General features: G+C 36.3%; 117 protein-coding genes, 1 pseudogene and 1 other annotated feature (2 of these 119 running past the window's edge). Of the genes and pseudogenes, 97 read left to right on the plus strand and 21 right to left on the minus strand.

Features of this window, described 5'->3' with window-relative positions; translation table 11 throughout:
- The 3 genes from ACK1U5_RS19725 to ACK1U5_RS19735 all read left to right on the plus strand — a co-directional run.
- Nucleotides 1–703, plus strand: partial view of an N-acetyldiaminopimelate deacetylase gene (locus ACK1U5_RS19725; RefSeq protein ID WP_000218664.1) — the 3' portion only. It extends 428 nt beyond the left edge of the window; 703 of the gene's 1,131 nt are visible here — the last part of the coding sequence; the start codon falls outside the window, past its left edge; it ends in the stop codon at nt 701–703.
- 246 nt (nt 704–949) lie between these two features.
- Nucleotides 950–1,816: a cytochrome c oxidase assembly protein gene (locus ACK1U5_RS19730; protein WP_001167321.1), complete on the plus strand. Its 867-nt coding sequence runs from the start codon at nt 950–952 to the stop codon at nt 1,814–1,816.
- Between the two features lie 82 nt (nt 1,817–1,898).
- Nucleotides 1,899–2,564 carry a potassium channel family protein gene (locus ACK1U5_RS19735; protein WP_000504032.1) on the plus strand — a complete coding sequence of 222 codons (666 nt, stop codon included), beginning with the start codon at nt 1,899–1,901 and terminating at the stop codon, nt 2,562–2,564.
- A 43-nt stretch (nt 2,565–2,607) separates the two neighbouring features.
- Here ACK1U5_RS19735 and rnjA read toward each other — a convergent pair whose 3' ends face one another.
- Nucleotides 2,608–4,275: a ribonuclease J1 gene (gene rnjA, locus ACK1U5_RS19740; protein WP_000670377.1), complete on the minus strand. Its 1,668-nt coding sequence runs from the start codon at nt 4,273–4,275 to the stop codon at nt 2,608–2,610.
- Nucleotides 4,276–4,279: 4 nt separating this feature from the next.
- Nucleotides 4,280–4,492 (minus strand): DNA-dependent RNA polymerase subunit epsilon, encoded by a 213-nt coding sequence (locus ACK1U5_RS19745; protein ID WP_000576435.1) that lies wholly within the window; start codon nt 4,490–4,492, stop codon nt 4,280–4,282.
- A 547-nt stretch (nt 4,493–5,039) separates the two neighbouring features.
- Between ACK1U5_RS19745 and ACK1U5_RS19750 the strand changes: the two genes are divergently transcribed.
- The gene (locus ACK1U5_RS19750) at nt 5,040–5,813 is read left to right on the plus strand and encodes a Cof-type HAD-IIB family hydrolase (RefSeq protein ID WP_000998279.1); all 774 of its coding nucleotides are present in this window, start codon (nt 5,040–5,042) and stop codon (nt 5,811–5,813) included.
- A gap of 60 nt (nt 5,814–5,873) precedes the next feature.
- Here ACK1U5_RS19750 and def (ACK1U5_RS19755) read toward each other — a convergent pair whose 3' ends face one another.
- Nucleotides 5,874–6,428, minus strand: a complete 555-nt coding sequence (gene def / locus ACK1U5_RS19755) for a peptide deformylase (RefSeq protein ID WP_000957048.1) — start codon at nt 6,426–6,428, stop codon at nt 5,874–5,876.
- Nucleotides 6,429–6,596: 168 nt separating this feature from the next.
- Complete coding sequence (locus ACK1U5_RS19760; protein WP_000274562.1) at nt 6,597–6,743, minus strand: YjcZ family sporulation protein; 147 nt, start codon at nt 6,741–6,743, stop codon at nt 6,597–6,599.
- 514 nt (nt 6,744–7,257) lie between these two features.
- Here ACK1U5_RS19760 and pdhA point away from each other — a divergent pair.
- The 5 genes from pdhA (at nt 7,258) to ACK1U5_RS19785 (ending at nt 12,615) form a co-directional block, all read left to right on the plus strand.
- Nucleotides 7,258–8,373: a pyruvate dehydrogenase E1 component subunit alpha gene (gene pdhA, locus ACK1U5_RS19765; protein WP_000536895.1), complete on the plus strand. Its 1,116-nt coding sequence runs from the start codon at nt 7,258–7,260 to the stop codon at nt 8,371–8,373.
- Nucleotides 8,374–8,376: 3 nt separating this feature from the next.
- Entirely contained in the window at nt 8,377–9,354 is a 978-nt protein-coding gene (gene pdhB / locus ACK1U5_RS19770; RefSeq protein ID WP_000068168.1) for a pyruvate dehydrogenase complex E1 component subunit beta, read from the plus strand.
- A gap of 93 nt (nt 9,355–9,447) precedes the next feature.
- Nucleotides 9,448–10,737: a pyruvate dehydrogenase complex dihydrolipoyllysine-residue acetyltransferase gene (gene pdhC, locus ACK1U5_RS19775; protein WP_000863419.1), complete on the plus strand. Its 1,290-nt coding sequence runs from the start codon at nt 9,448–9,450 to the stop codon at nt 10,735–10,737.
- Between the two features lie 5 nt (nt 10,738–10,742).
- Entirely contained in the window at nt 10,743–12,155 is a 1,413-nt protein-coding gene (gene lpdA / locus ACK1U5_RS19780) for a dihydrolipoyl dehydrogenase (RefSeq protein ID WP_000260104.1), read from the plus strand.
- A gap of 232 nt (nt 12,156–12,387) precedes the next feature.
- The gene (locus ACK1U5_RS19785; RefSeq protein WP_000697469.1) at nt 12,388–12,615 is read left to right on the plus strand and encodes a hypothetical protein; all 228 of its coding nucleotides are present in this window, start codon (nt 12,388–12,390) and stop codon (nt 12,613–12,615) included.
- Nucleotide 12,616: 1 nt separating this feature from the next.
- On the opposite strand, the gene ACK1U5_RS19790 is transcribed toward ACK1U5_RS19785, so the two are convergent.
- Nucleotides 12,617–13,009 carry a DUF1885 family protein gene (locus tag ACK1U5_RS19790; protein ID WP_001163302.1) on the minus strand — a complete coding sequence of 131 codons (393 nt, stop codon included), beginning with the start codon at nt 13,007–13,009 and terminating at the stop codon, nt 12,617–12,619.
- A gap of 130 nt (nt 13,010–13,139) precedes the next feature.
- On the opposite strand from ACK1U5_RS19790, the gene ACK1U5_RS19795 reads away from it, so the two are divergent.
- From ACK1U5_RS19795 to ACK1U5_RS19810, 4 genes are all read left to right on the plus strand, one after another.
- Entirely contained in the window at nt 13,140–13,436 is a 297-nt protein-coding gene (locus ACK1U5_RS19795; protein ID WP_000462038.1) for a DUF3055 domain-containing protein, read from the plus strand.
- Between the two features lie 195 nt (nt 13,437–13,631).
- On the plus strand, nt 13,632–13,760 hold the full coding sequence (locus ACK1U5_RS19800) for a GapA-binding peptide SR1P (RefSeq protein WP_000536778.1): 129 nt from the start codon (nt 13,632–13,634) through the stop codon (nt 13,758–13,760).
- Between the two features lie 59 nt (nt 13,761–13,819).
- Nucleotides 13,820–13,948, plus strand: coding sequence for a GapA-binding peptide SR1P (locus ACK1U5_RS19805; protein ID WP_000536803.1), 129 nt, complete (start codon nt 13,820–13,822; stop codon nt 13,946–13,948).
- A gap of 44 nt (nt 13,949–13,992) precedes the next feature.
- Nucleotides 13,993–14,121, plus strand: coding sequence for a GapA-binding peptide SR1P (locus ACK1U5_RS19810; protein ID WP_000536796.1), 129 nt, complete (start codon nt 13,993–13,995; stop codon nt 14,119–14,121).
- 36 nt (nt 14,122–14,157) lie between these two features.
- Here the strand turns inward: ACK1U5_RS19810 and ACK1U5_RS19815 are convergent, their stop codons facing one another.
- A complete protein-coding gene (locus ACK1U5_RS19815; protein ID WP_000635342.1) occupies nt 14,158–14,988 on the minus strand; it encodes a protein-glutamine gamma-glutamyltransferase in 831 nt (276 codons plus the stop codon).
- A gap of 76 nt (nt 14,989–15,064) precedes the next feature.
- Nucleotides 15,065–16,537, minus strand: a complete 1,473-nt coding sequence (gene speA, locus ACK1U5_RS19820) for an arginine decarboxylase (RefSeq protein WP_000084897.1) — start codon at nt 16,535–16,537, stop codon at nt 15,065–15,067.
- 365 nt (nt 16,538–16,902) lie between these two features.
- Here speA and ACK1U5_RS19825 point away from each other — a divergent pair, with 365 nt between their 5' ends.
- Complete coding sequence (locus ACK1U5_RS19825) at nt 16,903–17,172, plus strand: UPF0223 family protein (RefSeq protein WP_000456549.1); 270 nt, start codon at nt 16,903–16,905, stop codon at nt 17,170–17,172.
- A gap of 81 nt (nt 17,173–17,253) precedes the next feature.
- Here ACK1U5_RS19825 and ACK1U5_RS19830 read toward each other — a convergent pair whose 3' ends face one another.
- The gene (locus tag ACK1U5_RS19830; protein WP_000155317.1) at nt 17,254–17,880 is read right to left on the minus strand and encodes a YktB family protein; all 627 of its coding nucleotides are present in this window, start codon (nt 17,878–17,880) and stop codon (nt 17,254–17,256) included.
- Nucleotides 17,881–18,086: 206 nt separating this feature from the next.
- Here ACK1U5_RS19830 and ACK1U5_RS19835 point away from each other — a divergent pair, with 206 nt between their 5' ends.
- Both ACK1U5_RS19835 and ACK1U5_RS19840 read left to right on the plus strand, forming a co-directional pair.
- Nucleotides 18,087–18,275, plus strand: coding sequence for a hypothetical protein (locus ACK1U5_RS19835; protein WP_001250164.1), 189 nt, complete (start codon nt 18,087–18,089; stop codon nt 18,273–18,275).
- A gap of 88 nt (nt 18,276–18,363) precedes the next feature.
- Nucleotides 18,364–19,149, plus strand: coding sequence for an inositol monophosphatase family protein (locus ACK1U5_RS19840; RefSeq protein WP_001158703.1), 786 nt, complete (start codon nt 18,364–18,366; stop codon nt 19,147–19,149).
- Between the two features lie 50 nt (nt 19,150–19,199).
- On the opposite strand, the gene ACK1U5_RS19845 is transcribed toward ACK1U5_RS19840, so the two are convergent.
- Nucleotides 19,200–19,379, minus strand: coding sequence for a DUF5325 family protein (locus ACK1U5_RS19845; RefSeq protein ID WP_000400127.1), 180 nt, complete (start codon nt 19,377–19,379; stop codon nt 19,200–19,202).
- 140 nt (nt 19,380–19,519) lie between these two features.
- On the opposite strand from ACK1U5_RS19845, the gene typA reads away from it, so the two are divergent.
- The 3 genes from typA (at nt 19,520) to ACK1U5_RS19860 (ending at nt 22,115) form a co-directional block, all read left to right on the plus strand.
- Nucleotides 19,520–21,364: a translational GTPase TypA gene (gene typA / locus ACK1U5_RS19850; protein WP_000914762.1), complete on the plus strand. Its 1,845-nt coding sequence runs from the start codon at nt 19,520–19,522 to the stop codon at nt 21,362–21,364.
- A gap of 157 nt (nt 21,365–21,521) precedes the next feature.
- Nucleotides 21,522–21,824, plus strand: a complete 303-nt coding sequence (locus ACK1U5_RS19855) for a YlaH-like family protein (protein WP_069604770.1) — start codon at nt 21,522–21,524, stop codon at nt 21,822–21,824.
- Nucleotides 21,825–21,839: 15 nt separating this feature from the next.
- A complete protein-coding gene (locus ACK1U5_RS19860; protein ID WP_001258147.1) occupies nt 21,840–22,115 on the plus strand; it encodes a hypothetical protein in 276 nt (91 codons plus the stop codon).
- A gap of 35 nt (nt 22,116–22,150) precedes the next feature.
- Here ACK1U5_RS19860 and ACK1U5_RS19865 read toward each other — a convergent pair whose 3' ends face one another.
- Nucleotides 22,151–22,351, minus strand: coding sequence for a YlaI family protein (locus ACK1U5_RS19865; protein ID WP_002082250.1), 201 nt, complete (start codon nt 22,349–22,351; stop codon nt 22,151–22,153).
- Between the two features lie 145 nt (nt 22,352–22,496).
- Between ACK1U5_RS19865 and ACK1U5_RS19870 the strand changes: the two genes are divergently transcribed.
- Both ACK1U5_RS19870 and ACK1U5_RS19875 read left to right on the plus strand, forming a co-directional pair.
- Complete coding sequence (locus ACK1U5_RS19870) at nt 22,497–22,952, plus strand: pyridoxamine 5'-phosphate oxidase family protein (RefSeq protein WP_000024597.1); 456 nt, start codon at nt 22,497–22,499, stop codon at nt 22,950–22,952.
- A gap of 246 nt (nt 22,953–23,198) precedes the next feature.
- A complete protein-coding gene (locus ACK1U5_RS19875; protein WP_000358083.1) occupies nt 23,199–24,527 on the plus strand; it encodes a PhoH family protein in 1,329 nt (442 codons plus the stop codon).
- 31 nt (nt 24,528–24,558) lie between these two features.
- On the opposite strand, the gene ACK1U5_RS19880 is transcribed toward ACK1U5_RS19875, so the two are convergent.
- Complete coding sequence (locus ACK1U5_RS19880) at nt 24,559–25,056, minus strand: hypothetical protein (protein ID WP_001289809.1); 498 nt, start codon at nt 25,054–25,056, stop codon at nt 24,559–24,561.
- Between the two features lie 155 nt (nt 25,057–25,211).
- On the opposite strand from ACK1U5_RS19880, the gene ACK1U5_RS19885 reads away from it, so the two are divergent.
- The 3 genes from ACK1U5_RS19885 to pyc all read left to right on the plus strand — a co-directional run bounded on the left by ACK1U5_RS19885 (nt 25,212) and on the right by pyc (nt 30,582).
- The gene (locus tag ACK1U5_RS19885; RefSeq protein WP_000135694.1) at nt 25,212–25,499 is read left to right on the plus strand and encodes a YlaN family protein; all 288 of its coding nucleotides are present in this window, start codon (nt 25,212–25,214) and stop codon (nt 25,497–25,499) included.
- Nucleotides 25,500–25,624: 125 nt separating this feature from the next.
- Nucleotides 25,625–26,803 (plus strand): FtsW/RodA/SpoVE family cell cycle protein, encoded by a 1,179-nt coding sequence (locus ACK1U5_RS19890; RefSeq protein ID WP_000758413.1) that lies wholly within the window; start codon nt 25,625–25,627, stop codon nt 26,801–26,803.
- Nucleotides 26,804–27,135: 332 nt separating this feature from the next.
- Nucleotides 27,136–30,582, plus strand: a complete 3,447-nt coding sequence (pyc, locus tag ACK1U5_RS19895) for a pyruvate carboxylase (protein ID WP_000164093.1) — start codon at nt 27,136–27,138, stop codon at nt 30,580–30,582.
- An 83-nt stretch (nt 30,583–30,665) separates the two neighbouring features.
- On the opposite strand, the gene ctaA is transcribed toward pyc, so the two are convergent.
- Nucleotides 30,666–31,601 (minus strand): heme A synthase, encoded by a 936-nt coding sequence (ctaA, locus tag ACK1U5_RS19900; protein WP_001188744.1) that lies wholly within the window; start codon nt 31,599–31,601, stop codon nt 30,666–30,668.
- A gap of 497 nt (nt 31,602–32,098) precedes the next feature.
- On the opposite strand from ctaA, the gene ctaB reads away from it, so the two are divergent.
- From ctaB to ACK1U5_RS19935, 7 genes are all read left to right on the plus strand, one after another.
- Nucleotides 32,099–33,022: a protoheme IX farnesyltransferase gene (ctaB, locus tag ACK1U5_RS19905; RefSeq protein ID WP_001015056.1), complete on the plus strand. Its 924-nt coding sequence runs from the start codon at nt 32,099–32,101 to the stop codon at nt 33,020–33,022.
- Nucleotides 33,023–33,115: 93 nt separating this feature from the next.
- Nucleotides 33,116–34,165: a cytochrome c oxidase subunit II gene (coxB, locus tag ACK1U5_RS19910; RefSeq protein WP_448814835.1), complete on the plus strand. Its 1,050-nt coding sequence runs from the start codon at nt 33,116–33,118 to the stop codon at nt 34,163–34,165.
- A 60-nt stretch (nt 34,166–34,225) separates the two neighbouring features.
- Entirely contained in the window at nt 34,226–36,061 is a 1,836-nt protein-coding gene (ctaD, locus tag ACK1U5_RS19915) for a cytochrome c oxidase subunit I (RefSeq protein ID WP_153578907.1), read from the plus strand.
- Nucleotides 36,061–36,684 carry a cytochrome c oxidase subunit III gene (gene ctaE, locus ACK1U5_RS19920; RefSeq protein ID WP_000557861.1) on the plus strand — a complete coding sequence of 208 codons (624 nt, stop codon included), beginning with the start codon at nt 36,061–36,063 and terminating at the stop codon, nt 36,682–36,684. The genes ctaD and ctaE overlap by 1 nt, the downstream gene beginning before the upstream one ends.
- Nucleotides 36,685–36,687: 3 nt before the next feature.
- Complete coding sequence (gene ctaF / locus ACK1U5_RS19925) at nt 36,688–37,020, plus strand: cytochrome c oxidase subunit IVB (protein WP_000985706.1); 333 nt, start codon at nt 36,688–36,690, stop codon at nt 37,018–37,020.
- 80 nt (nt 37,021–37,100) lie between these two features.
- A complete protein-coding gene (gene ctaG, locus ACK1U5_RS19930) occupies nt 37,101–38,006 on the plus strand; it encodes a cytochrome c oxidase assembly factor CtaG (protein ID WP_069604771.1) in 906 nt (301 codons plus the stop codon).
- 227 nt (nt 38,007–38,233) lie between these two features.
- Nucleotides 38,234–39,232, plus strand: a complete 999-nt coding sequence (locus tag ACK1U5_RS19935) for a formamidase (protein WP_000535813.1) — start codon at nt 38,234–38,236, stop codon at nt 39,230–39,232.
- A gap of 46 nt (nt 39,233–39,278) precedes the next feature.
- Here ACK1U5_RS19935 and ACK1U5_RS19940 read toward each other — a convergent pair whose 3' ends face one another.
- A complete protein-coding gene (locus ACK1U5_RS19940; protein WP_001160947.1) occupies nt 39,279–39,644 on the minus strand; it encodes a YugN family protein in 366 nt (121 codons plus the stop codon).
- A gap of 204 nt (nt 39,645–39,848) precedes the next feature.
- Here ACK1U5_RS19940 and ACK1U5_RS19945 point away from each other — a divergent pair, with 204 nt between their 5' ends.
- From ACK1U5_RS19945 to ACK1U5_RS19970, 6 genes are all read left to right on the plus strand, one after another.
- Entirely contained in the window at nt 39,849–40,883 is a 1,035-nt protein-coding gene (locus tag ACK1U5_RS19945) for a CAP domain-containing protein (RefSeq protein ID WP_000735378.1), read from the plus strand.
- Between the two features lie 186 nt (nt 40,884–41,069).
- Nucleotides 41,070–41,507, plus strand: coding sequence for a YlbD family protein (locus tag ACK1U5_RS19950; protein ID WP_001143346.1), 438 nt, complete (start codon nt 41,070–41,072; stop codon nt 41,505–41,507).
- Nucleotides 41,508–41,518: 11 nt separating this feature from the next.
- Nucleotides 41,519–41,764 (plus strand): YlbE-like family protein, encoded by a 246-nt coding sequence (locus ACK1U5_RS19955; protein WP_001200990.1) that lies wholly within the window; start codon nt 41,519–41,521, stop codon nt 41,762–41,764.
- A gap of 76 nt (nt 41,765–41,840) precedes the next feature.
- A complete protein-coding gene (locus ACK1U5_RS19960) occupies nt 41,841–42,413 on the plus strand; it encodes a histidine phosphatase family protein (RefSeq protein WP_000134947.1) in 573 nt (190 codons plus the stop codon).
- 114 nt (nt 42,414–42,527) lie between these two features.
- Nucleotides 42,528–42,980 carry a YlbF family regulator gene (locus tag ACK1U5_RS19965; RefSeq protein ID WP_000634366.1) on the plus strand — a complete coding sequence of 151 codons (453 nt, stop codon included), beginning with the start codon at nt 42,528–42,530 and terminating at the stop codon, nt 42,978–42,980.
- Nucleotides 42,981–43,106: 126 nt separating this feature from the next.
- Nucleotides 43,107–43,373 (plus strand): YlbG family protein, encoded by a 267-nt coding sequence (locus ACK1U5_RS19970; protein ID WP_002082261.1) that lies wholly within the window; start codon nt 43,107–43,109, stop codon nt 43,371–43,373.
- A 54-nt stretch (nt 43,374–43,427) separates the two neighbouring features.
- On the opposite strand, the gene ACK1U5_RS19975 is transcribed toward ACK1U5_RS19970, so the two are convergent.
- Complete coding sequence (locus ACK1U5_RS19975; RefSeq protein ID WP_000616017.1) at nt 43,428–43,817, minus strand: DUF7147 family protein; 390 nt, start codon at nt 43,815–43,817, stop codon at nt 43,428–43,430.
- A 498-nt stretch (nt 43,818–44,315) separates the two neighbouring features.
- Here ACK1U5_RS19975 and rsmD point away from each other — a divergent pair, with 498 nt between their 5' ends.
- Both rsmD and coaD read left to right on the plus strand, forming a co-directional pair.
- Nucleotides 44,316–44,882 carry a 16S rRNA (guanine(966)-N(2))-methyltransferase RsmD gene (gene rsmD / locus ACK1U5_RS19980; RefSeq protein ID WP_001266979.1) on the plus strand — a complete coding sequence of 189 codons (567 nt, stop codon included), beginning with the start codon at nt 44,316–44,318 and terminating at the stop codon, nt 44,880–44,882.
- On the plus strand, nt 44,879–45,370 hold the full coding sequence (gene coaD, locus ACK1U5_RS19985; RefSeq protein ID WP_000200601.1) for a pantetheine-phosphate adenylyltransferase: 492 nt from the start codon (nt 44,879–44,881) through the stop codon (nt 45,368–45,370). Before rsmD ends, coaD begins: the two co-directional genes overlap by 4 nt.
- Here the strand turns inward: coaD and ylbJ are convergent.
- Nucleotides 45,362–46,591, minus strand: coding sequence for a sporulation integral membrane protein YlbJ (ylbJ, locus tag ACK1U5_RS19990; RefSeq protein ID WP_000273083.1), 1,230 nt, complete (start codon nt 46,589–46,591; stop codon nt 45,362–45,364). The two genes, coaD and ylbJ, sit on opposite strands and share 9 nt — an antisense overlap.
- Nucleotides 46,592–46,704: 113 nt before the next feature.
- Between ylbJ and ACK1U5_RS19995 the strand changes: the two genes are divergently transcribed.
- Complete coding sequence (locus tag ACK1U5_RS19995) at nt 46,705–47,496, plus strand: patatin-like phospholipase family protein (RefSeq protein WP_000662590.1); 792 nt, start codon at nt 46,705–46,707, stop codon at nt 47,494–47,496.
- Nucleotides 47,489–48,526, plus strand: a complete 1,038-nt coding sequence (locus tag ACK1U5_RS20000; RefSeq protein WP_000476280.1) for a SepM family pheromone-processing serine protease — start codon at nt 47,489–47,491, stop codon at nt 48,524–48,526. Before ACK1U5_RS19995 ends, ACK1U5_RS20000 begins: the two co-directional genes overlap by 8 nt.
- Before the next feature lie 10 nt (nt 48,527–48,536).
- Here ACK1U5_RS20000 and ACK1U5_RS20005 read toward each other — a convergent pair whose 3' ends face one another.
- On the minus strand, nt 48,537–49,718 hold the full coding sequence (locus ACK1U5_RS20005; RefSeq protein WP_002103536.1) for a nucleotidyltransferase: 1,182 nt from the start codon (nt 49,716–49,718) through the stop codon (nt 48,537–48,539).
- 213 nt (nt 49,719–49,931) lie between these two features.
- Between ACK1U5_RS20005 and ACK1U5_RS20010 the strand changes: the two genes are divergently transcribed.
- The 3 genes from ACK1U5_RS20010 to ACK1U5_RS20020 all read left to right on the plus strand — a co-directional run bounded on the left by ACK1U5_RS20010 (nt 49,932) and on the right by ACK1U5_RS20020 (nt 51,303).
- Complete coding sequence (locus tag ACK1U5_RS20010) at nt 49,932–50,432, plus strand: YceD family protein (RefSeq protein WP_000872149.1); 501 nt, start codon at nt 49,932–49,934, stop codon at nt 50,430–50,432.
- A 61-nt stretch (nt 50,433–50,493) separates the two neighbouring features.
- On the plus strand, nt 50,494–50,667 hold the full coding sequence (rpmF, locus tag ACK1U5_RS20015) for a 50S ribosomal protein L32 (RefSeq protein ID WP_001984764.1): 174 nt from the start codon (nt 50,494–50,496) through the stop codon (nt 50,665–50,667).
- A 129-nt stretch (nt 50,668–50,796) separates the two neighbouring features.
- The gene (locus ACK1U5_RS20020) at nt 50,797–51,303 is read left to right on the plus strand and encodes an RsfA family transcriptional regulator (RefSeq protein WP_000246468.1); all 507 of its coding nucleotides are present in this window, start codon (nt 50,797–50,799) and stop codon (nt 51,301–51,303) included.
- 33 nt (nt 51,304–51,336) lie between these two features.
- Here ACK1U5_RS20020 and ACK1U5_RS20025 read toward each other — a convergent pair whose 3' ends face one another.
- Nucleotides 51,337–51,810 (minus strand): N-acetyltransferase, encoded by a 474-nt coding sequence (locus ACK1U5_RS20025; RefSeq protein ID WP_000506692.1) that lies wholly within the window; start codon nt 51,808–51,810, stop codon nt 51,337–51,339.
- Between the two features lie 293 nt (nt 51,811–52,103).
- Here ACK1U5_RS20025 and panE point away from each other — a divergent pair, with 293 nt between their 5' ends.
- From panE to pyrE, 39 genes are all read left to right on the plus strand, one after another.
- Nucleotides 52,104–52,988, plus strand: coding sequence for a 2-dehydropantoate 2-reductase (gene panE / locus ACK1U5_RS20030; RefSeq protein WP_002101275.1), 885 nt, complete (start codon nt 52,104–52,106; stop codon nt 52,986–52,988).
- A 79-nt stretch (nt 52,989–53,067) separates the two neighbouring features.
- Complete coding sequence (gene bshC / locus ACK1U5_RS20035; RefSeq protein WP_000403027.1) at nt 53,068–54,684, plus strand: bacillithiol biosynthesis cysteine-adding enzyme BshC; 1,617 nt, start codon at nt 53,068–53,070, stop codon at nt 54,682–54,684.
- A 368-nt stretch (nt 54,685–55,052) separates the two neighbouring features.
- Nucleotides 55,053–55,985: a 16S rRNA (cytosine(1402)-N(4))-methyltransferase RsmH gene (gene rsmH, locus ACK1U5_RS20040; RefSeq protein ID WP_000472508.1), complete on the plus strand. Its 933-nt coding sequence runs from the start codon at nt 55,053–55,055 to the stop codon at nt 55,983–55,985.
- A gap of 15 nt (nt 55,986–56,000) precedes the next feature.
- Nucleotides 56,001–56,363 (plus strand): cell division protein FtsL, encoded by a 363-nt coding sequence (gene ftsL, locus ACK1U5_RS20045; protein ID WP_000182804.1) that lies wholly within the window; start codon nt 56,001–56,003, stop codon nt 56,361–56,363.
- Between the two features lie 21 nt (nt 56,364–56,384).
- Nucleotides 56,385–58,532 carry a penicillin-binding protein gene (locus ACK1U5_RS20050; RefSeq protein WP_000739961.1) on the plus strand — a complete coding sequence of 716 codons (2,148 nt, stop codon included), beginning with the start codon at nt 56,385–56,387 and terminating at the stop codon, nt 58,530–58,532.
- A gap of 81 nt (nt 58,533–58,613) precedes the next feature.
- Entirely contained in the window at nt 58,614–60,530 is a 1,917-nt protein-coding gene (locus ACK1U5_RS20055; RefSeq protein WP_001266237.1) for a stage V sporulation protein D, read from the plus strand.
- Between the two features lie 184 nt (nt 60,531–60,714).
- Nucleotides 60,715–62,190 (plus strand): UDP-N-acetylmuramoyl-L-alanyl-D-glutamate--2,6-diaminopimelate ligase, encoded by a 1,476-nt coding sequence (murE, locus tag ACK1U5_RS20060; protein WP_000766316.1) that lies wholly within the window; start codon nt 60,715–60,717, stop codon nt 62,188–62,190.
- Between the two features lie 22 nt (nt 62,191–62,212).
- Nucleotides 62,213–63,187: a phospho-N-acetylmuramoyl-pentapeptide-transferase gene (mraY, locus tag ACK1U5_RS20065; protein ID WP_000893060.1), complete on the plus strand. Its 975-nt coding sequence runs from the start codon at nt 62,213–62,215 to the stop codon at nt 63,185–63,187.
- Entirely contained in the window at nt 63,188–64,540 is a 1,353-nt protein-coding gene (murD, locus tag ACK1U5_RS20070; RefSeq protein ID WP_069605181.1) for a UDP-N-acetylmuramoyl-L-alanine--D-glutamate ligase, read from the plus strand.
- Nucleotides 64,541–64,630: 90 nt separating this feature from the next.
- On the plus strand, nt 64,631–65,722 hold the full coding sequence (spoVE, locus tag ACK1U5_RS20075) for a stage V sporulation protein E (RefSeq protein ID WP_000753520.1): 1,092 nt from the start codon (nt 64,631–64,633) through the stop codon (nt 65,720–65,722).
- Nucleotides 65,723–65,825: 103 nt separating this feature from the next.
- Nucleotides 65,826–66,920: an undecaprenyldiphospho-muramoylpentapeptide beta-N-acetylglucosaminyltransferase gene (gene murG / locus ACK1U5_RS20080; RefSeq protein ID WP_069605182.1), complete on the plus strand. Its 1,095-nt coding sequence runs from the start codon at nt 65,826–65,828 to the stop codon at nt 66,918–66,920.
- A gap of 212 nt (nt 66,921–67,132) precedes the next feature.
- Entirely contained in the window at nt 67,133–68,038 is a 906-nt protein-coding gene (murB, locus tag ACK1U5_RS20085) for a UDP-N-acetylmuramate dehydrogenase (RefSeq protein WP_000437021.1), read from the plus strand.
- Between the two features lie 98 nt (nt 68,039–68,136).
- Nucleotides 68,137–68,907, plus strand: a complete 771-nt coding sequence (gene divIB / locus ACK1U5_RS20090) for a cell division protein DivIB (protein WP_001065789.1) — start codon at nt 68,137–68,139, stop codon at nt 68,905–68,907.
- A 399-nt stretch (nt 68,908–69,306) separates the two neighbouring features.
- A complete protein-coding gene (ftsA, locus tag ACK1U5_RS20095; RefSeq protein WP_113710617.1) occupies nt 69,307–70,614 on the plus strand; it encodes a cell division protein FtsA in 1,308 nt (435 codons plus the stop codon).
- 39 nt (nt 70,615–70,653) lie between these two features.
- Entirely contained in the window at nt 70,654–71,808 is a 1,155-nt protein-coding gene (gene ftsZ / locus ACK1U5_RS20100) for a cell division protein FtsZ (protein WP_000888984.1), read from the plus strand.
- Between the two features lie 253 nt (nt 71,809–72,061).
- Nucleotides 72,062–72,979, plus strand: a complete 918-nt coding sequence (gene spoIIGA, locus ACK1U5_RS20105) for a sigma-E processing peptidase SpoIIGA (protein WP_000261970.1) — start codon at nt 72,062–72,064, stop codon at nt 72,977–72,979.
- Between the two features lie 19 nt (nt 72,980–72,998).
- Entirely contained in the window at nt 72,999–73,718 is a 720-nt protein-coding gene (gene sigE, locus ACK1U5_RS20110; RefSeq protein ID WP_000976948.1) for an RNA polymerase sporulation sigma factor SigE, read from the plus strand.
- Nucleotides 73,719–73,875: 157 nt separating this feature from the next.
- Entirely contained in the window at nt 73,876–74,655 is a 780-nt protein-coding gene (gene sigG, locus ACK1U5_RS20115) for an RNA polymerase sporulation sigma factor SigG (RefSeq protein WP_000197755.1), read from the plus strand.
- Nucleotides 74,656–74,818: 163 nt separating this feature from the next.
- Nucleotides 74,819–75,100, plus strand: a complete 282-nt coding sequence (locus ACK1U5_RS20120; RefSeq protein ID WP_000236745.1) for a YlmC/YmxH family sporulation protein — start codon at nt 74,819–74,821, stop codon at nt 75,098–75,100.
- A gap of 120 nt (nt 75,101–75,220) precedes the next feature.
- Nucleotides 75,221–76,039 (plus strand): peptidoglycan editing factor PgeF, encoded by an 819-nt coding sequence (gene pgeF / locus ACK1U5_RS20125; protein WP_001209006.1) that lies wholly within the window; start codon nt 75,221–75,223, stop codon nt 76,037–76,039.
- A complete protein-coding gene (locus tag ACK1U5_RS20130; RefSeq protein ID WP_069605180.1) occupies nt 76,036–76,710 on the plus strand; it encodes a YggS family pyridoxal phosphate-dependent enzyme in 675 nt (224 codons plus the stop codon). Before pgeF ends, ACK1U5_RS20130 begins: the two co-directional genes overlap by 4 nt.
- 19 nt (nt 76,711–76,729) lie before the next feature.
- A complete protein-coding gene (locus ACK1U5_RS20135; RefSeq protein WP_000119129.1) occupies nt 76,730–77,200 on the plus strand; it encodes a cell division protein SepF in 471 nt (156 codons plus the stop codon).
- A 6-nt stretch (nt 77,201–77,206) separates the two neighbouring features.
- The gene (locus ACK1U5_RS20140; protein WP_000214233.1) at nt 77,207–77,470 is read left to right on the plus strand and encodes a YggT family protein; all 264 of its coding nucleotides are present in this window, start codon (nt 77,207–77,209) and stop codon (nt 77,468–77,470) included.
- A 15-nt stretch (nt 77,471–77,485) separates the two neighbouring features.
- Nucleotides 77,486–78,253, plus strand: a complete 768-nt coding sequence (locus tag ACK1U5_RS20145; RefSeq protein ID WP_002098127.1) for a YlmH family RNA-binding protein — start codon at nt 77,486–77,488, stop codon at nt 78,251–78,253.
- Nucleotides 78,254–78,342: 89 nt separating this feature from the next.
- On the plus strand, nt 78,343–78,849 hold the full coding sequence (gene divIVA / locus ACK1U5_RS20150) for a septum site-determining protein DivIVA (protein ID WP_001131611.1): 507 nt from the start codon (nt 78,343–78,345) through the stop codon (nt 78,847–78,849).
- A 51-nt stretch (nt 78,850–78,900) separates the two neighbouring features.
- Nucleotides 78,901–79,124, plus strand: a binding site (T-box leader).
- Between the two features lie 71 nt (nt 79,125–79,195).
- Nucleotides 79,196–81,961, plus strand: coding sequence for an isoleucine--tRNA ligase (gene ileS2, locus ACK1U5_RS20155; RefSeq protein ID WP_000455952.1), 2,766 nt, complete (start codon nt 79,196–79,198; stop codon nt 81,959–81,961).
- A 155-nt stretch (nt 81,962–82,116) separates the two neighbouring features.
- Nucleotides 82,117–82,446, plus strand: coding sequence for a molecular chaperone DnaK (locus ACK1U5_RS20160; RefSeq protein ID WP_001002956.1), 330 nt, complete (start codon nt 82,117–82,119; stop codon nt 82,444–82,446).
- Between the two features lie 124 nt (nt 82,447–82,570).
- Complete coding sequence (gene lspA, locus ACK1U5_RS20165; protein ID WP_000642184.1) at nt 82,571–83,029, plus strand: lipoprotein signal peptidase LspA; 459 nt, start codon at nt 82,571–82,573, stop codon at nt 83,027–83,029.
- A 4-nt stretch (nt 83,030–83,033) separates the two neighbouring features.
- Nucleotides 83,034–83,942: an RluA family pseudouridine synthase gene (locus ACK1U5_RS20170; RefSeq protein WP_069605179.1), complete on the plus strand. Its 909-nt coding sequence runs from the start codon at nt 83,034–83,036 to the stop codon at nt 83,940–83,942.
- A gap of 203 nt (nt 83,943–84,145) precedes the next feature.
- A complete protein-coding gene (gene pyrR / locus ACK1U5_RS20175) occupies nt 84,146–84,688 on the plus strand; it encodes a bifunctional pyrimidine operon transcriptional regulator/uracil phosphoribosyltransferase (RefSeq protein ID WP_001156491.1) in 543 nt (180 codons plus the stop codon).
- Between the two features lie 146 nt (nt 84,689–84,834).
- Complete coding sequence (gene uraA / locus ACK1U5_RS20180) at nt 84,835–86,118, plus strand: uracil permease (RefSeq protein WP_000435928.1); 1,284 nt, start codon at nt 84,835–84,837, stop codon at nt 86,116–86,118.
- A gap of 148 nt (nt 86,119–86,266) precedes the next feature.
- A complete protein-coding gene (pyrB, locus tag ACK1U5_RS20185) occupies nt 86,267–87,181 on the plus strand; it encodes an aspartate carbamoyltransferase (RefSeq protein ID WP_000018849.1) in 915 nt (304 codons plus the stop codon).
- A complete protein-coding gene (pyrC, locus tag ACK1U5_RS20190; protein ID WP_001108366.1) occupies nt 87,165–88,451 on the plus strand; it encodes a dihydroorotase in 1,287 nt (428 codons plus the stop codon). The genes pyrB and pyrC overlap by 17 nt, the downstream gene beginning before the upstream one ends.
- The gene (locus tag ACK1U5_RS20195) at nt 88,448–89,545 is read left to right on the plus strand and encodes a carbamoyl phosphate synthase small subunit (RefSeq protein ID WP_000828680.1); all 1,098 of its coding nucleotides are present in this window, start codon (nt 88,448–88,450) and stop codon (nt 89,543–89,545) included. The genes pyrC and ACK1U5_RS20195 overlap by 4 nt, the downstream gene beginning before the upstream one ends.
- The gene (carB, locus tag ACK1U5_RS20200) at nt 89,530–92,748 is read left to right on the plus strand and encodes a carbamoyl-phosphate synthase large subunit (RefSeq protein ID WP_001126100.1); all 3,219 of its coding nucleotides are present in this window, start codon (nt 89,530–89,532) and stop codon (nt 92,746–92,748) included. Before ACK1U5_RS20195 ends, carB begins: the two co-directional genes overlap by 16 nt.
- On the plus strand, nt 92,745–93,524 hold the full coding sequence (gene pyrK / locus ACK1U5_RS20205; protein ID WP_000983359.1) for a dihydroorotate oxidase B electron transfer subunit: 780 nt from the start codon (nt 92,745–92,747) through the stop codon (nt 93,522–93,524). The genes carB and pyrK overlap by 4 nt, the downstream gene beginning before the upstream one ends.
- Nucleotides 93,521–94,450: a dihydroorotate oxidase B catalytic subunit gene (gene pyrD, locus ACK1U5_RS20210; protein ID WP_001081049.1), complete on the plus strand. Its 930-nt coding sequence runs from the start codon at nt 93,521–93,523 to the stop codon at nt 94,448–94,450. The genes pyrK and pyrD overlap by 4 nt, the downstream gene beginning before the upstream one ends.
- Nucleotides 94,435–95,151, plus strand: coding sequence for an orotidine-5'-phosphate decarboxylase (gene pyrF / locus ACK1U5_RS20215; RefSeq protein WP_069605178.1), 717 nt, complete (start codon nt 94,435–94,437; stop codon nt 95,149–95,151). The genes pyrD and pyrF overlap by 16 nt, the downstream gene beginning before the upstream one ends.
- Nucleotides 95,148–95,780, plus strand: a complete 633-nt coding sequence (gene pyrE, locus ACK1U5_RS20220) for an orotate phosphoribosyltransferase (protein WP_000711449.1) — start codon at nt 95,148–95,150, stop codon at nt 95,778–95,780. The genes pyrF and pyrE overlap by 4 nt, the downstream gene beginning before the upstream one ends.
- Before the next feature lie 109 nt (nt 95,781–95,889).
- On the opposite strand, the gene ACK1U5_RS20225 is transcribed toward pyrE, so the two are convergent.
- On the minus strand, nt 95,890–96,144 hold the full coding sequence (locus ACK1U5_RS20225; RefSeq protein ID WP_048567498.1) for a YbeF family protein: 255 nt from the start codon (nt 96,142–96,144) through the stop codon (nt 95,890–95,892).
- Nucleotides 96,145–96,311: 167 nt separating this feature from the next.
- Nucleotides 96,312–97,697: a hypothetical protein gene (locus ACK1U5_RS20230; protein WP_069605177.1), complete on the minus strand. Its 1,386-nt coding sequence runs from the start codon at nt 97,695–97,697 to the stop codon at nt 96,312–96,314.
- A 165-nt stretch (nt 97,698–97,862) separates the two neighbouring features.
- On the opposite strand from ACK1U5_RS20230, the gene ACK1U5_RS20235 reads away from it, so the two are divergent.
- Nucleotides 97,863–98,228: a YoqO family protein gene (locus ACK1U5_RS20235; protein WP_069605176.1), complete on the plus strand. Its 366-nt coding sequence runs from the start codon at nt 97,863–97,865 to the stop codon at nt 98,226–98,228.
- A 14-nt stretch (nt 98,229–98,242) separates the two neighbouring features.
- Nucleotides 98,243–98,610 (plus strand): annotated as a pseudogene (locus ACK1U5_RS20240) (YoqO family protein).
- Between the two features lie 42 nt (nt 98,611–98,652).
- Here the strand turns inward: ACK1U5_RS20240 and ACK1U5_RS20245 are convergent.
- Nucleotides 98,653–99,723 (minus strand): M24 family metallopeptidase, encoded by a 1,071-nt coding sequence (locus ACK1U5_RS20245; protein WP_001026208.1) that lies wholly within the window; start codon nt 99,721–99,723, stop codon nt 98,653–98,655.
- Nucleotides 99,724–100,027: 304 nt separating this feature from the next.
- Here ACK1U5_RS20245 and ACK1U5_RS20250 point away from each other — a divergent pair, with 304 nt between their 5' ends.
- A complete protein-coding gene (locus ACK1U5_RS20250; protein WP_069605175.1) occupies nt 100,028–101,209 on the plus strand; it encodes a lysozyme inhibitor LprI family protein in 1,182 nt (393 codons plus the stop codon).
- A 50-nt stretch (nt 101,210–101,259) separates the two neighbouring features.
- Here the strand turns inward: ACK1U5_RS20250 and ACK1U5_RS20255 are convergent, their stop codons facing one another.
- A complete protein-coding gene (locus tag ACK1U5_RS20255) occupies nt 101,260–102,969 on the minus strand; it encodes an Rqc2 family fibronectin-binding protein (RefSeq protein WP_000863279.1) in 1,710 nt (569 codons plus the stop codon).
- Between the two features lie 105 nt (nt 102,970–103,074).
- Between ACK1U5_RS20255 and ACK1U5_RS20260 the strand changes: the two genes are divergently transcribed.
- The 11 genes from ACK1U5_RS20260 to rlmN all read left to right on the plus strand — a co-directional run.
- The gene (locus ACK1U5_RS20260) at nt 103,075–105,798 is read left to right on the plus strand and encodes a calcium-translocating P-type ATPase, SERCA-type (RefSeq protein ID WP_001104775.1); all 2,724 of its coding nucleotides are present in this window, start codon (nt 103,075–103,077) and stop codon (nt 105,796–105,798) included.
- A gap of 99 nt (nt 105,799–105,897) precedes the next feature.
- Nucleotides 105,898–106,773 (plus strand): YicC/YloC family endoribonuclease, encoded by an 876-nt coding sequence (locus tag ACK1U5_RS20265; protein WP_000625869.1) that lies wholly within the window; start codon nt 105,898–105,900, stop codon nt 106,771–106,773.
- A 67-nt stretch (nt 106,774–106,840) separates the two neighbouring features.
- Nucleotides 106,841–107,104, plus strand: a complete 264-nt coding sequence (gene remA, locus ACK1U5_RS20270; RefSeq protein ID WP_001251456.1) for an extracellular matrix/biofilm regulator RemA — start codon at nt 106,841–106,843, stop codon at nt 107,102–107,104.
- A gap of 13 nt (nt 107,105–107,117) precedes the next feature.
- Nucleotides 107,118–107,735, plus strand: a complete 618-nt coding sequence (gmk, locus tag ACK1U5_RS20275) for a guanylate kinase (protein WP_001257741.1) — start codon at nt 107,118–107,120, stop codon at nt 107,733–107,735.
- A gap of 2 nt (nt 107,736–107,737) precedes the next feature.
- Nucleotides 107,738–107,950 (plus strand): DNA-directed RNA polymerase subunit omega, encoded by a 213-nt coding sequence (rpoZ, locus tag ACK1U5_RS20280; protein WP_000933960.1) that lies wholly within the window; start codon nt 107,738–107,740, stop codon nt 107,948–107,950.
- A 172-nt stretch (nt 107,951–108,122) separates the two neighbouring features.
- Nucleotides 108,123–109,328 carry a bifunctional phosphopantothenoylcysteine decarboxylase/phosphopantothenate--cysteine ligase CoaBC gene (gene coaBC / locus ACK1U5_RS20285; RefSeq protein ID WP_000911749.1) on the plus strand — a complete coding sequence of 402 codons (1,206 nt, stop codon included), beginning with the start codon at nt 108,123–108,125 and terminating at the stop codon, nt 109,326–109,328.
- Nucleotides 109,325–111,730: a primosomal protein N' gene (gene priA / locus ACK1U5_RS20290; RefSeq protein ID WP_069605174.1), complete on the plus strand. Its 2,406-nt coding sequence runs from the start codon at nt 109,325–109,327 to the stop codon at nt 111,728–111,730. The genes coaBC and priA overlap by 4 nt, the downstream gene beginning before the upstream one ends.
- A gap of 11 nt (nt 111,731–111,741) precedes the next feature.
- A complete protein-coding gene (gene def, locus ACK1U5_RS20295) occupies nt 111,742–112,212 on the plus strand; it encodes a peptide deformylase (RefSeq protein ID WP_000279455.1) in 471 nt (156 codons plus the stop codon).
- A 23-nt stretch (nt 112,213–112,235) separates the two neighbouring features.
- Nucleotides 112,236–113,180, plus strand: coding sequence for a methionyl-tRNA formyltransferase (fmt, locus tag ACK1U5_RS20300; RefSeq protein ID WP_069605173.1), 945 nt, complete (start codon nt 112,236–112,238; stop codon nt 113,178–113,180).
- Nucleotides 113,177–114,511, plus strand: coding sequence for a 16S rRNA (cytosine(967)-C(5))-methyltransferase RsmB (gene rsmB / locus ACK1U5_RS20305; RefSeq protein ID WP_069605172.1), 1,335 nt, complete (start codon nt 113,177–113,179; stop codon nt 114,509–114,511). Before fmt ends, rsmB begins: the two co-directional genes overlap by 4 nt.
- A gap of 4 nt (nt 114,512–114,515) precedes the next feature.
- A protein-coding gene (gene rlmN, locus ACK1U5_RS20310; RefSeq protein ID WP_000450541.1) for a 23S rRNA (adenine(2503)-C(2))-methyltransferase RlmN crosses the window boundary here: on the plus strand, nt 114,516–115,343 show its 5' portion. Its footprint extends 261 nt past the window's final position; the window shows 828 of its 1,089 coding nt (coding positions 1–828); the start codon lies at nt 114,516–114,518; the stop codon falls past the right edge of the window.

Here is a 115,343-nt window from a genome sequence, read left to right on the forward strand (position 1 = left end):
AGAATGGAAACCAAATATAATTCTTGGTCTTCATATTGCACCAGAATACGCTGTGGGGACAATTGCAACGAAAGAAGGACTGTTATTTGCCAATACTTCAGAATTATATATTGATTTAAAAGGGAAAGGTGGCCATGCTGCCTATCCGCATACTGCAAATGACATGATTGTTGCAGCGAGTCACCTTGTTACACAGCTTCAATCCGTTATTAGTCGCAATGTAAATCCTCTTGATAGTGCAGTAATTACAATCGGGAAAATTACAGGTGGTACGGTTCAAAATATTATTGCAGAAAAATCTCGTTTAGAAGGAACGATTCGAACATTATCAGTGGAATCAATGAAGCGTGTGAAAAGCAGAATTGAGTCAATTGTTGCAGGTATCGAAGCTTCTTTCCAGTGTGAGGCGATTATAGATTACGGAGCAATGTATCATCAAGTATATAACCATGAAGAGTTAACGAGAGAGTTTATGGAATTTGTACATAAACAAACTGATATGAATGTTATTACATGTACTGAGGCAATGACGGGTGAAGATTTTGGTTATATGCTTCGAGAAATCCCTGGATTTATGTTTTGGCTTGGAGTAAATTCAGAATATGGTTTACATCATGCAAAATTAAAACCAGACGAAGAAGTGATTGAAAAGGCAATCACATTTTTAAGCCAATATGTAAAGTGGAAAGGGAATAGAAAATAAAACTTCCGCTCTCTTGAAGGTTCCAAAAAACTTTTTGTTCTGAGGTGTAAGTAACGCTCGTATAGATTGATTTTAGACATTTACATACAAATGGAAGAATTAAAGTTAATTGTACTGTTTTAATAATGAGCAGGGGGTTTAGCCACTGCTCATTATTAATTATTTGACTAACTTATATATGTTTACTTTTAGTATGAAAAGTGTGTAAAATCAATGTGAAACATAGAAAAAAGGGTGGGGAATTACGTGCAAATTAGCAGTGCGATTTTATGTTTCGTCTTATATGCGTATGTTATTATTGCGGCGGTTTATTTTGGGATAAGTTTTTATGCCTATCGTCTAGTAGATAATAATGAATATGACGAAACATACAAATGGGTGAAGAGATATTTATCACCTGTACTAGAAATTATGAATGGGTTTGTGCTCTTTTTATTTATTGGATTAATTGCTTTCTCAACGAGTTTAGTAGGGAATAAAACTACGTTATTTGTATTGGGTATCATTATTTTTATGTTGTTAGGAATAAGGATTGGTAATACGGTCTTTTGGAATGAAAGAAAAGTAGATGGTTGGACGGGAATGTTAATTCCGTGCATGTTAGCTGCAATCGTGACAAATATAGAGCATGAATATTATCAATTACATTTTTGGCTTATTATCGTTTTAACAATTCTTTCTGTTTTGTATATAAGCACAGTAGTACTAACATATATTGCACATGAAAAAGGAGATGTTAAAGGCACTCGTTTCTTTAGAGGACGGGCATTATTTTGGAGTGTGCCGACGATGGCAGTTATCGCGCTTATTGCGATATTAGTAAATGGATATCAATTTTCTAATTGGCAACTATTTTTAGAAAATTGGTGGATCTTTATCTTTTCGTTTATTGCTTTTTTAGGTGCAACGCATTATTTATTCCATCAACATCATTACATATGGGCGTTGTTATTTGCATTCACACAGCTTCTATTTGCCTTTTTTGGTCAAGAAACATTATTATTCGTTTTTGAAACATTTAGTTCTTTTGGAAATATATTTGTATTTGCTATGCTACTTGTTGGTATCGCTTTTTACTTGCAACAATATTTTTATATACAAAAACAAAAATAAGAGCTAATCATAGTTTTTGTGACGCATATAAAGTGTGTTACACTGAAAATAAATAGTACTTGAAGTTATTGGAGGAATTCTTGTGGGTGAGAAAGAAAAAGAATTTGCTGTCATTGGACTTGGTCGCTTTGGTGGAAGTATTTGCCGAGAACTAGCTCAATTAGGCATGGAAGTAATGGCAATCGATTCAGATGAGGATAAAATTAATGAATTTGCAAATATAGCTTCGCATGCTGTAATTGCAGATTCAACAGATGAGATGGTATTAAAAAGCCTTGGTATTCGAAATTTTGATCACGTAGTCGTTGCTATTGGAGATAATTTAAATTCAAGTATTTTAACGACTTTGATTTTGAAAGAGTTGGGTGTAAAAAATATTACTGTAAAAGCTCAAAATGATTATCATGAAAAAGTGTTAAGTAAAATAGGTGCAGATCATATTGTGCATCCAGAACGTGATATGGGAAAAAGGATTGCTAATAATATTGCATCAAGCAATGTGCTAGACTACCTTGAGCTTTCAGATGAGCATAGTATTGTAGAGATTATTGCGAATAAAAAAATTGATGGGCACTCTTTAATTGAATTAGATATTCGTGCGAAGTTTGGATTGAATATTGTAGCAATTAAACGAGGTAAAGAAGTTATCGTATCCCCTCGAGCTACGGAGAATATTCAAGCAGGAGATATATTAATTGTCATTGGTCATGACGATGAAGTGGATCGATTTAAACACTTTTTAAGATAAGAGAAAAGAAAAGGACAATGCCTTCATGGCATTGTCCTTTTTCTTATATTTCCATAATGATTGGTAAAATCATTGGACGACGTTTCGTTTTCTCATATAGGAATGGGGCTAATGTGTCTGTAATTTCATTTTTAATTTCAGACCATTGTGTTGTTTTACGCTCCATTACTTTTTCTAAATGAGTTGTAATTAATGTTTGTGCATCATTGATTAAATCGCTGCTTTCACGCATGTAAACGAAACCGCGTGAGATGATATCAGGTCCTGCTGCAACTTTAAATTCTTTCATATCAATGCTTACAACTACAATTACAAGTCCTTCTTCAGAAAGGATACGACGATCGCGTAATACGATATTGCCAATATCTCCAATACCGTTTCCATCAATGTAGACCGAACCAGATGGGATTTTTCCAGCTACGCTAGCTTCATCCGAACGTAAAGCAAGAACATCGCCATTATCCATAATGAAGCAATTTTCTTCAGGGATGCCACAATCATTTGCTATGTTCATGTGCATACGCTGCATACGATATTCACCATGAATTGGCATGAAGTACTTCGGTTTAATTAGACGTAACATTAACTTTTGTTCTTCTTGTCCACCGTGTCCACTTGTATGGATATTTGAAAGTTTCCCGTGAATTACATCAGCGCCAGCGCGGTACAACATGTTAATTGTACGACTTACGCTAATTGTATTTCCTGGAATTGGTGAAGAAGAGAAAACAACTGTATCTCCAGGAATAATTTGAATTTGGCGGTGTGTACCATTTGCAATACGTGAAAGTGCTGCCATCGGTTCACCTTGACTACCTGTACATAAAATAACAACTTTATTAGCTGGTAAGCGGTTTAATTGAGATGCATCTATGAATGTATCTTTCGGGCAACGAATATAACCAAGGTTTTGTCCAATTTCAATCGCTGCTTCCATACTTCGACCAAACACAGCTACTTTACGGTTGTTTTCAACAGCAGCTTCAACAACTTGTTGTAAGCGGTGGATATTTGATGCAAAGGTTGCAAATATAATCCGTCCTTCTACTTTACGGAAAATGTCTTGAATGCTATCACCAACGCGACGCTCAGACATAGTAAAGTTTGGAACTTCACTGTTCGTACTATCAGATAATAGACATAGTACGCCATCTTTACCGATTTCAGCCATTTTTGTTAAATCAGCTGGTTCACCAACTGGTGTGAAGTCAAATTTGAAGTCACCAGTATGAACAACTTGACCTTGAGGTGTTTTCACAACAACGCCGTACGAATCTGGAATACTGTGAGTTGTACGGAAGAAGGATACAGACGTTTTTTTGAATTTAATAACGTCATCTTCTTGAATCTCGTAAAGTTTTGCTTTACGAAGTAAGCCGTGTTCTTCTAATTTATTTTTGATGAGTGCAATTGCTAATTTTCCGCCGTAAATTGGAATGTTCACTTGACGTAATAGGTAAGGGATTCCGCCGATATGATCTTCGTGACCATGTGTAATGAATAACCCTTTAATTTTATCTTCGTTTCGCACAAAATAAGTGTAGTCTGGTATTACATAATCGATTCCGAGAAGTTCGTCCTCTGGAAATTTAATTCCAGCATCAATTATAATAATTTCATCTTGAAATTGAACAGCGTATGTATTTTTACCGATTTCACCAAGCCCACCGAGAGCAAATACAGCAACTTGGTCGTTTTTTAGAAATTTCATATCGCTATACGATTTCCGCTAATGTTAAATCAGCGTTTTCTTTTTCATATTCAAGATGAGCGCCAGTAACAGACTGAACAAACTCGATATTATATGCGAACTTATTTAACTTTGTACGAACATCCTTTTCAGACGTAGCCTCTAAATATAAAACTTTTGTATTTTCACGTACTGGAACCTCAGTTAATTTTTCTTGATAAAATACTTTAAAAATCATTTGGAAAACCTCTCCTTGTCTATGTTTTGCATTATCTGTTACTTATTATAAAGCAAACAGTCACGATTTTCATGTTTTTTCGAATGAGAATGAAGAAAAAGCCCGAAATGGGCACAATTTAAGCGATTGTCTTTTTACGGACTAGACCGTTTAAATAACGCTTGAGCTTTTTCTTCAGCTTCTTCAGCATGATTACTCCTTCCTTTCCTTATTTTAAACATGCCTATTACTAGTGAAAACTCTATCTCTGATATAAGAGATAGGACAAAAGTGAATGGTGAATCTTGTCCTTTCCCATACAGTGAAAGTTATTCTATAGTAACGATCAGTAGCCGTTAGTTATAGGTATAGTATGAGGAAGAATGGAAAAGAAAATTCATCCGAACAAGTATCTACATGTTTTACTAATATATATATGCAAAGTTTACAAATAAGGTCAGAAAGGGAACGCTTTCTTCACAGATGTTTAATATGTTATACTTTTTTTTAGAATTTGAAAAGTGATATTCAAAATAGGAATATAGAGTCCCAGAAAGGATTTTGACAAATGAATGATAAAATTGTCTTTTTTGATATTGATGGAACATTATTAGATCATGATAAAAAAATTCCGCAATCTACACGAGATGCAGTAAAACAGTTACAAGAAAAAGGTGTACATGTAGCAATTGCGACAGGGCGCGCGCCATTTATGTTCGAAGATATTCGCAGGGAACTTAATATACATAATTATGTTAGTTTTAATGGACAATATGTTGTCTTTGAAGATGAGGTAATATTTAATAATCCGTTACATCCAGATGCTTTACATAGGTTTACTCAGTTTGCAAAACAAGAAGGATATCCACTTGTATATCTTGACCATCAAGATATGAGAGCATCAGTGGAATATCATGATTATGTGAAAGAAGGCTTTGGAAGCTTAAACTTTGAGCATCCAGCATATGAGCCTAATTTTTATGAGGAACGTAATATTTATCAAACACTACTTTTTTGTGAAGTAAATGAAGAGGAAAAGTTTATTAATCATTATCCAGATTTTCATTTTATTCGTTGGCATGCATATTCAATGGATATCATTCCGAATGGTGGTTCTAAGGCAAAAGGAATTGAGAAATACATTGAAAAGTTAGGTTTTAATCGTGATCAAGTGTATGCATTTGGAGATGGCTTAAATGATTTAGAAATGATCGAAGCCGTTGGCACAGGTATTGTGATGGGAAATGGCCATGAAGACTTGAAAAAACTTGCAAATCATGTGACAAAGGATGTTAATGAAGACGGTATATATCATGGACTAAAGTGGGCTGGATTGCTATAAGTGAATATGGAACCCATTTCATAATAAAAAGGCGGAAGATTAACTTCCGCCTTTTTATTATTATCGCTCTAGAGGTTTGGAATCATCAGGAGCGGCAAAAGGATTTTCTTTATTGATATGGTCATAGAACATAACGCCATTTAAATGATCAATCTCGTGTTGGAATACGATTGCTGGTAAACCTTTTAAACGTAATTTTACTTCTTCTCCGTTAATAGAAGTTGCTTTTACTGTAATTCTTGTATAACGAGGAACATAACCAGGTACTTCGCGGTCTACAGACAGACAGCCTTCACCACCCTGTAAATATGTACGTTCAACAGAATGGCTAATGATTTTTGGATTGAATAATGCATGGCTATATAATGTACCATCCGCATCGGTTACATGAACTGCAATCATTTTTTTTGAAACACCGATTTGCGGAGCCGCTAATCCGATTCCAGGGCGTAAACTATATTTTTCAGCCATTTCAGGATCTTGGCTATTTATTACGAATTCAATCATTTCTTTTAAGGTAGTTGTATCTTCTTCGCTTGCCGGTAATGACACCTCTTCTGCAACGTTGCGCAAAATAGGATCTCCTTCGCGAATAACATCTTTCATTGTAAGCATATGTAATCTCTCCTTTCCTCTTTAGTCTACCAAAGGAGATGGAAAAAGTCATCGGCAAGAAAGGGAAGGCATTTTGGAAATTGTTCTATTATAGAGTAGTTATGTATGTGATAAAAAGAAAAAGACGGCAAAGCCGTCTTTTTCTTTCCATAGTTGTTTCGTTTTACATTAGCGAATGCAAGCAGCACCAACGATAATTAAAAGAATAAACAACACAACGATTAAGGCGAAGCCGCGTCCAGACCCGCCACAAGAACCGCCATAACCGTAGGAAGGATATGAACAAGTTGGATAGCAATATGAGTATCCGTACATGAGATGACCTCCTTTATCATTTCCCGCTAATACTGCGGTTACTATAATGTATGGAAGAGAGGGTAGAAATGTATAGGTATTTACCTAAAAAAGGAAGAGTAGTTTGTATATTTTTGTTACGAAGAGAGAAAAACTAAAGAGAATTAAATCGTTTACATATTATTCTAAGAGAAAAAATAAGTGAAAAAGGGAATAATATAACAGTAGGTCAATGCTTACTAATACAGATGTAAAAAATAAAAACACGTTTGTGTAGTAGAAACCTGCATATTATTTATAAAAAAACGTATTCAAAGTAATTGACATCGTAATTAGAATAGTTGTAAACTAAAAAACGTGATCAAGATTGTATTAATATGTTTCTGAAAAAACATTAGTACAGATTGTTAGGTACACAAAATTATTCTCAACCGACATACAAACATGTTGGTTTACATCGTTGCGCTTTTTAAACTGGAAAATAGCCAGTGAAAGCGTTTCAGAATATGGTTCAAGAGAGGAAGAGGTGAACGGAATGGGTACTAAAACAAAAAAGACCCTATTTAATGTTGATGAGCAAATGAAAGCTATCGCAGCTCAATTTGAAACATTACAAATTTTAAATGAAAACGGTGAAGTTGTGAATGAAGCAGCTATGCCTGAATTATCTGATGATCAATTAAAAGAATTAATGCGTCGTATGGTGTATACTCGCGTATTAGATCAACGTTCTATTTCTTTAAACCGTCAAGGACGTTTAGGTTTCTACGCACCTACAGCTGGACAAGAAGCTTCTCAATTAGCAAGTCATTTCGCACTTGAAGCAGAAGACTTCATCTTACCAGGATACCGTGATGTACCACAATTAGTATGGCACGGATTACCATTATACCAAGCATTCTTATTCTCTCGTGGACACTTCATGGGTAACCAAATGCCTGAGAATGTAAATGCATTAGCTCCACAGATCATTATCGGTGCGCAAATCATCCAAACTGCTGGTGTTGCGTTAGGTATGAAACTACGTGGTAAAAAATCTGTTGCAATTACTTATACTGGTGACGGTGGTGCTTCACAAGGTGACTTCTACGAAGGTATGAACTTTGCAGGTGCATTCAAAGCTCCAGCAATCTTCGTTGTTCAAAACAACCGTTATGCAATCTCTACTCCAGTAGAAAAGCAATCTGCAGCTAAAACTGTAGCACAAAAAGCAGTAGCAGCAGGTATTTACGGAATTCAAGTAGACGGTATGGATCCATTAGCTGTATACGCAGCAACTGCTTTTGCTCGTGAGCGCGCAGTAAATGGCGAAGGCCCTACTTTAATCGAGACTTTAACATTCCGTTACGGTCCACATACAATGGCTGGTGATGACCCAACTCGTTACCGTACAAAAGATATCGAAAACGAATGGGAACAAAAAGACCCAATCGTACGCTTCCGTAAGTTCTTAGAAGCTAAAGGCCTATGGTCTCAAGAAGTTGAAGAGACAGTAATCGAAGAAGCAAAAGAAGATATCAAACAAGCAATTGCTAAGGCTGACCAAGCTCCAAAACAAAAAGTAACTGATTTAATGGAAATCATGTACGAAAAAATGCCTTACAACTTAGCTGAACAATATGAAATCTACAAAGAAAAGGAGTCGAAGTAAGCCATGGCTCAAATGACAATGATTCAAGCAATCACTGATGCTTTACGCGTTGAAATGAAAAATGACCCTAACGTACTTGTATTTGGTGAAGACGTTGGTGTAAACGGCGGTGTATTCCGTGCTACTGAAGGTTTACAAGCTGAATTTGGTGAAGATCGTGTAATGGATACTCCACTTGCAGAGTCTGGTATTGGTGGACTTGCAGTTGGTCTTGCACTTGAAGGATTCCGTCCAGTTCCAGAAATCCAATTCTTCGGTTTCGTTTATGAAGTAATGGATTCAATTTCTGGTCAATTAGCTCGTATGCGTTACCGTTCTGGTGGACGTTGGACTGCTCCAGTAACAGTTCGTTCTCCATTCGGTGGTGGTGTTCATACTCCTGAACTACATGCTGATAGCTTAGAAGGATTAGTGGCTCAACAACCTGGTCTAAAAGTTGTTATTCCATCTACTCCATACGATGCTAAAGGTCTTTTAATCTCTGCGATTCGTGACAACGATCCAGTTATCTACTTAGAGCATATGAAATTGTACCGTTCATTCCGTCAAGAGGTACCAGAAGGTGATTACACAATTGATTTAGGTAAAGCTGATATCAAACGTGAAGGTACAGATGTATCTGTTATCGCTTACGGTGCTATGGTTCACGCTGCATTAAAAGCTGCTGAAGAACTTGAAAAAGAAGGTATCTCTTTAGAGGTTGTTGACTTACGTACAGTTCAACCATTAGATATCGAAACAATCATCGCTTCTGTTGAAAAAACAGGTCGCGTAGTTGTAGTTCAAGAAGCTCAAAAACAAGCTGGTATTGCAGCTAACGTTGTAGCGGAAATTAACGACCGTGCAATCTTAAACTTAGAAGCTCCAGTTGTACGTGTTGCAGCTGCTGATACAGTATTCCCATTCTCTCAAGCAGAGAGCGTATGGTTACCAAACCACAAAGATATTGTTGAAGCTGTAAACAAAGTAATGAACTTCTAATTTTTAGCTTTTCATGTGCAAAAGAAATCAGCACATGCTGGTTTCTTTTGTACATATTCCATAATAATGAAATGAATCAGGGGGCTGAATTCCGTGGCATTTGAATTTAAACTACCAGATATCGGTGAAGGTATCCACGAAGGTGAAATCGTAAAATGGTTTATTAAACCAGGCGATGAAGTAAACGAAGACGATGTACTTCTTGAAGTACAAAATGATAAAGCAGTAGTAGAAATCCCTTCTCCTGTTAAAGGTAAAGTACTTGAAGTACTTGTAGAAGAAGGAACAGTTGCAATCGTAGGAGATACATTAATTAAATTTGATGCTCCTGGATACGAAAACCTTAAATTTAAAGGTGACGATCATGATGAAGCTCCAAAAGCTGAAGAAGCAGCAGTAGAAGCTCCAGCAGCGGAAGCTACTCCAGCAGCAACTGCAGAAGTAGTAAATGAGCGCGTAATTGCTATGCCATCTGTTCGTAAATACGCTCGTGAAAAAGGTGTAGACATTCATAAAGTAGCTGGTACTGGTAAGAATGGCCGTATCGTAAAAGCTGACATCGATGCATTTGCAAATGGTGGACAAACTGTAGCAGCAACTGAGGCTCCAGCAGCAGTAGAAGCTACTCCAGCAGCAGCGAAAGAAGAAGCACCAAAAGCACAACCAATCCCAGCTGGTGAATATCCAGAAACTCGTGAGAAAATGAGTGGTATCCGTAAAGCGATTGCGAAAGCAATGGTTAACTCTAAACACACAGCTCCTCACGTAACATTAATGGATGAAGTAGATGTAACAGAACTTGTTGCTCACCGTAAGAAGTTCAAAGCAGTAGCAGCTGACAAAGGTATTAAATTAACTTACCTTCCGTACGTTGTTAAAGCTTTAACATCTGCATTACGTGAATACCCAATGTTAAACACTTCTTTAGACGATGCATCTCAAGAAGTAGTTCATAAACATTACTTCAACATCGGTATCGCAGCTGATACAGACAAAGGTCTATTAGTACCAGTTGTTAAAGATACAGATCGTAAGTCTATCTTCACAATCTCTAACGAGATCAATGATCTTGCTGGTAAAGCACGTGAAGGTCGTCTAGCTCCAGCTGAAATGAAAGGTGCTTCTTGCACAATTACAAACATTGGTTCTGCAGGTGGACAATGGTTCACTCCAGTTATCAACCACCCAGAAGTAGCAATCCTTGGTATCGGCCGTATCGCTGAAAAACCAGTTGTGAAAAACGGTGAGATCGTTGCAGCTCCAGTATTAGCATTATCTCTAAGCTTTGACCATCGTTTAATTGACGGTGCAACTGCTCAAAAAGCGTTAAACCAAATTAAACGTCTATTGAATGACCCACAATTATTAGTAATGGAGGCGTAATAACAATGGTAGTAGGAGATTTCCCAATTGAATTAGATACAGTCGTTGTTGGTGCAGGTCCTGGTGGATACGTTGCGGCAATTCGTGCAGCACAATTAGGTCAAAAGGTAGCAATCATTGAAAAAGCTAACCTTGGTGGCGTATGCTTAAACGTTGGATGTATTCCTTCAAAAGCGTTAATCAATGCAGGTCATCGTTATGAGAATGCAATGCATTCTGATGACATGGGTATTACTGCAGAAAACGTAAAAGTTGACTTTACAAAAGTTCAAGAATGGAAAAACGGCGTAGTTAAGAAATTAACTGGCGGTGTTGAAGGCCTTCTTAAAGGTAACAAAGTTGAAATCATTCGCGGTGAAGCTTACTTCGTAGATGCTAATACATTACGCGTTATGACTGAAGATGCAGCTCAAACTTATACGTTTAAAAATGCTGTTCTTGCAACTGGTTCTACACCAATCGAAATTCCAGGATTCAAATACTCTAAACGTGTTATCAATTCTACAGGTGCTTTAAGCTTACCTGAAATTCCTAAAAAACTTGTTGTAATCGGCGGCGGTTACATCGGTATGGAATTAGGTACTGCATATGCTAACTTCGGTACAGAAGTTACTGTAGTAGAAGCTGGCGACGAAATCTTAGCTGGTTTCGAAAAAGCTATGAGCTCTGTTGTTAAACGTGCTCTACAGAAAAAAGGTAACGTAAATATCCATACAAAAGCTATGGCTAAAGGCGTTGAAGAAACAGAAACTGGCGTAAAAGTTAGCTTTGAAGTTAAAGGTGAAATCCAAACTGTAGAAGCAGACTACGTATTAGTAACTGTAGGTCGTCGTCCAAACACTCAAGAAATCGGTCTTGAGCAAGTTGGAGTTAAAATGACTGACCGCGGCATCATCGAAATCGATGAGCAATGTCGTACAAATGTACCAAACATCTATGCAATCGGTGATATCGTTCCTGGACCACCATTAGCTCACAAAGCTTCTTACGAAGGTAAAGTAGCTGTAGAAGCAATTAGTGGCCATGCATCAGCTATCGATTACATCGGAATTCCTGCAGTATGCTTCACTGATCCAGAACTAGCATCTGTTGGTTACACTAAAAAACAAGCTGAAGAAGCTGGAATGACTGTAACTGTATCTAAGTTCCCATTCGCTGCTAACGGTCGTGCATTATCATTAAACAGCACTGACGGTTTCCTACAACTTGTAACACGTAAAGAAGATGGTCTTCTTGTAGGTGCTCAAGTTGCAGGTGCAGGTGCTTCTGATATTATTTCTGAGATTGGTTTAGCTATCGAAGCTGGAATGACAGCTGAAGATATCGCTCAAACAATCCATGCTCACCCAACATTAGGTGAAATCACAATGGAGGCAGCTGAAGTTGCTCTTGGAATGCCAATTCACATTGTAAAATAATTTAAGTAATGTAAATAGCCCTTCTCTTACAATAAGAGAAGGGCTATTTTTATTTTCATCAAATGACTTGCAAGGTCTTTAAACGTACTTGTCGAATGAATATATAATACTTTAACAAATGATTCAGGCTTAACTTACTTCAAAGGTAATATATATCATCCTATAATATGTAATTGATTCAAACTTAACCCCATATATTAATAAAATAGAGCATGTCAAAGGAGAAGGTTCCATGAAAATATTACATGTTATATTTTATCATTTACTACTATGGAGTGGCTTTTCCACTGTATTAACATTATCGAATGGTGATAAGTTTCATTATAAAGTTATTCTTTTTTTCGTATTTCTATATTTAGCCTATGTAATAGCATATTTTGTATTGCACGTAAGAAAGCAAGCTTTATTTCTTACATGTTCGAATTGTATATTATTTTTAATCATATTATCTATTTTTTAAATTAGCGTTTATAAAAATACATTGTTCTTCCATTAAATAATTGTAACTCTCCTTCTAATTTCTTCGCTAAAAAACGGCAAAATTCATTTGCTTTCCCTTTGTCACCAAATGTTGCATTAGGTGGTAAAGAAACTTGGATGAAAGATTGTTCATTTTCTATACCAACACCAATATAAATTGAGTCATACCGGTCGTGAGTGGATTGAAGTTTTAATGTTGTTGTAGATGTATCTAAAATTTCATAAGGAAAAGCGGTATTTGTATACGTGTAATTAATTTGGGCACCAGTTTTAGAAGTAACTGTTTTATAATAATGAAAAAGTTGTTTTATATCATCTATTGAAACTGATTGTTGGTTGGATTTCGGTACAAGCGTAATAAAGGCGTGTTGCATATAAGTTCCCCCTAGCTTAGTAGAATACTATCATTCTACATCCTACTGAATTTTTTGACAATTAAAAGGAGTATTACATGTTTTGTTTAATATACTATTAATGAAACGTGATGTAGAAAGGTGGAAACTAATGTTTGAAAAATTGTATGATGAGCATGAAAGTGTGAAGGTACGATTTTTAGGGTTTATGACACATGATACACGTTATGATTTTGGTGTTATTTATACAAATATGTTTTTTGGAAAGCCGCTCATTGTTTGTATGCAAACAGGAAGGTCTACTTTACTCGGACGAGATGATGTAGAGAATGTTCAATATATACAGGAGATTTTTAAATTAGGATCAGAAGAGGAAGCAAAGGAGTTAGCTCAGTTTTTCAAATTTCTAGTTCCGTCAACTTCTTTACATGCGGAATATGAAGAATAATTAATGTGAAACAGTCGTACTTATAAATATGGCTGTTTTTTATTTTAATATCGCATACTAATTTAAATTAAAAATATTTAATGTGTTATACTAAAAACCTATTGACGTAAAAAGTATAACATATTAAAATAAAGACAGAAAGTTAAGCGGTTACAAAAAAGTTTTTGGGATTATAAACTTAGGGGGAAATGAAAAATGGGAACAATCGTATGTCAAGATTGTGAAGGTACAATTGCACACTTCGAAGATGAGAAAGTAACGGTACTTTACGGGAAATGTGGATCTTGCGGATGTGATCACACAGAGCATACAAAAGCCCAATAATTGATAGGAAATGGACAGCTAAAAGTTTTTAGGACCATAAACTTAGGGGGAAATGAAAAATGGGAACAATCGTATGCCAAGTATGTGAAGGAACAATCGGACATTTTGAAGATGAGAAAACGACGGTACTTTACGGAAAATGTGGAACAAATTGTGACTGTGCTAGAAAAGATAATGCGAAAGCTTAATGATAAATAAATAGATTACTATTAAAACTCAGGGGGAAATGAAAATGGGAACAATCGTATGCCAAGTATGTGAAGGAACAATTGGACATTTTGAAGATGAAAAATCAACAGTACTATACGGGAAATGTGGATCTCATTGCGAATGTGACCATAAAGAACATACAAAAGCTTAATAATAAGAAAAAGCGCCTACATGTGTAGGCGCTTTTTTAATAAATTGTAGTTGTATGACCAACTGTTGCAACGATTGCATCATCTCTAATTGGAATAAAGCTTATGGATGTCTGTGGTGTACTAGAAGAAGCATATTGGCTCATTATACGGCTATCGATACGGGTAATAGTATCAGTCAAGAAAGCTGAAATAAAAGCGTAAGGGACTCTTCGTTCATTTAATGAATAAATAATTTCTTCTTTTGTTTTTACACCCACGCCATGTCCGTAAAAAAAGAAATTTCCTAAATAGATTGTGTTTTCTCCTTGCCACTCAATCGTAGCTGGATTCACTTGTGGGTTTTTAAAGTAAACGAGGTCACCTGGAACAAGATCGCCACCGTTTTTTGTTATGAGCCTTAGATCTTGATCGTAGTCCCATGTATAAAGTAAAAGATTTGCAAATAGACGATTGAAAGTTTCTTCCTCATACAATGATAGTAAAGCTTTATAAAAAATAATGATCATAGCGGTTGCGCATTCAGTTCCATATAGTTTTCCATTTTTAAAAATATCTTGTATGGCAATAGAAGATGGTATGTTTGGAAGAAGCTCGAATCCTCCAAGGGATGTTCTTTTCCAATACTGGGGGTTGCAAAAGGATTGTTGAAATGTGCGAAACTGAAATCCACTTTGAAAAAGCTCTAGTGCAGAGATAATAATATTAACTCGTAAATTGAGATCAAAGCTGAGTTCATCAGCTGTTCGGAAGGAATAAACTTCTTGATTTCCTGCCATTATTGATAAAATTTGTTGTTTCTCTGCTGCAAATGGCTCATATTCATTTGTAATATAAGGATGTACAATAGAACGGCCTATTACAATCATAATAGTATCCCCACCTATACGTTACATTCTTAAGTATCGTATGAAGAAAAGGAAAAAAGGTGAAAAAAAAAGCCTATCAACTGATAGGCTTGTACTCTTTAATAACACGTAATGTTTGTAAGGTCATATCTTCAGGACCTTGTACAGGTAAACCTGCTTCTAAGTTTTTCCTAATATACTCTAAGTTTTCTTGTGTAATAATTTCCCCCGGAGTAAAGATTGGAATCCCTGGCGGATAAACCATAACAAAATCAGCTATAATACGACCCGCTGCATTTTCAAATGGAATGACTTCTGTTTCCGAATAAAAAGCATCTCGAGGAGAAAGTGCTAGCACTGGAATTTCTGGAATCTCTACTTGTATTTGAACACCTTTATCTGCCCTATTTCTAAATGTTGCTGCTAAATCGTGTAAAGCTGCAATAAGTGTATTTGTATCACTTTCTGTATCTCCCAAAGTGATAAGACATAGTATGTTGTATAGATCTGAGAGTTCTACTTCAATGTTATATTGCTCTCTAAGCCATACTTCAGCTTGGTGGCCGGTAATACCTAAATCTTTTACAGATACAATTATCTTTGTTGGATCATAGTTAAAGGTAGCATCTGTACCTAACATTTCTTTTCCAGGACAGTAAAGATGCTCAATAGAATTTATAGCATCACGAACATGTTCAGCTAATTGTATTGTTTGTTCTATGAGTGCTGTTCCTTCTGTAGCAAGACGCTTTCTCGCAACATCAAGGGATGCTAACAAGATGTAAGAAGTTGATGTAGTCGTAAGCATGCTAATAATAGATTGGACATGCTTTACATTCACTAAGCCTTCTTTCACATTAAGAATAGAACTTTGAGTTAAAGAGCCTCCTAATTTGTGAACACTTGTTGCTGCCATATCTGCACCAGCTTGCATCGCTGACATGGGTAATTCATCGTGAAAATGAATATGAACACCATGAGCCTCGTCGACTAGTACAGGGATGTCATAAGAATGTGCTAATTGTACAATCTGTTCTAAGTCTGCAGCAAACCCAAAGTACGTTGGGTTAATAACAAGTAAGCCCTTTGCATCTGAGTGCTCTTCAAGTGCTTTTTTGACAGATTGAATTGTGATTCCATGAGAAATACCGAGCTTCGGATCGATTTCAGGATGCATGAAAATCGGTTTTGCGCCTGAGAAAATAATAGCTGACATTACTGACTTATGCACGTTTCGTGGTACTAGGATTTTGTCACCAGGACCGCAAACGCTCATCACCATTGTCATAATAGCACCACTTGTACCTTGAATAGAAAAGAAAGTATGATCTGCACCGAATGCAGCGGCTGCTAAATCCTGTGCTTCTTTAATCATACCTTTTGGATGATGTAAATCATCGAGTGGCGCAATATTAATTAAATCAATTGCTAATGCATTATGCCCAATAAATTCGCGAAATGTAGGATCCATGCCCTGTCCTTTTTTATGACCAGGAATATGGAATTGAATTGGATTTCGCTTACTGTGCTCAACTAAAGCGGTAAACAATGGTGTTTCGTATTGGGACAATCTATACACCCCTTCTTCTTCATAATATTTAGTGTAATTTGTTTTATATAATCCTGCTCTAAAAAGTTTAGTCTTTTTAGAATAAGGCTTGTTTTTCTGCCATTCAAAAAATCGTTTTTGAGATGGTAGCTTCACTTTACTTTCTATAAAACAAAAGCATTATATCACCAATAATTATAGATGTATAGAAAAAAATGTTTTTAAGGTGAGTATGTTTAATAGTTAGCCTCAATTAATGAATAGAGGAAGACAATTCCATTAAAATGAATAAATAGTGTATAATGCAGAGTGGCTATAATGAAGAATAAAATATTCTCTTTAAGATAGCATAATGAAACAAGAAGAAATGATAAATGAGGTGCGAAATGGAATATCAATATCCGTTAGATTATGATTGGTCAAATGAGGAAATGGTTACAATTGTTAAGTTTTATGAAGCGATTGAGAAAGCTTATGAAAAAGGGATTATAAGAGAAGAATTAATGGGTTTATATCGTCGTTTTAAAGAGATTGTTCCATCGAAAGCAGAAGAAAAGAAAATTGATAAAGAATTTGAAGAAGTAAGTGGATACTCTATATATCGTGCTATTCAAAGGGCAAAAGAAGTCGAAGAACAAAAGCTTGTAAAAATGTAAAAAATATTTTGAAAAATAAAAACTGAAGTGATATAATGTGATAACAACTAAAAACGGACAATATAAATTGTCCGTTTTCTACTATCGATTACAAAGTGCATATAAAGGAAGGAGTGATTGCATCGTAGATTCAATCTTAGCAAGGAATTGTTCGTTGGTCATTGCTGAAAACTCCTCTGGTGATATATGAATACCAACTAATAATTCTGCTTTTTTTACAGTAGCTAATCGTTCAATCATCTTTTGTAAGTCTTCGGTTTCAAGTGTTTTATGTAATTTCACACTTGGTTTAGTATGGTCAATGGACCAAACGAAGTCATTTGGAATATTTGTTTTTAAATCATTTAAATGTTCTAAGAAGGCATGAGCCGTCTCAACTTTTTGTGGACACTCATAGATTAAACCAAAGTATATGAAGGCATGAGTACCCCATAAGCCGATTTGGAAATGCGGTAGCATTTTATATCCTCGTTTATTTGTTGAAAAAGCAACCCAAGTATCGTTTGGTGGATTGACTTTGCGGCGTGCGTGTTTTGCAACATGATAAAAAAAGTTCTCATCAGTTTGTTTGGATAAGTATTCTGCAAATTGTTCCCCTAAAGCTTCTAGCTTAGGATGAATGTTCGTTTTAATTGCACTCATTCGTTCTTCGAGACCATCAACTGTAAAGACATCAAAATCAGTTGACTTGAATGTTTGTATTGTCATGATTGTTCCTCCAACTCCTATTTTGCTTTTATTTTAGCATAGCTTGTACTATTCATAAAAAAAACAGCACAAAAAAATTTAAATAAAAAAATATAATTTTGTTGCATAGATGATTTATCCAACATAGTATAGTATAAAACAAAAAATCAGAAAATTGAATTAATTCTAGTCCGAGGGCAGACGAATATTGGGAGGAGGCAAATAATATGAGACAGGTGATTAATGCGTTAAAGAGAACAGATGCTGAAAAGAGAATACCGGTGCTACGTTTGGAGCTAGATTATGAATTAGCAACTTTATATGATGCGATGATGGAAGATGATAAACAGAAAAAAGAAGAGTGTGTACAAAAGTTAGAAGTGTTAAGACTTGAAATGATTCGTTTAGAAGCGTAATAATAGTATATGTATAAAAAATTAGTTGGTGCGAACCTTATAAAGGGTTCGTTTTTTCTGTGAACAGTATAGATCGGAGTGTTTAAACATGCAAGAAGTATGGAAAGACATTGATGCACACGCCAAACGGTGGATTCGGGATGCAGGAGAGCATTTAATGGCATCAATGAAAAAAGCACTTATTATAGAAACAAAATCAAATGCAGCTGACTTAGTTACAAATATGGACCGAGAGATAGAACAGTTTTTAATTGGGAAAATTAAAGAAACATTCCCGAATCATAATATTTTAGGAGAAGAGGGTTATGGAGACGAGATAACGTCTTCTGACGGGGTTGTTTGGTTAATTGATCCAATTGACGGCACGATGAACTTTGTTCATCAAAAAAGAAATTTTGCGATTTCAATTGGGATTTATGAGAACGGTATCGGAAAGATTGGACTTATATATGATCCAGTGCATGATGAACTATATCATGCAGTCAAGGGATCTGGAGCTTTTTGTAATGATATATCAATTCCTCCACTGAAAAAAGGAACTGTAGAGCAAGGTATTGTAGCTTTAAATGCGATATGGCTTACAGATAATCCATTGCTTAATATGGAAAGTATGATGGCACTTGTTAAGAAAGCAAGAGGCACAAGATCATATGGCTGTGCAGCGTTAGAGATGGTATACGTTGCAACAGGAAGAATAGATGCATATGTAACGCCGAGATTATCACCATGGGATTTTGGCGGAGGACAGATAATTGTAGAAGAAGTTGGAGGTAAGGTGACGACATTCTCTGGAGCGCCACTTTCTATCATAGAGAAGAGCAGTGTGTTAGTTGCAAAACCAGGAGTGTATGAAGAAGTGTTATCGTTTATATGAGAGCAACAAAAAAAGTAAGAGGCTGTGTATAAGCTTCTTACTTTTTAGCGTTATTGTGATTTGCGCATTTTTCTTTTTGTTACAAAACCGTATCCAACTGTAACAAATGTGCCGATAATGCAAATAATAATACCGATTGGACTATTTTCAGCAATCATAATGCCGATACCGATTAAGAAAATAACACCGATAATTGCAGTTAATAAAAAGCGATATTGAATGTGTTCCATTTCTTCACCCTCCAATCTCATTTTACTTTCACAAAAGTAAGAATACAACTATATTTTCATTCTTGCTTTTATTTTAATTGCTATTGTATCCCCTTCGCTCTTATAATAGAGAAGGATTAAAAAGACATTAGGAGTTGGACATGTTGAAAAAACGACAAGATTTACGTAATATAGCAATTATTGCCCACGTTGACCATGGTAAAACAACACTTGTTGACCAGTTATTACGTCAAGCGGGGACTTTCCGTGCGAACGAACACGTTGAAGAACGCGCAATGGATTCAAATGATCTAGAAAGAGAACGCGGTATTACAATTTTAGCGAAAAATACAGCGATTCACTATGAAGATAAAAGAATTAACATTTTAGATACACCTGGTCACGCTGACTTCGGTGGAGAAGTAGAACGTATCATGAAAATGGTTGATGGTGTTTTACTTGTTGTTGATGCATATGAAGGTTGTATGCCACAAACACGATTTGTTTTAAAGAAAGCTCTTGAGCAAAACTTAACTCCAATCGTAGTTGTAAACAAAATTGACCGTGACTTCGCTCGTCCAGATGAAGTAGTTGATGAAGTAATCGACTTATTCATTGAGCTTGGTGCAAACGAAGATCAATTAGAGTTCCCAGTTGTATTTGCATCAGCAATGAACGGAACAGCAAGCTTAGATTCAAACCCAGCAAATCAAGAAGAGAATATGAAATCATTATTCGATACAATTATCGAACATATTCCAGCACCAATTGATAACAGCGAAGAGCCACTTCAATTCCAAGTAGCACTTCTTGATTACAACGACTACGTTGGACGTATTGGAGTTGGTCGCGTATTCCGCGGTACAATGAAGGTTGGACAACAAGTTGCTTTAATGAAAGTAGACGGAAGCGTGAAGCAATTCCGCGTAACGAAATTATTCGGTTACATGGGATTAAAACGTCAAGAAATTGAAGAAGCAAAAGCAGGGGACTTAGTAGCCGTTTCTGGTATGGAAGACATTAACGTAGGTGAAACAGTATGTCCAGTTGAACATCAAGATGCATTACCATTATTACGTATTGATGAGCCAACACTACAAATGACGTTCCTTGTAAATAACAGCCCATTTGCAGGTCGTGAAGGTAAATACATTACATCTCGTAAAATTGAAGAGCGTCTTCGTTCACAATTAGAAACAGATGTAAGTTTACGTGTAGATAATACAGATTCTCCTGATGCGTGGATCGTATCTGGACGTGGGGAACTACATTTATCTATCTTAATTGAAAACATGCGTCGTGAAGGTTATGAATTACAAGTATCTAAGCCAGAAGTAATCATTAAAGAAGTTGATGGCGTAAGATGTGAGCCTGTAGAGCGTGTACAAATCGATGTACCTGAAGAATACACTGGTTCTATTATGGAATCTATGGGTGCACGTAAAGGTGAAATGTTAGATATGGTGAATAACGGAAACGGTCAAGTTCGCCTTACTTTCATGGTTCCAGCACGTGGTTTAATTGGTTACACAACAGAATTCTTAACATTAACTCGTGGTTACGGTATTTTAAACCATACATTCGATTGCTACCAACCAGTACACGCTGGACAAGTTGGTGGACGTCGTCAAGGTGTTCTCGTTTCACTTGAAACAGGAAAAGCATCACAATACGGTATTATGCAAGTTGAAGACCGTGGTGTAATCTTCGTTGAACCAGGTACAGAAGTATATGCTGGTATGATTGTAGGAGAACACACTCGTGAGAATGACTTAACAGTTAACGTTGTGAAAATGAAACAACAAACTAACATTCGTTCTGCGACGAAAGATCAAACTTCAACAATGAAGAAACCACGCCTAATGACTTTAGAAGAATCATTAGAGTACTTAAACGATGACGAGTTCTGTGAAGTAACTCCAGAATCAATTCGTCTACGTAAAAAGATTCTTGATAAGAGTGAGCGCGAAAGAGCTGCTAAGAAAAAGAAATCTGTCGAAGCGTAAAAATAAAAAAACAACGCCCTTTATAAAGGGCGTTGTTTTTTTATTTTGTTTATTTTTTAGAATATTTACTCATTTTTGTGGACAGTATTTTTTTTGCGAGTTACTCTTGTATTAAGTGTATAAAGAAAATTGCATTTTACTGCTAGGGGGGAAGAGTGTGTTAGAAAGGATGTCTTTTTTTGCAAAAATGTGTAAGGTAGATGAAAATCCAGAGTTAGGAATGTGGTTACTTTATGGGACGATTATTATATTAAGTGCTCTCGTTTATAATTTAGGGTTTGCTAGAAAGTTGTCTGTACTAAAAAATATTGTGATATACATATCATTAGCAATTGGATGCACAGTATTAACCTTTTTTGCTGTGTTTTTACCTGTTGGAGAAGGACTTGTTGTAGCGGCAATTGTACTTGGAATTTATAGAGTGCGTTTGCGTCAAGCGAAACAACAAAAAGCAGGATAAGGAAGGGGAGTTTTCATGCGTTCAGTACAAGATGCACTATATAATTGGTTAACAATTAAAACAGTTGCGGAAGCACGCCCAGATGATAGTGCTGCAAAAGAAACATATTTGTTATTTCAAAATATGATATATGAAGAACATAAATTAAGAAATGTGGAAGTCGAAAAGAACGAGGAAATGTATTTAATTACATATGAAATGAATGGAGAACGGAAATCTGCAAGGTTTCCGTTAGAAGCCATTGATTGTTTTTTGGATCAGATGAATCGTGAACCAGAAAAATATAAATAAGTCCTTATCTATATGAGTAAGGACTTATTTACATTTTACCAATCATCTTCGATTTTTTTATCACGATATAATCGGAAATTACCACTTGCATGACGTTCCATTGTACGCTCTGCAATTCGTTCCGAACATTCCATGCACATATATGTATGAATAGGGCGATTACGCAGTTTTTTTGCCATAGGATTTTCATCATCTAACATATCTTTTTTATCACAAATCATACATTTGACTCTCATTTCGTCACCTCAATACGAATTCTATCAGTATAAGTATATCATGGAAGTATAATGTTTTTGAATAATAGTGGGAAAAAATAATATTTTCGCAATTCAAAAAATAAGTTATGATAAGGATATACCAAGTATGTTTGGAGGTGAAAATATGGCGAATGTAGTAGAGCCTACCTTAACAGAGGATTTAGTACAAACGTTGCGTAAAGAGTGTATTGTTATGATAGCAACGACAGATTTCGAAAAGCAAGTTCCTAACGTAAGTGCTATTTCTTGGGTGTATGCAGTGAGTAAAACTAGTATTCGATTTGCAGTAGATCAACGTTCACGTATTGTGGAAAATATACGGCATAATACAGGTGTGGTATTGACTATAATGGCGAATGAATCCGTATTTTCTATAAGTGGTGCAGGTGAAATTTTGACAGATAGAATGGAAGGTATTTCTTTAAAATTAACTGTAATAGAAGTAAATGTGCAAGAAGTGCGTGATGTTATGTTTTATGGAGCGAAACTTGCAATTGAACCAACATATGAAAAAACATATGATCTTCGGGCAGCGAAAAAACTGGATAATGAAGTGTTAGTAGGGATAAGAGAATTATAAAGATGCTAAATAGGAAATTCGTTTATTCACTTTTGTAATCGGTTATTGTGATTTAACGTTAATAATTATAATAAAAAGTAATATATTGAATAGAAATGAATAAAGAATAAATAAAAGGTTTAATGACTATGATTTTCGATTCTACCTCGTTTACACGGTACATATAATTATAACAATGGTTCGTCCATATTGTATGGATGAAACCCTTGTTCTACAAATTTAAAAGTGGAGTCAGGGGGTAACAGGTTGGATAAAATTTATGTGTTAGATACGAATGTACTTTTGCAGGATCCTTTATCTATTTTTTCATTTGAAACCAATGAAGTAGTGATTCCAGCAGTTGTATTAGAAGAGGTTGATTCGAAAAAACGTTATATGGATGAAGTAGGACGAAACGCTCGTTATGTATCTAAGTTAATAGATAAATTTCGTGAAATAGGAAAGCTGCATGAAAGTATCCCGCTAGAAAACGGCGGAACATTTCGTATTGAATTGAACCATCGTTCATTCGTGCAACTACAAGATATTTTTGTAGAAAAAACAAATGATAATCGAATTTTAGCTGTAGCAAAAAATCTATCTTTAGAAGAACAGGAAAAAGAGGACGGGAAGTCTGTTATTTTAGTAAGTAAAGATGTACTCGTAAGGGTAAAAGCTGATGCAATTGGTTTGAAGGCTGAAGATTATTTAAGTGATCGCGTAATTGAAGTAGAAAATATATATTCTGGCTTTTTAGAAGGATATATATCAAAAGAACAATTGGATTATTTTTATGAGAAAGGTGAATTGCCTCTATCTGAAATTGCGAATCATCCTTTTTACCCAAATCAGTTTGTAGTGATGAAAGATGCATTAGGGGGCTCTAGTTCTGCTCTTGGCATTGTGGATCACTTAGGTAAGAAGGTAAAGAAACTTATTTTTCACAATGAACAAGTATGGGGGATACGACCACGAAACGTGCAGCAAATTATGGGATTAGAATTGTTGCTTCGTGAAGATATTCCGCTTGTAACGTTAACGGGGAAAGCCGGCACAGGAAAAACGTTACTTGCGTTAGCTTCGGGACTTATGCAAACAGAAGACTTAGGGTTATATAAAAAATTACTTGTGGCAAGACCAATTGTTCCAGTCGGAAAAGATATCGGTTATTTACCAGGAGAAAAAGAAGAAAAGTTAAGACCATGGATGCAGCCAATTTTTGATAACCTAGAGTATTTATTTAATACGAAAAAGCCAGGAGAGTTAGATGCTATTTTAGCTGGAATGGGTTCGATTGAAGTAGAAGCCCTTACTTATATACGCGGGAGAAGTATTCCAGATCAGTTCATTATCATTGACGAAGCACAAAATTTAACAAAGCATGAAGTGAAAACGATATTAACTAGGGTAGGGGAAAAGAGTAAGATTGTATTGATGGGAGATCCTCAGCAAATTGATCACCCATATTTAGATGAATATAATAATGGCTTAACATATGTTGTAGAGAAGTTTAAAGAACAGCGTATTAGTGGTCATGTGAAGTTTGTTAAAGGTGAGCGATCTAATTTAGCTCAACTAGCAGCAGATTTATTGTAAAAAGGAGTGAGCTTAAGCTCACTCCTTTTCTTTAAATAATTGTAAATTTACGGATGTTACGGATTGGATTTTGTTGATTAGATCCATCATTGAAATAGAGATGAACAGGTCCGTCTTCTTTTAATGGTTTTCCTTCTTTTGAAAAGCCTAGTATAGCATTTTTGACAGTTTCTAATGGAAGTGTCATTGTATGATCTACCGTTTCAATTTCAACTTGCGTAGCGTCCTCTAAAATTTCAGCGTTAGCAAGAAATGGATGAAATGGTATACCAAATGTTCCAGTAATCAGCTGTTCTTTTTTATATTTCTTCACACTTTGTTGTATTGGAGGAAAAGCGGCACCATCACGGATTTCGCGATCCCAATGTTCTGAAGTGTTTTTTAAATAAGTTTCTAGTTCAGACGTGTTTTCTCTAGTTTCATCAAAGTAAGTTGTCAAATCTACTTTTCGATCATCAAAGATCCAAACAGTTGGATCAATAGTGATTGGAAAACGTACTTTTCCGTTAATAAATAAAATTTCGCTCATTGTTGTTCCCCCATTTGTGTTATACTCCCACTTTTCAGTATAATAGTATTAGACACTGTTGTCACAAAAAATGTTTCTATTGCAATTTATTAAAACTATCGCTAATATTAATAGATAGGATAGAGGAGAGTAGGACGGAAACGGAGGGAATCAATTTGGCGTCTGAGACAGTAGCAAATCATCAGGAAAAGGCACTAGCCCTTCTACAAGCGGATGCAGAGAAGATTTTAAGACTTATTAAGGTGCAAATGGACCATCTTACAATGCCGCAATGTCCATTATATGAAGAAGTGTTAGACACACAAATGTTTGGACTATCCCGCGAGGTCGATTTTGCGGTTCGCCTTGGTCTTATTGCAGAAGAACAAGGGAAAGCAATGTTAGGTGAGCTCGAACGTGAGTTATCTGCACTTCATGAAGCATTTACAAACAAACAACAATAACGGGTTCAAATAAGGGGGCTCAAACTAAATTAGTTTGAGCTTTTTATTTGTATAATAAAGCAGGAAGAATCAATGTACATATGGAATACAACAATAATTAAATTGAAACAGAAAGAGGAAATGAAATGAAAAAAGTATGGAAATCAATGGATTATTCATTATTACTTCCTCTTGTTATCTTATGTGTGCTGGGAGTAATAATGGTATATAGTTCTAGTTCCATTGTTGCGATTTCGAGGCATAACTGGCCGGCAAATTACTTTTTTAAAAAACAATTAATAACTTTAGCTATTGGAACGGTATTGTTAGTAATTGTAGCTTCGTTACCTTATAAGTTTTGGAGAAAACGAATAATTTTATCGGCGATGGGGCTAGGGAGTATTGCTTTACTAGCAGCAGCCTTGATTTTTGGTAAGGAAATAAATGGTGCAAAAGGTTGGATATTAGGTATACAGCCCGCTGAATTTGTTAAATTATCGATTATTATTATATTAGCTCGCTTTTTTGCAAGGAGACAAGAAACAAATACACCTGTTTTTAAAGGGTCGGGACTTACACTTGGTTTTGTTGGAATGGCAATGTTTTTAATTTTAAAGCAAAATGATTTAGGTACCGATTTGTTAATTGCAGGAACAGTAGGGATTATGTTTCTTTGTTCAGGAGTAAGGATTAATTTATGGATTAAACGAATTGTTTTAACTTCTATAGTATGGATTCCAGCTCTATATTTTTTGGCTAATTATAAATTAAGTGGATATCAAAAGGCACGTTTTTCAGTTTTTCTTGATCCATTCAATGATCCTCAGAATGATGGATTCCAATTAGTAAATTCTTTTATTGGAATTGCTTCAGGAGGGCTAAATGGTCGAGGATTAGGAAATAGTGTGCAAAAATATGGTTATTTACCAGAACCTCAAACAGATTTTATTATGGCTATTATATCTGAAGAATTAGGTTTTATTGGTGTAGCTATTATTTTAATTTGCTTGCTACTTATTATTATTCGTTCATTCAGGATTGCTCAAAAATGTAACGATCCTTTTGGAAGTTTAATTGCAATCGGAATTGCAAGTTTAATAGGAGTACAAACTTTTGTTAATGTTGGTGGTATGTCTGGATTAATACCGCTTACTGGAGTGCCTTTACCGTTTATTAGTTATGGTGGAAGTTCTTTAATAGCTAATCTACTTGCAATGGGAATACTACTCAATATTGCTAGTCACGTGAAACGACAAGAGAAACAACAGAATGGTGTAATGAAAGAAAGAGAACAAAATGGGCCACATCTTGTAGTTGTAAAATAAAAACACATTGTGCTTTAGAGCATGATGTGTTTTTTATTTTTAAGTAGTCTTAAATATGATGTACTAATTTCTCTTTCAGTCAAAAGATATATCACATTAAGTTAAATGTGATATACAATTAAGTTGTTAGAAAAGGAAGAGGTATGCTATACTATTTTTGTGAAACAAATTGCACAGAAAACTTATCATTTGTTAGAAAATAAGGTATGATGGATAAAAATAAAGTGAAGCTTTCTAAGTATAATATAATGTGGAAAGTGAAGAACTTCACGCTTTTTAAGGTGTGTATATATTTTATCTCTAGAGTGGTAGGAAAGTAGAGGGGGAAAATCATGACAAAGCTGCAACGTATTCAAAAAGTATTGGTAGCTAACCGTGGAGAGATTGCAATTCGTGTGTTTCGAGCTTGTTCGGAACTTGGATTAAAAACAGTTGCAATCTATTCTAAAGAGGATAGTGGTTCTTATCATCGCTATAAAGCCGATGAGTCCTATTTAGTTGGGGAAGGAAAAAAACCAATTGATGCTTATCTAGATATTGAAGGCATTATTGAGATTGCAAAAAGTAATCATGTAGATGCAATCCACCCTGGATATGGTTTCTTGTCAGAAAATATTCAATTCGCTAAACGTTGTGAAGAAGAAGGAATTATCTTTATCGGTCCGAAAAGTAAGCATTTAGATATGTTTGGAGATAAAGTGAAAGCAAGAACACAAGCGCAGCTAGCACAAATTCCAGTTATACCTGGTAGTGATGGTCCAGTAAATTCATTAGAAGAAGTCAAAAAATTTGCTGAAAAGTATGATTACCCGATTATTATTAAAGCATCCCTTGGGGGTGGCGGTCGTGGTATGCGTATTGTGCGTACTAGTGAGGAATTAGGAGAATCATATAATCGAGCGAAATCAGAAGCGAAAGCAGCTTTTGGTAATGATGAAGTTTACGTCGAAAAATTCGTTGAAAAACCTAAACATATAGAAGTACAAATTTTAGCAGATGAAGAAGGCAATGTTGTTCATTTATACGAGCGTGACTGTTCTGTACAACGTCGTCATCAAAAAGTTGTAGAAATTGCACCGAGTGTATCACTTTCAGATGATCTGCGTCAGCGTATTTGTGATGCTGCTGTGAAGTTAACGAAAAATGTAAACTATTTAAATGCAGGAACAGTAGAATTCCTTGTAAAAGATGATGAGTTTTACTTTATTGAAGTAAATCCACGTGTTCAAGTAGAACATACGATTACAGAAATGATTACGGGAGTAGATATTGTTCAATCACAAATTTTAATAGCTGATGGACATTCATTACATAGCAAAATGGTAGGTGTTCCGAAGCAAGAGGAAGTAGTTGTACATGGATTTGCAATTCAATCTCGTGTAACAACTGAAGATCCGCTAAATAATTTTATGCCGGATACAGGAAAAATTATGGCGTATCGATCAGGCGGTGGTTTTGGTGTACGTCTTGATACAGGAAATAGCTTCCAAGGTGCAGTTATTACACCGTACTACGATTCTTTACTTGTAAAAGTTACAACTTGGGCACTTACTTTTGAGCAAGCTGCTGCAAAAATGGAACGTAACTTAAAAGAATTCCGTATTCGTGGTATTAAAACAAATATTCCATTCCTAGAGAATGTAGTAAAGCATAAAAACTTCTTATCAGGAGAATATGATACTTCATTTATCGATGCGTCACCTGAATTGTTCTTGTTCCCGAAACGTAAAGACCGTGGAACGAAAATGTTAAATTACATTGGTACAGTAACAGTAAATGGTTTCCCAGGAGTAGGGAAAAAAGAAAAACCAATATTCCCAGATGCTCGTATTCCATGTTTAAAACATTCAGAGCCAATCCAAAATGGAACGAAACAAATTTTGGACGAGCGTGGAGCGGACGGATTAGTAAAATGGGTACAGGATCAAAAACGTGTACTTTTAACGGATACAACATTCCGTGATGCACACCAGTCATTACTTGCAACTCGTATTCGTACAAAAGATTTACATCAAATTGCGGAGCCAACAGCGAGAATGTTACCGAACCTATTCTCAGCGGAAATGTGGGGCGGTGCAACGTTTGATGTTGCGTATCGTTTCTTAAAAGAAGATCCATGGGAACGATTACTAGATCTTCGTGAAAAAATGCCGAACGTGTTATTCCAAATGTTACTTCGTTCTTCAAACGCAGTTGGATACAAAAACTATCCAGATAATTTAATTCAAAAATTTGTGGAATGTTCTGCTCAAGCAGGCATTGATGTATTCCGTATTTTTGATAGTTTAAACTGGGTGGAAGGCATGAGAGTTGCAATTGACGCTGTACGAGACACTGGTAAAATTGCAGAAGCAACAATGTGCTACACAGGGGATATTCATGATCCACTGCGTAGTAAATATGATTTAAATTATTATAAAAATTTAGCAAAAGAGTTAGAAGCATCAGGAGCTCACATTTTAGGAATTAAAGATATGGCGGGCTTACTAAAACCAAATGCAGCATATGATTTAGTTTCTGCATTAAAAGAGACAGTGTCGATTCCAATTCATCTGCACACGCACGATACGAGTGGAAATGGTATATTAACGTATACGAAGGCAATTGAAGCAGGTGTTGATATCGTCGATGTAGCAGTGAGTTCTATGGCTGGTCAAACGTCACAACCAAGTGCGAACACGCTATACTATGCGTTAGGCGGAAATGAAAGACAACCAGATGTTAATATAGATTCTTTAGAAAAACTATCTCACTATTGGGAAGATGTACGCAAATACTATGCACCGTTTGAAAGTGGTATGAATGCGCCTCATACAGAGGTATATATGCATGAAATGCCGGGTGGGCAGTATAGTAATCTTCAGCAACAAGCGAAGGCGGTTGGTTTAGGAGATCGCTTCGATGAAGTGAAAGTAATGTACCGCCGTGTGAATGACATGTTTGGAGATATTGTAAAAGTAACACCATCATCAAAAGTTGTTGGTGATATGGCATTATTTATGGTTCAAAACCATCTGACAGAACAAGATGTTTTAGAGCGTGGACATGCGATGGACTTCCCAGGATCTGTTGTTGAAATGTTCTCTGGTGATTTAGGTCAACCGTACGGTGGTTTCCCGAAAGAATTACAAAAGATTATTTTAAAAGGGAAAGAGCCATTAACAGTAAGACCAGGTGAATTACTAGAGCCAGTAGATTTCGAAGCGTTAAAAGAAGAATTATTCCATAAACTTGGACGCGAAGTAACGATTTTTGATGTAGTGGCATATGCTTTATATCCAAAAGTATTTATGGATTATGAAAAAGTTGCTGAGCTTTATGGAAATGTATCTGTACTTGATACACCGACGTTCTTCTATGGTATGAGACTAGGTGAAGAAATTGATGTAGAAATTGAACAGGGTAAAACATTGATGGTTAAACTAGTATCAATTGGAGAACCTCAGCCGGATGGAAACCGCGTTCTTTACTTGGAATTTAACGGTCAACCACGTGAAATTATCGTGAAAGACGAGAGTGTAAAAGCAACAGTTGCACAACGTGTGAAAGGAAACCGTGAGAATCCAAATCATATTAGTGCAACGATGCCAGGAACGGTAATTAAAGTAGTTGTAAAAGAAGGCGACGAAGTGAAAAAAGGCGATTCTATGGCAATTACAGAAGCGATGAAAATGGAAACGACAGTTCAAGCGCCGTTCAATGGTAAAGTAAAGAAAGTATATGTTAACGATGGTGATGCGATTCAAACGGGTGATTTACTTATTGAATTAGATCACTAAAATAAGAAAAGAGCTGTGTAAATACAGCTCTTTTTTATTGCAAAAAATCCCTTGCCGAATTGGCAAGGGATTTTAGTTTTAAATTATTTTGTTTGTTTAGAAGTTGATTCGGCTTCTTTTGCATTCACTTTACTTCTTGTTCCTAACATAACTAAATAGCATAGTACGGCAAACAAGCAAGAAATGAATAGAGAATGTAACAATGCCATCGCTAAACTAGCGTTTGTAAATACAACTAAAACTCCTACTACAGCTTGAAGTGTAACAAGGATAAATGAAATGATCCATCCCCAATATACTACAGGTTGCTGCTTGTAATGGCGAATAGCGAGAATCATGGCGTATAGTATCCAAGCGAAAATTAACATCGCTGCAACCCTATGGCCCATTTGAACCCATTCATGTAGTTGAGTTGGCATAGGTCTGTTTTTGCTACATAAAGGAAAGTCTGGACAGGCTAAGCTAGCTCGTTCGTGACGTACTAAAGCACCTGTGTAGACGACGATATAACTGTAAATTGTTACACCATAAATATGAAATTTCATTTTTTTGTCCATAATAAGTGAACGTGCATCAAATTTTTGGTCAATTTCAAAGATAAGACACGTTAATAAAATGACAGAAGCAAATGAAATTAAGGAAATACCGAAATGGATAGCAAGTACAGCTGGCATTTGTCCCCAAACAACTGCTGCTGCTCCCATTAATGCTTGTGCAACTAAAAATACGAAGGATAAAATTGCTAACGTTTTTGTTTCACGCACATGTTTATAATATTTCCAGGACAAAATACAAAGTAGAGTGACAAGAATTCCAGCTGATCCTGATGTTAATCGGTGGCTAAGTTCAATAATAGTTTCCATTGATAAATTAGATGGAACAAATTCACCGTTACAAAGTGGCCATGATTTACCACAACCTTGACCAGAACCTGTTTTTGTAACTAAAGCGCCTCCTAATAAAACTATTAATAAATCAAGGCTTGTAATGACTGCTAACCATTTAATAAAGCGTTGCAATCTCTTTCACCATCTTTCTGCTATGAAGTTATTGCGAAATATTTTCATTCCATTATGTATAGAATAAAACGCGCTAGTTCCTATGATATATAAAAAATAATAAAATAGCAAAGAAATGGAGGGGGAAGGAAAGGGAGAGAAAATAGGTGTAAAAACAGGGTTCGCAAGGAAAATTTTGGGTGAAAAATAGGCTATTTTGAAAAGAAATGGGGAGAATACGTGTTAAATAGGACAAAATAGTTTATTATAGAAGGTAACATCATGTTATGATAAGGACAAGTCAGAATGAAGTTTTTTATATTCGACACAAAAAGTTCATGTTTTCTTCACAAAATGTTCGGGAAATATGATTTAATATATTGGAGTATGGGCGTAGATTAGTAGTAGAATGAGTTAACAATGTTTCTACTGTAATAATATTGCTATATAGAAGCGAATTATTTCATTTGAAATAGGCGCAAAAAGAAAGATGAAAGTTTTAAGAGGGGGTTAGAGTGATGAACCATGCAACAAGTGAGCTGCATGATGAGTCCGCTGTTACAAGTGTACCGGAAACAACTCGGTTACAAGATTTAAAAGCACTCGTTAAAATGGGGATTGTAAACTCAAATACACTTACTGTATTTACAGGATTTTGGTTGGCATTACACTTTAATGGATTAAGTGTAATGGATAATCTGGATAAGTTATTCTTTACAATCGTTGGTTCAGGATTAATTATGGCAGGGGTATGTTGTTTAAACAACTACATTGATCGAGACATCGATCCATTAATGGAAAGAACAAAGACCCGTCCAACGGTTACTGGAAAGTATAAACCAGGATTTGCACTTACATTTGGACTAGTCATATTACTTCTTGGTTTTGTATTTTTATTATTAACAACACCAATGGCAGTCTTAATGGGATTTATTGGTGCTTTCACATATGTTGTTCTATATAGTTTATGGACAAAGAGAAAGTATACACTAAATACTGTTGTAGGTAGTATATCTGGTGCAGTTCCTCCTTTAATTGGATGGGCAGCAATCGATCCATCTTTAGGCCATCCAATTGCTTGGATGTTATTTTTAATTATGTTTATTTGGCAAATCCCACATTTCCTTGCATTAGCAATGAAACGTGTTGATGAATATCGAAATGCAGGAATTCCAATGCTTCCTGTAGTTCATGGATTTGAAATTACGAAACGCCAAATTATGATTTGGACAGTATGTTTATTACCACTACCATTTTATATGAGTGGACTAGGGATAACATTTATGGTAATTGCAACACTGCTTAACATCGGATGGATCGTTTTAGGATTTTATGGCTTCCGTAAGAAAGATGACATCAAATGGTCCGTGCAAATGTTTGTTTATTCCCTAAATTATTTAACAATCTTATTTGTATCAATGATTGTAGTTACATTCTTCTAAGACAACGACATAATTGGATTTCTTTACGTTGAGATTTACTTTACTTAACTATAAAGTACAATCTAATTCACAAGGAAAGTGGGGGTTGTTTGTATGAAGAAACAGTGGCGACTGCTTTCGTTCGTTTCACTGCTGGCTTTACTGTTAGGGGGATGCGGTAAAGCCTTTCAATCTACTTTAATTCCGCAAGGAGAAGTAGCAAAAATGCAATATGATTTACTTCTACTGGCGAGTGCAATCATGGTAGGAGTAGTACTAGTAGTTACTATTATTTTCTTATATGTAATTGTGCGTTTCCGACAAAAGAAAGGTCAGGAAGATTATATTCCAGAGCAAGTTGAAGGGAATCACAAGCTAGAAATTATATGGACAGTTATTCCGATTATTCTTTTACTAATCTTAGCTGTTCCAACAGTTACATATACATTCAAACTTGCTGATGTAAGTGCGATGGAGAAAAAGAATATTGATAAAGATACTATCGTTGTTGATGTAACAGCGAATCTTTATTGGTGGGAATTTTCTTATAAATCAGAAAAGATAGTAACTTCGCAAGATTTGGTCATCCCCACAGGTAAAAAAGTGTATTTAAATTTGAAGGGTGCCGATATTAAACACTCATTTTGGGTTCCATCTTTAGCAGGGAAAATGGATACAAATACAGACAATGTGAACCAAATGTGGTTAAAGGCAGATAAATCGGGCACTTATAATGGTTTTTGTACAGAATTTTGCGGCCCATCACATTCTTTAATGCAATTTAAAGTGAAAGCTTTAGATGAAAGCGAGTACAAAAAATGGCTTGCTGATATGAAGAAGATTGATGGGAAGAAAGAAGTAGCTTCAACAAAGGCGCAAGAGGGCCAAGAAATATTTAATAAAAGCTGTATTGGTTGTCACGCAGTTGGATCTAATGATAGTAGACCACCTTCCGCTCGTATCGCACCAAACTTAGCAAACTTTGCGGATCGCGATATGGTTGCCGGTATTGCCGAAAACAATGAAGAAAACTTAAAAAAATGGCTGAAAGATCCTGAAAATATGAAGCCAGGAAACAAAATGACTGGCAAATATGGCAACTTAACGGATGATCAAATTGATGCATTAAATGCATACTTACAAACGTTAAAAGTTGAAAAGTAAAGAGGGACTATTCGCGAAGGGGAGGTTGAAAACGTGAGTTCTGTAGCAAAAAAACAGGGGATGGGTGCTGTCATATGGGATTATTTAACGACAGTAGACCATAAAAAGATTGCCATTCTCTATTTAATTGCAGGTGGATTGTTTTTTGTAATAGGCGGAATAGAAGCTCTATTTATTCGCCTTCAATTAGCGATTCCTAACAACGCTTTTCTTGTTGGGGATGCTTATAATCAAGTATTAACGATGCACGGTACAACAATGATTTTCCTCGCAGCTATGCCACTCGTGTTTGCATTTATGAACGCCGCTGTACCACTTCAAATTGGTGCACGTGATGTAGCGTTCCCGTTTTTGAATTCACTCGGATTTTGGTTATTTTTCTTTGGTGGAGTATTTTTAAATTTAAGTTGGTTTTTAGGTGGAGCACCTGATGCAGGATGGACATCTTATGCATCTTTAGCTTTAGCCTCTAAAGGTCATGGTGTTGATTTCTATGTACTCGGCTTGCAAATCTCAGGTATTGGTACACTAATTGGAGGAATTAACTTCCTTGTAACCATTATTAATATGCGCGCTCCAGGAATGACGTATATGCGTATGCCGATGTTTACATGGACAACATTTGTAACATCTTCGCTTATATTATTCGCTTTTCCGCCGTTAACTGTAGGATTAGGACTTTTAATGTTAGATCGTTTATTTGGAACAAGTTTCTTTAATCCGGCATTGGGCGGGAATACAATTATATGGGAGCATTTATTCTGGATTTTCGGTCATCCAGAAGTATACATTCTTATACTCCCAGCTTTCGGAATATTCTCAGAAATCTTCGCAACATTTTCGAAAAAACGATTGTTTGGTTATTCATCGATGGTGTTTGCGACTGTATTAATTGGATTTTTAGGATTTATGGTATGGGCGCACCATATGTTTACTGTTGGACTTGGTCCAGTTGCTAATGCTATTTTCTCAGTTGCAACAATGGCGATTGCAGTTCCGACTGGTATCAAAATATTCAACTGGCTCTTTACAATGTGGGGCGGAAGTATTCGTTTTACGACACCAATGATGTGGGCAGTAGCTTTCATTCCATCATTCGTAATGGGTGGAGTTACAGGGGTTATGCTAGCATCTGCACCAGCTGATTATCAATTTCATGATAACTATTTCGTAGTAGCACATTTTCATTATGTAATCGTTGGCGGTGTTGTATTTGGTTTACTTGCAGGAGCTCATTATTATTGGCCACTGATGTTTAATAAAGTATTAAATGAAACATTAGGAAAGATAACGTTTTGGCTATTCTTTATCGGCTTCCATTTAACTTTCTTTATTCAGCATTTCCTTGGCTTGATTGGTATGCCACGCCGTTACTACACATATCTTGAAGGGCAAGGGTTGGAAATGGGGAATATGATTAGTTCCATCGGAGCGGTGTTTATGGCTCTTGGAACGATTGTTCTTCTATTCAATGTAATTAAAACGACAGTATCAAAAGAAAAAGCTGGTCGTGATCCGTGGGATGCACGTACATTAGAATGGACAATGCCAGCACCGACACCAGAATATAACTTTAAACAATTACCATTTGTTCGCGGATTAGATCCGTTTTGGATTGAAAAACGTGAAGGTAATAAAGAAATGACAGCAGCGGAACCAGTTGGTGATATTCATATGCCAAATCCTTCGTTTTCACCATTTGTCATTTCTTTCGGATTGTTTATAGCGGCATTTGGTGCGATGTATATGCAGGGCGGAAAAGATAAGTTCTGGTTATTAGTAGCAATTATTGGTTTAATCATTACATTTGGCACAATGTTCCTACGTTCAGTAATTGATGATCATGGGTATCATATTCATAAAGAAGATTTAGAGGATAAGGGGGGCAAGGCATAATGCATGTAGATGAAAAATTAACGAATGAAACATTTCCAGCAGAGCCTGAAAAAGCAACCCTTGAAGGGAAAAATAAGTTTGTCGGTTTTTGGTTATTTCTTGGAGGCGAAACAGTGTTGTTCGCTTCCTTATTCGGCACATATTTAGCGTTAAAGAATTCTACAAATGGTGGACCAACATCTCAAGAGATGTTCCAAATGCCACTCGTTTTCATTATGACGATGCTTTTATTAACGAGTAGCTTAACGAGTGTATATGCGATGTATCACATGAAAAACTTTAACTTTAAGAAAATGCAGCTTTGGTTACTAGTAACAGTATTGCTAGGTTTAGGGTTTTTAGGATTTGAGATATATGAGTTTTATCATTATACACATGAATTTAAGCATACTATGAGAAGTAGTGCCTTTGGCTCTGCGTTTTATGCTCTTGTTGGTACACATGGACTCCACGTATTGTTTGGGTTATGTTGGATTTTAACATTAATCTTTAGAAATGCGAAGAGAGGTCTAAATTTATACAATGCACCGAAGTTTTATGTTGCATCGATTTATTGGCACTTTATTGACGTAGTTTGGGTGTTTATTTTCACTGTAGTATATTTAATGGGAATGGTGGGATAAACAATGGCGATAAAGCAAACGAATAATCCTAAAGTTGATCTTGTTTATCGGAAGAGAAAAAGTGCGGAGGAAATGAGGCATCAAGTTATTACGTTTGCATTAATGATTTTTTTAACATTAGTTGCATTTGTAGCAGTGGCGTATCCAAAAACTTTTAGTCCGATTTTCTCTGTACCGTTTATTTTACTATTAGCAGTGGTACAAGTAATTTTTCAATTGTATTATTTTATGCATATGAGTCATAAAGGACATGAAGCAGCAAGTTTCTTTCTTTACTCTGGTCTGCTAATAGGGTTAATTACAATTTTAGCTTTTATGACAATCGTGTGGATTTGAAAAGTGAAAAATAAGGGAGCTTGTGTTGTCACAGCTCCCTCTTCATATTATGAGATAACCTTACGAAGGCAGGTGTGAAAATGAGTAACTTGTGGATATTTGGTTTTCAGGCTTTATGGAGTCCAATCTTTTTATTATTTATGCTTTCGATTCTTATTGGGTACTTCTTAATTATTGGACCATATAGAATGCGATTTGAAAATGCGACGAAGGTAAGTAAGAAGCAAATTTTTTATTTTACGACTGGTATTGTTCTTTTGTATTTTGTAAAGGGAGGGCCTGTTGATTTAATTGGCCATATTATATTTAGTGCTCATATGTTTGAAATGGCAGTCATGTATATTGCAGTTCCACCGTTACTGTTGCTTGGTATACCAATTTGGTTATATCGTTACATTACTTCTTTTAAGTTCGTTCAAATTATATTAAAGGCATTTGCTAAACCACTTATTGCGTTGTTTGTATTTAACGGCCTGTTTTCTTTTTATCATTTACCAGTTGTTTTTGATACAGTAAAACAAAGTCAAATAGCTCATCCTATTTGTCTCGCTATATTGTTTTTTACAGCAATCATGATGTGGTGGCCGATGTTAAATCCATTACCAGAATATCAAACGTTAAGTGATATAAAGAAACTTGGTTATATGTTTGCTAACGGCATATTATTAACGCCTGCATGTGCGTTAATCATTTTTGCGACAGCCCCGTTATTTGCAACGTATACGGATCCGGCTGCTTGGATGAAAGCGATGGAACTATGTGTACCAGCGGGCACTTTATCAGATTTAAATATAACGGGACCAGAATTTTTGCACTGGATGCCAGTCGTACAAGATCAGCAAACTGGTGGTATCATAATGAAAATTGTCCAGGAAATAGTGTACGGTACAATTATAGGTTATGTATTCTTTAGATGGGCACGTAGAGAACGTGAAAAGGATAAGGAGCAGTTGCAACAATTGCCGCCGTATTTACAGATTAAGTAAAAAAGTGTATGGGATTCCATGCGCTTTTTCTTTTTTAGTTACCTTAAAAAGATTGAATTTTCTAACTTTTTATGTTAAGTTAGTGTAGGCGTGTACTAAAAGTGGAGATAAAATTTACTACTAGCTTTCATGCGTAATAATTCCATATGTAGTGCAAGTTTTTTAGAGAGTTACAAATATATATTGTTATCTTTAATAAACACGAACTATTTTAAGGGGGAGTTTAAATGGGTAGTAGTGGAAGTATGGTAAAGCCGATTAGTGGTTTTTTGACAGCACTAATTCAATATCCAGTACCAGTAGTAGAATCGCGTACAGACATTGATAAACAAATTCAACAAATCATAAAAACAATTCATTCGACCAAATCAGGTTACCCTGGTTTAGAATTGATAGTATTTCCTGAATATAGTACACAAGGGCTCAATACAAAAAAATGGACTACAGAAGAATTTTTATGCACAGTGCCTGGGCCAGAAACAGACTTATTTGCTGAGGCATGTAAAGAATCTAAAGTATATGGTGTTTTTTCAATAATGGAGAAAAATCCTGATGGTGGAGAGCCGTATAATACAGCAGTTATTATTGATCCACAAGGTGAAATGATTTTGAAGTATCGTAAGCTAAATCCTTGGGTGCCAGTCGAGCCTTGGAAAGCTGGAGATTTAGGCTTACCTGTTTGTGATGGACCTGGAGGAAGTAAATTAGCTGTTTGTATTTGTCATGATGGCATGTTCCCTGAAGTAGCTCGTGAAGCGGCCTATAAAGGTGCAAATGTCTTAATTCGTATTTCTGGATATAGTACACAAGTTAGTGAACAATGGATGCTAACGAATCGTTCAAATGCATGGCAAAATTTAATGTATACATTGTCGGTAAACTTAGCGGGTTATGATGGTGTATTTTATTACTTTGGTGAAGGACAAGTATGTAATTTTGATGGGACTACTTTAGTACAGGGTCATCGAAATCCTTGGGAGATTGTTACTGCTGAAGTATATCCAGAACTAGCAGATCAGGCTAGATTAGGATGGGGATTGGAAAATAATATATATAATCTAGGTTCAAGAGGATATGTAGCAACTCCTGGTGGGGTGAAAGAAAATCCATATACGTTTGTAAAAGATTTAGCTGAAGGTAAATATAAGGTCCCTTGGGAAGATGAGATTAAAGTAAAAGATGGATCTATTTATGGATATCCAGTAAAAAAAACGATTCATTCTTAGGGAAGGGAAATGAAACAAGCGCATCATATTGATGCGCTTGTTTTTGTTAATCAATAATTTGAAATTCTTTTAACTCTTTTTCGACATTTTGTAGGAGTTGTTCGCTTTTTTGAAGTACATTCGTTGGGAAAGTCTCATCATCACCATATTCAACGCCGTGAGGATAATAATGTTTTCCTAATAAGGGGGGGAGTAGTTTTACTTCAGCGTGTCTACTGCCAATGTCACCTTCAACAGCAACTCCTTGCACTCGTAAATAATAAACATCCTTTAATATTTCAAATTTATAATCGTATGTAACTCGTTCATAATCCCACTGTCCGGCAAGTACGAAGTGGTTGTTTTCCATGATTTCAGTTAAAAGAGTTAATTCAACGACGGCTCCATTAAATTTCGTATTTGTAAATTGCATATAATACCTCCTTTTTTAATGTTACACCATTATTTTTATAATAGTATGAATAATAAGAAAGTGCAATTCATATTGAGAGAAAAGGGATAATCCAGACTTTTTTCACAAAAATATGATATAGTGAAAAGAGTACGGTACACACAAAAAGAAAGAAAAGGATTTGTGTATATCTCAATTTTATGTTTTGTTCAGGAGGTATATCGTTTGAAGAAATTATTGCGTATCGTAATGATTACATTTTTAATTTTAGCTGTTGATTTATACGGGAAATTACTCGTTTCACAATATATATTAACCCCATCTCAATCAAAGCAAGAAAATAAAATTGTGAAAAAGAAAAAGCAAATTAAGGAAGACTCCTCAGACACTGTTTTAAATATGATTGGTGAAGACTCTGAAAACCTATTAGCGAAGTGGGGAGAACCCTCTCGAATAGAGCCATCTGCATACGGATATGAATGGTGGGTATACAACCAGGATTTAACTCAGTATGTTCAATTTGGAGTTTCTGAACGTAAAGTTGTAACGGCATACGCAGCTGGTGAACAAGTTAAGGTTCCACCTTATTATATAAATGAAAAATATGAAGAAGTATATAAAAAAAGTCCGCTTTCGCATGAAATTTCATTAAAAAGAGGGAAAAATAGTTATCAATTTGAGCTATCTGATACCGAAGTCATGGAACAACCGTTAATACCTGTAGAAGATGGATGGGCGCAATTGTATTTTGATCAATTTACACATGAGCTTGTTGGTGTTCGTTATATGGATGATGAAACTTTATTACGCCAAAGACCGTATCAGCTCGTTTATTCAGGTGAATTAATAGCAGAACAACCATTGACTCCAGAAAAAATAAAACAAGTAGAAAATGGGAATATGCAACAAATTTTTGATTTAACAAATATCATTCGAAGTCGTCATAAATTACCATTATTAACATGGGATCAGGAAACAGCAGATGTTGCTGTTGGTCACAGTAAAGATATGAAAGACAATAATTATTTTTCTCATGACTCACCTACATTAGGTACACTAGGAGATCGTTTGCAGCGCGGGAAAGTAGGATTTCAACTTGCTGGTGAGAACATAGCGGCGCAACATAGTGATGGAATTGCGGCAGTGCAAGGTTGGTTAAATAGTGAGGGGCATAGAAAGAATTTATTAAATGAACAATTTACAGGATTAGGTGTTGGTGTATACGATAAATTTTATACACAAAACTTTATTCGAAAATAAAGCGAAACTGTAAGCGGTGGGGTGTTACATCACCTAATTAGTTACTTCGTATTCACTGAATTGTAGGTGGGAATCTGACCGTATGCAAATAGCAGAAAAAAAGGTGCATGAATCGTCTAAAAATAGGCGAACCATGCGCCTTTTTTTTCTTACTATATAGTAGATATACATGGAGAGGTGAGGATTATGCCAACAACAAAAGGACCGTTACATCCATCGGTTCAACAGTTTAAAGAATTTGTAAACCATCACCCTAAAATGGTTCATGAGGTTAGAAGTGGTCATAAAACATGGCAACAATTTTATGAAGAATGGTACTTACTTGGTGAAGAAGATCCAATATGGGCAACTTATAGACCGGATGGAGCGCCTGCTTTTTCTTCGGTAAAAGAAAATAAAAAAGAAAAAGATAATCGAACTGAAGAGGAAAAAACTGCTGATGTGATGGGGCAAATGCTTTCTTTTTTTAAAAAGTTGGACGTGGAACAAATGCAGAACCATTTAGCCAATGTGACGAGTGCAATTGGGAGCGTGCAACAAGTTATTCAGCAATTTCAAGGTAACCGTACGCAGCAAGAGCAAAGTACTTCAGAAAATAACCCGTTTTTCTTTCAAAAGGATTAGGGGGAAAGATGATGAGAGCAGAAATTATGGAGTTTATAAAGGCTGATGAGGATTTATCTCGTTATATTAGAGAGCAACCGTACTGGTATAGAAAATTAACACGAAATCCTGAAGAAAAAGAGGCTTTTGAGTTAGCGGCGATGCAACATTTCAAAAAAACGATACCAGATAAAGTGGAAAAGTTTCAAAATCAATTGGCCGTTGCTTCGATCATGATTGATATGTTTCAGTATATGAAGCAACAAAACGCAACCTAATTGGAAGTGAAAAATATGTCCGTCATGCAGAACTTTTGTTACAATAGAAGTTGATTATTTAAAAAGGAGTTGCAGCATGACGGAAATTTGTTTAGTACGACATGGACAAACTGATTGGAATTTTCAAGAAATTATTCAGGGGCGAGAAGATATTCCGCTTAATGAAGTTGGTAAGAAGCAAGCGAGTCAAAGTGCAGCTGCTTTACAAGAAGAAACGTGGGATATCATTATAAGTAGCCCGTTAATTAGAGCGCAAGAAACGGCTAATGAAATCGCAACGGCAGTTGGATTACAATCGATTTTATTAGATGAGCGATTTGTTGAACGGAATTTTGGAGAAGCTTCAGGGAAGCCGGTTGCGGCTGTTAGAGAGTTGATTGCTGAGGGTAAAGTAGAAGGTATGGAGCGAGATGAAGAGATTGTAGCTCGTTGCTTTGCTGCTTTAGAAGATGTTGCGACAACTCATTTTGGCAAACGTATTATTATTGTTGCTCACTCACACGCGATAAAAGCGATTTTACATGCCATTGAACCAGATGAAATTACATTTAAGACACCATTAAAAAATGCGTGTATTAGTTATGTGAAACAAAATAGTGGAAAATGGGATGTTCTTAAATATAATATAGCGGAACATATTAATGTATAAGTGTGTACGGATATAGTGTAAAAATAGTTACGTTATATCTTTCTTTTGAGTAAGTCACTTCAATTAGTAGTTCTAATCTAAATGTGGTATGATGGATACTCGGAGGTGTCTCTCATGATTGTAGCGACGCTAGAAAGCGTATTAATATTAGATAAGGCAGAGCAGCTTGCAAAAGCGATTATCTGTTCAGATATAGCAGAAGATTATCGTAAGTATTATAGAGAATTACATGAAGATATGGAACTTCAGACGCTAATTCAGCAATTTACAGCGATGAAAGAACGGTATGAGGAAGTACAGCGTTTTGGAAAATACCATCCTGACTATACTACCGTGTCGATGAAAATGAGAGAATTAAAGCGTTCTGTGGACTTACATGATAAGGTTGCAGCTTTTAAAAGAGCAGAAACTGCTTTGCAGAAGTTATTAGACGAAGTTAGTGTAGCAATCGGTTCGGAAGTGTCTTCTTCCATTAAAGTGCCAACAGGAAATCCATTCTTTGATGCTGGTGGCTGTGGTGGAGGTTGTGGTACTGGCGGAGGTTGTGGTTGTAAAAAAACGGGGTGATGTACCCCGTTTTTTAGAAGTTGGAAGAAAACGTATACAGAGTTTGTCCTGTAATGTTATAAATTTCTGATTGGTTTTCATAGAATATAAAATATATGTTTTTAAAAGGAGAAGATGGAGAAGATTATGTTCGGGCAACGACAAAGTATGATTGTTTATTTACATTCATTGAAACATGCCAAGATTTTAAGGAAATATGGTAACATACATTACATATCAAAACGGTTAAAATATGCTGTAGTATATTGTGATATGGAACAAATTGAGCATATGATGCATAAGTTGAACAAACTTCCTTTTGTGAAAAAGATAGAACAGTCGTATCGCCCGTATTTAAAAACGGAATTTGAAAATTCCCGTCCTGATCGAGCAAAAGAATACGATTATAGCTAATAGAAAAAATCCCCTGCTAAATTTAGCGGGGGATTTTTCACTTGAAATAACGTGTTATTTCATCGGAGGAATGAAATTGTTCATTCGTAAAATACCAATTAAATGATTAAAAAATAGTTCTTTTTCTGGGAAAGTTGTAGATGGTTTTACAGTAAAGGTAGCCACTTTTTTCCCGAGTTGTTCTGCCGTTTCTTCAAATAAAATGACACGTTTACTTTTTTTATTTTCAAATACAGGAATGCCTTCACGACATATGTATAATGGTTGGAAATCACCAGTAGTAGTTGGTTTTAATATTACAACAAGCGAACACACTTTTTTATCGTTTTTTATCGTTTCAAATTGTAACATATGTGCTATACGTTCTTGATTTGTTTTGGCAATTTCAAGTAATTCATATAAATCAGAGTAGCCTTCTCCAAGTTCTATAAAGCGTTGAATCATATCTTTTCCTCCTCTTTCTTTTACTGTACCATTTCACTTTTTAAATGAAAAGCACACAAAGAAAAAAAACCCTGCATAGCAGGGCCCTTCTTATACTAGCATGTACTAGTAAGAAGGCAAAGGGAGAGGAGAAACCGGAGGAAGAACTTATGGGGAAACGTAAGTCTTCTCCGCGGTTGGCAACAACATCGAAGGTGATGTTGTTATAATTATTTATGTCCAATCTAAATGAAGATATACATAATGAAATTAAATTTTATGTTGGGCTTTTTATTTTTCTTTTTTTTATTTTGTGATAGGATAAAAAAGATAAAGTGGAACTAATATACATATTGGGTTCATATTAGTGAATGATGAGATGAATACATAAAAATAACGAGAGGTTATTTGAGGCCGAGTTTTTCTATAGTTAGGTGAATGTGGTTTGTTAACGGTTACCGAAGTGGGAATGGCTTTCTATAATCGCTCGATAGATTGAAATAAAGGTAGTGACAACAGATGAGAGTAGTTTCAGGAAAATGTAAAGGACACCCACTTAAAGCGGTTCCTGGTAATACAACACGTCCAACGACAGATAAAGTAAAAGAATCTATTTTTAATATGATAGGTCCTTATTTTGATGGTGGTATCGCCCTTGATTTATTTGGTGGTAGTGGTGGTCTTGGAATTGAGGCTTTGAGCAGAGGGATCGATAAAGCAATTTTTGTTGATCGGGATAGTAAAGCGATAAAAGTAATTCATCAAAATTTAGAAAGTTGTAGAGTACAGGAACAAGCTGAAGTATATCGAAATGATGCTGAACGTGCAGTAAAGGCGTTAATAAAACGTGAAATGTCATTCGATCTTATATTAATAGATCCTCCATATAAAGAGCAAAAAATTGTATCTTTAATTAGTGTAATGGATCAACATGGATTGCTACATAGTGATGGATTAATTATGGCAGAGCATGGTAATGATGTAGTTTTACCTAATTCAATAGGAAGGCTTGTAAAAGTACGAGCTGAGAATTATGGGATTACTGCAATATCGATTTATAAGTATGAAGGTGAGGGGACAGAATGACAAGTATAGCTATTTCTTCAGGAAGTTTTGATCCAATTACCCTTGGGCATCTGGATATTATTAAAAGGGGAGCAAAAGTATTTGATGAGGTGTACGTAGTCGTTTTAAACAATTCATCAAAAAAACCATTCTTTTCAGTTGAAGAGCGATTAGAACTAATTCGAGAAGCGACAAAGGATATCCCGAATGTAAAGGTAGATTCGCATAGTGGGCTATTAGTAGAGTATGCAAAAATGCGTAATGCAAATGCAATATTACGTGGTTTACGAGCAGTTTCTGATTTTGAATATGAGATGCAAATTACTTCTATGAATCGAAAATTAGATGAAAATATTGAAACATTTTTTATTATGACAAACAACCAATATTCATTTTTAAGCTCGAGTATTGTAAAAGAAGTTGCGAGGTATGGAGGAAGTGTAGTGGATCTTGTACCTCCTATTGTAGAGCGTGCTTTAAAAGAAAAGTTTCAAACCCCGTTAAAGTGAACGGGGTTTTTCTTTATACGTGCGCAAAAATAATAAAATAACATATAAGTATAGACAAAATAATGTAAAAATTGGTCCATAATGTATAAAAGATGTCCAAATTTCATGTAGTATAGAAGGATGCTCGGATAAAAATACAGGAATATCTTTTGGCATAGGTGAGAAAGAACTCACTTTCTCATAAAATGGTGTCCAAAATACAAATGTAAAAATAGGGGCAAGAATACTTTGAATAATTCGTGCGAAAAAATAGGGTTTAAATCGGATATCTGTTTCAGCTAATATGCTAGCAACTTGTGCCTGAATAGAAAGACCGCTAAATGCTAAAATGAAGCTTGTTACCATAGCTTGTTGTAAGAGCGGTGTTTCATTTATTTGACTAATCATTTGGCTTCCGAGTGTCATTTCGAAAATACCTGATAATATAGGTATACTAAAATCTGTACTTAGTTGGAAGAATGATAAAATATGTTGCATAATAAAAGAAAGAGCTGCTGTAATGTGGAATACAGTAATCATTTTATTTAACACAGAGAATAAAATAATAAATCCGCCAATCATAAGTAATGTTTGAATAGAAGAAACAATGGCATCCCCAAGTAATTTACCAATTGGTCTTTTTTCTTGTAAGCGTGTCTCGTGAAGAATTAAAAAAGGGTTTTGAAAGCGACGTTTTTTTGTAGTGTGTGTATTATTTTTGTAAGCGGTATTATCGCCGTAAAAACGCATAATTAATCCGACAGCAAAGTTACTGAAATAATGGGCAGCGGCTAATATAATTCCTAATTTCGGATTATTAAAAAAACCGATAGACACAGCACCGAAAATAAAAAGTGGATTAGAAGAATTTGTGAAAGAAACGAGGCGCTCTGCTTCAATCTGAGTTAAAAGATTGCTTTTTCGTAGTCTAGCGCTTAATTTGGCGCCTGCAGGGAAACCAGAAGCCATTCCCATCGCCCAAACAAATCCGCCTATCCCTGGAACGCGAAAAAGTGGGCGCATGAGTGGTTCTAATATAACGCCAATAAATTTTACAACACCGATACTAATTAGAAGTTCCGCAATGATGAAAAACGGTAGTAGTGAAGGGAATACAACTTCCCACCATATATTTAACCCGCGAATAGAAGCTTGCAAAGCGGCTTGGGGGTGGAGTACAAGAGAAAAGGTTAAAAATAGCGTTGATATGGTAAGGAAAGCGGTTTTCCATTTTTCATACATGTAAGTAAATCCCCCTTTGTCCCAAAAAACGTTCATTTCAGTATACGTGGATACGTAGTGAATTTAGACCATAAGTATGAAAAAGGAATGAAAAAAATTAAAGGGTGAGAAAAATGAAAGAACCAAAGATTGGTTTAGCACTTGGGTCTGGAGGAGCCAAAGGGTTTGCTCATATTGGTGTAATAAAGGTTTTAAGGGAAGCTGGTATCCCTATTCACATGATTGCAGGAAGTAGTATGGGGGCGCTAATAGGTACGTTTTATGCGGCAAGTAGTAACGTTGAAAGATTGTATAAATTGGCATCTGTTTTTAAGCGGAAGTATTATTTAGATTTCACGGTACCGAAAATGGGATTTATTGCTGGAAAACGTGTCAAAGATATGATTAAAATGTTTACATATAATAAAAATTTAGAAGAGTTAGATATCCCGACGGCTGTTGTGGCTACTGACATATTGAAGGGGGAAAAAGTGGTTTTTACAAGTGGGCCAGTTGCAGATGCGGTGAGGGCTAGCATATCTGTTCCTGGAGTGTTTGTACCAGAAAAAATAGATGGAAGATTATTAGTGGATGGTGGAGTCATTGATCGCATCCCAGTATCGGTTGTGAAAGAGTTAGGGGCCGATATTGTTATCGCTGTTGATGTATCTCCAATTAAGGTGAATGGCGATGTTACGTCCATTTATGACGTAATCATGCAAAGTATTGAAATTATGCAGCATGAGCTTGTAATGAATCGGCAAATTGCATCGGATTTAATGATGCGACCAGCTGTAGAGCAATTTAGTTCACGTGCTTTTACAAACATTGAAGACATTATTCGAGTTGGAGAAGTAGAAGCAGAAAAACATGTTTCAAATATTTATTTATTAATTGAGCAGTGGAAGGAGAAACATAATGTTTAAGCGTTTTCGGTTTATATATGCAATCTTAATAGGGGTTATATTGGCGATGTTACTTGTTTACGTACGTTTACCGTATTATATAACAAAACCAGGAATGGCTGCCAAATTAGAGCCTTATGTTCAAGTTGAGGGTGGAACGAAAGAATCTGGTGATTTTATGCTTGTTACGGTTTCAATGGGACCAGCAAATGTGGTGAATTTAATAGCGGCACAGTTTAATAAATATACACATATTTCGAAAGCGGAAGAAATATTGCAAAAAGGTGAGAGTGATGAAGAATATCAATTTCGCCAAAATTATGCGATGAAAGATTCGCAAAATGCAGCAATTTATAATGCATATAAACGTGCAAATCGCTCAGTATCTTTTGAAAATAAAGGTGTATTAGTTGCTGGTGTGGCAAAAGGAATGCCGTCAGAAGGAAAGCTTAAGCTTGGTGATGTTATTATAGCTGTTGACGGAAAAACATTTGAAAAGACGGAGCAATTTATTGAATATATGACAGGGAAAAAAGAAAACGATGCTGTAAGTATTGAGTACATGAGAAATGGAAAACAATTGAAAGAGAATTTAAATGTAAAGACGATTCCTAATGGGAATGGGCGTGTCGGCATAGGTGTTTCTATCGTTACGGAAAGAGAATTAGTGGTCGATCCGAAAGTGAAAATTAATTCTCATGAAATTGGTGGACCATCCGCAGGTTTAATGTTCACATTAGAAATATATAATCAACTTGTGGAAGAAGACTTAACGAAAGGACATGAAATAGCTGGAACAGGTACAATTAATGAAAAAGGAGAAGTGGGCCCAATTGGTGGTATAAATCAAAAAGTGGTGGCTGCTAGCGATGCCGGGGCTGAAGTGTTCTTTGCGCCAAATGAAAAAGGTGCGGAGAAATCGAACTATAAAGATGCACTTGAGACTGCAAAGGATATTAAAACAAAAATGAAAATTGTACCAGTAGATACGCTGGATGATGCGTTAACATATTTAGAAAAGATGGATAAGGAAAAAACCTCTCTGAAATAGAGAGGTTTTTTTATAGGAATTTTGTAGTTGTTTCATCATAGCGAACAGGATGGTGTGTTATATCCTGTTTTAATAGTTGTGTGCGTAACGGTTCGTGCATGATGGAGAAATATACAGAGTTTGCTTTTTTCTCTATATCTAAAGCGGCATGGTCGAATGTTTTTGTATGAGTAAGGATTGGAAGTTCGATTTTTTTCTTGTTTTTTGAAAGGTAAGTTTGTCCTTTTTGTGACATACCTAGCAGGCGAATATATGGTGCGTGTTGTTCTATATTTGCGCTACGTATTTCCTCTTTTGTTGTGTTTGTTAAAATGTGTGTACAAGCTCTTTGTAATCTAGTCCATGTATAACGTTTTGTTTTTAATGCTTCCATGAATGAATAGAAGGAGGAACTGTTTTGTATTTTTGATAAAATACGATGCTCTAAACCTTCTTCTATTTCATATATATGTCGTAAGTCCCCTGGAGACATCGTCATGAGTCTATATTTAAAAAATGAAAAGTATTGTTCCCAATTATGTAATATCCCGTAATTTTGTTTGTAATTTGCTAAAAGCGAAGTGGTTGCCTGTGGGAGAAAAGGTTCAATTGTTGTAAATGATCCTTCTTCGCTAAAGAGTTGTTTTCGGATGCTTGTCGCGCTTGCAATATGTTGGTCATTAAATGTTTCATCATGATAATGAGAGGCAAATCTTTTTATAGTTTGAGCTTGTATAGAGCTATTTTGTGACAGAATTGCTTTCATATATTGGAAGCCTAAAATATTATTTGGTTGTGACATATCTATGTTTTTTTCAGATGTTAAAATGTGTGAGAAAGCATCCGATGTTGCTTTTGCATAACTATTACCAGCGTCCATGAATTGTTTTACAAGGTAGTTAAAAGTCTCTTCTTCGTTTTTTTGTACGGAGATGGTATTATAAAAATTTTCGATTTGTCCATCCTCACTACCGAAACAAATTTCAGAAACACGTAGGGCATTTAAAATGGAAATAGCACCATTTGCGAAGGTTTCAGCCTTTTGTGTTGCAAAGATGTATGGAAGCTCTACAACAAGGTCTACGCCGTTTGCTAAGGCCATTTTAGTGCGATACCATTTGGAAATGAGTGCGGGCTCACCACGCTGTAAAAAAGGACCACTCATAACGGCAATTATTATATCAGATTGTGTTAACTTTTTTGTCTGTTGCACATGATAAAGATGACCGTTATGAAAAGGGTTATATTCAACAACAATACCACCAGCTTTTATGGTAATCTCTCCTTTCGATGTAGCATCTTTTTGAAAAACGTGATACTCTATATATTATTTACTATGATGACTTCATTATAGTGTAAAGAAAAAACATTGACAAATATAAAATGGCTAGCTATAATTTTGTTTGTTGCCTTGAGGTGATATGATATGAAATGGTCCATCCATCAATTGAATAAATTGAGAAATAAAGGATTGACATTGGATGAGATGGTAGATGTAAGTGAGCTAAAAGAGGTCGAGAAAGATATTCGTGAAATTAATCCTGTTCATGTAACGGGAAGAGTTGATTTTGGCTCCGGTAAGTTTACGTTTCATCTACATATAACTGGAAGCATGGTTTTACCATGTTCTCGCTCTTTAGTAGATGTGACATTACCATTTGACATTAAAACAACTGAGGTGTTCCAAACTTCACAAGAAGAATTTGAAACTGAAGCTGAAATTCATTCTTTAGAAGGAGAAGTACTTGACTTACTGCCCGTAATCAAGGAAAATATACTTTTGGAGATTCCAATGCAAATTTTCAGTGATGATGTTTCTGGTGGAGCACCGACGCAAGGTCAAGACTGGCAAGTGATTTCGGAAGAAGACAAAGAAAAGACTGTTGATCCAAGATTGGCAGGACTTGCAAAGTTTTTTGACAAATAATCGGAAGACTGGTTCAGGCCTTCATATGAAAATAACTATTTCTTTTAAGGAGGTGGGAAGAATGGCTGTACCTTTTAGAAGAACTTCTAAAACAGTAAAAAGAAAGCGTCGTACGCATTTCAAATTATCAGTACCTGGTATGGTAGAGTGCCCAAGCTGTGGTGAAGCGAAATTAGCTCACCGTGTATGTAAAGCATGCGGTACTTACAAAGGTAAAGAAGTAATCAGCAAGTAATTGCGGGAAAATAAACGCAGAAGATATCTTCTGCGTTTATTTTTTTTGTCTTAATCTTTAGTTGTTGTATTCTATCTTTTCTAGTAACTGCATATGCTTAATAAAAAATGCATAGGGAGGACTAGAGAGATGGCGACAACAAGACAAGATGCTTGGACTGATGATGAAGATTTGCTTCTGGCAGAAGTAGTACTCCGGCATATTCGAGAAGGTGGAACACAACTTTCTGCCTTTAAGGAAGTGGGGAAAAATTTATCTCGTACACCAGCAGCATGTGGGTTTAGATGGAATTCTTACGTAAGAAAGCAATATAAAGAACGTATTGAGGAAGCAAAGCAACTTCGTAAAGTAGAAAATTATGAAGTGAAAGAGACAAAGGTGTTAGAACCTACGTCAATTACGTTGAATGATGTTATTGATTTCTTGCAAAATTATAAAGATGAAAACTCTTTAACGGTGTTGCAACAACAAGTTGAATCATTACAAACAGAAAGAGAGCGTCTTCTGGAGCGATTATCAGTATATGAAGAAGAGTATAGAACACTACTTGATTATATCGATCAAAAAAGAAGTGTAATGGTAGCGGAAAGAAACAATGCTCGCTCGAATGAGAAGTTAGAGAAGCTTAAGAAATAAAAAACAGCTGTTATACAGCTGTTTTTTTATTTCTTAAGCCGATTCTTCGTTTGTAACCGCATTCAAATTTGCTTCTGGATGCCAAATATAAAAATCTCCATCAGTTACTGATACGGGGTTGAAATTTAATTTATCCCAAAAACCAGCTGAATGAATACGTGCTATCGTTTTAATAGGAAATTGCATTTGTTTCGCATGATTTACAAGCATTTGCCCGAATCCTTGTTTTTGAAAAGTTGGTAATACTTCAAGTTTATAAAGTTCTAGGTAGGGACCTGTAATTTCGAATGGTTCTCCGCCGTTTCTTTTCATATATAGACTCATACGTGCGATTAGTGATCCGCCATAATAAATACCGTAAAATGGAGATTCACTGTCGTTTTCAATAATGTTTGCTTGTAATTCTTCCAGCATAGATAGTTCCTGGGCTCCGCACCCTTTAAATTTTTTGAATTCATCTAACGTTTTATAATTGATGAGCAAGCGCTCAACTTTTGGGAATCCCATTACATCACATCCTTTTCTTGTCTCGTTGAATGCAGAAAAGTAAAAATATTTATAATAATAGTATAACTCATTTTTTTATTTTTATGAAGAAGATAGTATATTTCTTTTTTTATTTTTTTGAGGATTTGCTAAACTAAGAGTAGAAGCGTATTAATAGGTGGTACATACATAGTGAAAAATGAGAGTATATTTGTTGGGCAGAGGACAGCGGAATTATAGGGCGTGCTCAGGTGCTTTAAAAAGATATAAAGGGGGGAAGGCAAGGGCACTTAGTGTGAATTCCTTGTGTGAAAATGAAAATTGGAATTGTCGGACCAGGTGCTATTGGTCTATTGTATACATTTTATTTACAAAAAAATAACCAAGATGTTACGTTGTTTACAAGAACAGCTAAGCAAGCTGAAGAATTAAATGAAACAGGTGTAACTTGTATTAGAGATGGAAGATGTGAAACAGTATATCCATCTGTTTTACCGATAGAAAGTATGGTAGCGCAAAATTTAGATTATATATTTATTGCTGTGAAGCAATATCATATAGATGACGTACTACCGTTTGTGGAAGGGGCATCATCATTAATCTTTTTGCAAAACGGAATGTCGCATCTTCAAAAGATGCTGAACATAGGGAGTAAAAATATAGCTGTTGGTATTGTAGAACATGGTGCGAAAAAAGAGGGAGGGCATATCGTTCATCATACTGGGATAGGGGTAACAAAATTTGGAGTGGTTTGTGGTCAATCTATACATTTTAAAAAAATATTCAATTATTTTCCTGTTGCTTATTTTCCAGTTCAAATAGAAACGGATTGGGAAGAGATTATGCATAAAAAATTAGTAGTAAATGTATGTATCAATCCGTTGACAGCACTATTGGGAGTTAAGAATGGTGAATTAATCACGAATCGTTTTTTTTATCAAATGATGGAGCAAGTGTTTCAGGAGGCAGCATTTCTTATTAGAGGAGAAAAAGAAATGGTATGGCAAATGGTACGAAATGTGTGTGAAGGAACGTCTCGTAATACATCTTCTATGCTAGCGGATGTAAGAGCGAGTAGAAAGACGGAAATTAATGCGATTGTTGGATATGTATTAGAAGAAGCTAAGAAACAGCAACGACCAGTTCCGACACTTCAATTTTTGTTCGATGCAATAAAAGGTTTAGAAACAAGAGTATAAGTGTTATTCTTTGCTTTTACGTGAAACATTGACTACAATGTGGATTGGTGAGAGAACTGGATACGAAAGGAAGAATTATATGGAGATAAAAGAAATCTCTGTTCCGCAACAAGGTATTGTAGCGGACTATATGAACGGTAAAAAAGAGATACAGTCATGTTTTGATTATATGTTAACAGAAGATGCTTTTAAACAACGTTTACATGATTTGCGTGAAAGGGAGTTTTTCCGCCAAGATTTAGTAGCGCATTTATTAGAATATAATACAAAATTACAAGCGGGAGAATCTACACTTCAAAATGTAAAAGCGCTTGGAGATGAAAATACATATGTTGTTATAGCTGGACAACAAGCGGGGTTATTAACTGGACCGCTTTATACAATTCATAAAGTTATTTCAATTTTACAGCTTGCAAAGGAAAAGGAAGAAAGTTTAGGAGTTAAAGTTGTCCCTGTCTTCTGGATTGCGGGTGAAGACCATGATATGGATGAGATTAATCATACTTTTGTAGCGAAAAATAAAAAGATGAAAAAAACTATTTTTTATGACCGTAATCCGAAAAAGGCAAGTGCTTCTGAGTCTGAACTTTCTGTTGAAGATTGTAGAAATTGGATTGAAGAGATTTTTAAAACATACCCAGAAACAAATTTTACAAAAGATGTATTAAAATTTGTTGATGATGCTTTGAAAAAATCGAATACGTATGTAGATTTCTTTGCTCATCTTATTACGAAAATCTTTGCTAATTCTGGTTTAATCCTTGTTGATTCACATCATCCTGAATTAAGAAAGTTAGAAATTCCATTTTTCAAGCGAATTATAAGTAAGTATAAAGAGGTACAAGAGGGCCTTCGTAATCAGCAGGAAGTAATTAAAGAACTAGGATACAAACCGATTATTGAAACGAAGTCTCATGCAGTGCATATATTCATGGAAATAGATAATGAACGAGTATTGCTTGAAGAGCATCAAGGTAAGTTTGTTGGAAAGGATGGGGCGCATTCCTTTTCATACGAAGAGTTGATTGAAGAGATGGAGAGAAATCCGGCACGTTTTAGTAATAATGTTGTAACACGTCCTCTTATGCAAGAGTATGTATTTCCTACGCTCGCATTTATTGGAGGTCCAGGGGAATTAGCTTATTGGAGTGAATTACAACAAGTATTCCATACTGTCGGTTTTCAAATGCCACCTGTCGTTCCTCGTCTTACAATTACTTATGTGGAGAGAGATATAGCGACAGATTTATTCGATCTGCAATTGAGAGAAATTGATCCGTTTTTAAATGATGTCGATAAACTGCGTGAAAACTGGTTGTCTAATCAAATAGAGGAACCGATTGATGATCATTTTGAAAAGGCGAAAAAAGAAATTGCCGATATTCATACATCTTTACAGCAATTTGTAAAGAAAATAGAGCCAGGGTTAGGTGCGTTTGCAGGGAAAAACGAATTGAAAATTAATGAACAAATTGAACTGTTGGAAAGAATGTTGAAAAGAAATGTTGAGAAAAAGTATGAGGTTCAGCTAAATAAATTCCGCCGTATACAATTCGCACTTCGTCCATTAGGTGCGCCGCAAGAACGTGTGTGGAATGTATGTTATTATTTAAATCAGTTTGGTTTGGATTTCGTTGATCGTGTAATGGAAAACCCTTTTTCTTGGGACGGAAAACATCATGTTATAAAACTATAAAATCTTGCTCTTTGGAGCAGGATTTTATTTTTATTCCGTTGAATTTACTGTGAAGTGATTTTTTTCTGAATTATCAATCAAAAAATGTTAGATATGGCAATTGTGTTGGATACTTAAATATATGACAAAATAGCACAAAATGTAAACGTATTATTCGCTTTTTCGACAGTTTTTTATTTAAATTCCCGCAAAAGATGATAAAATTTAGTATATAATAAAAGAAAATAGCGATTTGTATAGTATGTTGCCTTTGTTGGTAAGTTAAATGAGTCGTTCTTTCGTATTATTTCATTCTCTAAGCGTGAAATATGTGTTTAGAGGAAGGGATACATTCAACATAATTAATTGGAAAAAGAGTAGGTGCAACAATGTTTAAACACGTAACAGTGCTTTTAAAGGAAACAGTAGACGGCTTAGATATAAAGCCAGATGGTACATATGTAGATTGTACACTGGGGGGAGGAGGACATAGTTCTTATTTATTATCCCAATTAACTGAAGGTGGAAAATTAATAGCGTTTGATCAAGATGAGATAGCGATTCAAAACGCGAAAGAAAAGTTCTCTTCATACGGTGAACAGTTTATAACAGTAAAGAGTAACTTCCGTTATTTAGCTGAAAAACTGCAGGAAATAGGTATAACAGAAGTAGATGGTATTTTATTTGATTTAGGTGTTTCATCCCCACAATTAGATACACCAGAACGAGGCTTTAGTTATCATCATGATGCACCGCTAGATATGCGGATGGATCAAGATGCCCCATTAACAGCGTATGATGTTGTAAATAGCTGGTCATATGAACAACTTGTAAGGATTTTCTTCCAATACGGTGAAGAGAAATTTTCAAAACAAATTGCAAGAAAAATTGAAGCTTATCGTGAGAATAAAGCTATTGAAACGACAGGAGAATTAGTAGAGCTAATTAAAGAAGGTATTCCGGCTCCAGCTCGTAGAACGGGTGGGCATCCTGCTAAGCGAGTGTTTCAGGCAATTCGTATAGCTGTAAATGATGAATTAAAAGTATTTGAAGAAGCATTGGAATCTGCTATTGAGATGGTTAAGCCAGGTGGAAGAGTTAGTGTTATAACATTCCATTCATTAGAAGATCGTATTTGTAAAACAACGTTTAAGCGAAATAGTACAACGCCACAATTGCCGCCAGGATTACCGATTATTCCTGATGAATTTAAGCCGAAATTAAAGCTTATTACAAGAAAACCGATTTTACCTTCTGATATAGAGCTAGAAGAAAATAATCGTGCGCGTTCTGCGAAGTTGAGAATCGCTGAAAAACGATAAAAGGGAGAGAGAGGTATGACTAATTTAGCTGTAAAGTACAAACAACAAGCGCAAGAAGAGGTGCAAATTCAAACGCCCCCACAGCAGATGGCTAAGCCGAAGGTTAAAGCGAAAATTACAAGAATCGAAAAACTGTTGTATGTAGCGTTTATTGGCTTTTTATTGTATGCCTGTGTCGCGTTTATTGGAAATAAAGCAGGCCTTTATCAAGTTAATGTAGAAGCAGCGACGATAGAAGAAAAAATTGTACAGCAGCAAAAAGAAAATCAAGAATTACAAGCTGAAGTAGAGAAGTTAAGTCGCTATGAACGAATCGCTGAAGTTGCAAAAAAACACGGGCTAGAAATTAATGCGAATAATGTGAAAGGCCTCAAATAAGGCAATAGGTGTGAAGGAACGATGAAGAAGAATATGACTAAATTTCATACCAATAAGGGAGCAGGTTATTTTATGATATTTTTCCTCCTGCTCTTTTTGCTGTTATTAGCCCGATTTTTTTACATACAATCAACAGGAACAGTTCATAATCAGGATTTAGATGCACTTGCTAAACAAAAGCATAGTAAAAAAGGAGTTCTTGAAGCGAACCGAGGAACCATTTATGATCAAAACGGTCATGTGTTAGCGCAAGACGCAAACTCTTACAAAATGGTAGCTGCACTAAAAGGTGCTAACTCAGTTGAGAATAAAGAAGATACTGCAAAGAAAATTGCAGGAGTACTTGGAAAAGGCGAAGAGGATATTTTAGCGACGTTAAATAAAGATAAAAGTCAAGTGGAATTTGGGAAGATAGGTAAGGGCTTGACGAAAGAAAAGAAAGAACAAATAGAAGCATTGAAATTGCCAGGGGTTTCTTTTATTACCGAAAATGCGAGAGTTTATCCAAATGGTGATTTCGCATCTTATGTTATAGGGCATGCGAAACCGAATGAAGATGGAATTGCAGTAGGTCAATTTGGATTAGAAAAAAGTTTGGATAAATATTTAGGAGCTTCAAATGGAGAGGTAGCTTATACAGGCGATCGTAGGGGGGTATCTCTTGACGGTGGGAAAGTGAATGTGAAGGCACCTAAAAATGGAGATAATGTATATTTGACAATGGATCAACGTATTCAAAGTTATTTAGAAGACGCGATGAAATCGGCGAGTCAACATTATGAGCCGGAAAGTTTAATTGGAATTGTGGCGGATCCGAAAACGGGGAAAATATTAGCAATGTCTAGTAAACCTAGTTATGATCCGAACATAGAGAATAATAAATACTTTTATAATGACGCAATTGCCAATGCATTTGAACCTGGATCAACAATGAAAATTTTCACGTTAGCGGCAGCTATTAATGAAGGTGTGTACAAAGGCCAAGATTATTATCAGTCCGGGACATATCAAGTCGGAAATAGGAAAATAAAAGATCATAACGGTGGTGCTGGTTGGGGCTCTATCACGTTTGATGAAGGGGTAGAGCGTTCTTCAAACGTAGCGTTTGCAATTTTAGGAGATCAAAAACTTGGTCCAGAACGTTTTCGAAAATATATTCATAGTTTTGGATTAGATGAAAAAACGAACATTGATTTATCAGGTGAAGGATCGAATACAATTTTATTTGATCAGCAAATACAACAAGTGACAACAGCTTTTGGACAAGGTTCCACTGTAACACCAATTCAGCTTGTACAAGCTGCAACGGCCATTGCAAATGATGGGAAAATGATGAAACCTTATGCAATTGATAAAATTGTAGATCCGATAACAGACAAAGTAAAATTAGAACATAAGCCAGAAGAAGTAGGAAAACCTGTTACAAAGGAAACAGCAGCGCAAGTAAGACAATTATTAGAACGTGTTGTTACATCTCCGAAAGGTACAGGGACAGCTTATAAAATTGATGGATATTCAGTTGGTGGTAAAACAGGTACAGCGCAAATTCCGGATGGAAAAGGCGGCTATATGACAGGGAGACAGAATTATATATTCTCATTCTTAGGTATGGCACCAATGGACGATCCACAACTTGTTGTGTATGTAGCTGTTAAACAGCCTAAATTAAAAGATGATGAGAACGGTGCACAACCGTTAGCTGATATTTTTAAATATGTAACAAAAAATAGTTTAGAGTATTTAAAGATTAAGCCAAATGAAGTTAAAGATCCGAAAAAACATCTGAAAGAACAACAAACTACTGTTCCGGATGTAAATGGTAAAACGATGGCTGAAGCGGGGAAAGCGATTGATAAAGCAAAACTTCGTCCAATCGTGCTAGGTGAAGGGAAAGTACAGCAACAAGTACCAAAAGCGACTGAACAAACATTAAAAGGCGACCGAGTCTTCTTGGTAGGAGATAAGCCTACAATGCCAAATATACAAGGATGGGCACTGCGTGATGTTATGAATTTAGCGAAGACATTACAGCTTAACTTGAAACCTTCTGGTACAGGATACGTAACAGAACAAAGTGTGGCGGAAGGAACATTATTACAACCTGGTACAGAATTAGGTGTCACACTCGTACCGCCACTCGAACCACAGCAAGAAGCAGAAAAGCCGTAATGGTAAAAGAGAATAAGTTCTAATTAAATAAGTACAAGCATATATTGGAACAAGCTAGGCGTAAGGGAGGCTTGTTCCAATATGCGTGTATCAAATGTAACAGTTAGAAAACGACTTATTTTTATACTTATATCAGGTATACTTATTTTCACGATTATCGATATTCGTCTTGGATATGTGCAATTTTTTCTTGGGAATATGTTAACGGATCGTGCGAAAGATTCATGGAGTCGTAATATTACTTTCGAACCCGAGCGTGGGAAAATTTTAGACCGAAATGGTGTGGAACTTGCCACGAATAAAAGTGCTCCAACTGTCTTTGTTGTACCGAGGCAAATTGAAAAACCAGCGGAGACTGCAGAGAAGTTAGCTGCAGTATTAGGTGTGGAAAAAGATGAGATTTATAAAAGGATTACAAAAAAAGAATCGATTGTAAGGTTAGATAAAGGCGGAAGGAAAATATCACATGACAAAGCGAAAGAAGTACGAGGATTAAGTCTGAAGGGCGTGTATATCGCAGAGGATTCTATCCGGTACTATCCGTTTGGAAACTTTTTATCACATGTATTAGGTTTTGCAGGTAGCGATAACCAAGGTCTTATGGGACTAGAAAAATATTATGATAAAGAGCTAAATGGGGACAAAGGTCATGTGCGTTTTTTTGCAGATGCGAAAGGACAAAGGATGCCTAATGTTGGTGATGATTTCAAAAAGCCAGAAGCCGGTTTAAATTTAGGATTAACAATCGATGCGCGTATTACAAGGATTATGGAAAGAGAAATGAATATTGCGGAGTCAACTTATAATCCTGACGGTATGATTGCGATTGCAATGAACCCTAAAAATGGTGAAGTTTTAGGGATGTCTAGTCGACCGAGTTTTGACCCAGCGGATTTTCAAAGTGTCTCTCCAGAAGTGTATAACAGAAATCTACCTGTATGGAGTACGTATGAGCCTGGTTCAACATTTAAGATCATTACATTAGCTGCAGCATTGAATGAAAATTTAGTAGACTTAGAGAAGGATACGTTTTATGATGATGGAGCAGCTGAAGTAGGTGGAGCTAGATTGAAATGCTGGAAAGCAGGAGGTCATGGCAGTCAAACGTTTTTAGAAGTCGTTCAAAACTCATGTAACCCGGGATTTATTGAACTTGGTGATCGCCTTGGTAAAGACCGATTATTTAAATACATTCGTAATTTTGGTTTTGGGCAGAAGACTGGAATTGACTTGCAAGGTGAAGGCAGTGGGATTTTATTTAATTTAGATAAAGTTGGTCCAGTAGAGCAAGCAACAACTTCATTCGGCCAAGGAGTTTCTGTTACGCCGATTCAACAAGTAGCAGCTGTAGCGGCGGCTGTAAATGGTGGAACATTGTATCAGCCGTATATAGCTAAGGAGTTTATTGATCCGAAAAATAATCAAGTTGTTAGTAAAAAGACACCTGTTGAGAAAAGAAAAGTTATTTCCAAGGAAACTTCAGAAAAAGTTCGTTATGCATTAGAGAATGTTGTAGCGAAAGGTTCTGGTAAAGGTGCTTATATTGATGGATATCGCGTAGGTGGAAAAACGGGTACTGCTCAAAAGGTGAAGGATGGTAAATATTTAGAGAATAATTATATAGTATCTTTTATCGGATTTGCTCCAGCGGATGATCCAGAGATTGTTGTGTATGTAGCTGTTGATAATCCAAAAGGGGTTACACAGTTTGGTGGAGTGGTAGCAGCTCCGATTGTCGGGAATATCCTTCGAGATGCGCTTCCTGTTATGGGAGTGAAACCGAGAAAAGAACAAGTTGAGAAAGAATATAAATGGGGCGATACACCAACTGTGGAAGTTCCGAATTTAATTGGAATGAAAAAGAAAGACTTACAAACACAACTCGTCGATTTGAAGCTTGATATAAGTGGAGATGGAGAGAAAGTAATTAAACAATCACCAGAAGCGGGAGCTAAAGTAAAAGAAGGCTCAAAAATTAGAATTTACTTCGGGAATTAAAGGTAACATAGTACGTTTTATGGTACAATTGGTGGAAGTGAGTTCTTTATAGAACAGTTACTTAATTTGAGACAGTAAGTGTCTCATTCATAAATAGGTCAGTAGCACTTACCTCCTTATATAGGAGGTAATGTGTTGCTTACTGAAAAAAGATAAATAAACAATGTAGAGAGGGTTTAGTGAAATGAAGTTGCATACACTTGTATCATGTTTGCATGATTTTCCAGTTGTTCCAAAAGAAAATCCAGAAATCACATCTATAGAAGCTGATTCACGTAAAGTGAAAGAGGGAAGCTTATTTGTATGTATGAAAGGATATACGGTTGATAGCCATGATTTTGCTAAGCAAGCAGCGGCACAAGGAGCGGCTGCTATTGTTGCGGAAAGACCAATTGATGTTGACGTTCCAGTTGTACTTGTGAAAAATACTTTTCGTTCGTTAGCGGTTTTAGCTGATTATTTTTATGGTCAACCGACACACAAGTTACATTTAATCGGAATTACAGGTACAAATGGAAAGACAACAACATCGCATATTATGGATGAGATTATGCGAGCACATGGTCATAAAACAGGGCTAATTGGAACGATTAATATGAAAATCGGTGATGAAACATTTGAGGTGAAAAATACAACACCAGATGCACTAACACTTCAACAGACGTTTTCAAAAATGGTTGAACAAGGTGTGGACAGCACGGTAATGGAAGTTTCGTCACATGCGTTAGATCTTGGTCGTGTACACGGATGTGATTACGATGTAGCGGTGTTTACGAATTTAACACAAGATCATTTAGACTATCATAAAACGATGGAAGAATATAAACATGCAAAAGGGTTACTATTTGCACAGCTTGGCAATAGTTATAACCATAATCGTGAAAAGTACGCTGTGCTGAATAGCGATGATAATGTAACAGAAGAGTATATGAGAAGTACTGCAGCAACAGTTGTAACATATGGTATTGATACAACAAGTGACATTATGGCAAAAAATATCGTTATGACGAGTGGCGGGACTACATTTACGCTTGTCACACCATATGAAAGTGTAAATGTTACGATGAAATTAATAGGTAAATTTAATGTATATAACGTACTTGCAGCAACAGCAGCAGGACTTGTTTCGGGTGTGAAATTAGAAACAATCATTGCTGTTATAAAAGAACTAGCTGGGGTTCCAGGGCGTTTTGAAGTTGTTGATGGAGGACAAAATTATACAGTTATTGTTGATTACGCACATACGCCGGATAGTTTAGAAAATGTATTAAAAACTGCAAAACAATTTGCAAAAGGTGATGTGTATTGTATCGTTGGTTGTGGCGGCGATAGGGACCGAACGAAGAGACCGATAATGGCAAGTGTTGCAACAAAATATGCAACTCATGCAATTTACACATCAGATAATCCAAGAAGTGAAGATCCAGCGGCTATTTTAGATGATATGGTACATGGTGCAAGTGGGAAAAATTATGAAGTGATTATTGATAGAAAAGAAGCGATACACCATGCAATCACTAAAGCGAAAGCAGATGATATCATTATTATTGCTGGTAAGGGTCATGAAACGTATCAAATTATTGGTAAAGAAGTTCATCATTTTGATGATCGTGAAGTTGCTAAAGAAGCAATTAAAGGGCGTTTAAGCAACGAAGAGTAACAACGTGAGAGGAGGACTACATGTGCTTGAGCAAGGTTTATTAGTAACGGCTGGGGTAGCATTCTTAATTTCTGTTGCCCTTTCGCCATTGTTTATTCCATTTTTAAGAAAATTAAAGTTCGGACAGAGTATTCGTGATGAGGGACCAAAGTCACATCAAAAAAAATCAGGGACACCGACAATGGGTGGTATCGTCATATACGTATCTATGATGGTAACTTCACTTATTATGGCGATTAAGTTTAATTATTTAGGTGCAGAGGTTTCGTTATTACTATTAGTGACGTTTGGTTACGGCTTGATTGGATTTTTAGATGACTACATAAAGGTGGTTAAGAAGAGAAATCTTGGTTTAACATCAAAACAAAAATTAGTAGGTCAGCTTGTTATTGCTATTGCATTCTTTTTAATTGGAAAAGGGCAAGCGTTCCACACATACATCATGATTCCGGGAACGGATGTTAAGTTTGAATTAGGTTGGGCGTATTTCGTACTTGTACTATTTATGCTTATTGGTGGATCAAATGCAGTTAACTTAACTGACGGTTTAGATGGTTTATTATCAGGAACAGCTGCTATTGCATTTGGAGCATTTAGTATTATTGCTGTGGCACAAGAGCAATTTGGAGTGGCGATATTCTGTATGGCAGTTGTAGGAGCTGTACTTGGATTTTTAGTATTCAATGCGAATCCAGCAAAAGTGTTTATGGGAGATACAGGTTCATTAGCTTTAGGTGGAGCCATTGCAGCTGTAGCGATTTTATTAAAACAAGAATTGCTACTTGTAATTATCGGCGGAGTATTCGTAATGGAAACTTTATCGGTTATCATTCAGGTCATTTCATTTAAAACAACAGGAAAACGTGTCTTTAAAATGAGTCCATTACACCATCATTATGAATTATGTGGTTGGTCAGAGTGGCGTGTTGTTGTGACGTTTTGGTCTGCAGGATTTTTATTAGCTGTGTTAGGAATTTATATCGGGGTGTGGATGTAATTGAAAACTGTAACTGAATTTCAAAATAAGAATATTCTTGTATTAGGCATTGCAAAAAGTGGTTATGCAGCAGCTACATTGTTACAAAAGTTAGGGGCAAATGTTATTGTAAATGACGGAAAGCCTTTAGCAGAGAATGTACTTGCTGCAGAATTACAAGCAAAAGGAATGGACGTTGTATGCGGTGGTCATCCTTTAGAATTATTAGAGAGAAATATTTCTCTTGTAGTAAAAAATCCAGGAATCCCGTATTCTAATCCAATATTAGTTGCTGCGAAAGAAAAGCAAATTCCGATTGTTACGGAAGTTGAATTAGCATATCGTATTTCAGAAGCACCATTTGTTGGGATTACGGGGTCTAACGGTAAAACGACGACGACAATGCTGACATTTGAAATGCTAAAAGAAGGACAAAAGCATCCTGTAATTGCAGGGAACATTGGCACTGTAGCATGTGAAGTAGCACAGGATGCAAAAGAAAATGAAGTTGTAGTTACAGAACTTTCATCATTTCAATTGATGGGAGTAGAATTGTTCCAACCTAAAATTGCTGCGTTTTTAAATTTATTTGAGGCCCACTTAGATTATCATGGGACGAAGAAAGAATATGGTTTAGCGAAAGCAAATATTTTTAAAAACCAAACAGAAAATGATTATAGTGTAATAAATGCGGATGATGCAGATGTGATGGCTTTGTCTGCGTATTCTAAAGGTCAAAAAATCCTGTTTTCGACAACGAAAGAAATTGAAGATGGCGCGTGTATAAAAGATAACGCTCTTTATTTCAAAGGTGAAAAAGTTGTTGAAGTAAGCGATATCGTTTTACCTGGTCAACATAATTTAGAAAATATTTTAGCTGCGATGAGTATTGCGAAATTATTAGGTACTTCTAATGAAGCAATTACGGTCGTGTTAAAACGTTTTACGGGTGTAAAACATCGTTTAGAATATGTAACAACGATTAACAACCGTAAGTTTTATAATGATTCAAAAGCAACGAATATGTTAGCGACTGAGAAAGCACTATCTGCGTTTACACAACCGATTGTGTTACTAGCAGGTGGGCTTGATCGCGGAAATGAATTCGATGATTTAATTCCGTATTTCAAAAATGTAAAAGCGATTGTAACATTTGGACAAACAGCTCCTAAACTAGTAAGAGCGGCAGAAAAAGCGGGATTAGATATAATTGAAAGTGTCGATACTTTAGATGAAGCAGTGGTGAAAGCTTATGCTCATTCTCAAGATGGCGATGTCGTTCTTCTTTCTCCAGCGTGTGCAAGCTGGGATCAATTTAAAACATTTGAAGAAAGAGGAGACATTTTTATACAAGCTGTGCATAAACTTATATAAAGTAAATCAAAACATCAGTAGGCTAACACCTACTGATGTTTTGTTACATAGGGCAAAAGTTTCTGCCTAAAGAGGTGGTGTTTGTGGGTAATGAAGAAAACGCCTGATTTTATTCTCATCATCGTAACACTTTCATTGTTGACAATCGGAATGATTATGGTTTATAGTGCGAGTGCAGTTTGGGCCTCTTATAAAATGGGGGACTCATTCTTTTTTGCAAAAAGACAATTACTGTTTGCGGGTCTTGGTGTAGTAGCTATGTTTTTTATTATGAAAATTGATTATTGGGTGTGGCGTACGTATTCAAAAGTGATTTTGCTAGTTTGCTTCATTCTTCTTATTCTCGTTCTTATTCCTGGAGTAGGTCTTGTTCGAGGAGGAGCACGAAGTTGGATTGGAATCGGAGCATTTTCGATTCAACCGTCAGAATTTATGAAGTTTGCGATGATTATTTTCTTGGCAAAGTTTTTAGCAGAACGGCAAAAATTGATTACATCTTTTAAACGTGGTTTATTACCGGCCCTTAGTTTTGTGTTTCTTGCTTTTGGGATGATTATGTTACAGCCAGACCTTGGGACAGGAACGGTAATGGTTGGGACATGTATCATTATGATATTCATTTCGGGAGCGAGGGTCTTTCACTTTGCAATGTTTGGTTTGATTGGTGTAGCAGGATTTGTAGGGTTAATTGCATCAGCACCGTATCGAATGAAACGCATTACATCATATTTAGATCCGTGGTCAGATCCGCTCGGGAGTGGATTTCAAATTATCCAATCATTACTTGCAATTGGACCTGGTGGATTATTTGGGCTTGGACTTGGACAAAGTAGACAAAAATTTCTTTATTTACCTGAACCACAAACTGACTTTATATTTGCGATCTTATCCGAGGAATTAGGTTTTATTGGTGGTTCATTTGTGTTATTATTATTTAGTCTATTATTATGGCGCGGGATTCGTATCGCATTAGGAGCGCCAGATTTATATGGTACGTTTTTAGCAGTAGGTATTGTGGCGATGATTGCGATTCAAGTAATGATTAATGTTGGTGTTGTAACAGGACTGATGCCTGTTACGGGTATTACCTTGCCGTTTTTAAGTTATGGTGGATCAAGTTTGACTTTAATGTTAATGGCAGTAGGTGTATTATTAAATATAAGTCGCCATTCTCGCTACTAAACCCTGTTTATAAGACAGGGTTTTTCGTATGTGTGTAAAAATGCAATATGTATATAGAAATAAGTATAATGGAAATAAGAAAAGAGAAGCGGAGGAGTTAGTAGTGCGTGTATTAGTGAGTGGTGGGGGTACTGGTGGTCATATTTATCCAGCTCTTGCTTTAATTAGAGAAATAAAAAAGTTAAATCCAGAAGCGAGATTTTTATATATTGGTACGGAAAATGGACTAGAGAGTACAATCGTTCCAAAAGCAGGTATACCATTTCAATCTATTGTTATAAGTGGATTTAAACGAAAAATATCATTAGATAATGTGAAAACAGTAATGCGTTTTCTAAAAGGTGTACAGGATAGTAAACGATACATTCGTCGTTTTAATCCGGATATCGTAATTGGAACGGGTGGATATGTATGTGGACCAGTTGTATACGCTGCAGCCAAATTAGGTATTCCAACTATTGTACATGAACAAAATAGTGTACCAGGTGTAACGAACAAGTTTTTAAGCCGTTATGTTGATAAAGTTGCTGTTTGTTTTGAAGCAGCTATAGAGCATTTTCCAGAGTCAAAAGTGGTAATGACAGGTAATCCACGAGCATCAGAGGTAATGGATCAAAATGGAATGAAGGGGAAACGTTCAGTTGGGCTTTCTCTTCCTAAAAAGTCTGTACTTATATTTGGTGGAAGTCGTGGGGCTAGACCGATTAACGATGCCTTCGTTGAAGCAATTGAACAGTTTGGGAACAAAAGCTACGAAATACTATATGTAACGGGTGAAGTACATTATGATAAAGTGATGGAAGCCGTGAAGCAAAAAGGGAACCCAAGCAATGTTATTATTAAGCCGTTCATTCATAATATGCCAGAGGTACTAACTGGTGTAGACCTTGTTGTTTCAAGGGCTGGGGCAACAACACTTGCAGAATTAACAGCGTTAGGAAAACCAAGTGTGTTAATACCGAGTCCGTATGTAACAAATAATCATCAGGAAAAGAATGCACGTTCAGTTGTTGATAAAGGAGCGGCAAAAATGTTACTTGAAAAAGATTTAACAGCTGAAACGTTTATTCGTGATATTGATGAGATTTTATTGAATGCACAAACATTACAAAATATGAAGCTAGCGGCTAAGCAACTAGGTATTCCAGATGCAGCAAATAAGCTGTATGAAGTAATGAATAAGCTTGTAAAAAAATAAAGTGAGGCTTTAATTAGTGGGGAGTGATTCTCTCTCGTTGATTATTATCTTTCACTAATCGGATGTTTACTGACATCCTGATTCCGCCTAATTTCTTTGTTATCGCCGAATTTTGATTTAGGAGCTGTACTGCCCGTAAATAGCGGGATAACGTTAGATGAACGCCCTGCATATTATTGTCATAAGGAGACTTAATATGGGGGAGATTGTCTATGGAACAATTAGTAAATGAGCTTATAGAAGCAGACGTTGGTCGTGTTTTAGTTAACGAGCCGTTAGCACGTTATACAACTATGAAAATAGGTGGACCAGCGGATATTTTAATTGTGCCAAAGCATGTAGCCGGTATTGAAAAAACATTACAGTTAGTAAAGCAATACAAAACGAAGTGGACTGTAATTGGTCGCGGTTCAAACCTTCTTGTATCTGATCAAGGCATAGAAGGTGTTGTTATTCGTTTAGGAGAAGGATTAGATCACTTAGAGGTCGAAAAACATAAGGTAAGAGTTGGTAGTGGATATCCTCTTATTAAATTGTCAACTTTACTTAGTCGTCAAGGGTTAGCTGGATTGGAGTTTGCGAGCGGTATTCCAGGAAGTGTCGGTGGTGCAGTATATATGAATGCAGGTGCACATAAATCGGATATATCGAGTGTATTATCGAAGGCTCTCATTCTGTTTGAAGACGGTACAATTGCCTGGTTAACGAATAAAGAACTGGAGTTTTCTTATCGGTCATCTGTATTGCAAACGAAACGTCCTGGTATTGTTTTAGAGGCGGAGTTTCAATTACAGGCGGGAAAACGTGAAGAAATTGTACGTAGCATGCAAAATAATAAAGACTACCGCCGTGAAACGCAACCATGGAATCATCCGTGTGCAGGAAGTATATTTCGGAATCCAATCCCACATTTTGCAGGAGATTTAGTAGAAAAAGCAGGGCTTCGTGGTTATAGGATTGGTGGAGCTCAAATTTCTGAAATGCATGGCAATTTTATTGTTAATACCGGGGGAGCTTCAGCGCAAGATGTATTGTCTTTAATTGAATTAATAAAACATACAATTAAGGATAAATTTGATGTAGATATGCACACAGAAGTAGAAATCATTGGAAGATAACGGTTATTCGTTCCGCTCATTATCATTTATGTTATAATAAGAAGATAAGAACGGCATGAGGAACATGCCGTTCTTTATGTTACATAGGGGGATCGTACATGAATAATAGTAAAGTGATTAAACTACAAGATCGTGTACCAAAATTGAAAAATCAAAAGAAAAAAAACAAAAAAAATGTTAATCATCGATTGATTTTATACATATCAATTTTATTTTTATTAGTGCTCTTTTTAATTTATTTTCGGTCTCCGCTTAGTAATATAAAAAAGATTAGTGTGTTTGGAAATCACTATATGACGGATGAGCAAGTAATGAAGGATTCAGGCGTGACATATGATACAAGTTATTTCCGAGTGACAGCACATAAAGCTGAAGAAAACTTAACGAAGCGAAAAGAAATTAAAGCAGTAAATGTAAAAAAACGTTTTCCAAACAAGATTGATATTCATATCGAAGAATATTTAACGATTGGTTATATAAATAAAGAGGGAAAATTACAACCGTTATTAGAAAATGGAAAAACGCTTGATGTACTACCTAATGGAAAACTTCCTGTTGCAGCACCGATTTTCGAACCTTTTAAAGAAGAGAAAATGAAGGAGTTAATCGCTGAACTAGAAAAATTAACACCAGCTATTTTAAAATCTATTTCGGAGATTCGCTATTCACCAACGAATGCGAATGAAGATCATCTTACTTTATATATGAATGAAGGTTATGAAGTGAGCACTACGATTCAAAATTTCGCAAAACGTATGGAAGCCTATCCACTTATTTTAAAAACAATTGAGCCAGGTAAGAAGGTATTAATTGACTTAGAAGTAGGTGCATATACGAAAGAATTAGGTGCGGAAGAAAAAAAAGAATAGAATGGTAGTTTTCGTTGCTCATAGCAGAAAAAACGAAACGAATGTTCTATTATATGTATACGAATTTAGAAGAATGGTTCATTTGATGAAAAATATGTAAAAATTCTTAGATTCATACTAGTATTGGTACAAGTTTCACTTTTCTATGAGTACATCTTAGTGTAGACTTATACTTGGCGGTAAACTTTACACTCGAAATAGAATTATTTCAAGATAAGCAGTTATTCATAGTTTACTGCGATATTCTTAATTGAATGCTAAATAAAAATAAGAAAAATATAGGGTTAAAAAAGGGAAACGTATAAAGACGTTGAATATTTTTCTTATAAATAGTAAAGTTGCGATTGTTGTTCCATATATTGAGTTGTATGGTATAAATAAAGAAGGAGGTGCCAAAGAATGAACAGCAATGAAATATATGTTAGTCTTGACATCGGTACATCCAATGTTAAAGTCATCATTGGTGAAATGGTTAATGACAGCTTAAACATTATTGGTGTTGGAAATGTAAAATCAAATGGTTTAAAGAAGGGATCGATAGTTGATATAGACGAGACTGTTCGATCAATTAAAAAAGCAATTGAACAAGCTGAGCGCATGGTGGGAATCCACATTGAGCAAGTTGTAGTAGGTGTCAATGCAAACCAGGTACAGCTACTTCCTTGTCACGGAGTAGTCGCTGTTTCAAATGAAGATCGTGAAATCGGGAATGAAGATGTCTTACGCGTTCTAGATGCAGCACAAGTTGTGTCAATTGCTCCAGAACGTGAGTTTATTGATGTGGTACCTCGACAGTTCATCGTAGACGGTCTTGACGAGATTAACGATCCACGCGGGATGATCGGTGTAAGATTAGAAATGGAAGGTACACTTATTACAGGCTCGAGAACTTTACTACATAACCTACTTCGTTGTGTAGAAAAAGCAGGTCTTGAAATTGTTGATATTTGTCTTCAACCTTTAGCGGCTGCAACAGTTGCTATATCTTCAGATGAAAAAAATAGAGGAGTAGCCCTTGTTGATATGGGGGGAGGATCTACAACTCTATCTATTTTTAAAGATGGAGAGTTACAAGCGACGAGCGTATTACCATTAGGTGGAGACCATATAACGAAAGATATTGCGATTGGGTTGAAAACTTCAACAGAAAATGCAGATCAAATTAAGTTGAAATATGGACATGCTTTTTATGATACAGCATCTGAAGAAGAGATGTTTACGGTTCCTATTATGGGAAGTGATCAAACAGAACAATATTCTCAGTTGGAATTATCGGATATAATAGAGGCTCGTGTAGAGGAAATTTTAATGTTTGTTCAAGATGAAGTGCGTAAGTTAGGAGTAAAGCAAGTGGCTTCTGGTTATGTACTAACTGGCGGAATTGCTTCTATGCCAGGTGTTCTTGATCTTGCATATGATATTTTACATGAAAATGTTCGTGTAGCAACTCCTGATTATATTGGTGTGCGTGAGCCCCAATATACAAGTGGAGTTGGATTAATTAAACATTCTTATCAAAAAGCTAAATTACGTGGGAAAAATGTGCAGGAAAAGCAAGAGCATTTTGAACCAGCACCAGCACCAGCACCAACGCCGGTACAACAGCAACCCGCGAAACAAAAAACTCGTAATCAAAACAATAATAATCAAAATGATGACCGCATGATGTCAAAAGTAAAACGTGTATTCCGTTATTTATGGGATTAAAATTGGACACGAAAAATGAGGTTCTAGGGGGATTTCGACATGTTAGAGTTTGATACTACTCAAGATCAATTAGCGAATATAAAAGTTATCGGTGTCGGCGGTGGCGGAAACAATGCTGTAAACCGTATGATTGAACACGGTGTACAAGGTGTAGACTTTATCGCTGTGAACACTGATGCACAAGCATTAAATCTATCAAAAGCTGAAACAAAAATGCAAATTGGTGGAAAATTAACGCGTGGACTTGGTGCAGGCGCAAACCCTGAAGTAGGGAAAAAAGCTGCAGAAGAAAGTAAAGAACAGATCCAAGAAGCACTTCGTGGTGCGGATATGGTCTTCGTAACTGCCGGTATGGGCGGTGGAACTGGAACTGGTGCAGCTCCAGTTGTTGCTCAAGTTGCAAAAGAATTAGGTGCTTTAACAGTTGGTGTTGTAACACGTCCATTTACTTTTGAAGGACGTAAGCGTGCGACGCAAGCAGCATCTGGTATTGCAGCATTTAAAGAAAATGTAGATACTCTTATTGTAATTCCAAACGATCGCTTATTAGAGATTGTTGATAAAAATACGCCAATGTTAGAAGCATTCCGTGAAGCTGATAACGTATTACGTCAAGGTGTTCAAGGTATTTCGGATTTAATTGCAACGCCAGGTTTAATTAACTTAGACTTTGCAGACGTAAAGACAATTATGTCTAATAGAGGTTCTGCTTTAATGGGTATTGGTTCTGGTAACGGGGAAAATCGTGCTGCAGAAGCTGCGAAAAAAGCGATTTCTAGTCCATTACTAGAAACATCTATTGATGGAGCTCAAGGTGTTATCATGAACATTACGGGTGGCGCTAACTTAAGCTTATATGAAGTACAAGAAGCGGCAGATATCGTAGCTTCAGCTTCAGATCCAGAAGTAAATATGATCTTCGGTTCTGTTATTAACGAAGGATTAAAAGATGATATCGTTGTAACTGTAATTGCAACTGGTTTTGATGATAGCATTGCAACTCAACCACCAAAACCAATTATTCGTCCGAATGCGAACCACACGCAACAACAGCAACAACCAGTAGCTCAACCTTCAAAACAACGTGAAGTAAAACGTGAAATGAAGCGTGAAGAGCCAGTTGTACATGAGCGTCATTCAGATTCAGATGATATCGATATTCCAGCATTTTTACGTAACCGTCGTAGACGATAAAAAAAGGAGCTTTCATGCTCCTTTTTTGTTTTTTAAATGGAAAAGACCTGCTAAGCAGGTCTTTTTTTTTTATTTGGTATATTTTGTTGGTGAAAATAAGAGTATATCATTCTATGAATTTGTACTTTTATTTTTTACCGACAGATTATGTCTAGAAATCACAAAATAACAAAAAAACACCTCCGCAAATTGACACACTTTCCTATTGGATATGCATTATACTAGTCTCAACTTGAAAAAAGAGGTGAATTGTTTGGTTGTTTACGCCGACGTTGTTTGGTTGTTAAACGCCTGCATTGATTTTCTTTTGCTTTTATTAACAGCTACCGTGTTAAAAAAGAAAATCAAAAAATGGAGGCTTGTGTTAGGGGCATTTATAGGTTCAACTATTGTTATTTTTGCCTTTACTCCTTTTGCTTCTATGATGACACATCCAATTATGAAACTACTGTACTCGTTACTTATTGTGTATACAGCATTTGGGTTTACAACATTTAGAAATTATGCACAAACTGTTTTTACTTTTTACTTTGTAACCTTTATGGTTGGCGGAGGATTAATTGGAACTCATTTCTTTTTGCAAACGAATGAAATGGTAAATGGATTGGTTCAATCTCAGTCAATTTCTTACGGTGATCCAATTAGTTGGTTATTTGTTATTTTTGGTTTTCCAGTAATTTATTATTTTTCTAAAAAGCGTATTGAAAGCGTAGAGGTCACGAAAATACACTATGATCAAATTGTGAAAGTAAAAATTCAATTAGCAGAAGAAGAACTAGAACTGGCAGGTCTTATTGACAGTGGGAACCAACTTTATGACCCATTAACAAAAACACCCGTTATGATTATGCATGTTTCATCATTAGAACATTGCTTACCATCTTGGTTAACAGAACAAATTTATTCCAAAACAGAAATTCCTCAAATACCAGAAAATGATTCTGGTTGGGCGACAAAATTACGCTTAATTCCTTTCCGTGCAGTAGGAGTAGAGAGTCAATTTTTGTGGGCAATTAAGCCTGACAGTGTGCAAGTTGACCATGAAGGTAGTTCTATTGTTGTAAACAAAGTATTAATTGGATTAAATACACAACAGCTTTCTACTAATGGGGAGTATCAATGTATTGTGCATCCAAAAATGTTGATTTCGCAAAAAATGGTAATCGCTTAATAATGAGAGGCGGGATAATATGATGAAATTAAAATTTTATTTAGTATACCTTTGGTATAAAGTATTGCTGAAATTAGGAATTAAGACCGATGAAATTTATTATATTGGTGGAAGTGAAGCGTTGCCACCACCGTTAACAAAAGAAGAAGAGGAAGTTCTTTTGAATAAATTGCCAAAAGGAGATCAGGCAGCAAGGTCATTACTTATTGAACGTAACTTAAGGCTCGTTGTATATATAGCAAGAAAGTTTGAAAATACAGGGATAAATATTGAAGATTTGATTAGTATAGGAACAATCGGCCTTATTAAAGCGGTAAATACATTTAATCCAGAAAAGAAAATAAAATTAGCAACATATGCATCGCGTTGTATAGAAAATGAAATTTTAATGCATTTACGTCGAAATAACAAAAATCGTTCGGAAGTTTCTTTTGATGAACCACTAAACATTGATTGGGATGGGAATGAACTGTTATTGTCTGACGTGTTAGGTACAGATGATGATATTATTACAAAAGATTTAGAAGCTACTGTAGATCGTCACCTTTTAATGAAAGCATTACACCAATTAAATGATCGTGAAAAACAAATTATGGAACTTCGGTTTGGGCTTGCTGGAGGAGAGGAAAAGACGCAAAAAGATGTGGCTGATATGCTTGGGATTTCACAGTCATACATTTCGCGTTTAGAAAAAAGAATTATAAAAAGATTACGAAAAGAATTTAATAAAATGGTGTAAAGAATAAGACCAGCCGTTATGTAGGCTGGTCTTATTCTATTTAGTTGTATTAGGAAAGATAATTTAAATAACAAATCGTGAAAAAACCACATGCATAAAATCCCCTTCAAAGGAAATACTTTACACTGTACAGCAACTCCCGATAGGAGGGAACACTTTGACGAGAAACAAAGTAGAAATTTGCGGTGTTGATACAGCTAAACTTCCAGTATTAAAAAATGAAGAGATGCGTAAATTATTTCGTGAAATGCAAAGTGGAGAGATAAGCGCAAGAGAAAAATTAGTGAATGGAAACTTACGTCTTGTACTGAGCGTCATCCAAAGATTTAATAACAGAGGAGAATATGTTGACGATTTATTTCAAGTTGGTTGCATCGGACTTATGAAATCAATTGATAATTTTGATTTAGGCCAAAATGTAAAATTTTCAACGTATGCTGTGCCGATGATTATTGGGGAAATACGCAGATATTTGCGTGATAATAATCCGATTCGCGTATCGCGCTCATTGCGAGATATTGCGTATAAAGCTTTGCAAGTAAGAGAAAAGTTGATTGCAGAAAATTCAAAAGAACCAACAGCAATGGATATTGCAAAAGTGCTAGAAGTAACTCATGAAGAGATAGTATTTGCTTTAGATGCAATTCAAGATCCAGTTTCATTATTTGAACCGATTTATAATGATGGGGGAGATCCTATCTTTGTTATGGATCAGTTAAGTGATGAAAAACAAAAGGACGAGCAGTGGGTTGAAGAATTAGCATTGAAAGAAGGAATGAAGCGTTTAAATGATAGAGAGAAAATGATTATTAGAAAACGTTTCTTCCAAGGAAAGACACAGATGGAAGTTGCAGAAGAAATTGGGATTTCCCAAGCGCAAGTATCACGTTTAGAGAAGTCAGCCATTAAACAAATGAATAAAACGATTCAAGGATAAGGTCTCACCAATTATGGTGAGACCTTTTTATATGTAATATGGTTTGTGCTCATAGTAGGGGATTTGTGTTCATATAATGAAACTAGCATGGTGTTTCGTGTAGGTGGCTTCCTGTAAATATGAGAAACAGTTTCCAATTTGTCATATAAGGGAGAGGATAAAAATGGTGATACGAATTTCAGAGTTACAGATGAAGGATGTTATAAATATTTCAGATGGAAAAAGGATTGGGAATATTGGAGATATTGAAATTGATATGAACACAGGGAAAATTTGTTCTGTTATTATTTCCAAACAGACACGTATGCTAGGTATTTTTGGAAAAGATGTTGAGATTGTAATTCCTTGGAAGGAAATTGTGAAAATTGGGGAAGATGTCATACTTGTAAGAGTAAATCCTGTTAATTCTGTAACAGAATCAATACAAACACCGACAATTTCATAAAGAATATTACAAATTCCTCTTTTTTTTCTGTTAGGATTATGAAAAAATAAAAGTATGGTAAAATAGACAGGAAGTACCATGCTTTTTTCTGTTATTTTAATTAAAAGGAGCCGCTTTATTATGAGAGAACCATTTAAATATGTGGACGGTATACTGTATTTACAAGCGTGGAAAGAACTTGGAAACATTACTGCTGGATTTACGACAAAAGATGGTGGGATAAGTACGGGCTCCTTTCATGCGATGAATTTAGGATTACATGTGAATGATATCGTGGAGAACGTTCATGAAAACAGACGCATTTTAGCAAATAAGTTACAAAAACCATTAGAAAATTGGATTTGCTCTGAACAAGTTCATGCTCATCATGTTGAAAAAGTAGGGCAACAGGAAAAGGGAAGTGGTGTCTATTCATATGAGGACGGCATTTCAAAAACAGATGGCATTTATACGAGTAATGAAGATGTTCTGTTAACGTCTTGTTACGCGGATTGTGTTCCGCTCTATTTTTATGCACCATCACATGGTATGATAGGACTTGCGCATGCTGGATGGAAAGGCACTGTACAAGAGATTGCAAAGGAAATGATTCAAAAGTGGAATGCAGAAGGTATTTCAAGTGATGAAATTCATGTTGCAATTGGGCCGTCGATCGGATCTTGTTGTTATGTTGTGGATGATCGTGTATTAACAGCAGCACAGGAAGTAGTTAGGGGTGCTGTTCCTCATCAAAAAATTTCTGACGGGCAGTACGCAATTAATTTAAAAGAAATTAATCGTATATTATGTGTACAAGCAGGCATAAAAGAAGAGCATATTGTAATGTCATCTCTTTGTACAAGCTGTGAAGAGCAACTATTTTTCTCTCATCGTCGTGATCAAGGTAAGACAGGAAGAATGTTGAGTTTCATAGGTTTTAAGGAGGAAGAAAGCAAGTGACAGTACAAGAAAATTTAGAAATTGTAAACGAAGCTATTAAAGAATCTTGCGCTCGAGCTGGACGTTCGTTGCAAAATATTAAACTTGTTGCAGTTACAAAAACTGTAGGGATTGAAAAAACAAACGAAGTAATTGAAGCTGGAGTTATCGATTTAGGTGAAAATAGAAATGAAGGTTTCTTACAGAAATACGAGCATTTCGGTTCAAAAGTTAATTGGCACTTTATTGGCTCATTACAAACGAGAAAAGTAAAAGAAATCATTAATGAAATTGATTATTTACATTCGTTAGATCGTCTTTCACTGGCGAAAGAAATTCAGAAACGTGCTGATAAGAAAGTGAAATGCTTTATTCAAGTGAAAACCTCATCTGAAGAATCGAAGCAAGGATTGGCAATAGAAGAGGTTGTTTCTTTTATTCAAAGTTTGCAAGAATTCGATAAAATTGAAGTGGTTGGACTAATGACGATGGCTCCATTTACAGAAGAAGAGGAAGAAATCAGACGCTGTTTTAAGGAATTACGTATGCTGCAAACAGAGGTGCAGGAGCTAGAGTTATTACATGCGCCATGTAAAGAATTATCAATGGGAATGTCCAACGATTACAAGATTGCAATTGAAGAAGGGGCTACATATATTCGTTTGGGAACGATTTTAGTAGGAAAAGCGTAAAAGGAAGGAGAATCTTATTATGAGTTGGTCAAAAGTAAAATACTTCTTTTTTGATACACCGGAAGAAAAAGAAGCAGCTCAATATGGTTATGAAAAGGAGCAAACAGACATGAAAAAGCAGCAAGATCCACCAGAACAACAAGACGTTACGTTTCCGAAAGCGCAACCGAAGCAAAATGTTGTGAGTATTGAAACAGCAAAACAATCTTCAAAAGTTGTTTTATTAGAACCACGCACATATTCGGAAGCACAAGGGATTGCGGACCACTTAAAAGGTAGACGAGCTGTTGTAATTAATTTGCAGAGAATGTCTACTGATCAAGCGGTACGTATCGTTGACTTTTTAAGTGGTACTGTATACGCTATAGGCGGGGACATTCAAAAAATAGGGCCGAAAACATTTATGTGTACACCTGAAAATGTAGATATTGTTGGTGCGATTTCAGAGTTATTCGGTGAAGAAGAAGAAACAAATATAAAGAGGTGGTAATACGCCATGACAACAGTTTTTATAGTGTTAAGTTATGCTATCGAGATTTACTCGTGGGCACTTATTATTTACATTCTCCTATCATGGTTTCCTGGTGCAAAGGAATCATCTTTTGGAGAGTTCCTGGCACGTATTTGTGAACCGTATTTAGAACCATTCCGCCGCTTTATTCCGCCGCTTGGAATGATTGATATTTCTCCAATCGTTGCGATCTTTGCGTTGAAACTTGCTAAAACTGGTTTGTTCAGTTTATTAAGCTATTTCTTATAGTAAGAAGGTAAATACATGAGCATCTACGAACATTTTAGGCCTGATGAGGAGGTCTTTGTGGATAAAGTGCTAGAGTGGAAGCGAGCGGCGGAGTACCATCAAGTGAAGTTAACGGATTTTCTCGATCCTAGGCAACAACAAATTGTTTCTATGGTAATAGGACAAGGTGATGTTGCTGTGCAATTTGGTGGTGCAACGCCTAATGCAGAGCGTAAAAGAGCACTTATTTATCCAGACTATCTAGAATTAAATGAAGAAGAATTTCAAGTAGAAGTATTAGAAATTGACTATCCTTCCAAGTTTTATACGCTAGAACATAGGCAAATATTAGGTACATTTATGTCTCTTGGTTTAACAAGAGAAAAATGTGGTGATATTTTGCTGCAAGAAAATCGTGCCCAAATTGTAGTTGCGAAAGAAATTGTATCGTATATTGAGATGAACTTACAATCAATAGGGAAAGTAAAAGTCTCTTTAGCGTCAGTGCAAGGAGAACAAATTCTACAGATACATGAAACGTGGGGAGAGAAATCTGGAACGGTTTCTTCACTTCGTTTAGATGTTATGTTAGCTGAAATGTTACATTTATCTAGACAGAAAGTACAACCTTTCATAAAAAATGGTTTAGTAAAAGTCAATTGGAAAACAGTGGAGCAAACTTCTTATGAATGTTATCCAGGAGATGTTTTTTCTGTTAGAGGATATGGCCGAAGTAAATTATTTTCTGTAGAAGGTAGAACAAAACGCGACAAATGGAGAATTTTGTATGGTATACTAAAATGATTGGTTTTTTAGAAGGAAATCCTCCTATTTTGTCGAAGAAAAGATATAATTGAAAGAGGAAATTTAGATAACTACTTGGAGGTGGCGTTGTGCCGTTAACACCATTAGATATTCATAACAAAGAATTTGGTCGCGGATTCCGTGGCTATGATGAAGATCAAGTAAATGAGTTTCTTGATCAAATTATCAAAGATTATGAATTGGTCATTCGTGAGAAAAAAGCTTTAGAAGAAAAAGTTGCGCAGTTAGAAGGGAAGTTAGATCATTTCTCTAATATTGAAGATACGTTAAACAAATCTATCGTTGTTGCACAAGAAGCAGCGGAAGAAGTAAAACGTAATGCGCAAAAAGAAGCGAAATTAATTGTGCGTGAAGCTGAAAAGAATGCTGATCGTATTATTAACGAAGCATTAGTAAAATCAAGAAAAGTTGCTTTTGATATTGAAGAGCTAAAGAAACAAGCGAAAGTATTCCGAACTCGTTTCCGTATGTTATTAGAAACACAGCTTGAGATGTTAAACAACGATGATTGGGATAAACTAATTGAATTAGAAGACGAAGTAGATGAACTGTTGAAAAAAGAAGAAACAGTGTAAGCTTGACGTTTTTCTCATTATTACATATAATTTTAAACAACATATTTATTAAGAAAAACGAAGATAGGGATAAGTACCTTTTCAAACCTTATATAGCGAACTGAGGATGGTGTAAGCTCAGGATAAGGAGATAGTGGGAATATCACCCTGGAGTTCCGCGCTGAACAAATAGAGTAAGCGTAGGCGTGTATTCGCGTTAAGAATATAAAGAGGATTCTATACATATGTATATAATCTACTAGGGTGGTACCGCGGGAGACTTTCTCGTCCCTTTTGGGGATGAGAAGGTCTCTTTTTTATTCCGTTTTTTAAGTATTTCTTTTATACATGTAAGGAGGAATTGAGCATGGAGTACAAAAATACATTACTGATGCCAAAAACAGAGTTCCCAATGCGTGGGAATTTACCAAAACGTGAGCCTGCAATGCAAGAAAAATGGGCTGAAATGAATATTTACGAAAAAGTACAAGAACATACAAAAGGTCGTCCTTTATTTGTATTGCATGATGGACCTCCATATGCGAATGGTGACATTCATATGGGACATGCATTAAATAAAGTATTAAAAGACTTTATTGTTCGTTATAAATCAATGACTGGTTTTAGTGCGCCATATGTTCCGGGATGGGATACGCACGGTTTACCAATTGAACAAGCTTTAACAAATAAAGGTGTAAAACGTAAAGAAATGACAGTTGCTGAGTTCCGTAAGTTATGTGCAGAGTATGCATATGAACAAGTAGAACGTCAACGTGAACAATTTAAGCGTCTAGGTGTACGTGCAGATTGGGATAATCCATATATTACTTTAGAGCCAGCTTATGAAGCACAACAAATTAAAGTGTTTGGTGACATGGCGAAAAAAGGTTATATCTATAAAGGTCAAAAACCAGTTTACTGGTCTCCAACGAGTGAATCTGCTTTAGCGGAAGCTGAAATTGAATATCAAGATAAAAAATCAGCATCTATTTACGTAGCATTCCCTGTAAAAGATGGAAAGAACGTATTAGAAGGTGATGAAAAGTACATCATTTGGACAACAACACCTTGGACATTACCTGCAAACTTAGGTATTTCTGTTCATCCAGAGCTTGAATATAGCATTGTAAAAGTAAATGATGAGAAATATATCATTGCTTCTGAGCTGTTTGAGACAGTTGCAAAAACGTTAGAGTGGGAAAATGCTGAAGTTGTGAAAACAGTAAAAGGTAGCGAACTTGAGTATACAGTTGCAAAACATCCATTCTACGATCGTGATTCATTAGTTATGCTAGGAGATCACGTAACAACAGATGCAGGTACAGGTTGTGTTCATACAGCACCAGGACACGGGGAAGATGACTTCGTTGTTGGTAAAAAGTATGGATTAGAAGTACTTTGCCCAGTCGATGATAAAGGTGTATTAACAAATGAGGCACCTGGATTTGAAGGCTTATTCTATGATAAAGCTAACAAACCAATTACAGAAAAATTAGAAGAAGTAGGCGCGTTACTGAAACTAACATTCATTACACATTCATACCCACATGATTGGAGAACGAAAAAACCAATTATTTTCCGTGCGACAGCACAGTGGTTTGCATCTATTGAAGCATTCCGTAAAGAGTTAATAGAAGCTGTAGCAGAAACAAAATGGGTACCAGCATGGGGAGAAACTCGTCTTCATAATATGGTTCGTGACCGTGGTGACTGGTGTATTTCTCGTCAGCGTGCATGGGGTGTGCCAATTCCGGTATTCTATGCTGAGAATGGTGATCCAATTATTACGGATGAAACAATTAACCATGTAGCAGATTTATTCCGTGAACACGGTTCTAACGTATGGTTCGAGCGTGAAGCAAAAGATCTATTACCAGAAGGATTTACACATCCAGGTAGCCCAAATGGTGAATTCCGTAAAGAAACAGACATCATGGATGTATGGTTCGATTCAGGTTCTTCTCACCAAGCGGTATTAGAAGAGCGCGAAGATTTACAGCGTCCAGCTGATTTATATTTAGAAGGATCTGACCAGTATCGTGGTTGGTTTAACTCTTCATTATCAACAGCAGTTGCTGTAACAGGTAAAGCTCCATATAAAGGCGTACTAAGCCACGGTTTCGTACTAGATGGTGAAGGACGTAAAATGAGTAAGTCGATTGGAAACATCGTCGTACCGAAGAAAATCATGGATCAATTAGGCGGAGACATTTTACGCTTATGGGTATCTTCTGTTGACTATCAATCTGACGTACGTATTTCAGATGATATTTTAAAACAAGTAGCAGAAGTGTATCGTAAAATCCGTAACACATTCCGTTTCTTATTAGGAAACTTAGACGACTTTAAGCCAAGTGAAAATGCAGTAGCTGTAGCTGAACTTCGTGAAGTAGATCGTTACATGTTAGTAAAATTAAATGACTTAATTACAAAAGTTAAAGAAGCATATGAGACATACGATTTCGCTGCTGTGTATCATGCAATTCATAACTTCTGTACAATTGATTTAAGTTCATTCTACTTAGACTTTGCAAAAGACATCTTATACATTGAAGGTGCAAACCACGAAGATCGTCGTGCAATTCAAACTGTATTATATGATGTTCTTGTTGCGTTAACGAAACTTGTAACACCAATCTTACCGCACACAGCTGATGAAGTATGGCCATATATTCCAGGCGTAACAGAAGAAAGTGTACAATTAACTGATATGCCAGAAGCTGTACAATTAGATGACGCGGAAGCGTTAAAAACAAAATGGGATGCATTTATGACATTACGTGATGACGTGTTAAAAGCACTAGAAGTAGCTCGTAATGAAAAAGTAATCGGTAAGTCATTAAATGCAAGCATTACGCTATATCCAACTGCAGAAATGAAAGCTATGTTAGAGTCTATTAGCGAAGACTTAAAGCAATTATTCATCGTTTCTGAGTATAAACTTGGTGGTATGATGGATGAAGCGCCAGCAGATGCACCGAAGTATGAACATACAGCGGTTGTTGTTGTTCAAGCAACTGGTGAAACATGTGAACGTTGTTGGGTAGTTTCAGAAACAATTGGTAAAGATGCTGAACATGAAACATTATGTGAGCGTTGTGCAACAGTTGTTAAAGAAAACTATGTAAAATAATAAAAAACTGACTGCTATTGATGCGGTCAGTTTTTTTGTTGATGGTATATCAAGATCACTTTCAGACTCTTTCCTGTGAAGGAAAAATGTGTGTGAGGTAAGCAAATAAATTTCGGACACACTAACTGTACATTACAGCTAGGAGGAATGTACACGTGAATGAAATTTACATGGAAATAAAAGAAGAATTGCAATTGATGAGAAAAGAGTTGCAAGAGAGACTAGCTAAAGAAGTAATGCACAAATATGATGTCGAGTTCAGCCAAGAGCTTGGATATGAAATTAAGGAAGAGATAAAGAAAAAATTGCTATTACATGATATAAAAGAGGATTTAAAGGATGTAGAACGCGCATTATTTAAAATGGAAATAGACATGTATGGTATTTGTGAAGAGACGGGGAGATTAATTTCGACAAAGCAAATGAAGACAATGCCGACTGCCCGTACGATTCATGAATTCTTCTACGAAAAGGTAAATGTATGAATACGCACAACGATATTATATTACCTTTTTTTAATTTATTTTATTCTTCTATAAAGGTTCATTGTGAAAAGGTAGCAGCTATGCTAAAATTTTGAGGTACACTGTCTTTGTGGGGGAAATGAAAATGATATATTATGTAATAGCGTTATTCGTCATTGCTATCGATCAAATATCGAAGTGGTTAATTGTAAAGAACATGGAATTGGGTACGAGTATTCCGATTATCGACAATGTATTATACATAACATCACATCGAAATAGAGGCGCTGCTTGGGGTATTTTAGAAAATAAAATGTGGTTCTTCTACATTATTACAGTTGTTTTTGTAGTGTTTATTGTATTTTATATGAAAAAGTATGCGAAAACAGACAAGCTTCTAGGTATTTCGTTAAGCCTAATTTTGGGCGGGGCAATTGGTAACTTTATTGATCGTGTATTTAGACAAGAAGTAGTGGATTTCATTCACGTGTATATTTTCTCGTACAACTATCCAGTATTCAATATAGCTGATTCAGCATTATGTATTGGTGTTGTATTAATTATTATTCAAACATTATTAGAAGGCAAGAAAGCGAAGGAGTAATTGAATGAGTGAAGTAGTACAAGTAACAGTTGCAGCAGAGCAAAAAAACGAGCGAATTGATAAATTCGTTGCAGGGATAAATAACGAATGGTCACGTACGCAAGTGCAGCAATGGATTAAAGATGACGTTGTGACAGTAAACGGAAAAGCGGTAAAAGGGAATTATAAAGTAAAAGAAGAAGATGAAATTACAGTAACAATTCCTGAACCAGAAGAGTTAGATATTCAACCAGAGGATTTAAATTTAGAAATTTATTATGAAGATGCAGATGTGCTTGTTGTAAATAAGCCACGTGGTATGGTTGTACATCCAGCACCAGGGCATACAAGTGGTACACTTGTAAACGGCCTTATGCACCATTGTACAGACTTATCAGGCATTAACGGTGTAATGCGTCCAGGTATCGTGCATCGTATCGATAAAGATACATCTGGACTATTAATGGTTGCTAAAAATGATATGGCACATGAATCGCTTGTAAATCAGCTTGTAGCAAAAACAGTAACGAGACGTTACAAAGCGATTGTACACGGTGTGATTCCGCATGATAAGGGAACGATTGATGCTCCGATTGCTCGTGATAAGAAAGAGCGTCAAAGTATGACAGTTGAGGAAAATGGTAAGAACGCTGTTACGCACTTCCAAGTGTTAGAACGCTTTAAAGACTTTACGCTTGTAGAATGTCGCTTAGAAACGGGACGTACGCACCAAATTCGTGTTCATATGAAATATATTGGCTATCCACTTGCAGGAGATCCGAAGTATGGTCCGAAGAAAACGTTAGATATGAATGGACAAGCACTTCATGCGGGTATTTTAGGCTTTGATCATCCTCGTACTGGTGAATATATTCAGTTTGAGGCACCGATTCCAGAAGTGTTTGAAGACGTATTAAATATTTTACGAAAATAGTATTGACAAATCATAAGAAAACTGAGATACTGACAACAGTTAAATAATGATCCTTTAACACAGCCCCGTGAGGTTGAGAAGGTAACGGTTTGAAATACTTAGGGTATGTTGTACCCTTTTTTCAAAAGTCCTCTCGCACACGCTGAGAGGACTTTTTTTATACCATTACTCTCACGCAAGAAAAAAGCTTGGAGGTGTAGAGCATGCAAGAGAAAGCTGTCGTTTTAGATGACCAAATGATTCGCCGCGCTTTAACACGAATTAGTCATGAAATCGTGGAACGAAATAAAGGTGTCGATAATTGTGTTCTTGTCGGAATTAAAACTCGTGGAATTTTTATTGCACAACGTTTGGCAGAACGAATTGGTCAAATTGAAGGAAAAGAAATGGAAGTTGGAGAGTTAGACATTACGTTATATCGTGATGATTTAACACTACAATCGAAAAATAAAGAACCACTTGTAAAAGGTTCTGATATCCCTGTAGATATTACGAAGAAGAAAGTTATCCTTGTGGATGACGTATTATATACAGGAAGAACAGTTCGAGCAGCAATGGATGCTCTTATGGATTTAGGTAGACCATCTCAAATCCAATTGGCGGTTCTTGTTGATAGAGGTCATCGCGAATTACCAATTCGCGCTGATTATGTAGGGAAGAACATTCCAACATCAAGTGAAGAGCGTATCGAAGTTGATTTGCAAGAGACAGATCAACAAGATCGAGTAAGCATATACGATAAGTAAAGCCCTTTTAAATGTAGTCCTGTGAGGCTGCCAAAGGGTCTTGGCTTTCATATGTCAAATTTGGCATACGAAAGTGTAGGACTCTTTGTGCACAGGCACAAAGAGTTTTTTTATTGCAAAGATTTAAACTGAAGGAGGATGTAACAATGGAACAAAAGCCAGTGTTAGACGTTAATGAAGTACCGAAACCGGGAAAATGGTTATTTTTAAGTATACAACATTTGTTCGCGATGTTTGGATCAACAGTGCTTGTTCCGTTTTTAACAGGATTGAATCCATCAGTAGCATTAATATCAAGTGGATTAGGAACGTTAGCGTTCCTTCTTATAACGAAAGGTCAAGTACCTGCCTATCTAGGATCATCATTCGCCTTTATCGCACCGATTATAACAGCGAAAACGGCAGGTGGACCGGGAGCAGCAATGCTTGGTGGTTTGCTAGCAGGACTTGTGTACATCTTAATCTCACTAGGAATTAAGAAATCAGGATCAGAGTGGATTATGAAATTACTACCACCAATCGTAGTTGGTCCAGTAGTAATGGTAATCGGTCTAGCTTTAGCACATACAGCAGTTAATATGGCGATGAACGGTGCGGATGGCAAATATAGCTTTACACACTTTTCAGTAGCGTTAGTAACATTAGCAATTACAATTATATGCTCGATATTTGGAAGAGGATTTTTCAGTATCATACCAGTGTTACTTGGCATTATCGGCGGATATATCTTCGCTTACTTCCAAGGGCTAGTAGACTTAAAGCCGGTAGCTGAGGCAAAATGGTTTGTTGTACCAGATTTCACAGTACCATTTGTAACATATACACCAGAGTTTTCATGGAAGATTGTACTCTTGATGGTACCAGTTGCACTAGTAACAATATCAGAACATATCGGACATCAAATTGTTCTTGGAAATGTTATTAAAAGAGATTTAATTGAAAAACCAGGTTTACACCGTTCAATCTTCGGTGACGGAGTAGCAACATTAATTGCGTCACTAATCGGTGGGCCACCGAATACAACGTATGGTGAAAACATCGGCGTGCTAGCAATTACGAGAGCATACAGTGTATACTTATTCATCGGTTCAGCAGTATTCGCAATCATGTTCGGGTTTATCGGTAAGATTTCTGCACTGATTCATTCGATCCCAACACCAGTTATGGGTGGTGTATCAATCTTACTATTCGGTGTAATCGCATCAAGCGGATTACGCATGATGGTAGATGATAAAACAGATTTAAGTGACAAACGAAACTTAATGATTGCATCAGTAATATTAGTAATCGGTATTGGTGGAGCGGTACTTCACGTAGGAGAATCATTCCAAGTAGAAGGAATGGCACTAGCAGCAATTGTAGGTGTACTGTTAAATCTACTACTACCGGAAACGAAACAAATAAAACAATCTAAGCAGATTGCTTCATAATAATAACCTTTTAATTCAGTCCTGTGAGACCGGAAAGGGTGGCTTCTTTCTTGCACCCTAGTCTCACATGACTAGGGTATTTTTATGCAAAGGTTGTTATAAAAATTCAAAAGTGGTAACATAAAAATCAGAAAGATGAGGGATGACGATGAGCCATTTGTTAACGATGAGTGAATTATCGGAAGTAGAAATTTCAGAAATCCTAAAAGATGCAGAAGATTTTGCGAATGGAAAAGAGAGCAAAACGACAGAGCAAACTTTTGTTGCGAACTTGTTTTTTGAGAATAGTACGAGAACGAGATTTAGCTTTGAAGTTGCTGAGAAGAGATTAGGACTTGATGTTTTAAACTTTTCAGCTGATGCATCTAGCGTACAAAAAGGAGAAACTTTATACGATACGATAAGAACACTAGAATCAATCGGAACAAAAGCAGTGGTCATCCGCCACGAGCAAGATCGCTACTTCGATGAACTAAAAGATCAGGTGAATATTCCAATCTTAAACGCTGGAGATGGATGCGGAAACCACCCAACGCAGTGCCTACTCGATCTTCTTACAATTAAACAAGAGTTTGGAAGATTTGAAGGTTTGAAGATCGCAATAGTAGGAGATGTTCGTCATAGCCGAGTAGCACGTTCTAATGCAGAAGCATTAACGAAGCTTGGTGCAACAATTTACTTTGCAAGTCCAGAAGAGTGGAAAGATGAAGACAACACATTTGGAACATACAAACCATTAGATGAACTTGTTCCAGAAGTTGATGTAATGATGTTACTCCGTGTACAACATGAGCGTCATGATCATTATGAAACAGACATTATGAAAGAATATCATGAGAAACACGGATTAACAGTAGAAAGAGAAAAGCGTATGAAAGAAGGAAGCATTATTATGCATCCAGCTCCTGTAAACCGTGATGTTGAAATTGCAAGTGAACTTGTTGAGTGTGAGCGTTCACGCATATTTAAACAAATGGAAAATGGAGTTTACGTAAGAATGGCTGTACTAAAACGCGCCTTACCAAATGTATTAGGAGGAATGAAACATGAATTATTTGTTTAAAAATGGTCGTTATATGAATGAAGAAGGAAAAATCGTAGCAACGGATCTTCTCGTACAAGACGGTAAAATCGCTAAGGTAGCAGAAAATATTACGGCAGATAATGCTGAAGTAATCGATGTGAACGGAAAGTTAATCGCACCTGGATTAGTAGATGTACACGTACATCTTCGTGAACCAGGTGGTGAACATAAAGAAACAATTGAAACAGGTACACTAGCAGCGGCAAAAGGTGGATTCACTACAATTTGCGCAATGCCAAATACACGTCCGGTACCAGATTGCAGAGAACATATGGAAGACTTGCAAAAACGTATTGAAGAAAAAGCTCATGTTAACGTACTACCATACGGAGCAATTACAGTACGTCAAGCTGGTTCTGAAATGACAGATTTCGAAACATTAAAAGAACTTGGAGCATTTGCTTTCACAGATGACGGCGTAGGCGTACAAGATGCGAGCATGATGTTAGCGGCTATGAAACGTGCAGCAAAATTAGATATGGCAGTAGTTGCGCACTGTGAAGAGAATACGCTTATTAATAAAGGTTGTGTACATGAAGGGAAGTTTTCTGAGAAACACGGATTAAACGGTATCCCATCAGTATGTGAATCTGTACATATTGCAAGGGATATACTGCTTGCTGAAGCAGCAGATTGCCACTATCACGTATGTCATGTAAGTACGAAAGGTTCGGTACGTGTAATCCGTGATGCGAAACGCGCTGGAATTAAAGTAACAGCAGAAGTAACACCGCATCACCTAGTGTTATGTGAAGATGATATCCCATCAGCTGATCCTAACTTTAAAATGAACCCACCGCTTCGTGGAAAAGAAGACCATGCAGCATTAATTGAAGGTTTATTAGATGGAACGATCGATATGATTGCAACTGACCATGCACCGCATACAGCGGAAGAGAAAGCACAAGGAATTGAAAGAGCACCGTTTGGAATTACTGGTTTTGAAACAGCATTCCCGCTTCTATACACAAACCTTGTGAAAAAAGGAATTATTACATTAGAACAATTAATTCAATTCTTAACAGAAAAGCCAGCTGATACATTCGGCTTAGAAGCAGGTCGCCTGAAAGAAGGTAGAACAGCTGATATTACAATCATTGATTTAGAACAAGAAGAAGAGATTGACCCAACAACATTCTTATCAAAAGGAAAAAATACACCATTCGCAGGTTGGAAATGCCAAGGATGGCCGGTAATGACAATCGTTGGTGGTAAGATCGCATGGCAAAAGGAGAGTGCATTAGTATGAAAAGACAACTTATCTTAGAAGATGGAACAGTATTAATTGGAACAGGTTTCGGAGGCGAAATCGAAAAGTCAGGTGAGGTTGTATTTACAACAGGAATGACTGGATATCAAGAAACATTATCTGATCCATCATATTGCGGTCAAATCGTAACATTCACGTACCCATTAATCGGAAACTACGGCATTAACCGTGACGATTTTGAATCCATTCACCCATCTGTAAATGGTTTAATCGTAAACGAAATTTGTGATCATCCATCAAACTTCCGTAATGAAATTTCGTTAAATGATTACTTGAAAGAAAGAAATATCCCAGGATTAGCAGGGATTGATACGAGAAAATTAACGAGAAAAATTCGTCAATACGGTACATTACGCGGACGCCTTTGTAATATGGATGCAGATGTAGAGTACATTGTAAGTCAATTAAAAGCGACAGTATTTACAGATCATGTAAAACGCGTATCAACGAAAGATCCATACCCAAGCCCAGGTCGTGGTCACCGAGTTGTACTAGTAGACTTCGGTATGAAACATGGTATTTTACGAGAATTAAATAAGCGTGACTGTGATGTAATTGTAGTTCCTTACAACACAACAGCAGAAGAAATTTTACGCCTTAGCCCAGATGGAATTATGTTAAGTAATGGACCTGGAGATCCGAAAGATGTACCAGAAGCAATTGAAATGTTAAAAGACATTATCGGTAAAGTTCCTTTATTCGGAATTTGCCTAGGACATCAATTGTTCGCTCTAGCATCAGGTGCAAATACAAGTAAGTTGAAATTTGGTCACCGTGGTTTAAACCATCCAGTAAAAAATCTTGCAACTGGAAAAGTAGCAATTACATCTCAAAACCACGGATACGCAGTAGAAGAAGAATCAGTTGAAAATACAGATCTTGAAATTACACATGTTGCTTTAAACGATGGAACGGTAGAAGGTCTTCGTCATAAGAAGTTCCCAGCATTTACAGTACAATACCATCCAGAAGCTTCAGCGGGACCAGAAGATGCAAATGATTTATTCGAAGATTTCTTAACAATGATTGAAAACTTCAAGAAAGAAGGGGAAGAGTTATGCCAAAACGCCTAGACATTAACACAATTTTAGTAATCGGATCAGGACCAATTGTAATTGGGCAAGCAGCGGAGTTTGACTACTCTGGTACACAAGCCTGTCAATCTCTTAAAGAGGAAGGTTACAAAGTAATCCTTGTTAACTCTAACCCAGCAACAATTATGACGGATACTGCAACAGCAGATAAAGTATACATCGAGCCATTAACATTAGAATTCGTAAGCCGTATTATTCGTAAAGAACGTCCTGATGCAATCCTACCAACATTAGGTGGTCAAACAGGTTTAAACATGGCTGTTGAACTTGCAAAATCAGGCGTACTTGACGAGTGCGGAGTTGAAATTTTAGGAACAAAATTATCAGCAATCGAGCAAGCGGAAGATCGTGATTTATTCCGTACATTAATGCAAGATTTAAATGAACCAACACCACCAAGTGAAATTATTCATAACCTTGATGAAGCATATGGATTTGTAAATGAAATTGGTTACCCAGTAATCGTTCGACCAGCGTTCACATTAGGAGGAACGGGCGGCGGAATTTGCCATAACGAAGAAGAGCTAATTGAAATCGTAACAAGTGGTTTAAAACATAGTCCAGTAACACAATGTTTATTAGAGAAAAGTATTGCTGGCTGTAAGGAAATTGAATATGAAGTAATGCGTGATTCAAATGATAACGCGATTGTAGTATGTAACATGGAAAACATCGATCCAGTTGGTGTTCACACAGGTGATTCGATTGTAGTAGCACCGAGCCAAACGCTAAGCGACCGTGAATATCAAATGTTACGTAACACTTCATTACGAATTATTCGTGCACTAGGAATTGAAGGCGGATGTAACGTTCAGCTTGCGCTTGATCCATATAGCTTCCAATACTATGTAATCGAAGTAAATCCACGTGTAAGTCGTTCATCTGCACTAGCATCTAAAGCAACTGGATATCCAATTGCGAAATTAGCAGCAAAAATTGCAGTCGGCTTAACGTTAGATGAAATTGTAAACCCAGTAACACAAAAAACTTACGCTTGTTTCGAGCCAGCGTTAGACTATGTTGTTTCAAAAATTCCACGTTGGCCGTTTGATAAGTTTGAATCAGCGAACAGAACGCTTGGAACACAAATGAAAGCAACTGGTGAAGTTATGTCAATCGGACGTAACTTAGAAGAATCATTACTAAAAGCAGTTCGTTCTTTAGAGCTTGGCATTTATCACTTAGAATTAGACCACTTAAAAGAACTTGATAAAGAAACGATGAAAAAACGTATCATTAAAGCGGATGATGAACGACTGTTTATTGTAGCAGAAGCAATTCGCCAAGGTGTAACGAAAGAAGAAATCAATGAATGGTGTGAAATGGACTTCTTCTTCTTACAAAAAGTTGAAAACATCGTAAATATGGAACGTGAAGTAAAAGCGAACGTAGGAAATATGGAAGTACTACAAACTGCAAAAGAAATGGGCTTCAGCGATCACTACATTGCAGCAGCTTGGAACAAAACGGAGCGCGAAATTTACGATATGCGTAAAGAAAATAATATGATGCCAGTATTCAAAATGGTAGATACTTGTGCGGCAGAGTTTGAATCTGCAACGCCATATTACTACAGCACATATGCGGACGAAAATGAATCGATTGTAACAGATCGTAAGAGTGTAGTAGTTCTAGGATCTGGTCCGATCCGCATTGGTCAAGGTGTTGAGTTTGATTACGCAACAGTTCACTCAGTATGGGCAATTAAAGAAGCTGGATATGAAGCAATTATCATTAACAACAACCCAGAAACAGTTTCAACAGACTTCAGTATTTCTGACAAATTATACTTTGAACCATTAACGATTGAAGATGTAATGCACATTATCGATTTAGAAAAACCAGAAGGTGTTATCGTTCAGTTCGGTGGACAAACGGCAATTAACTTAGCAGCGAAACTAGAAGAACACGGTGTGAAAATTTTAGGAACATCACTTGAAGACTTAGACCGTGCAGAAGATCGTGATAAATTCGAAGCTGCTTTAACAAAACTTGGCATCCCGCAACCAGTTGGTAAAACAGCAACGACTGTAGAACAAGCGGTAGCAATCGCAGAAGAAATTGGTTACCCAGTATTAGTAAGACCATCTTACGTACTAGGTGGACGTGCAATGGAAATCGTATATCGTCAAGAAGAACTGCTGCACTACATGAAAAATGCAGTTAAAGTTCATGCAGATCACCCAGTATTAATCGACCGTTACATGGTTGGTAAAGAAATTGAAGTAGATGCAATTTCGGATGGTGAGAATGTATTCATTCCAGGTATTATGGAACATATTGAACGCGCTGGAGTTCACTCTGGTGACTCAATTGGAGTATATCCACCACAAAGTTTATCTGAAAAACTAAAAGAACAAATCATTGAACATACAATTGCACTTGGAAAAGGATTAAACATTGTTGGATTACTAAATATCCAGTTTGTAGTATTCAAAGATCAAGTGTACGTAATTGAAGTAAATCCACGTGCAAGCCGTACAGTACCGTTCTTAAGTAAAATTACAGGCGTACCGATGGCGAATGTTGCAACGAAAGTTATTTTAGGGCAAGACCTAGTAGAGCAAGGATACGGAACTGGCTATCACCCAGAAGAGAAAGAAGTATATGTAAAAGCTCCGGTATTCTCATTCGCGAAACTACGCTCAGTTGATACAACATTAGGACCTGAAATGAAATCAACAGGGGAAGTAATGGGTAAAGACTTAACGCTTGAAAAAGCATTATATAAAGGATTAGTTGCTTCTGGAATTAACATCCCAACGCACGGCTCAGTAATCATTACTGTAGCGGATAAAGATAAAGAAGAGGCAATGGAAATTGCAAAACGTTTCCACGAAATCGGCTATAACTTATTAGCAACAGCTGGAACAGCACAATCGTTAGCAGAGCAAAATATCCCAGTACAAGTTGTAAACAAAATTGATTCTGAAGACTACAACTTACTAGATATTATCCGTCAAGGAAAAGCACAGTTTGTAATTAATACATTAACAAAAGGTAAACAACCAGCGCGTGATGGTTTCCGCATTCGCCGTGAATCAGTAGAAAATGGTGTGGCTTGCTTAACATCACTTGATACAACGAGAGCAATCTTACGAGTATTAGAATCTATGACATTCTCAGCTCATTCAATGAAAGAAATTACGCAAACAAAGCGTCACGAGGTGGTACATGCATGATGCAAAAGCAAAATATGATCGTCGTTAATCAAAAAGAAATCGCAAAAAATATTTACGAATTAGTGCTTCAAGGAACGTTAGTACAGCAAATGAACGAACCAGGGCAGTTTGTACACATTAAGGTAGCAGAGGGCATTGCGCCCCTTCTGCGCCGCCCAATTAGTATTTGTAATGTAGATCAAGAGAAGAACGAATTTACAATGCTATATCGTGCAGAAGGACAAGGGACAAAAACATTAGCAACTAGAAAACAAGGTGAAATGGTAGACGTACTAGGACCGCTAGGACATGGTTTTCCTGTAGAAGAAGCAGAAGCTGGTCAAACAGCTTTACTAGTAGGCGGGGGAATTGGTGTACCACCACTTTATGAATTATCACAGCGCCTCGTTGCAAAAGGGGTACGCGTAATTCACATCTTAGGTTTTCAAACGAAAGATGTAGTTTTCTATGAAGAAAAATTTGCAGAACTTGGTGATACGTACGTTGCGACAGTAGACGGTACACACGGTACAAAAGGATTTGTCACAGATGTAATTGATAATTACGGAATTGACTTTGATATTCTTTATTCATGTGGTCCGTTAGCGATGCTTCGTGCATTAGAAGGACGTTACAAAGAGAAAAAAGCTTATATTTCTTTAGAAGAACGTATGGGCTGTGGTATTGGAGCTTGTTTCGCATGTGTATGCCACTTACAAGAAGATCCAAGTGGACATTCTTACAAGAAGGTGTGTAGCGACGGACCAGTATTTCCAATCGGGGAGGTTGTACTATGAACAGATTGCAAGTTGAATTACCAGGATTATCATTAAAAAATCCAATTATACCGGCATCTGGATGCTTTGGGTTTGGTCGTGAATATGCACAGTTTTACGATTTAAGTGTACTAGGATCAATCATGATTAAAGCGACGACAGAACAACCACGTTATGGAAATCCAACGCCTCGTGTTGCTGAAACACCGGGCGGTATGTTAAATGCAATCGGACTTCAAAACCCGGGATTAGACAAAGTAATGAATTCTGAATTACCATGGTTAGAACAATTTGACCTTCCAATTATTGCGAACGTTGCAGGCTCACAAGCTGAGGATTACGTAGCGGTTGCGAAGGAAATTTCTAAAGCGCCTAATGTCCATGCACTAGAATTAAATATTTCTTGTCCGAACGTAAAAACAGGTGGTATCGCCTTTGGTACAAATCCTGAAATTGCTGCTGATTTAACGAAGCGAGTAAAAGAGGTTTCTGAAGTACCTGTATACGTGAAGTTGTCACCGAATGTGGCAAACATTGTGGAAATTGCAAAAGCGATTGAAAATGCAGGGGCAGATGGTTTAACGATGATTAATACATTGCTTGGTATGCGTCTAGATTTAAAAACAGCTAAACCAATTTTAGCAAACCGTACAGGTGGATTATCAGGTCCTGCGATTAAGCCAGTAGCAATTCGTATGGTACATGAAGTAAGCCAAGCGGTAAACATTCCGATTATCGGAATGGGTGGTATTGAGACAGCGGAAGATGTAATTGAATTCTTCTATGCTGGCGCAAGCGCAGTTGCAGTAGGTACAGCGAACTTTATTGATCCGTTCGTATGTCCGACAATTATTGAAGAGTTACCAGCATTACTAGATGAATTAGGATTTGATCACATTTCGGAATGTCAAGGAAGGAGCTGGAAGCAAACATGTCACAGTCGTTAATCGTTGCATTAGATTTTCCAGGGAAACAAGATGTAGAACAATTCTTGCGCCACTTTGAAGGGGAAAAGTTATTTGTCAAAGTTGGTATGGAGTTATTTTACAAAGAAGGCCCTGCGATTATTACGTACTTAAAAGAAAAAGGACATAAGATTTTTCTAGATTTAAAACTTCATGATATTCCGAATACAGTAAAAAGCGCTATGCGTAGCCTAGCTAGTCTAGATGTTGATATGGTAAATGTTCATGCTGCTGGGGGAAGCAGTATGATGAAAGCTGCGATTGAGGGATTAGAGGAAGGTAAGCAAGAAGGAAAAGAGAGACCGATTTGTATTGCAGTTACACAACTAACAAGCACTTCGGAAGCTATGATGAAAAAAGAGATTGGCATTGAGAAAACGTTAGAAGAAGCGGTTGCTCATTATGCAAAACTAACGAAAGAAAGTGGACTTGATGGCGTTGTTTGTTCAACACTTGAAGTTCCAAAATTACGTGAAGTATGCGGAAATAAATTTGTAACAGTAACACCGGGGATTCGTCTTGCAAGCGATGATGTAAATGACCAGGTGCGCGTAGCAACACCGAAACGTGCGAGGGAACTTGGCTCAAGCTACATCGTAGTTGGACGTAGTATTACAAAAGCAGAAAATCCGCTTGAAGCGTATAAAACAGTAAAACAACAGTGGGAAGGTGTAACAGTATGAAAAAAGAAATCGCATCGCATTTATTAGAAATTGGAGCAGTATTTTTACAACCGAATGATCCATTCACTTGGTCTTCAGGTATGAAATCACCAATTTATTGTGATAACCGTTTAACTTTATCTTATCCAAAAGTACGTCAAGCGATTGCAGCTGGATTAGAAGAGTTAATTAAAGAGCACTTCCCAACTGTAGAAGTTATTGCAGGAACAGCAACTGCTGGTATTGCGCACGCTGCATGGGTAAGCGATCGTATGGATTTACCAATGTGCTACGTACGTAGTAAAGCAAAAGGTCACGGTAAAGGGAACCAAATCGAAGGAAAAGCTGAAAAAGGTCAAAAAGTAGTAGTAGTAGAGGACCTAATTTCAACTGGCGGTAGTGCAATTACATGTGTAGAAGCACTTCGCGAAGCTGGCTGTGAAGTATTAGGGATCGTATCAATCTTCACATACGAGCTAGAAGCAGGAAAAGAAAAGTTAGAAGCAGCGAACGTAGCATCATATTCTTTAAGTGATTACAGTGCATTAACTGAAGTTGCAGCAGAAAAAGGTATGATTGGACAAGCTGAAACGAAGAAATTACAAGAGTGGCGTAAAAATCCAGCTAACGAAGCTTGGATCACAGCGTAACACGAAAAAAGACGACCGCGGGGGAATGCGGTCGTTTTTTTATATCATTGTTATAATTTCAAGTAAAGTTCCATCAATATCAAAGAAAATCATATTACAATCTCCTTAACTACTTAGCGCTTTCTGCAAGCTTATATCCTTTTACAAACAATAGAGTCACATAAGAAACAATAAATGAGAAAATGCTGTACATGCCAACCCAAAAGAAAAATTTTGGAGTAAAGGCGATAACACCTATTATTAAAAAACTAGCAAACGTTACAATCGGCATTACGTAATACGTTTTCGTCTTGCGCGTTCCAATAACAGAAACGATAAAGATAAGTAATGGACAAATTAATAAGACGAAAATCAATTCATTCATAGGTATGTCCCCTTTTCTAATTGCAGTAATCTGTTTCTCGTAAACGTTTTGAAATAATTACTCTCCTAATATAATTTCGCTAAGTAATAACGAATCCCTCTTGAAAACTGATAATTCATGATGAATTTTACAAGCAAAAAACGTAAGCAAGAGAACACTTGCTTACGTTATAGGATAAACATCGCAACGATCGTGGTGACAATTAAACCGATAATAACAGGTAAAAAGTTTCGGCGTGCAAGTTCAAATGGATCTACCTTGCAAATTGCAGCAGCAGGAATAAGCGCCCAAGGAATTAACGTCCCGCCCCCGGTCCATATAGCTGCAATTTGCCCGAGTGCTGTTAATGTAGCTGTTCCATGGCCAAGTGCTGTTCCAAAAAGATTGGCAATGGAACCAGCAAGTGATATACCTGAAAAACCTGATCCATCTAAGCCGGTAATGACACCAACGATGGTTAATGTCCCTGCCGATACATATTGATTTAAAGGAACAGTTTGAGATAAAGCGATGCCTAAGTCGTTAATGATTCCGTGTGAACCTTTCGGTAAATAGTCACCGATAATTTTTACAAATCCACTATCTCCTAAATAAAAGAGTGCAGCGATAGGAATAACTGTTCCGAAAATTTTAAAGCCAAATTGGAGCCCTTCTATGAAATAATCGGTCGTTTTATTCAGTCCATTTCCTTTGTAGGCGATGAGGGAAATGATGATAATCATAATAACAGTCGTTCCGCCGATAAGTGCAGTTGCGTCGCTTCCTTGTAATTTAAATTGAATCATGCAAAGGATATCAATGATATATATGATAGGGATACAAATAGCGAGCCATTTTTTTATGCGAGGAGATAATGAAGTGAGCGTTTTAGAAAACTCAGTTGATGGAATAGCTTCTTGTATAGATAAGCCTGTATGAAACTCTTTTCGTAAGAAGAAAAAAGCGACAGAAGTTGTCACAATGCCCATAACGATAACGAGTGGAACACTTGCAGATACGACGCTGGAAACAGGGAGACCAGCCGCGTCTGCAGTTAATTTCGGTGCACCTTGAATAACGAAGTCTCCAGATAAGGCGATGCCGTGTCCAAATAAGTTCATAGCAATTGCAACCCCAATTGGAGGAAGGCCGACACGTACAGCAACCGGTAATAAAATAGCTCCCATTAAGGCGACAGCTGGAGAAGGCCAAAAGAAGAAAGAAATGGTCATCATTAAAAGGCCGATAATCCAGTAGGCGAGTGTAGGTGTACGAATCATTTTTGTAAATGGTGAAATCATCGTATCATTTATGCCAGTATGAACGAGTAAATTGCTCATTGATACGATAATGGAGATGATTAATATAGTTGGTAATAGCTCAGTAATGGCGTAAATGAAACTTTGAAAAATTCCGCTAATGGCAAGAGGGATAGAACTTGTTGCAGTTAATGCTAATAAAAAGATAAAAACGATACAAATGATAGTCGTATCTTTTCGGAGAATAAAAAAGGTAATAATAGTGAGTAAACAAATAATGTAGAGAGCGTGTAATAGCGTTAATTCAACTCCCATAACATTCACATCCTTTAGGCATTCGTGTAGTGTATTGTATGAAAGCAGTGAAAGTATGTGAGTATAGGAAAAAGAAAAAATGAAATTTCATGTACTGTAATGGTAAGAATGATAAATGGGTGTTACAATACAAAAAATCCTAAAAATGGAATTGAAGGAGAACTTATGCGCAAAAAAATTGGGTTTTGGGGATTTACCATATCTTGTAGTCTATTAATCACTTTAAATTTGTTTACAAACAATGAATGGATCAGTATCATACCTGTTTTCGGCTTTGTTTTTATACTGTTATATAACTGGGATGATATGAAACAATATAGTAAGAAAAGTATCGGAATTATGATAGGTGTCATTGTTGTTTGCTCATTTTTTATAGGAGTTATTTTAATAGAAGGGCAGAAACGAATGGAAAAAATCTCTATTTTTCAAGAATGGATGTCGTCTGCAAAAGGTCTTTATATTGTAATTGTCGTTGTTATTTTTCTGAAAATTGTTATAAGCATAGCAAGTTACATATTAAAGGAGAAGTAGAATGGGGAGTATGAATGAGAGAGAAAATAGGGTATTATGGTGTGCTCGTTTGTTTACTATTATCAGTTATTTCAGGGCAATTTCTTAAAAGTGAATGGATACCGATTATATTATGTATAGGAGCATTGATTTTTGCACCTATGTATCGCTGGAAGGAATGGAAAGTATATAGTCGAAAGAAGAAAATTGTTTTCAGCATTGAATTTGTCATTATAATCAGCACAATTCCGTTTTTGCTAATGAAAGGAAATGAGATACTAGATGGAATTGTAATGTTTCAAGGTGGTTATTTATTGCGAAAATGCTGTATTTAATATGTATATTAATGTCGGTAGTGGTAATCGTTAAAAAAGTAAACGAAAAGTTATTCGTTAATGAATAAAAGAAAATGCCACCTTATTCGGTGGCATTTTTTTCTATGATTTCAACAAGGAATAACAATTAGTTCCCGATTTGATTTTGTAATAACTTCATAGCCTTCTTTTGTAATGACGATATCGTCTTCAATTCTACAACCGCCCCAGTTCGGTATGTAAATGCCCGGCTCAACTGTAACAACCATACCTTCTTGTAAAGTTACCTTACTTTCTTGGGATAGGCGAAGCGGTTCATGTATTTCTAACCCAAGACCGTGCCCAGTAGAGTGGCCAAAGTATTGACCGTATCCATGTTCTGTAATGTAATCCCTCGTTATATCATCGATACTTTTCGCAGTTTCTCCAGGCTTAATCGCTTCAGTCCCACGTTTTAACGCTTCTCGTACAACATTGTATATTTTTTTGAATTCTTCCGATGGTTCCCCTATTGCTACAGTACGTGTTATATCGGAACAATATCCGTCGTAAAGTGCACCGAAGTCTAATGTAACGATATCCCCTCGTTCGATTATTTTATTTGATGCAACTCCATGGGGAAGTGAAGAACGAACGCCTGAGGCTACAATAATTTGGAATGAAGAAGATGTAGCCCCTTTTTTTCGCATGAAAAATTCTAATTCATCTCGTACAGCATTTTCACTTATTCCTGGTTTTAGAAACGTAAGAATGTGGTGAAATGCTTCGTCCGCGATATTAGCTGCAATTTTCATTGTTTCTATTTCAGGCGTGTCTTTAATGATACGAATATTTTCGATAATTTCGCACACTTGAATCATTTCCGCCTGTACGTATTTTTGCAAGTTTTTATATTGTTGCAATGTCATGTTGTTTTCTTCAATTCCAAGTTTTTGAATGTTTAATTTCGATACTTGATGTGCAATTTCTTTTTCTAAATTTCCTTTATGCATAATAATTTCAGCATCTTTTATTTGTGATTTCGCTTGATCTACATAGCGGAAATCAGTGATAAAAACAGCTTGATCGGCAGAGATTAAGACGACGCCAGCGCTACCTGTAAAGCCTGTTGCGTATTGACGGTTTTCTTTCTTTGTAATAAGTAACCCGTCGATTCCGTAATTATGTAGTTGTTTTTGGATGTTAGTTATTCTTATATTCATTTTAATTCCTCCTTTTTACATTAATAAAGCAAGAATTGTGCCAATATATTTATTTAGAATAAAAGAGAAGAGGGTAGCTGTGTGTCAAAAAAACTAGACGGATGTAAAATAAATATATATAAAATTTTTACAGTAAGTTTTTATGTGAATGAACAATAATGTAAACTTGCAAACAAAATCTTTTTAATTTAAATATTATATTTTTTGTATAAATAAATTAAAAAATTGGTATAATAAGGGATTGTTACGTTTTTTTGTAGGTAAAGAGATGTAACGAAAAAATTGGGTTAAGGAATGTGAATGTATGAAGAAATTAAGTAAAGTAATGTCATTTTGTTTGGCCGCTAGTATGCTTGTTATAACGGGGTGTGAAACAAGTGAAAACAAAGTTCAAGTGAATAAAATGATTGACCAGCTTGATGAAGCGCCAGAAGTGACAGAAAAAGAAGCAAAAAAGATTGTAAGAAAGAGTGTAGATGGAATAGCAAACGCGTTTAGTGAGATGGAAAAAGAAAATGGATGGAGCCGAAATAATCCTGGGGATTTAGAGACAGTTAAAAAAGGAGTTAAGGGATTAGTTTCAAAAAAGTTTGTAGAGAATCAGCTTCCTGAATTGCTTAATAACTTTAATAGATCGAGAGAGACTGATATGTTACCATTCCCAAATTATTTTCAATCTGAAATAAGATTTTCTTCTTCACAAGATAAAGAAAATTTAACGGTACATACATTAAGTTTAGAAGATGAAATAGGTCATGCGGCCCAAGAATGGGAATTTCATTTGGTGTATAAAGAAGGGGAATGGTTAATGGATAAATGGTCATTCGTTTTTCCTGAAGATTTAAAACTTACAAAAGAAGAAGCAAATAGAATTTTACAAATGCCAGACGATAAGAATGTGTCATTTGTAAGTGAAGAAAATAGTGGCGATAAGAAATATATATTCAAAGATAGTAACGGATTAATTACTGTAAATGCGAAAACATCTCTTATTTCATACAATGTAGATGAAAATAGGTATGAAAAAGTAACGAAAGAAAGAAATATTCAAGAAACAGAACAAGTAAAGAGAAAGGATTCCAGTGCGTATACAGGCTCAAAAGACGAGAAACAATCGCAAAAAGAATCTTCTTCAAAGATAGATAGAGCAAATGTTTTAAGCGAATTAGCTGCTATAGATAAACAAGAAAAACATACGAATGCTATGTCAACCAATGATATAGTAAATGAAATAGAAGGAAATTATGAACTGTGGGATAATAAACTAAATGAAATTTACAGTACATTAAAAAGTACGATGTCAGCTGATGCGTTCCAGTCGTTAAAAACGAAACAAATTGCGTGGGTTAAAGAAAAAGAAAGTAAAGTTAAAGCAATTGGTACTGATACAAATAACGGAACGATGAGGCGTATCGAAGCCTCAGAAGAGAAATATAAGATGACAAAAGCAAGGTGTTATGAATTAGTAAATGGGTATATGAATTAGTGTGAACGAATATAAAAAAATGCGTTGCTTATAAGCAACGCATTTTTTATTTACGCTTTTAATTTCATTACAATATCAGCATCTGGTGTTACATATACGGTTTGCTGATTGTCGTACGTAACAAAACCAAGTTTTGCACCACTCGGTTTTTTGACATGGCGTATTTTGGTGAAATCAACAGGTACAGAGCTAGACTCTTTCGCTTTACTGTAATAGGCAGCAATTTTGGCAGCTTCTAGTAAAGTTTCTTCAGCAGGCTCTAAAGAACGAATGACAACGTGAGAGCCAGGTATGTCTTTCGTATGTAACCAAATTTCATCACGGCGGGCAAACTTCGTTGTTAAATAATCATTTTGTTTATTGTTTTTACCAACGAAAATCTCTGTGCCATCACTTGCTACATATTTATCTAATACTGGTTTAGTAGGCTTTTTCTTTGCGTTTTTCGTTTTGCGATTGCGCACATAACCTTCTTCAGCTAATTCCTCACGAATTTCTTCAATATCTTTTGAAGAAGCAGCTTCCATTTGTTGAAGTAAGCTATCAAAATAAAGAATTTCTTCATTTGTTTTTTCGATTTGTTCTTCTACAACAACAACTGAATTTTTTGCTTTTTGATACTTTTGGAAATAGCGTTGTGCATTTTCAGATGGTGTTTTTAAAGGATCTAATGTAATTTTTACAGTTCCACCATTCTCATCGTAATAATTAACGACCTCAATATCTTTATCGCCCTTTTTTAAAGCGTACATATTGGCTGTAAGTAGCTCTCCAAATAGTTGATATTTATCTGCTTTTCCAGCATCTTGCAGTGTTTTTTCGAGTTTAATGAGTTTTTTCTCGTTTTTATTTTTTTCGTTTTGCATAAAGCGTTCTAAATCATGAGCTTGTTGTTTTACACGATCACGTTCTGCTTTGCCAAAGAAGAAACGATCTAACAATTCGCTCACTGATGAGAATGTTTTTTCTTCTCCTTGCAAGTGTGTAAGAGGGAAAAGATAAAAGAATTCTTTTCCATTTGCAGTAATCATTGTAGGTGTATATGCATGAGATAGTAATGGTGTTTGTATAGAGAAAAATGCTTCTGATAATGCTTTCTCGTTTGCCATACCGGCTTTCTTTACTACTTCTTTTGCAAATAATGGGGATATTCCCATGAAAGCACCGACGAGTTGTTTATCCATATTTCCAGATAGAAAGTCTAGCGGTCTAATAAAATCATCTGCGGTTTCAATTTGCAGAGGATTGATTTTATGTTGGGCTGGTGGCGCGACGTACTCAGCACCAGCATATACAGTTCGGTGACGGTTTACGGCTAATGAAACGTGTTTTAAGCTATCTAAAATCACGTTTGTTTTCGTATCTAATAAGATAATGTTACTATGTCGTCCCATTATTTCAATTACTAATGTTTTTAATGATTCGTCTCCGATTTCATTACGACTGCGAACTGTAATTTGAATAATGCGTTCTAAGTCGATTTGTTCAATTTTTTCAATAAATCCACCTTCTAAATGTTTGCGAAGAAGCATACAGAACATCGGCGGTATTGCTGGCGAATCGTAGTTTTGATTCGTTAAGTGCATACGCGCATATGTAGGATGAGATGAAAGAATTAGTTTTTGGTTCTTTCCATTCGCTCGAATATGTAATAAAATCTCGTATTTTGAAGGTTGATATATTTTGGAAATTCTTCCTGTGTAAAGAGAATTTTCAATTTCATGTGTAATCGCTCTTGTAAATAATCCATCGAATGCCATAAATGAACACTCCTTTCTAACTAAATGTTAATTATAGCATTTTTTTGGACGAGGCTGAATAAGCTTTCAATAGAGTATGTCTGGAATCAGGAGGTCGATAGCAGGATGAACTGGTATGGAATGCGAGCACATGAAGTGGAAGAAAGAACGAATACGAATGTAAAGGTTGGACTTACAGAGAAAGAAGCAGAAGGGCGAGTAAAGAAATTTGGTACTAATGAATTAGAAGAAGCAAAAAGGCCTTCTGCACTAATGGTATTTTTAGCACAGTTTAAAGATTTCATGGTACTCGTTTTGTTTGGAGCAACAATTGTTTCTGCGTTTTTAGGTGAATACATTGATTCTATTGCTATTGTTGCCATTGTTATTATCAATGGTATTCTCGGCTTTTTTCAAGAAAGAAAAGCTGAAAAATCATTGGAAGCTTTAAAGGAACTAGCCGCTCCGCAAGTTACTGTAATGCGGAATGGAAAGTGGGTAAAAGCACCATCTAAAGCACTTGTTTTAGGGGATATTATTAAGTTTTCCAGTGGTGATCGTATTGGGGCTGATGTGCGTCTTGTTGAGGCATCAAGTTTATATATTGAAGAGTCTGCTTTGACAGGGGAGTCCGTACCTGTACAAAAGAAGGTAGAAGCATTGCAAGGGCAAGATGTTGCAATTGGGGATCAAAAAAATATGGCTTTTATGGGGACAATGATTACGCGAGGATCTGGTACAGGAGTTGTTGTAGCAACTGGTATGAATACAGCGATGGGGCAAATTGCAAATATGTTGCAAAATGCAGAGCAAATGGAAACGCCACTGCAAAGAAGGTTAGAACAGCTCGGAAAAATATTAATTATTGTAGCTCTTATTTTGACAGCGCTCGTTGTATTGGCTGGTGTGTATCAAGGGAATGAAGTATATCATATGTTTTTAGCTGGCGTATCGCTAGCTGTTGCGGCTATTCCAGAAGGATTGCCAGCAATTGTTACAGTAGCTTTATCACTTGGTGTACAGCGTATGATAAAAAAGAGAGCAATTGTAAGGAAGTTACCGGCCGTAGAAACGTTAGGCTGCGCTTCTGTTATATGCTCTGATAAAACGGGAACAATGACGCAAAACAAAATGATGGTAACACATATGTGGTCAGGCGGAGAATTGTGGAAAGTGACAGGGCAAGGATATGAACCTAATGGCTCTTTTATGAAAGGTGAAAAAGAAGTGAATCCAGCTAAGACAAAATCACTTTATCAGCTACTTACATTTGGTTCACTATGTAACAATGCAAATATTATTCAAAAGAAAAAGGCGTACGTATTAGATGGAGATCCGACAGAGGGAGCGCTTGTAGCTGCAGCAATGAAAGCTGGGATAACACGTGAGGCATTAAAAGGGAAATTTGAAATTATTCGTGAATTCCCCTTTGATTCAACTCGAAAAATGATGAGTGTTATTGTACGAGATCGAGAGGGGAAAAAGTTTATTGTTACGAAAGGAGCACCGGATGTTCTTTTGCAACTGAGTCAAACAATCTTATGGGGGGATAAGCAGCAGCCGTTAAGTGAGCTATATAGAAAAGAAGTACAGGCGGCTATTCATAGCTTAGGTAGTCAAGCGCTTCGAACAATTGCAGTTGCGTTTAAACCTTTAAAAGTCACGGATTCTATTGAACATGAAAGAGACGTTGAAAAAGATTTTATGTTGGTTGGAATACAAGGTATGATTGACCCGCCAAGGCCAGAAGTGGCGCAGGCGGTAAAAGAGTGTAAAGAAGCTGGTATTCGAACAGTAATGATTACAGGTGATCATAAAGTGACAGCAATGGCGATTGCTGAACAATTAGGAGTTTTACCACCAGATGGACGCGTTGTTGAAGGAGTAGAACTCGCGAATATGGATGTGGAGGAATTAGAAAATGTTGTAGAAGATACGTATGTATTCGCTCGTGTATCACCTGAGCATAAATTGAAAATTGTTAAGGCACTGCAAAATCAAGGACATATAGTAGCGATGACAGGTGATGGAGTGAACGATGCTCCAGCGATAAAAACAGCGGATATTGGGATAGCGATGGGAATTACAGGGACAGATGTTGCGAAAGAAGCCTCTTCACTTGTTTTACTAGACGATAATTTTGCTACAATTAAATCAGCAATTAAAGAAGGAAGAAATATATATGAGAACATACGTAAGTTCATTCGCTACTTATTGGCGTCAAATGTTGGAGAAATTTTAGTTATGTTATTTGCGATGTTACTTGCATTACCACTGCCGATGGTTCCTATTCAAATTTTATGGGTGAACTTAGTTACTGATGGTTTACCAGCGATGGCATTAGGTTTGGATAAGGCTGAAGGAGATGTGATGAAGAGAACACCGCGTCACCCGAAAGAAGGGGTATTCGCTAGAGGGCTTGCGTGGAAAATAATAAGTCGAGGGTTTTTAATTGGAGCAGTGACGTTAGTGGCGTTTATTATTGCGTATAACCAACATCCAAATGAACTGAAATATGCACAAACTGTAGCGTTCGCGACGTTGGTACTTGCTCAGCTTATTCATGTATTTGATTGTCGTAGTGAGCATTCTGTCTTTCACCGTAATCCATTTGGGAACGTGTATTTAGTAGGGGCGGTTATTATTTCGTTACTACTCATGCTAGTGGTTATATATTATCCACCGTTACAACCAATCTTTAGCACAATGCCGATACAAGCAAGAGATTGGTTATTAATTGGAGGTTTGTCATCAATTCCGACTTTCTTACTAGTAGGTTCTTTATTAACAGGGAAAAAGGCTAAGAAGAAAAAGCCGATATTATATAAGAAGGGATTAAACTTGAAATAGTCAATGTTATGAAAATGTGATATAATTTACAGAAGGTAGTAGAGCCTTGTCTCTATTACCTTTTTCATTGAGTTATTTTATGGCTTGGATGTGATAAAAATGATTTCTAGTATGACAGGGTTTGGAAGATCGAAAGTAGAAAGTGATACTTTTCAAATTACAGTAGAAATGAAATCGGTGAACCACCGTTTTTTAGAGATGAGTATTCGACTTCCTAAGCAAATGATGGTATTTGAGGACAAAATTCGTAAAATAATTGCACAGCAAGTTCGACGTGGACGCATTGAAGTGTCTATTAGTATAGCGGGTGAAGGACTTGTTGAAAGAAAATTAAGTGTGAATTGGTCACTTCTTGAGCAGTACCAATCGATGATGGAAGATATAAAAGGAAAATTTCAATTACAAGATTCTATTACACTTCAGCAATTAATGGCAATGCCAGAAGTAACAGCAATTGAAGAAATAGAAAATGTAAATGAACATTTTGAGAACAGTTTATATGAGGCTGTTCGTCAAGCTGCTCATATGTTGAAAACGATGAGAGATGGCGAAGGAGAACGATTACATAAAGATATAGCGTATCGTTTACAAGAGATTAGCAATTGTGTAAATGCAATTATTCCACATGCACCAATTGTTACACAAAAATATCGTGAACGATTAGAAAATCGCTTAAAAGAATTACATAATCAAGATCTAGATGAACAAAGATTGCTAACAGAAGTCGCAATCTTTGCAGAGCGTTGTGATATTCATGAAGAGTTAGTTCGTTTGCAAAGTCATTTAGAGCAATTTCGTGAAACATTGCAGATTGAAGAGCCTGTTGGAAGGAAAATGGATTTCATCGTGCAAGAGATGCATAGAGAAATTAATACGATTGGTTCTAAGGCAAATGACTTAACAATTTCAAAATATGTTGTAGAAATGAAAAATAACCTTGAAAAAATTCGTGAACAAGTACAAAATATTGAGTAGCTTTCAAAAAATATATAAAGTTATACGTGGTGGAGAAATCGGATAGACTTACTAGGAGGCGCAAACTATGGCCATGCGGTTTTTAAATATTGGATACGGAAATATTGTATCTGCTCATCGAATTATTGCTATTGTAAGTCCGGAGTCAGCTCCTATTAAACGGACAGTACAGGAAGCACGCGAACATAATGCTTTGCTTGATGCTACGTATGGGAGAAAAACAAGGGCGGTTATTGTTATGGATGATGGGCATGTTGTATTAAGTCCAATTCAACCAGAGACGATTGCACATCGTTTGAATAATAAAGAAGATTTAAGTGAGGAAGGGTAGGTTTTACATATTTATGAGAAGTAGAAGAGGATTGCTCATCGTTCTTTCAGGGCCTTCTGGGGTTGGAAAAGGGACGGTTCGTAAAGAGCTGTTTAGCCATGAGGATACACGTTTTCAGTACTCTATTTCAGTAACGACACGTAAGCCGCGTGAAGGTGAAGTAGATGGTGTGGATTATTTCTTTAAAGAAAGAGAAGAATTCGAGGAAATGATTCGTAATGAAAAATTACTTGAGTGGGCTGAGTTCGTAGGTAATTATTACGGAACACCGATTGACTATGTTGAAAAAACATTACAAGAAGGAAAAGATGTATTCTTAGAAATTGAAGTGCAAGGAGCAATTCAAGTTAAGAAAGCTTTCCCAGAAGGTGTATTTATTTTCTTAGCACCTCCAAGTTTATCTGAACTAAAGAGCCGTATTGTCGGACGTGGTACAGAGACTGAAGATGTTATTGAAAATCGTTTAACTGTAGCGAAAGAAGAAATCGAGATGATGGACGCTTACGACTATGTAGTAGAAAACGATCAAGTTGAATTAGCTTGTGATAGAATTAAAGCAATTGTGGTTGGCGAACATTGCCGCCGCGAAAGGGTAGCAAAATATTATAAAGAAATGACGGAGGGTCTATAATTATGTTAAATCCATCAATTGACTCATTACTACAAAAAATCGATTCTAAGTACACATTAGTAACAGTAGCTGCAAAACGCGCGCGTGAAATGCAACTTGCTAATAACTGTGTTGTAGAAAAACCTGTTTCTCATAAATGTGTAGGTAAAGCATTAGAAGAAATCGATGCAGAAGCATTAAGCTACGTACCAAGTGAAGATAAAGTAGCTGAATAAGCCTTTGCCTTCGACAAAATAAAACATAGACTTTATAATTTTCTATGTAACGGTAACAACCTATTTACAAGTAGGTTGTTATTTTTTTACGAAAGGAATGAAATATTGGTACTGACGAGCTGAGAATTCTATTTCAGTATTATAAGTTTGAAAAAGAAAGAGGACGAGTCATATGCTAAAAGGGAAAAAGATACTTCTATGTGTAACAGGAGGCATTGCGGTTTTTAAAGCAGCTGCGTTAACGAGTAAATTGACACAATCTGGCGCGATTGTAAAAGTAATGATGAGTGAGTCGGCAATGAAGTTTGTTACGCCTCTTACATTCCAAGCGCTTTCTCGCCATGATGTATATACGGATACATTTGATGAGAAAGACTCAGCTGTTATTGCTCATATTGATTTAGCAGATTGGGCGGATGTTGTACTTGTCGCACCTGCTACTGCCAATTGTATTGGAAAGTTAGCTGGTGGTATTGCAGATGATATGATTACAACTACTTTGTTAGCTACTACAGCTCCGGTATGGATTGCGCCTGCTATGAATGTGCATATGTATGAAAATAAAATAGTTCAAAAAAATATGATGACATTGAAAACGCTAGGATATACATTTATTGAGCCTGGGGAAGGCTTTTTAGCATGTGGATATGTGGCGAAGGGACGACTAGAAGAACCTGAAGCAATTATTGCACGGTTAGAGGAAGCTTTCTCAGAACACAAACCATTGCAGGGAAAAAGAATATTAATAACTGCTGGCCCAACACGTGAAAAGGTTGATCCAGTTCGTTTTATGACAAATTTTTCTTCTGGAAAAATGGGGTATGCGATTGCGGAAGTGGCAGCGAATTTAGGCGCTGATGTTATACTCGTTTCAGGACCGACAGCATTAAATCCACCGTTACATGTAACGACAGTGCAAGTGGAATCTGCACAAGATATGTTAGAAGCGGTTCTTCAACATTATCAAAACGTAGACGTTGTCATTAAAACAGCAGCAGTTGCAGATTATCGTCCGAAATATGTTCATGAGAATAAAATGAAAAAGCAAAATGGTGATGCTGTCATTGAACTTGAAAGAACGGTGGATATTTTAAAAACGTTAGGTCAGAAAAAGGATAAACAGTTACTTATCGGTTTTGCTGCTGAAACGACAAATGTAGAGGAATATGCAACGAAAAAACTACGTGAGAAAAATGCAGATATGATTGTCGCGAATGATGTAAAAGCGCAAGGAGCTGGATTTGGCACGGATACGAATATTGTAACAATGTATAGAAAAGATGGAAAAGTTATTGAGTTGCCAATTTTAATGAAAAAAGAGGTAGCTCGTGAAATATTGAAGCAAATTGAAATGATGTTAGAAGATGATCGTTTATGAAATTTGCAAGTGTAATTGTTGATGTACCTGCCCGTCAGACAGATCGACCATTTGATTACATTATCCCTAAAAAATGGGAAGATATTGTACAGACAGGAATGCGTGTAGTAGTTCCGTTTGGCCCAAGAAAATTGCAAGGTTTTATTATTGGGATTAAAGATTCGGTGGATGTAGAAAGTAAGAAGTTAAAGACAATCCATGAAATATTAGATGTAACACCGGTTTTAAATGATGAATTATTAAAGCTTGGATATTGGCTTACAAGTGAAACGTTATGCTACATGATTTCAGCTTTTCAAGTGATGCTTCCAACTGCGATAAAAGCAACGTATAAAAAACGTCTACAACTTTGTAAACAGGAAGAAATAGCACCTGAAATACTATATTTATTTCAGGATAAAGAAGCAATTGATTTTGAAGTAATCGAGCAACAGCCACATTTATACCGAACTATTCAACAAGAAATTAAAAATGGTACGGTTGAAGTCGTTTATCAAGTGAAAGATAAAGTACAAAAGAAGAAGCAAAGAGTGGTTCAGCCGGAGTTGCCAGAAGATAAATTGGAATTAGCGGCATTTGAACTGAAAAGTAAAAAACAACAAGATGTACTTTATTATTTTGTGGAAAATTATAAAAGTGCACCGTTGAAAGTAATTACAGAAGAGTTACAAATAACAGATGCTCCAATAAAAGCACTTGTTAAAAAGGGATTCATTTCAGAAAAGTATGTGGAAGTATACCGAAATCCGTATGACGATGATGATTTTGAACAAACAAAACCATTTCCACTTACGGAGGAACAAAAACAAGTTATTACACCGATTTTATCATCAATTACAAATGAAACTTATAATCCATTTTTACTATATGGTGTTACAGGAAGTGGAAAGACAGAAGTATATTTACAATCTATAGCAGCAGTGCTCAAGAAAGGAAAAGAAGCTATCGTTCTTGTTCCTGAAATTGCACTAACGCCCCAAATGGTGGATCGTTTTAAAGGTAGGTTTGGCTCACAAGTTGCAGTTCTTCATAGTGCGTTGTCTGTTGGAGAAAAGTATGACGAGTGGCGTAAGATTTTAAGAAAAGAAGTGAAAGTTGTAGTTGGTGCGCGTTCAGCTGTTTTTGCGCCTTTTGAGAATTTAGGGATTATTATTATTGATGAAGAGCATGAATCAAGTTACAAACAAGAAGATAATCCGAGGTATCATGCAAGAGATGTAGCTGTCTGGAGAGGACAATATCATAAATGTCCTATCGTTCTTGGTAGTGCGACACCAACACTTGAATCGTTTGCAAGGGCGAAAAAAGGTGTTTATGAACTATTAACAATGGAAAAACGTATGAATGAACAAGCTTTACCAACGATAGAGATTGTTGACATGCGAGAAGAACTTCGTGACGGGAATCGATCAATGTTTTCTAAGGCGCTGCATGAAAAAATAGCAGATCGATTAGAAAAGAAAGAACAAATGGTACTCTTTTTAAATAGAAGAGGTCATTCTACATTTGTTATGTGCCGTGATTGTGGGTATGTTGTTCAATGTCCGCATTGTGATATTTCATTGACATATCATAAAATGAATCATCGTTTAAAATGTCATTATTGTAGTTACGAAGAGAATATGCCAACTGAGTGTCCAGCTTGTCAAAGTACATACATTCGTTTCTTTGGTACAGGTACACAAAAGGTAGAAGAAGAAATTACAAAACTATTTCCAGAGGCACGAGTCATTCGAATGGATGTAGATACGACAAGTCGAAAAGGAATGCATGAAAAATTATTAAAGGCGTTCGGGGAAGAAAAAGCAGATATATTACTCGGAACACAAATGATTGCTAAAGGATTAGATTTTCCGAAAGTAACGCTCGTTGGGGTGTTAACTGCAGATACGATGCTTCACTTACCTGATTTTCGGGCGAGTGAAAAGACATATCAGCTATTGACGCAAGTAAGTGGACGAGCGGGTAGACATGAATTGCCAGGGGAAGTTGTGATTCAAACGTATACGCCAGAACATTACAGTATAGAGTTAGCGAAGAACCAACAATATGATGTGTTTTTTGACCAAGAAATGCAAATGAGACGAACAAGACAATATCCCCCATATTACTATGTTGTACTCGTAACTGTATCTCATCCTGAATTATTAAAAGCGGTACAAGTGACGGAAAAAATTGCCTCGTATTTACGAACGCATTGCTCACAGCAAACAATGGTGCTAGGACCAGTTGCTTCAGCGATTCCAAGGATAAAAGATAGATATCGTTATCAATGCATGATAAAATACAAACGGGAACCAAACTTAAAGAACGTGCTCAAAATGGTAAATGAACATTATCAAGCAGAAATGCAAAAAGAGCTACAAATCTCAATTGATTTTAATCCAACAATGTTAATGTAGCGGAGGGAAATATGGCAGTTTTAGAAATAATAAAGCATCCAAATGAAGTGTTAGAAACACCATGCGAAAGAGTAATTAACTTTGATAAAAAGTTAGTGAAATTGTTGAAAGATATGCATGAAACAATGTTAATTGCGGACGGAGTCGGTTTAGCTGCGCCTCAAGTAGGTGTAAGCTTGCAAGTAGCGGTTGTTGATGTCGATGATGATACTGGGAAAATCGAGTTAATCAATCCATCAATATTAGAAAAACGTGGTGAACAAGTAGGTCCCGAAGGCTGTTTAAGCTTCCCGGGACTTTATGGTGAAGTAGAACGTGCCGATTATATTAAAGTAAGAGCACAAAATCGCCGTGGGAAAGTATTCTTATTAGAAGCGGAAGGATTTTTAGCGCGTGCAATTCAACATGAAATCGATCATTTACACGGTGTTTTATTTACATCGAAAGTGACAAGATATTATGAAGAAAACGAACTAGAATAGGTGTTAAAAGGAGCGGTTTTTAAATGATAAAAGTAGTGTTTATGGGAACACCGGACTTTTCAGTGCCGGTGCTTCGTCGTCTTATTGAAGATGGCTATGAGGTAGTAGGTGTTGTGACGCAACCGGATCGTCCAGTAGGTAGAAAAAAAGTATTAACACCTACACCTGTTAAAATTGAGGCGGAAAAACATGGTATCCCTGTGTTACAGCCGTTAAAAATTCGTGAAAAAGATGAATATGAAAAAGTATTGGCATTAGAGCCAGATTTAATTGTAACAGCTGCATTTGGGCAGATTGTACCAAATGAAATTTTAGAAGCACCGAAGTATGGATGTATTAATGTTCACGCGTCTTTACTTCCTGAACTTCGTGGTGGTGCACCAATTCATTATGCAATTATGGAAGGTAAAGAAAAAACAGGTATTACAATTATGTATATGGTAGAAAAATTGGATGCTGGTGATATCTTAACGCAAGTGGAAGTTGAAATTGAAGAGCGTGAAACGACAGGCTCATTATTTGATAAATTAAGTGAAGCAGGAGCACACCTTCTATCTAAAACAGTACCTTTATTAATCCAAGGTAAGTTAGAACCGATTAAACAAAACGAAGAAGAAGTAACGTTTGCGTACAATATAAAACGTGAGCAAGAGAAAATTGATTGGACAAAAACAGGTGAAGAAGTATACAATCACATTCGCGGATTGAATCCATGGCCAGTTGCTTATACAACTTTAGCAGGACAAGTTGTTAAAGTATGGTGGGGAGAAAAAGTGCCTGTAACTGAACCGGCTGAAGCAGGTACGATTGTTGCAATCGAAGAAGATGGTTTTGTTGTAGCAACGAGTAATGAAACAGGTGTTAAAATTACTGAATTGCAACCTTCTGGTAAAAAGCGTATGAGTTGTTCACAATTTTTACGTGGAACAAAACCTGAAATTGGAACGAAGTTAGGAGAAAATGCATGAGACAAAATGTTCGTGAATTAGCTCTTGATGGTTTAATTCAAGTGGAAAAAAGTGGTGCATATAGCAACTTACTTTTAAATAATCTAATTGAAAAAAGTACAATTGATAGAAAAGATATTGGTTTATTAACTGAAATTGTATATGGAACGATTCAACGTCGTGACACATTAGATTATTATTTACAGCCTTTTTTAAAAAAGAAGGTTGAGGCGTGGGTAAGAGTATTGCTTCGCTTATCTTTATATCAAATGATTTATTTAGACCGAGTGCCAGAAAGAGCGGCTATTCATGAAGCGGTTGAGATTGCAAAGCGTCGCGGGCATAAAGGAATTGCTGGTATGGTGAACGGTGTATTACGTTCGATTCAGAGAGAAGGTGTACCTTCTGTAGATGAAATCAAGGATCCAGTAGAACGTCTTGCAATTGCGACGAGTCATCCAGTTTGGCTTGTACAAGAGTGGACTTCTGCATATGGCTTAGAAACTGCAGAGAAAATGTGCGAAGTAAACATGTTACCACCTGTACCAACAGCACGTGTGAATGTTGATAAGGTAACGGTAGAAGAAGCGATTGAGTTGTTGGCAAGTGAAGGTATAGAAGCAAAACGTGGTGACTTGTCAGATGATGCAATTCAGATTGAAAGAGGAAATGTAGCGCATACAGAAGCGTTTAAAAAAGGATTTCTTTCTATTCAAGATGAAAGTTCTATGCTTGTAGCACGCGCTTTAGAACCGAATACGGGAGATGCAGTTCTTGATAGTTGTGCTGCTCCAGGCGGAAAAACAACGCATATCGCGGAACGATTAAAGGGAACTGGTAAGGTCATGTCCCTTGATTTACATGCACACAAAGTACGTTTAATTAAACAGCAAGCAGAGCGACTTGGTCTAGAAAATGTCGAAACAAAAGCGCTAGATGCTAGAAAAGTGCAAGAGCACTTTGCAAATGAAACGTTTGATAAAATATTGGTAGATGCACCGTGTTCTGGATTTGGTGTAATTAGACGTAAACCTGATATTAAGTTAGGAAAAGATAAAGGCGATAGTGAAAGATTATCGACGATTCAAATTGCAATACTAGAAAAAATAGCACCATTATTAAAACAAGGCGGTCGTCTTGTTTATAGTACGTGCACAATTGAGAAAATAGAAAATGAACAAGTAATAGAGAAATTTTTACAAGAACATCCTGAATTTGAATGGGATACTACGCTTAAAGAGCGTATGCCAGAAAAATTAACTCCGTATATTGATGAAGGTCAAGTACAAATTTTACCGCATTATTTTGCGACGGATGGCTTTTATATTGCTTGTTTAAGGAAGAAGGTGTAGCATCATGGAAACGACTGTAAGAAAACAAAAGAAAAATTTAGAAACGAAGAAACCATCAATTTACTCTTTACAACTTCATGAAATGCAAGATTGGTTAAAGGAACAAGGAGAACCGAAGTTCCGTGCTGGACAAATTTTTGATTGGTTATATAAAAAACGTGTAAAAAATTATGAGGATATGTCAAACCTTTCTAAAGGATTGCGTGATAAATTGTCGAATTCCTTTGATATTACTACTTTAAACACGTTAGTAAAACAAACGTCTTCGGATGGAACAATTAAATTCTTATTCCAATTATATGACGGATATTCTATTGAAACGGTATTAATGCGACACGAATATGGAAATTCCATTTGTGTAACAACGCAAGTTGGTTGTCGTATTGGGTGTACGTTCTGTGCTTCGACACTTGGTGGATTAAAGCGAAACCTAGAAGCTGGAGAAATCGTAGCGCAAGTAGTAGAAGTTCAGCGCGCGCTTGATGAAACAGAAGAACGTGTAAGTTCTCTTGTTGTTATGGGGATTGGAGAACCATTTGATAACTATGATAATTTAATGGGATTCTTACGCATCATTAACCATGAAAAAGGACTTCATATTGGTGCGAGACATATGACTGTTTCGACGAGTGGAATTATCCCGAAAATTTATAAGTTTGCTGAAGAAGATCTACAAATTAATTTTGCGATTTCATTGCATGCTCCAAACTCAGAATTACGTTCAAAATTAATGCCGATTAACCGTGCTTATAAATTACCAGATTTAATGGAAGCTATTAAATACTATGTAAATAGAACAGGGCGTCGTATTACTTTTGAATATGGATTATTT

It is taken from the genome of Bacillus sp. XB1 (assembly GCF_053557995.1).

Excerpts from the sequence above, each read along its gene's own strand:
- rnjA (WP_000670377.1), bottom strand. The coding sequence starts at position 4,275 with ATGAAATTTCTAAAAAACGACCAAGTTGCTGTATTTGCTCTCGGTGGG.
- ACK1U5_RS19745 (WP_000576435.1), bottom strand. The coding sequence starts at position 4,492 with ATGATTTTTAAAGTATTTTATCAAGAAAAATTAACTGAGGTTCCAGTA.
- ACK1U5_RS19750 (WP_000998279.1), top strand. The coding sequence starts at position 5,040 with ATGAATGATAAAATTGTCTTTTTTGATATTGATGGAACATTATTAGAT.
- def (WP_000957048.1), bottom strand. The coding sequence starts at position 6,428 with ATGCTTACAATGAAAGATGTTATTCGCGAAGGAGATCCTATTTTGCGC.
- ACK1U5_RS19760 (WP_000274562.1), bottom strand. The coding sequence starts at position 6,743 with ATGTACGGATACTCATATTGCTATCCAACTTGTTCATATCCTTCCTAC.
- pdhA (WP_000536895.1), top strand. The coding sequence starts at position 7,258 with ATGGGTACTAAAACAAAAAAGACCCTATTTAATGTTGATGAGCAAATG.
- pdhB (WP_000068168.1), top strand. The coding sequence starts at position 8,377 with ATGGCTCAAATGACAATGATTCAAGCAATCACTGATGCTTTACGCGTT.
- lpdA (WP_000260104.1), top strand. The coding sequence starts at position 10,743 with ATGGTAGTAGGAGATTTCCCAATTGAATTAGATACAGTCGTTGTTGGT.
- ACK1U5_RS19785 (WP_000697469.1), top strand. The coding sequence starts at position 12,388 with ATGAAAATATTACATGTTATATTTTATCATTTACTACTATGGAGTGGC.
- ACK1U5_RS19790 (WP_001163302.1), bottom strand. The coding sequence starts at position 13,009 with ATGCAACACGCCTTTATTACGCTTGTACCGAAATCCAACCAACAATCA.
- ACK1U5_RS19795 (WP_000462038.1), top strand. The coding sequence starts at position 13,140 with ATGTTTGAAAAATTGTATGATGAGCATGAAAGTGTGAAGGTACGATTT.
- ACK1U5_RS19800 (WP_000536778.1), top strand. The coding sequence starts at position 13,632 with ATGGGAACAATCGTATGTCAAGATTGTGAAGGTACAATTGCACACTTC.
- ACK1U5_RS19805 (WP_000536803.1), top strand. The coding sequence starts at position 13,820 with ATGGGAACAATCGTATGCCAAGTATGTGAAGGAACAATCGGACATTTT.
- ACK1U5_RS19810 (WP_000536796.1), top strand. The coding sequence starts at position 13,993 with ATGGGAACAATCGTATGCCAAGTATGTGAAGGAACAATTGGACATTTT.
- ACK1U5_RS19815 (WP_000635342.1), bottom strand. The coding sequence starts at position 14,988 with ATGATTGTAATAGGCCGTTCTATTGTACATCCTTATATTACAAATGAA.
- ACK1U5_RS19825 (WP_000456549.1), top strand. The coding sequence starts at position 16,903 with ATGGAATATCAATATCCGTTAGATTATGATTGGTCAAATGAGGAAATG.
- ACK1U5_RS19830 (WP_000155317.1), bottom strand. The coding sequence starts at position 17,880 with ATGACAATACAAACATTCAAGTCAACTGATTTTGATGTCTTTACAGTT.
- ACK1U5_RS19835 (WP_001250164.1), top strand. The coding sequence starts at position 18,087 with ATGAGACAGGTGATTAATGCGTTAAAGAGAACAGATGCTGAAAAGAGA.
- ACK1U5_RS19840 (WP_001158703.1), top strand. The coding sequence starts at position 18,364 with ATGCAAGAAGTATGGAAAGACATTGATGCACACGCCAAACGGTGGATT.
- ACK1U5_RS19845 (WP_000400127.1), bottom strand. The coding sequence starts at position 19,379 with ATGGAACACATTCAATATCGCTTTTTATTAACTGCAATTATCGGTGTT.
- typA (WP_000914762.1), top strand. The coding sequence starts at position 19,520 with ATGTTGAAAAAACGACAAGATTTACGTAATATAGCAATTATTGCCCAC.
- ACK1U5_RS19860 (WP_001258147.1), top strand. The coding sequence starts at position 21,840 with ATGCGTTCAGTACAAGATGCACTATATAATTGGTTAACAATTAAAACA.
- ACK1U5_RS19865 (WP_002082250.1), bottom strand. The coding sequence starts at position 22,351 with ATGAGAGTCAAATGTATGATTTGTGATAAAAAAGATATGTTAGATGAT.
- ACK1U5_RS19870 (WP_000024597.1), top strand. The coding sequence starts at position 22,497 with ATGGCGAATGTAGTAGAGCCTACCTTAACAGAGGATTTAGTACAAACG.
- ACK1U5_RS19880 (WP_001289809.1), bottom strand. The coding sequence starts at position 25,056 with ATGAGCGAAATTTTATTTATTAACGGAAAAGTACGTTTTCCAATCACT.
- ACK1U5_RS19890 (WP_000758413.1), top strand. The coding sequence starts at position 25,625 with ATGAAAAAAGTATGGAAATCAATGGATTATTCATTATTACTTCCTCTT.
- pyc (WP_000164093.1), top strand. The coding sequence starts at position 27,136 with ATGACAAAGCTGCAACGTATTCAAAAAGTATTGGTAGCTAACCGTGGA.
- ctaB (WP_001015056.1), top strand. The coding sequence starts at position 32,099 with ATGAACCATGCAACAAGTGAGCTGCATGATGAGTCCGCTGTTACAAGT.
- coxB (WP_448814835.1), top strand. The coding sequence starts at position 33,116 with ATGAAGAAACAGTGGCGACTGCTTTCGTTCGTTTCACTGCTGGCTTTA.
- ctaD (WP_153578907.1), top strand. The coding sequence starts at position 34,226 with ATGGGTGCTGTCATATGGGATTATTTAACGACAGTAGACCATAAAAAG.
- ctaE (WP_000557861.1), top strand. The coding sequence starts at position 36,061 with ATGCATGTAGATGAAAAATTAACGAATGAAACATTTCCAGCAGAGCCT.
- ctaF (WP_000985706.1), top strand. The coding sequence starts at position 36,688 with ATGGCGATAAAGCAAACGAATAATCCTAAAGTTGATCTTGTTTATCGG.
- ctaG (WP_069604771.1), top strand. The coding sequence starts at position 37,101 with ATGAGTAACTTGTGGATATTTGGTTTTCAGGCTTTATGGAGTCCAATC.
- ACK1U5_RS19935 (WP_000535813.1), top strand. The coding sequence starts at position 38,234 with ATGGGTAGTAGTGGAAGTATGGTAAAGCCGATTAGTGGTTTTTTGACA.
- ACK1U5_RS19940 (WP_001160947.1), bottom strand. The coding sequence starts at position 39,644 with ATGCAATTTACAAATACGAAATTTAATGGAGCCGTCGTTGAATTAACT.
- ACK1U5_RS19950 (WP_001143346.1), top strand. The coding sequence starts at position 41,070 with ATGCCAACAACAAAAGGACCGTTACATCCATCGGTTCAACAGTTTAAA.
- ACK1U5_RS19955 (WP_001200990.1), top strand. The coding sequence starts at position 41,519 with ATGAGAGCAGAAATTATGGAGTTTATAAAGGCTGATGAGGATTTATCT.
- ACK1U5_RS19960 (WP_000134947.1), top strand. The coding sequence starts at position 41,841 with ATGACGGAAATTTGTTTAGTACGACATGGACAAACTGATTGGAATTTT.
- ACK1U5_RS19965 (WP_000634366.1), top strand. The coding sequence starts at position 42,528 with ATGATTGTAGCGACGCTAGAAAGCGTATTAATATTAGATAAGGCAGAG.
- ACK1U5_RS19970 (WP_002082261.1), top strand. The coding sequence starts at position 43,107 with ATGTTCGGGCAACGACAAAGTATGATTGTTTATTTACATTCATTGAAA.
- ACK1U5_RS19975 (WP_000616017.1), bottom strand. The coding sequence starts at position 43,817 with ATGATTCAACGCTTTATAGAACTTGGAGAAGGCTACTCTGATTTATAT.
- rsmD (WP_001266979.1), top strand. The coding sequence starts at position 44,316 with ATGAGAGTAGTTTCAGGAAAATGTAAAGGACACCCACTTAAAGCGGTT.
- coaD (WP_000200601.1), top strand. The coding sequence starts at position 44,879 with ATGACAAGTATAGCTATTTCTTCAGGAAGTTTTGATCCAATTACCCTT.
- ylbJ (WP_000273083.1), bottom strand. The coding sequence starts at position 46,591 with ATGTATGAAAAATGGAAAACCGCTTTCCTTACCATATCAACGCTATTT.
- ACK1U5_RS19995 (WP_000662590.1), top strand. The coding sequence starts at position 46,705 with ATGAAAGAACCAAAGATTGGTTTAGCACTTGGGTCTGGAGGAGCCAAA.
- ACK1U5_RS20000 (WP_000476280.1), top strand. The coding sequence starts at position 47,489 with ATGTTTAAGCGTTTTCGGTTTATATATGCAATCTTAATAGGGGTTATA.
- ACK1U5_RS20010 (WP_000872149.1), top strand. The coding sequence starts at position 49,932 with ATGAAATGGTCCATCCATCAATTGAATAAATTGAGAAATAAAGGATTG.
- rpmF (WP_001984764.1), top strand. The coding sequence starts at position 50,494 with ATGGCTGTACCTTTTAGAAGAACTTCTAAAACAGTAAAAAGAAAGCGT.
- ACK1U5_RS20020 (WP_000246468.1), top strand. The coding sequence starts at position 50,797 with ATGGCGACAACAAGACAAGATGCTTGGACTGATGATGAAGATTTGCTT.
- ACK1U5_RS20025 (WP_000506692.1), bottom strand. The coding sequence starts at position 51,810 with ATGGGATTCCCAAAAGTTGAGCGCTTGCTCATCAATTATAAAACGTTA.
- panE (WP_002101275.1), top strand. The coding sequence starts at position 52,104 with ATGAAAATTGGAATTGTCGGACCAGGTGCTATTGGTCTATTGTATACA.
- bshC (WP_000403027.1), top strand. The coding sequence starts at position 53,068 with ATGGAGATAAAAGAAATCTCTGTTCCGCAACAAGGTATTGTAGCGGAC.
- rsmH (WP_000472508.1), top strand. The coding sequence starts at position 55,053 with ATGTTTAAACACGTAACAGTGCTTTTAAAGGAAACAGTAGACGGCTTA.
- ftsL (WP_000182804.1), top strand. The coding sequence starts at position 56,001 with ATGACTAATTTAGCTGTAAAGTACAAACAACAAGCGCAAGAAGAGGTG.
- ACK1U5_RS20050 (WP_000739961.1), top strand. The coding sequence starts at position 56,385 with ATGAAGAAGAATATGACTAAATTTCATACCAATAAGGGAGCAGGTTAT.
- ACK1U5_RS20055 (WP_001266237.1), top strand. The coding sequence starts at position 58,614 with ATGCGTGTATCAAATGTAACAGTTAGAAAACGACTTATTTTTATACTT.
- murE (WP_000766316.1), top strand. The coding sequence starts at position 60,715 with ATGAAGTTGCATACACTTGTATCATGTTTGCATGATTTTCCAGTTGTT.
- spoVE (WP_000753520.1), top strand. The coding sequence starts at position 64,631 with ATGAAGAAAACGCCTGATTTTATTCTCATCATCGTAACACTTTCATTG.
- murB (WP_000437021.1), top strand. The coding sequence starts at position 67,133 with ATGGAACAATTAGTAAATGAGCTTATAGAAGCAGACGTTGGTCGTGTT.
- divIB (WP_001065789.1), top strand. The coding sequence starts at position 68,137 with ATGAATAATAGTAAAGTGATTAAACTACAAGATCGTGTACCAAAATTG.
- ftsA (WP_113710617.1), top strand. The coding sequence starts at position 69,307 with ATGAACAGCAATGAAATATATGTTAGTCTTGACATCGGTACATCCAAT.
- ftsZ (WP_000888984.1), top strand. The coding sequence starts at position 70,654 with ATGTTAGAGTTTGATACTACTCAAGATCAATTAGCGAATATAAAAGTT.
- sigE (WP_000976948.1), top strand. The coding sequence starts at position 72,999 with ATGATGAAATTAAAATTTTATTTAGTATACCTTTGGTATAAAGTATTG.
- ACK1U5_RS20120 (WP_000236745.1), top strand. The coding sequence starts at position 74,819 with ATGGTGATACGAATTTCAGAGTTACAGATGAAGGATGTTATAAATATT.
- pgeF (WP_001209006.1), top strand. The coding sequence starts at position 75,221 with ATGAGAGAACCATTTAAATATGTGGACGGTATACTGTATTTACAAGCG.
- ACK1U5_RS20135 (WP_000119129.1), top strand. The coding sequence starts at position 76,730 with ATGAGTTGGTCAAAAGTAAAATACTTCTTTTTTGATACACCGGAAGAA.
- ACK1U5_RS20140 (WP_000214233.1), top strand. The coding sequence starts at position 77,207 with ATGACAACAGTTTTTATAGTGTTAAGTTATGCTATCGAGATTTACTCG.
- ACK1U5_RS20145 (WP_002098127.1), top strand. The coding sequence starts at position 77,486 with ATGAGCATCTACGAACATTTTAGGCCTGATGAGGAGGTCTTTGTGGAT.
- ileS2 (WP_000455952.1), top strand. The coding sequence starts at position 79,196 with ATGGAGTACAAAAATACATTACTGATGCCAAAAACAGAGTTCCCAATG.
- lspA (WP_000642184.1), top strand. The coding sequence starts at position 82,571 with ATGATATATTATGTAATAGCGTTATTCGTCATTGCTATCGATCAAATA.
- ACK1U5_RS20170 (WP_069605179.1), top strand. The coding sequence starts at position 83,034 with ATGAGTGAAGTAGTACAAGTAACAGTTGCAGCAGAGCAAAAAAACGAG.
- pyrR (WP_001156491.1), top strand. The coding sequence starts at position 84,146 with ATGCAAGAGAAAGCTGTCGTTTTAGATGACCAAATGATTCGCCGCGCT.
- uraA (WP_000435928.1), top strand. The coding sequence starts at position 84,835 with ATGGAACAAAAGCCAGTGTTAGACGTTAATGAAGTACCGAAACCGGGA.
- pyrB (WP_000018849.1), top strand. The coding sequence starts at position 86,267 with ATGAGCCATTTGTTAACGATGAGTGAATTATCGGAAGTAGAAATTTCA.
- pyrC (WP_001108366.1), top strand. The coding sequence starts at position 87,165 with ATGAATTATTTGTTTAAAAATGGTCGTTATATGAATGAAGAAGGAAAA.
- ACK1U5_RS20195 (WP_000828680.1), top strand. The coding sequence starts at position 88,448 with ATGAAAAGACAACTTATCTTAGAAGATGGAACAGTATTAATTGGAACA.
- carB (WP_001126100.1), top strand. The coding sequence starts at position 89,530 with ATGCCAAAACGCCTAGACATTAACACAATTTTAGTAATCGGATCAGGA.
- pyrK (WP_000983359.1), top strand. The coding sequence starts at position 92,745 with ATGATGCAAAAGCAAAATATGATCGTCGTTAATCAAAAAGAAATCGCA.
- pyrD (WP_001081049.1), top strand. The coding sequence starts at position 93,521 with ATGAACAGATTGCAAGTTGAATTACCAGGATTATCATTAAAAAATCCA.
- pyrF (WP_069605178.1), top strand. The coding sequence starts at position 94,435 with ATGTCACAGTCGTTAATCGTTGCATTAGATTTTCCAGGGAAACAAGAT.
- pyrE (WP_000711449.1), top strand. The coding sequence starts at position 95,148 with ATGAAAAAAGAAATCGCATCGCATTTATTAGAAATTGGAGCAGTATTT.
- ACK1U5_RS20225 (WP_048567498.1), bottom strand. The coding sequence starts at position 96,144 with ATGAATGAATTGATTTTCGTCTTATTAATTTGTCCATTACTTATCTTT.
- ACK1U5_RS20230 (WP_069605177.1), bottom strand. The coding sequence starts at position 97,697 with ATGGGAGTTGAATTAACGCTATTACACGCTCTCTACATTATTTGTTTA.
- ACK1U5_RS20235 (WP_069605176.1), top strand. The coding sequence starts at position 97,863 with ATGCGCAAAAAAATTGGGTTTTGGGGATTTACCATATCTTGTAGTCTA.
- ACK1U5_RS20245 (WP_001026208.1), bottom strand. The coding sequence starts at position 99,723 with ATGAATATAAGAATAACTAACATCCAAAAACAACTACATAATTACGGA.
- ACK1U5_RS20250 (WP_069605175.1), top strand. The coding sequence starts at position 100,028 with ATGAAGAAATTAAGTAAAGTAATGTCATTTTGTTTGGCCGCTAGTATG.
- ACK1U5_RS20255 (WP_000863279.1), bottom strand. The coding sequence starts at position 102,969 with ATGGCATTCGATGGATTATTTACAAGAGCGATTACACATGAAATTGAA.
- ACK1U5_RS20260 (WP_001104775.1), top strand. The coding sequence starts at position 103,075 with ATGAACTGGTATGGAATGCGAGCACATGAAGTGGAAGAAAGAACGAAT.
- ACK1U5_RS20265 (WP_000625869.1), top strand. The coding sequence starts at position 105,898 with ATGATTTCTAGTATGACAGGGTTTGGAAGATCGAAAGTAGAAAGTGAT.
- remA (WP_001251456.1), top strand. The coding sequence starts at position 106,841 with ATGGCCATGCGGTTTTTAAATATTGGATACGGAAATATTGTATCTGCT.
- gmk (WP_001257741.1), top strand. The coding sequence starts at position 107,118 with ATGAGAAGTAGAAGAGGATTGCTCATCGTTCTTTCAGGGCCTTCTGGG.
- rpoZ (WP_000933960.1), top strand. The coding sequence starts at position 107,738 with ATGTTAAATCCATCAATTGACTCATTACTACAAAAAATCGATTCTAAG.
- coaBC (WP_000911749.1), top strand. The coding sequence starts at position 108,123 with ATGCTAAAAGGGAAAAAGATACTTCTATGTGTAACAGGAGGCATTGCG.
- priA (WP_069605174.1), top strand. The coding sequence starts at position 109,325 with ATGAAATTTGCAAGTGTAATTGTTGATGTACCTGCCCGTCAGACAGAT.
- def (WP_000279455.1), top strand. The coding sequence starts at position 111,742 with ATGGCAGTTTTAGAAATAATAAAGCATCCAAATGAAGTGTTAGAAACA.
- fmt (WP_069605173.1), top strand. The coding sequence starts at position 112,236 with ATGATAAAAGTAGTGTTTATGGGAACACCGGACTTTTCAGTGCCGGTG.
- rsmB (WP_069605172.1), top strand. The coding sequence starts at position 113,177 with ATGAGACAAAATGTTCGTGAATTAGCTCTTGATGGTTTAATTCAAGTG.